This window comes from Geomicrobium sp. JCM 19055, assembly GCF_000698185.1.
In the GTDB taxonomy this organism is placed as follows: domain Bacteria; phylum Bacillota; class Bacilli; order Bacillales; family Marinococcaceae; genus Geomicrobium_A; species Geomicrobium_A sediminis.
The window spans coordinates 57,672-140,949 of sequence record NZ_BAXL01000012.1; the positions used below are offsets into that span (position 1 = coordinate 57,672).

Sequence of the window (83,278 nt, forward strand, 5' to 3'; positions counted from 1 at the left end):
TTATGGAGAAAACAGGATTTACACCTTCCGACTTTGACGTATTTACAATTGAAGGCCTTGAAAATCGTATGGAAGCATTGCGCGAGCAAATTCAGCCTAAGTTTAAAGAAATTGGAGACGAGCTCACTGCTGAATTAAATCGTCTTACCGGTGAAGACATGCATCTACACATTGCTAAGCATTTAAGAAGAACAACCAACCCACCAAACGACTCGTGGCTCGCTGTTGCCCCAAACAAGCGAGGCTATAAAAAGCTCCCACATTTCCAACTCGGGCTTTTTGATGATCATTTATTTATCTGGCTAGCGTACATTTATGAACTACCGAATAAATCGGAAATTGGCCAAGCGTTTTTAGATGAGATTGATGAACTTAAATCGTTACCTGGAGAGTTTGCAATTTCTACAGATCACACAAAAAAAAGTGCTGAGAAAATTCAAGACTTGGATGAAGGAGCACTACGTACAAAAGTAGAACGGTTTAGAGACGTAAAAAAAAGGTGAGTTCTTAATTGGCTTACAACTTAATCGCGGTGATGCACGCGTTGAAAACTATGAACGTCTAAAAGAAACAGCGATTACCACGTACGAAACATTATTACCTTTGTACCGCCATAGCTTAAACATCTAAAAAGGACAAAGAGACATTCTCTTTGTCCTTTTTTATTACAATTTTACTTTCTCATCAGGCCCTACTGCTTTTGCTTTTTGAATGACCGCATAAGTCGACGTATCAGCTTGTTCATCATACTCTTGAAACGTCTTCTTTTCTTCACTTTTAGATGGAACGACCGCTTTAAATTGTTTATAAGCTGCTAAAACTTCACTCGCTTGTTTCCCTTGGTCATACACTTGCTCAATGACCGAGAAGAAATTTGCGACCGCAACAATTTCTTCTTGGGACCAATCTGGAGATAACGGAATTGAAACTTCATCTTTTGCCATACTCATTTCCTCCTTTAAACCACACTACAATATGTGCACGTTCATCGCGCACATATTGTACCAAATCGTAGACGTGTAAGACAAAGGTAAGTGAACGAACTTACCCGAGAAGTCATAAAGACACGCTTAGCTTTTCCTCGAGCTAATTGTATAGCACAATACAAACAAAACTCCCTTCAAAGGATCAGCTTTGAAGGGAGCGTATGATCTTACTTCTTTTTCTTTTTGCTTTTGCACTCATTACAACTACTATATAGTGTGCTTATCTTCTCACTTTGGTAATGTTCGATTGTACAATCACACGTTCCACAAATAATTATTGACATCTTCAACACTCCTTGTAAGCGTTTTATTACTGTTAATACTATAATATGATGTCACATTTATCTTGTCAACGATTATTTGTATAACACATTTATTTTTTTTCTCACAAAAAAGCACACTAGATTAACATCTACGTGTGCTTTTCTTTATAATTGTATAACTTATTCATCTTCAAGAGCGATCTCATCAGGATGAATAAAGCGATAGCCTTTCTCTTCTATACCTTGAACAATATCTTCAAGAGCATCTTTCGTCCATTCGCGGTCGTGCATGAGTAGGTTTGCACCGTTACGTAATAGTTCAGTGTTTACCATTACGTCAGCGAGCGGCTCTGCCTCTAAATAATCACTTTCCCAATCATATCCATATGTCCAGTTCATTAACAACATCTCTTCGTCTTTTGCAAGTTCTCTCGTATAGTCTGTATTCAAACCAAATGGAGCTCTAAAGAAGTCTGGACGCTCACCGCTAATGTCTTCAATGACATCATTCAGTCCAACTATTTCTTCATATTGCTCTTCTTCAGAGAGCGTTTGTAAGTCTGGGTGGCCCATCGTATGATTCCCGATTGCATGGCCATAATCGATAATTTGCAATAGCTCTTCTTCTTGCTCTTCTGTAGTTAGAAAGTGTCCATTCACAAAGAAAATTGCACTTACATCAAGATTATGTAAAATCTCAGCCATTTCAACTGCATGATTGTCAGGAGCATCATCGATCGTTAACAAGACCGCTTCACTCTGTGCATCTCCTATGCTTTCAAAGATACCCGCCTCTTGGTTCCACGTATATTGTGGTTCAAGATCTTCTGGTTCTTCTTCAACTTCTTCGTCAGCATTATCATTTTCATCATCAGATTCTAGCTCATCGTCTACATCATCTTCATCTTCAATATCTGTTTCCACTTCTTCTACTGGCTCATCCGTTCCATCGACTTCTGCTGCTGTTTCTTCCGAATCGTTGTCACCACAGGCGCTTAATACGAGCAACGGCAAGGCTCCTAAGGCAATTAGCATTTTAGGCTTATTCATACGTCCACCTCCATTTAATTCCATTCATTTTCCATAGTACAGGAATCGACACAAAATGAGAAATATTTTCCTACCAAAAAGGACAACTTATTTGTTAAGATAAATACTTATGAGAAATCTGGAAGGTAATTATTGGCTTTCATTTACTCATAGCAAATTTATTAGGAAGTTGGTAGCTAGTATGAAACGACTTACACCTGTGTTTTACATCTCCGTGGTCGTTGCCGCCCTATTTATTCTATGGGGCTCAATAGGAACTGAGCATATGATGGACACGCTGTCATCATTACAAGCGGCAATTTCCACACAGCTTGGCTGGTATTATATGTTAACCGCATCAGCCTTCGTACTCCTTTCCATTTTTCTTGTCGTCAGTCCTTTCGGGCGGATTCGACTAGGAAAACCAGACGAACGACCTGAATACAACTATTTCACTTGGTTCGCATTTTTATTTACAGCTGGTATGGGCATTGGGCTCGTCTTTTGGGGAGCAGCAGAGCCACTTAACCATTACTACAATCCAGCAACTGTTGAAGGTGAAACGAGCCGCGCGGCCGCCGAGGCTCTTCAATATTCTTTCTTCCACTGGGGCTTTCACCCTTGGGCAATTTATTCAGTCGTCGCACTTGCGCTTGCGTACTTTGGGTTCAGACATAATGCCCCAGGCGTCGTTAGTGCAGCATTCCGCCCACTGATTGGCGATAAAGCAGATGGCTGGATTGGAACTCTCATTAACTTCATCGTTGTATTTGCTACTATTTTTGGAGTCGCAACCTCTCTAGGTCTTGGAACCGCACAAGTTGGCGCCGGACTATCACAACTCTTCCCTGTGCAAAACAGCACGACATTACAACTTTGGATTATCGCCGTTGTCACGGTTATTTATATCGCATCAGCTGCAACCGGTATTAATAAAGGGATTAAAATACTTAGTATGGCGAATATCGTCTTAGCTTTTGCGCTTTTACTTTTCGTCTTAGTTGTAGGTCCTACCGTTATGTCCCTAAGTGCATTCACGCAAACTGTAGGTAGTTACTTACAGAACCTCCCTTACATGAGTTTTAGGCTCGCGGCATTTGACGATGAAACGGCAACGAGTTGGTCAATGACTGGACCTTATTCTATTGGGCTTGGTGGATTTCTTGGGCACCATTCGTCGGAACATTTATTGCTCGCGTCTCAAGAGGACGTACGATTCGTGAATTTGTGTTAGGCGTGATTTTAGCTCCAACTGCCGTTAGTGCATTGTGGTTTGCAACATTTGGTACAGCAGCAATGGAACTTGATAATCAAACAGGCGGAGCGATATTCTCAATGATCTCAGACCCTGCTAATGGTGAAGAAATGGCACTGTTTGCGCTCCTTGAGCAATATCCATTAGCGACGATTATGACAGGTCTCTCTGTTCTTCTCATTGCTTCGTTCTTCGTTACATCTGCAGACTCAGCCACATTCGTTCTAGGTATGCAAACAACGGGCGGTAGAATGAATCCACCAATTTCCGTTAAAGCCGTTTGGGGAATTATTCAATCAGCTGCAGCTGCGATCTTACTCTTAGCCGGAGGACTAGATGCCTTACAGACAGCTGCGATCATTGCAGCATTACCGTTCTCAGTAATTATGATTCTCATGACAGTCTCACTTATTAAATCGTTAATTCAAGAGCGTAAAGCAATTGATCAAAAAGAAGCTCGAAATCGCAAAGAAATGAATGAGGAATTAAAACTTATAAAAGAAGAACGAGAACAGTTACGAAAAGAACGCAAACGATCTCGCGAACAAGAAAAAGCAAGGAAAAAAGAAGAACAACAACAAAAACGGAAACAAACAACAGATTCAAAAACAACAAATCCACAAAACAAGGATGACAATCAAAACAACTAGTTGTTGGTATGTTTTTCCTGCTTTGTAACAAACGCATCACAGAACTTTCGTTACGTTTACAAATATGGGAAATATAGTCTTTTCATCTACCTTTAATGATATGATCGCACTAAGGCTGATGAAAGGATGCGTGAAATGTTAACGAAATTGAAATTAACTTCACTTGTTCTATGTAGTTTTCTTTTGATTGCATGTTCTATAGACCATCATCCATCTAGCCATGCTAACAACCCGGAAAACCTTGAACGACCAACTGTATTTTTCATTTACGATGATGATAACCACGAAAGTGAACGAAAATACCTCGAAGCTATTAGTACGTTCCATGCAGAACATCCAGATACAGAAGTACTCTTAGTTGATAAACATGAAGAACAAGCGCTTGTTGATGAATTAAATTTATCGGAGTTCCCAGCTTTAGTATTTCAAGAAACCGGAAGCTACTACGTGCGAGCTTCTGGTCCAACATCAAAAGAGATCATCTTACATCATTTACGTAGTGATTATGATCGCTATAGCTTTTATTAACCAAACAGACCGTAATCCCCTTTTGGGAATTACGGTCTGTTTTTATTCCTTTAAATATGACGTTGTTTTAATCCTGTCATATAATCTAGCATCACGTGAACTGCAGCTTTTAACGTCTGTTTCTCCACATCTTTACTATAATCGATGCAGACAATATCCATAGCATTTGCCTTCTGATGACGTCCTGCCTCCATAACTGCTTCAAAAAGTTCATCCGTTCTCATACCACCTGGTGTAGACGCAGGTGCCCTGGACCGAAGGCTGAATCAAGCACATCCATATCAATCGTTACGTATATCATATCTACAGTTTGATCTAGCATCTCTAAAGCATTAATGACGGTTTGCCTTACTCCAATTTTTCGAGCTTGTTTTAGGGTTATATAATTCACTCCATGAGTATCTGCGTAATGCTTTAATGATTTTGCATTAAAGTAACCGTGCAATCCAATAGTATGAACGTCAGTTCCTCTTACAATTCCACCTTCGATAAGTTGTCGAATTGGCGTACCATTCGCTGGACCGATTTCACTCGGATCTCTTAAGTCGAAATGAGTATCTAACTGTAAAATCCCTATTGTTTCTGTATTATGAACTTGTTTGTAACCTTTGATTAATTGTGCAGTAATGCTATGGTCACCACCCATGATGATAGGTACTGAACGAGGGTGAAACGTTTGCATTGATATCATCATCTGTTTTATTTGTTCGTGACTATAGTCGATATTGGTAATCGCTTGTTTAGAATCTCCTATATCAAAGACATTTAATGATGTTAAATCTACATTCTCATCTAAATTATATGGATTGAATGATTTCCAAAGCTTTCGTAATTCATTTGGAGTTTCACTAGCAAACGATGCACTAATACTCGATTTAGATAATGGAACACCCGCCAGTACTACATCAGCTTTTTTTCAAAGATTTTAAATGATTTTCATTATTAGAATCCCCAAGAGTTTGTATCCATTCATGTACTTTTGGATCATCACTTACTGGCTTTTGAGTATAGACCCATTCTGGTCGATTTAACTGTGGATAAGGATACACGATTACATTCTCCTTTAGCTAAAATAATTTATACAAAAAAATAATTATCGGTAATGAGATAAAATCTACAAGAAAAGCTCCTACAATTGGTACGATTAGAAACGCTTGTTTAGAATGTCCATACTTTTGTGTAATCGCATCCATATTTGCCATAGCAGTCGGTACAGCACCTACCCCATGACCTGCAAATCCACCTATCATTACGGCTGCATCATAATTTCTACCCAAAATTGGGAATAACAGAAAAATCCCAATAACAATGACGAGAATTACTTGAAGAAGAGCGATTGTTAACAAAGGCAATGCTAGGTCTACAATCTCCCAAAGTTTAATGCTCATTAATGCCATTGCTAGAAAGACCCCTAAAGCAACTGCACCAATTAGCGCAACTAGCTCGTTTGAGAATTGTAACGTTTTATTCGTTTGATAACGATCAAATAAGTTTCTTACGATAACAGCAATTACCATTGCTCCAACATAATTCGGTAGTACAAATCCTGTCCATTCGGTAAATGCATCTCCTAAATAACCCCCTACACTCATACAAAACGTAATGAGACCAAGATGTAAGAAGATACGATTTGCTGTTAAGGTAGCTTCATGAACTTCTCTCTCTTTCTTTTGATCAGGATGTAACTTTTTTAATGTTACATCCCCATGTGAGAGTTTATATTTCTTAATTAAGTATCGAACCATCGGACCACCAATAATCCCCCCAATGACTAAACCGAATGTTGCAGTCGCTATCCCAGCTGTAACAGCTCCTTCAACTCCTAGAGATTCAATTGTCCCTCCAAAAGCCGCTGCTGCGCCATGTCCACCTAACATAGATACAGATCCAGTCATCACACCAATTAAAGGATCTAATCCAAAAATTCTAGCCATTGAAATTCCGATTAAATTTTGCAACAAAGCGAGCACACCAACAATCGCCCAATATACGAGCAATAGCTTTCCACCCTTTTTAATAAGTGCAAAACTAGCACTTAAACCTACCGTTGTATAGAATACGAGCATAAAAATTTCCTGAAGTGTTGTATCAAAAACAATTTGTATCACTTCAAATTGATGAAGCATAAAAACTAGGGTAGCAACTAGTAAACCTCCGACAACCGGAGCGGGTATTGAGTAGCGATCTAAAACTTTAACATTAGAAACAATACCATTTCCGACAATTAATAATAAAATCGCTATAAAGAATGTCGTAATATAATGAATTTCCAAATCACTTAACCTCCTTATACATGATTTCTTTGTCTAGTATGATTATATACATGTGTAATAATAGTTTATAATACTAATATTCAATCACTTAATAGGTTTTACCTATTATAAAAAGGAGTGGCTATCATCGATTTCAGAAAACTATCGTACTTCCAAGAACTATGCGATTCGAAGAATTTCACAAAAGCTGCAAATAAACTAAAAATATCTCAACCTTCACTAACACAGGCAATTAAAAAAAATTAGAAGACGAAATTGGTTTTTTTACTTTTTGAGCGTTCTAAAAGGAAAGTTACGCTTACGGAGTCAGGAGAGCGATTTTACGAAGCAAATCAAGAATTAATGAATCGGCACAAAGCATTAACAATTGAAGTGAATGCCATTCGAGAAGGTGGTTCCGGTAAAGTAATCATAGGCATGATTGAATCAACGAAAAACTGGATGGCCTCAGTTGTCATGGAGCACAATGCACTTTTCCCTTCACTAATGTATCAATTTCAAGAGATTTTACGCAAAGAGGATGTTATACAGTCTATACATCGTTACGATACCCATGTATCCATTACAAATTACTTCATCAATACAGAAGGTATTGCGAGCCTACCATTATATAAGGAAGACATTGTTGCAATTTCAAAGAACCCCATATCAACTACAGGAACGATCTCTATGAGAACATTAGGAAGCGCGCCCCTCATATTGCCTCCAAAAGAATACCAAACACATAAAGACATCTTAGATGCATTTAGAATTGCTGAAACCGAGCCAATTATTAAATTTGAAGTGGAGAGATTTGAGACAGCATTAGCTTTTGTAAATCGCGGTTTAGGCGTGGCAATGATTCCTAAAAGTTATGTATCCTATTCCGAACAATTCACTGATCTCTACGTTTATACGATGATTGACCCAACACCTACAAGAATGGTCTATGTAAATTATCATTTGCACCGATATTTACCTGAGGCAATAACTAAACTTATTTCATTGACTTTAGAATTCAATCACAATCTGTTAGATGACGCAACATAAAAAACCCTCTGTGTTATAGATCACAGAGGGTTTTAAAACTTTTTAATTACTTAATATGAATTGGTGTACCGATTGCAACTTCTGCTGCTTCCATCGTAATCTCACCAAGTGTTGGGTGAGCGTGAATTGTCATTGCAACATCTTCAGCTGTCATACCCGCTTCAATTGCAAGACCGATCTCAGCAATCATATCAGATGCGCTTGGTCCAGCTACTTGTGCACCGATAATTAGTCCGTCATCTTTACGAGTAATGAGCTTCATAAAGCCATCAGAGTCGTTAAGTGATAATGCACGGCCGTTTGCTTGGAATGGGAATTTAGAAGCTTTCGCTTCAAATCCTGCTTCTTTCGCGCTTTCCTCAGTGTGTCCAACAGATGCAAGCTCAGGCTCTGTAAAGGCAACGAGTGGAATACCGAGGTAATCGATTTCGCTTGCTTCTCCAGAGATAACCTCTGCTGCAATTTTACCTTCATAAGACGCTTTGTGTGCAAGTTGTGGGCCATCAACGATGTCACCAATTGCAAAAATGTTGTCAACGCTCGTACGAAGTTTCTTGTCTGTCTTAATAAGACCGCGATCTGTTACGTCTACACCGATTTGCTCAAGACCGAGCTCATCTGTGTTTGGACGACGTCCAACAGATACGAGCAAGTAATCCGCTTCGATTTTTTGCTCTTCGCCTTTAACATCTACAGATACTGTAATGCCCTCATCTGTCTCTTCAACGCCTGAAGCTTTGGCTTGAGTAATAAACTCAACACCTTTGTTCTTTAAGCGACGTTGTACGAGCTGAGCCATTTGCTTTTCAAATCCAGTAAGAATACGCTTCTCACCTTCAAGTACAGTCACTTGGCTACCGAGGTTTGCATACGCACCTGCAAGCTCAACACCGATGTAACCTCCACCAATAACGACAAGACGCTTTGGTACTTCTTCAAGTGCTAGAGCACCTGTTGACGTTCCTACACGGTCGCTTAGTGGGAACGGAGGAAGTTCAATTGGACGAGATCCTGTTGCAATGATACAGTTTTTGAATTTGTACGATTGAGAGTTGTAGTTCTCACCAGAAACTCTTACTGTATCTTTGGCAGAAAAGTAAGCTTCACCTTTCACGATGTTTACTTTGTTGCCCTTAAGAAGTCCTTCGACTCCTCCGGTTAACTTTTTAACAACGCCTGATTTCCATTCTTGAACTTTAGAGAAATCAAGTGTTGCGTTTTCTGTCGTAATTCCCATTTCGTCAGTACCTTGAGCTTTCTCAAAACGGTGACCCGCTTCAATTAAAGCTTTAGAAGGAATACAACCAACGTTTAGACAAACGCCACCCACGTTCTCGCGTTCTACGATCGTTACTTTTTGTCCGAGTTGTGCGGCACGGATTGCTGCAACGTATCCCCCTGGGCCAGACCCAATAATCAGCGTGTCTACTTCTTCTGCTAAATCTCCTACTACCATGAATTACCCCTCCATTATTATGCGCTCTGGATCGTTAAGCAAACGCTTCACGTGATTCAGTGCATTTTGTGCAGTAACACCATCAATAAGACGATGATCATAACTTAATGATAATGCAAGCATCGGTCTTACGACAACTTCTCCGTTTTCGACAACGGCTTTTTCTTCAATTCGACCGATACCGAGAATAGCAACTTCTGGATGATTAATAACTGGTGTAAACCAAGCTCCACTTGCAGAGCCGACGTTTGAAATCGTGCTCGTACCACCTTGCATCTCACCACTCGTTAATTTTCCATCGCGAGCTTTAATTGCAAGTTCAGTAATCTCTGATGCAAGCATAAATACTGATTTACGATCTGTATCACGAACAACAGGAACAACTAGACCACGATCTGTATCCGCTGCGATTCCAACGTTGAATTGTTTCTTGTAAACAATCTCTTCATTTTCATCGTCAATTGAAGCATTCAATGCAGGGTAAGCGCGAAGTGCAGACGTGTAGGCTTTGACAACGTACGGCAAGTACGTAAGCTTAATGTCTTGTTCAGCTGCAACCGGCTTGAACTTCTTACGGTTTTCAACGAGTGCACTCACTTCAACTTCATCCATGTGTGTTACGTGAGGAGCTGTGTGCTTACTATTTACCATTGCTTTAGCAATCGCTTTACGCACACCTTTAAGTGGTACACGCTCTTCAGTGACGGTAGACTCTGTTGATGTCGTTTGCTTCGTTTCAGTCGTACTGCTTTCATCTGATTGCTCATCGCTAGAAGCGTCAGCAGATGGCTGGTCGCCACTTACGAATGAATCGATGTCTTCTTTTAGAACGCGACCATTCTTGCCACTACCTGTGACTTGTTGAATGTTTACATCGTTCTCACGCGCATATTTGCGGACTGTCGGCATCGCAATCACACGCTTATCGTCAGCTGAATCAGCTTGATCTTCTTTAGATGAAGAGCTTGTCGTTTCTTTTTCACTCTTCTCTTCGCTTGCTTTTGTTTCTTCTTTAGATGATGATTCTTCTTCTTTTACTTCTTCTTCCTCATCATCTTCACTACCGTCATCGATTGTTAGAATGACTTCACCGACCGTAGTCGTTGTGTTTTCGTCAACTTTAATCTCTAATACTGTACCCTCAACTGGAGATGGGATCTCAACAACGGCCTTGTCGTTTTGCACCTCGCAAAGAACATCGTCCTCTTCGACTTTGTCTCCCTCTTTAACGAACCACTTAACAATTTCACCTTCATGGATGCCTTCTCCAATATCAGGAAGCTTAAATTTGTAAGCCATAAGTTGCTACCTCCTTTTCGTGAACGCTCGTTTAAAATTCAATCGTTTCTTTCGCTTTTTCATAGATGTCTTCAGCATTTGGAAGCCAAGCATCTTCATCAGAAGCAAAAGCGTATACCGTATCTGGTGCTGCAATACGAGCAATTGGTGCTTCTAAGTGTAAGATTGCACGCTCGCTAATTTCAGCGACAATTGTTGCACCGACGCCTGCTTGACGCTGTGCTTCTTGAATAACAACTACGCGGTTTGTTTTCTTAACAGATTCTAAAATCGCATCAAGATCTAATGGACTTACAGTACGAAGGTCAATGACTTCAGCACTGATGTCTTCTTTCTCTAAACGGTCTGCAGCTTTAAGCGCTTCATGCACCATAGCGCCATAGGCAATGAGTGTAACGTCTTTACCTTCACGTTTAATGTCTGCTTTGCCGAGTGGGATTGTATATTCTTCGTCCGGAACTTCACCTTTAAAAGAACGGTAAAGCTTCATGTGTTCGAGGAATACGACAGGGTCATTGCTTCTAATTGCTGAAATTAGAAGTCCTTTAGCATCATAAGGAGTTGAAGGAATTACAACGCTAATCCCTGGCGTTTGTGCAATAAGGCCTTCTAAGCTATCAGAGTGAAGCTCTGGCGTTTTTACACCGCCACCAAAAGGCGCGCGAATTGTAATCGGGCTACTATAGTGTCCACCAGAACGATAGTGAGTACGAGACATCTGTCCTGCGACTCCGTCCATTACTTCAAAAAGGAAACCGAAGAACTGAATTTCCATAATTGGTCTAAATCCAGTTAACCCGAGTCCGATTGCAAGACCACCAATTCCTGATTCAGCAAGCGGCGTATCAAAGACACGCTCTTCACCGAATTCTGCTTGAAGACCTTGTGTGGCACGGAATACACCACCGTAATGACCGACGTCTTCACCGAATAACAAGACGTTTTCATCATTTTTTTTAGTTCCGTGCGCATGGCTTCAGTAATTGCTTGAATCATTGTCATTTCTGCCATTATTCATTCGACTCCTTCGCACGATAGTATTCGAGTTGCTCTTCAAGGTTAGAACTGAGGTCATTACCCATGATCTCAATGAGTTCACTTACCTTTTGACGAGGCGTCTCGTCTGCTTCTTTAATTGCAGCTTTAACGTCCGCTTTCGCTTGCTCAACAACTTCGTTCTCTTGTTCTTCTGACCAAAGTCCTTTTTCCTCAAGGAACTTGCGGAAACGAACGAGTGGATCTTTCTTCTCCCAAGGATCGTCTTGATCTTCAGTACGATATCTTGTTGGATCATCACCAGAAAGGGAGTGTGGCCCGTAGCGGTAACAAAGCGTTTCAATTAGTGTAGGACCGTTTCCTGAAATCGCGTTGTCACGAGCTTTCTTTGTTGCAGCATAAACTGCCAAAACGTCCATTCCGTCTACTTGTACGCCTTCGATTCCGGCAGCAACTGCTTTTTGAGCAATCGTACCTGCTGCTGTTTGCTTTTCAGCTGGAACAGAAATCGCAAATTGGTTGTTTTGAACGATAAAGATCGCTGGTGCATTAAATGCGCCTGCAAAGTTCATTCCTTCATAGAAGTCACCTTGAGATGAACCACCATCACCTGTATACGTAATGACGACGTTTTCTTTTTGTTTTTTCTTAAGTCCAAGTGCAATTCCTGCAGCTTGTACGATTTGCGCACCGATGATGATTTGTGGCATCAACACATTAATGCCTTCCATCTGTCCGCCTTTATAGTGGCCTCTTGAGAATAAGTACGCCTTTGATAATGGGTACCCGTGCCAAATCAATTGTGGAATGTCACGATAACCTGGTGCAATCCAATCTTCTTTATCTAGAGCAAAATGAGAACCGAGCATTGACGCTTCTTGTCCTGCAACTGGCGCATAAAAACCTAAACGACCTTGACGTCCTAAAGAAACGGCACGTTGGTCAGCAACACGTGTGTAGACCATTCGTTTCATAAGTTCCTTAAGTTGATCATCACTTAAGTCTGGTAGTGCATCTTCGTTTACGACTTTACCGTCTTCGTTTAGTACCTGAAAAGTTTCAAACTTGTCTTCTACTGCTTCAATCGTCTTTTCAGCCAAAGCGGCTCACCTCTTTCATTTATTATCAGGCATTGTGTAGCATGCCTTGTTGAGCGAACAAACTTGAGCGATTCCCTAATGATTAACGTACCCTGAATCACTACTTTTCAATCTCAAATAAGAGTTGAATCTGTTTCACGGACACTCATCTAAAAACTAATACACAACATTTCAATAACAGCATACATGAATAATAAATCATTCGTCAATCCTTACGGCTATATATTCATTTTCTAATCGATACATTGTTAAAATTGACGAACAACTCCAATCTGTTATATATCATCTTGTGATTTTCGCGTTTATATATTGATACAGATTAATTTCTTACGCGCATCACAAACGAGTTTCCCCTAAACAACATCGTTCATTCAGACATAAAAAAACGGACTACACTAAGTCCGTTTTCTAATGTGTCGTACGCTTTGCTTATTAAGTTTATTTATAATGATGAGTACATCTTCCGTTCTCCATTACGCTTCTAGCAGTTCGGCAGACTCGTAAAATTGTTCTTTTGCTTCATTAAAACGTTCTGTCTGATCATTAAATGCTTCTTTGTTGTCATTAATCGTACGATACAATTCATTTACGTCATTGATCTGTTCTTCAAGTTCTTCAAATGATAAATCTTCATTCAAGAACATCGTATACAGCTCTTCGTCTAAAGCAATTGCTTGTAAGTAATTGTCATACAATTCCTTATGAACCTCATAACGACCTTGCATTGCTTCAAAGACAGCCTTTACCTCATCTTGACGTGCCGACTCAACTTCTTCAACCATCTCTTCGCCTTCCATCAACTGGGCATACGCTGACTCTATGCTCTCACGTTCAGTTTCCATTCGTTCTTTACGCTCTGAGGCAAGCTCAAGTGCTTCATTAACTTTCTCTTCAATCTCATCCATTTCACCTAAACCTAATTGCACCATCTCTTCAAACAATTCATATTCTCGTTCTTCAGCCTCAACTAACGGTTCTTGTTGTTGTTCGAATTCAAGCTCTAATGCGATCGCCTCTTCAATATGTTCGAACAGTTCTTCTTCAGCGGAGTTCCCGCAAGCGGATACGATGAGCAATAGTCCGAGCATCGTTGCCCATATCGTCATGCGTTTTGTCATCAAGTGCCCTCCCTGACTTTCGTCTTCATTCATCATATAAGAACAAAGTAGCATTTGCAAAGTATATTTGGTAATTGTTAACAAGGCACCTTAGCTTTTTTTTAGGCGAAAATCCAAACCATTTCTACACGCTTTGCATACTCTGTAAAGGTAACGCGTAAAGCGAATACAAAAGGAGGTATTCTCCATGTCATATGGTTATGGCGGTTATAGCGGCTACGGTGGTTATGGTTACGGCAACTACGGTGGTGGCGGTGGATTCGGAGCAGGGAAAGGCTTCGCACTCATCGTTGTACTTTTCATTCTTTTAGTCATCGTTGGTGCTTGTTACGGAGATAAAAAATAACAGCTTTTCCCTTTTATAGCGGTCACACAATGTGACTGCTATTTTTCTTGATTGCTTTGTCTAAATCCACATACATCTGCTATACTTTACGAAGTATCTTATTCCCGTAAACAACGATTTATGTACTCATACATCAAGGTTTTACACATAAGGAGGAACAATGGATGATTACGATGGACAGAATTGTCCGTGAAGGACACCCTGTTTTAAGAGAAGTCGCGAAGGAAGTCGCACTTCCTCCAAGTACCGAAGACCTCGCGGTCCTTAAAGAAATGCACGAGTATTTAACGAACAGTCAAGACCAAGCAATTGCAGAAGAATACGATTTACGACCTGGTAGTGGCCTTGCAGCCCCTCAAATCGGTGTAGCAAAACGAATGTTTGCCATTCATACGACAGATGAGAAAGATCAATTACACAGTTACGGGTTTATTAACCCTAAAATTGTCAGTCATTCTGTGGAAGAAACGAGTCTTGAGAACGGTGAAGGTTGCTTGTCTGTTGATCGACCAGTTGAGGGTCTCGTACCGCGTCATGCACGTATTACCCTTGACGCACACACGTTGGACGGAGAGCACATTCGGATGCGTTTTCGTGGTTATATTGCAATCGTAATTCAGCATGAAATGGACCACTTAAACGGCATTATGTTTTATGACCGTATTGAAGAATACGATGGACCACACAAACGACCACTACCTGTTTAATGCATGAGAAAGCGCGACGAGGAAAATTCCTCGTCGCGCTTTTAGTGTTCTATGAAAGCAGTGCCAGCTTTTTGAGACCTTCGTAAATTCCTTCGTTGTCAACGTGCGTTGTCGTAAAATCAGCTACACTTTTAACGATGTCTTTTCCATTTCCCATTGCTACTCCAGTTCCAGCTGCTTGGAGCATTTCAATATCATTAAGACCGTCACCAAACGCAATCGTATCTTTCATATCGATGTGTAAGAGGTCGGCAACTTTTTTTAATGCCAACAGCTTTTGAACCACCGTTCGGAATAAGATCAAGCGATAATTCATGCCAGCGTACGAAATCGAACTGTGGGTAATTATCTTCGTAGCCGTGTGCTTCTTCAATTTTAGAAAAAAAGCAATCCTTGATAAATCTCACCTTCAAATGGATCGTTGACAACATTCGGATAAGGAAGATGCAAGCTATCCATACATTCTCGAATTCGATCACTTGCGGCGATGTTTGTTCTTGCTCCTAAATGGTCCATAACAACCATTGGATGACCCTTTTCATGAGCGTCTGAGCGAATCGCTTTTAACGCATCTTTATCGAGTGATTTCGCTAGTACAACTTGATCATCAAGTACGACATAAGAGCCGTTAAAGCCGATATGTGTTGTAATGTTTAGCTCTTTTTTGAGCTCATTGTACATAAAAGGAGCGCGCCCAGTTGCAATAACGACGTGATGCCCTTGTTCTTGAAGCTGTTTTACTGCATGCTTTGTAGCTTTTGACATTTGCTTCTCTTCATTGTAAATCGTTCCGTCTATGTCTAAAAAAACGATCTTTTGGTTCATACTCTCACTCCTCATTGCCCTATTCTCCTATTATTATGTCGGATAAATTTATGACTGAAAACCCTCTAGAATGTTTTAACTGCTTTTTTTCTGTCTAAACTATTGGGTACACTACAAGATGGACGGCTTAAGACGAGGAATTATATGGTAGGTTTATTTGCGAACAAGCAGGAAATACGCTAAAATAAAGAGACTGTCTGCTGGGTTTATGTTTTCGTGGCAGTGCCCTCCCCTTTTGGAATCTCATCGGCCGAGCATTGGATATTCTTTAAGGGACCACTTCTACTAGATAAACCCCAATCATGAACGGAATGTCTGTAAAGTTCAGAGATAACAGTACAGATAACAACGATTAAGTAGAATACACGATGCTACTTCATAATAAACGTTGTACTTTTGTGAGAATAAGGAGAGATAGAAATGATTTATAAAGTAATGTATCAAACGAAAGCAACTGAAGTACCTGTACGCGAAAAAACAGAAGCGTTATACATCGAAGCAAAAGATGAGCGCGACGTACGTCGTAAACTTGCTGCGGACAACTATAACATTGAGTTTATCCAACCGTTAACAGGTGCACATTTAGAATATGAGCAAAGTCGTCCTGACTTTAAATTGGAGAATAAGTAATGAAGCAATTGCAAGAAGATCAAGTAGCAGTTTTCGCCTTAGGAGGGCTTGGCGAAATCGGTAAAAACACGTATGCCATTGAATACAAAGACGAAATTGTCATTATAGATGCAGGGATTATGTTCCCTGAAGATGAATTGCTCGGCATTGATTATGTTATTCCTGATTATACGTATTTAGCTCGTAATGAAGACAAGATTGTCGGACTATTTATTACTCACGGTCACGAAGATCACATTGGTGGCATTCCTTATTTGTTACGTGAGATTAATGTACCAGTGTATGGTGGAAAGCTTGCTAACGGATTACTTCGTGGCAAACTTGAAGAACACGGGTTATTACGTAGAACGAAGATGATTGAACTAAATGAAGACGATGTGATTTCATTTAAACATCTTTCACTTTCTTTCTTCCGTACGACACATAGCATCCCTGATGCACTCGGGATTGTCGTTAATACGCCTGAAGGCAACATCGTTCATACTGGTGACTTTAAATTTGACTTCACCCCAGTTGGTGAACCAGCCAACTTAACGCGAATGGCTCGACTTGGTGATGAAGGCGTACTTTGTTTACTATCTGATAGTACAAACAGTGAAGTACCTGGATTTACGATGTCTGAGCGTAAAGTTGGCGATAGCATCGAGAATATCTTCCAACAAGTTGATGGAAGAATTATTTTCGCGACATTCGCTTCAAACATTTATCGTTTACAACAAGTCGTCACTTCCGCCGTTAAACACGGCCGAAAAATCGCCGTATTTGGACGTAGCATGGAGTCTGCACTTACAATCGGACAAGAACTTGGCTACATTCAAGCACCGAAAGATACGTTCGTTGACACGAACCAACTAAGTCGTATTCCGGATAATGAAGTGACTATTCTTTGTACTGGCTCACAAGGTGAACCAATGGCAGCTCTTTCTCGAATTGCTCATGGAACTCACCGTCAAATTCAAATTATTCCTGGAGACACGGTCGTTTTCTCAAGTTCACCAATTCCAGGTAACACACTTAGCGTTAACAAGATTATTAACCAACTATTCCGTGCAGGAGCAAACGTTATTCACGGCCCACTAAATGACATCCACACGTCTGGACACGGTGGCCAAGAAGAACAAAAGCTCATGCTTCGTCTCATGAAACCAAAGTACTTCTTCCCTATTCATGGGGAGTACCGCATGCTCGTAAGCCATAAGAAATTGGCGATGGATTGTGGAATTCCAGAAGAGAACGTCTTCATTATGGATACAGGTGAAGTACTTGGACTAAAGCGCGACGAAGCGAAGAAAATCGGCAAAGTTCCTTCTGGAGCAGTCTATGTGGATGGAAATGGAATCGGCGACATCGGTAACATCGTGTTAAGAGACCGTCGCATTCTATCTGAAGAAGGTCTCGTTGTTGTGGTCGTCTCACTTGATATGAAGAACTTCAAAGTATCAGCTGGACCTGACATCATCTCAAGAGGATTCGTCTATATGCGTGAGTCTTCCCATCTCATTCACGACGCTCAGAAAATGCTCGACAAACACTTAAGAGACTTAATGGGTCAAAAAAACAACCCAATGGTCCGAAATTAAAAACGAGATCATTGAATTGTTAGCACCGTTCCTGTACGAAAAGACAAAGCGTAAACCAATGATTTTGCCAATCATTATGGAAGTTTAAGTGAAAATCTCTTTAGTAAAAAAAAGCGTAAAGATCAATGTGATCTTTACGCTTTTTTATGCCCACCTAACTTACACCCGGGTCTCTGCTCATTCATTACTAATCCAAGTCACGAACACTTTTATATTTAGTTTTTAACTAGGCGCGTGGTTTAAACAATAATTAAAAATAATAAATTATTAGAAAAAGTGATCCGGATTGACAAGCCAATCGTTAGCTTTATTAAGAGATTACACATTAGCTTACACATAGCTAGTTGTGATTTCATTAATTTCAAAAGGAGCGATTTCTTATGAAAAAAAGCAATGGTGTTTCCGTTAGCTGGAGTATTAGCTGTCACGACATTCGCGAGCACGGCTTCCGCTGATCACGAAGGACGGGAATTTTTAGTTGAGCTGAGCCCAGAAAATGAAGTAATGAATGTTGAAAGTGATGCAATGGGAACAGCACATTTTGAAGTTAGTGACGATGGCGATACCCTTGACTATTGGATTCATGCTGAATATTTAGAAGGTGCTACTGCTGGACATTTGCATAGCGGCTCCGCTGACGAAGACGGACCAGTAGAATTATTCTTGTTCCACAATGATGAGCCGATGGATTATAATGGCGATATCGCTTCAGGCACTTTACATGCGGATGATCTTGTTGGTGATTTAAGTTGGGAAGAATTTTCAATGGCCCTTGTAGCAGGTGACGTGTATGCAAACATTCACACAGAAGATTATCCTGACGGAGAACTACGTGGACAGCTAGATGAATATGCTCAAAACGCTGCAATGGAAAAAGCCACGATGCCAACAGAAATGCCTCAAACAGGCATGGGTGGTTCAAGTTCAGGGAACTGGTTTACCTCTCTATGGAAAAACATAACAGGCTTTCTTTTTAGCTAAAATTTATAATTCCCGCAACATTTGTAAGGAAATGATAGATTGCGCGCTGGAATGACGTCTGATCTGTGATCTTTCCAGCTCAGCCCACCATCTAGCGCGCTTATTTAGACATACACAATTTGATCCTTCAAGATTAATTTGCAATTACAGAATAGACAAGAGCGCCACCTTGACAGGGTGGAGGTCACTGAATTGAATCCATACATACTTCTATTCGCTTTGACTTACCGCAACAATCGTTTAATTCTTTGTTCTAATGTAGCAACGTGATCTTGACCTTGCTGGAAGTACCTCATGCTGCCATTTGCATCGAATAAATAGAACGCAGGGATAAAATTATAACCGAATGCATCCGACAACAGCGTCTCCTCATCGATTCCAACTGGCGCTTCTATTCCTGCTTTCTTCGCCTTTGCAATCACTTCTTCCTCATCTTCACCTTCCAAATTAATGGAAACGGTATGAATGAGTCCGTCATAACGCTTTAAAAGCGCTGCAACATCTGGCATTAACTCAATACAAGAGCTGCAATCTAACGTCCAAAAATGTACGAGATACGGTTTACTAGCTTGCTGTTCTGGATAGCCACTTACCCAGTTAATCTTATCTAACTTAGGCATCTCTGAACCAATTCGAAGTCCCATTTTCATGTCCCCTTTCATAAGTACCGATGTGGTTTATCGTACTCATTAAGGCGAACATTGGTTACGGGCACATTGAAGTTTAGACACGATCTAATAACGTTTGCGAAAGATTGACGTTATGCTGGTGAATACGCAACATCCCATTCATTACATCAGCATAAATCATACTCACCGTACTGCTAGAACCCGAACCGTGATAAAAGTGTCCATAACGCATTTCTCGTTCCATCCGTTGGACTTTTGGGTTGTTGTAAATGACACGAATAGCTAGTTCTTTGTCATGTTCTACAAAGGCTCGGGACGTATGAACAAAGCTTTCACTCACTTCTTTATAAAGCGCTTCAATATTCGCACGCTCCCAATGATTGAGCACTTTTTGTCTCGCTTCTAATTTACTTAACGCACGAGCCATCTCTTTCATCACGTTCGTTTGTCGTTCTACATCGTTATTAATTGATAACAGTTTAATGGCCTCATTCGTTTCTGAATCCTTTAAATGTTGTTCTGTAATCCTTCTTAAATGATGGAACGTTGTTTTGTAGAGTGAGTCAATCACCTGCTCTTCCTCCATAATCGCTTTTCGAGCTTTATCGCTTTCCAACATTCGCATAAGTTCAGGAAACATCCTAGACTCTACACGCTCCAACATATGTTCAATCTCTTTTCGCGCTTGCAAAAGCCCAACTGCTGGAAACTTCGCTGTCGTTTGATCAATGTATTTATGATGGCTAGTTTTATTGCGTTCGGACTTTGGCATAAGTCTTTCCATCCATATGGCAAACCGATTGCAAAACGGCAATAAAACAATGACATTCACAACATTAAACAACGTATGTGCATTTGCTAATTGCCGCTCAATATCACCACCAATAAGCGTAAGCAATTGGATAAAAAGCGTCGTAAATGGAAGGAAAATTAATACACCGATAAACTTAAAAATTGCATGGGCAACCGCTGCTCTTTTCGCATCAATTGTTGCTGTAAGACTAGAGATCATTGCCGTAAATACAGTACCAAAATTAGCTCCATACACAATTCCTACTCCTGCTTCTAAGGAAATTGCACCAGTTGAAGCAAGCGTCATCGCGATTGCAATGGTTGCAGCACTATTTTGGATCACAGCTGTAAAAGCAATACCAGCGAATACTGCGAGCCATAAATTACCTGAAAGAAGTGTCATTAACTGCGTAAACTGTTCGTCACACTGGAGCGGCTCCATCGCTCCAGTCATTAGGCCCATCCCAAAAACACAAAACCAAAACCTAGAATAATTGAACCGTAAGAACGAATGCGAATGTTAATAAGAAACAACAAAACGCCTAGCGTTACAAACGCAAGGGCGTAATCTGTAATAGAAAAAGCAATTAATTGAACGGTCAACGTCGTACCGACCGCAGAGCCAAGCATCACCCCAAGTGCTCTCCTTAAGCTAATTAAACCTGCATTTACAAAACCAACTGTCATCACAGTAGCAGCTGTTGAAGATTGCATGGCAGCCGCTAATACAATCCCTGCTAGCGCTCCGTACAGTTGGTTTTTGTCACCCGTTGCAAAAATGTTCGGAGGCGACTAGACGCCGCTCGCTTCAAACCGTCACTTGCGATATACATTCCATACAAAAAAATGGCTAAGCCGCCAGCCATTTGTAAACTAATCGTCAACCAGTCCATAGCCGGCACCTTCTTCTTGGCTCTCCTTCATTTTCGTAACGATGTTAACGACATGGTCCGCTAGCCGCTCATAATAACGAATCACAAAAAACAACGGTGAAAGCTGAGGAATGCGTTGAACATTTAATTTCATCTCTTCTTGAATTAATGCTTGAATGTTCTGGAATAAATGATCAACAACTTCGTCTTGCTCTTCAATCGTTTCTCCTTGTCGGTAATCTCGTTCCTTGAGCATAATTAACGCTTCGTTAAACATCGTTTCACTTTTTGAATTCATTTCTTTAATTTTTTTCTTCAATCTTTCCTCCAATTTCAAGGACTCCATTTTTGCGAAATGTTTCACCAACTTCAGCGATGTTTACAATTTGATCCCCAATTCGTTCAATCTCTCTTGCAACACGCATGATCGCTGATAATTGTTGCAATTCACTTGGCATAGGAGGTTGAAATACAATAAGCTCCAACACTCGTTGATGAATATCTTGATCCAAATGATCAACCGCTAGATCTCCTTTGATTAGTGAATGAATCGTGTTCTGATCTTGCTTAAACAGCGCATCAGGAAGATCTGTCATTTGTTCTTTCGCTAGATTTCCCATTTTAAGCAATTGTCGATAAATGTCATTGAATTCTTCATTAAAAAGTTTCACTTGATTGTATCCCCCTCCTTCTCAGTTATTTAGCTTATGAAATTTATGTTTTCTTCATGATACAATCAGAAATTATGCCATCAACTCCAGATTGTAGCCACTCGTTTGCTTCATGCTCGTCATTTACCGTATAAACAAACGTTTTCAAACCTATTTCTTTAAATTCTGAAATGTCTTCTGCTGAAATTAACCGATGATGAGGATGAACGGCGTACACGTCGTAAGGCTCAAATCCCTGAACATAATGTCGAATGTTATGCATTTTCTGATTGACAAGTACACCTATTTTAATCGATTCATTCAATTGTTTTACGTTGTACAGGCAACTATGGTCAAACGAAGAAACGATCGTTTGTTCAAATCTTCCGTACCTTTCAATCGTTTCGACGACCGCTTTTTCAATTCCTTTATAAAAGGACGGGATGTTTTTAATCTCAACATTGATGAGCACGTCTTTAGGTAGCGCCTCAATTACTTCACCCAAGGTTGGCAGCGTCTCATCTTTATATTTAGGATGAAACCAACTTCCTGCATCAAGTTGTTGGAGTTGTGTTAGTTCATACTCACTCACCAAACCCTTTCCATTCGTCGTGCGTTGCAGGGCTTCATCATGAATGATCACAAGCTTGTTATCTTTCGTTAAGTGAACGTCCAATTCAATCCCTGTTGCTCCATGCTTGATGGCTTCTTGAAAGGCTGCGATCGTATTCTCTGGTGCGATCTGTGAATAGCCTCGATGTGCGATAAACATCACTACACCTCCATTGATTATAAGTAATGTTATAAAAGGTGCCACACGGATTCCGTTGTGACACCTTTTCGTATTAGCGCTTCATTTCGCTCGTTAAATAGTTTTTGACCGTTTCGACTGCAATCGGGATCGCTGCTTCTTTAGGGTTTAATGTTGGCTCATGTAACCCTGCTTCTCCATCTACGCCTAGCCAGAACATAAATCCTGGAATTTCATCAAGAAAGAACCCGAAGTCTTCCCCTGTCATCGCCTCTTTGCTCAATTCAAATTGAACGTTTGGGTCCGCCTCTACAAAAGCAATAAATGATGATACACGTGCTTCATCATTCCACACTTGTTTGTAGCTTGATCCCCACTCAACATCAACGTTACATTGAAAGCTTTTTGAGATACCTTCTCCCATGTCTAGGATATTTTGCTTTACAAGTTGCATCGCTTCTTTTGAGCGTGTTCGAATCGTTCCTTCAGTATCTGCACGGTCTGCAATAATGTTTTCTTTTTTTCCGCTTTCGATTTTACCGATGGTGATGACCGCACTATCTAATGGGTTGATTCTTCTTGAAATAATCGATTGAAGTTGCGTCACCATGTAACTCGAAGCGACGACCATATCATTCGCATCATGTGGGAATGCAGCATGGCCACCTTTTCCTTGCAAATGTAAATTAAATTCTCCTGTATTTGCAAATAACAAACCTGGCTTCGTTGAGATCGTTCCTACTTGGCGAAGTGGATCAACGTGTAAAGCATCATCCAATCTGGTTTCCATTGTTTAAAGATCGCTGATTGCATCATCGGCTCTGCGCCACCAGGTCCTTCTTCTGCAGGCTGAAAAATAAACAATAGATTGTCTATTGGCTGCTCATGAGCAAAATAATTCAAAAGAGAAAGCGCAATCGTCATATGAAAATCATGACCACATGCATGCATAAACCCCTCATGCTCTGAGGCAAAAGGCAGTCCTGTTTTTTCATCGACAGGAAGTCCATCTATATCCGTTCGATAACCGATGGTTTGGGACGGATTACTGCCTTGAACTTTAATAAAATACCCTGTCTCAAAAGGTTCAATCGTTAAGTACTCTTGAGGCATATCGTCCACTTGTTTTTTTAATGCGAGCACTCGTTTTAACTTCTTCAAATCCAGGTTCAGGAATTCTGTGAAAATCCCTTCTTAATTCGATCATTACGTCATCACTATAGATCATCGTCTCACCTCATGATTGAAAAGACTCCCGTTTGTTAGCCAAACGGGAGCATACGATTATTCTTCTTCTTTTAACTTGCGAAGTTCTTGCTTAATTTCAGTCTTTCCACGTGTACCTTCGTCAATGTCTTTGATAACACGCGCTGGTGTACCAGCTACGACTTTGTTCTCTGGTACATCTTCTGTAACGATTGCACCTGCAGCGACAACAGATCCTTTACCGACACGTACGCCTTCAAGAATGACTGCATTTGCACCGATCACAACATCGTCTTCCACGATCACTGGTTGTGCTGATGGTGGCTCTACAACGCCTGCTAGTACAGCACCCGCTCCGATATGACAGTTCTTACCAACTGTAGCTCGTCCACCCATAACAACGTTCATATCAATCATTGTACCTTCGCCAACAACCGATCCAATGTTGATGCTTGCACCCATCATAATGACAGCATTGTCACCAATCTCAACTTGGTCACGAATGATTGCGCCTGGTTCAATGCGCGCTTTAATGTTTTTCATGTCAAGCAAAGGAATCGCAGAGTTACGACGATCGTTCTCAACGACATAGTCTTCAATCTTCGCTTCGTTTAATGCAGCTTGAACTGCTTTCCACTCACCGAATACGACAGCTCCCTTTTCATTCGGGTAGACTTTCGCACCTTCACCGAAATTACTATTAGATACATCACCGTTAAGGTATACTTTTACCGGTGTTGATTTCTCTGATTCAGAAATAAACTTAACAATCTCATGTCCGTCCATCATTTTCATAATTCATTTCCTCCAAACACTCTCGTAGTATCAATTTTCCTATTCTAGATTATCACATTCGTAGTGTGAACAAAAGCTTAAGGTTCTCGCGAACGCTCACCTTCCACGTGTTCTTCGTCTTCAATGATCTCTTCTAGGCTATCATGAGTTTTGACGTAGAGGTCTCGTGCTGGTAACGCGAAATCTACCCCTTCTTCATGTAAGATTTCCACAATCCGCAAGTTAACCCCTTCTTTCACAATCAGCCACTCTTCCCAAGCAGTCGTTTTCGTGAAGAAATAAAACATTAATTCAATTCCCGACTGATTGAAATCGTGTAATCGAACAAAAATCGTTTCTTGATCAATTCCTTCATGCTCTTTCAACTCGTTTTCAATACGTTCACGTGAACGTTTTAAAGAAGCAATGGGTGTTTCAAATGGGAATTGAATTTCAAATGCAATTTGGCGTTTATTCATTTCAGACCAGTTCGTAATCGGTTCATGGGCAAGTGTAGAATTCGGGACGGTTACGAGCCCTTCCGAAAACGTCCGTACCTTTGTACTTCGAAACGAAATGTCTTCGACAATCCCCTCTACAGTTGGTGTTTCAATCCAATCTCCCTTCTTGAATGGTCGCTCTGTAACGATGATAATACCACCAAAGAAGTTCCCGATCGTGTCTTGAGCAGCTAAGGCAAAGGCTAGTCCACCTAAACCAAGACCAGCGATAAAACCGTTAATGTCGAAACCCCACGTATCTAAAACCACAGTTAACGTTAAGGCAATGATAATCGCTCGTAATATCCTTGATAAAAACGGTACGAGCATACTGTCTTCGTCTCCGTCTAAACGCATGCTAAGCTTTTTAAACATGTTAGACGTCGTTCCTGAGAAGTTAAATAATCCCCAACCGATCGTAATTATAATCGTCGTTCTAAACACCGTCGTAATTAAATCAAAGCGTCTACTTTCAACGGCAGTTGGGTCTGCTGGGAATAAGTACAACAAAGCAAGATAAAGCCCTAGCGTAACGAAGAAAAACCGGAGCGGCTTTTGATAACTAAGTAAGAAGTTTGGAATGACTTCACTTTGACTTTTCCTAGATATTCTTAGTACGAAGGCAAAGACATAGCGCGTAAATAATTTGCGCAGGAATAAAAACATACAAATGATTAAAAACGCAAACACAAACCTTAACCACGGGTAACTCTCTATTGACTCATAATATAACTCAACCATGTGAACCTCCAAAACGAAAAAAAGAGAGAATCATTCGATTCCCCCATCGTCTGATCTCTTATTCATTGTCATGTTGACACTTTTATGCGTTCTAATGTAAGTACATGATCTAATAATTCATGTACTGCCCCTTCGTCCAATCGCTTATCCCACTTACCTTCTCTGATTAACAATGCCTGTTCAATCACTTTCGAATTCTTCCAACGTTTTAACGCCCAAGTCGCGCCCTTCGTTTTGGAAGTCATTCGCCCGAGCTCTTTAAAGCACCAAGAACGGCAAGCATTTAGGACAGCTTCATGACCGTACGGATCATAAAACGGGTGAAATACATTTAGTTTATGTTGACGAAGTGACCCTTTCATTGCCTCGTTTAACCATGGCACAGGTACTTCTCCAATCACTTCTTGCGCAGGCTTTCCTGCGATCAGTTTTCCAGATTGATAACAAATGGTAAAATCCATCAGCAAACCTTCATCCATACCTTCATGCTTCATCACAGCGTCAAGACCTCGCCTTTTAATTAGCACGAATTCATAAGATGGCAATGAATGAGGATGGGTTACTTCTTCTTCAAGAACACATAAAAACTCAAGTCCATTTCCAGGTACTTCAAGTTCTTCCTCACTTAACAATTCCAGTAATCTCTGTTGGTCTTCTGCACGAATTGGACGATTTACGACACAGAATATGTCTAAATCACTAACCTCCTCGTCATAATCACCTAAAACCTTCGAGCCACTCAAGTACAAGCCTGTGAGGCGGTCTTTAAGAACCGTACTTACCACTTCTTTTAAATGACGCAAATAATCGTCAATCTGGTCATCCATGATCAGCATCTTCCTCCATCCATATCATTAAGTATGATTTATCTAATGCATATTTATATGCACTTAAGAATATGTTAGCTGATTGTTTGAGATGTTGCAATCAAAAAGAAAAAGAACGAGGCAAAAGCCTCGTTTCAATGGGTCCGTTCATATATAGGAGGGAATTACATGTCACTGATACAGACCGGGGGTATGGCACTTTCATTCGATGGAAAGAAGTAAAACATCGGCGGATATGTCTACTTCCTTCCATACGATATCTTATGCAAGCTACCTTATACTCTAGTAATGACTTGACCTACTCTAGCAATATTTCCGTCATTGCCTACTGAATTTAATCATTAACGATCACAAGAGATATAAATCGTTCCTCTAAGACGTGAACGGCTTTTTTTCTTTTTCTGGCTTTCGACCACAATCAGGTCTAGATTCTCTTTCTTTTGGGTACCAAGGTGCAGCAGCTTTTGATAGCCACTTTCGAAAACGTTATCATCGTTCCCGCAGCCATGATTACGATCCTCACGGTTACGATCATCGCGATTACGATCCTCACGACATGAACACCCGTTCCAGTGATGACGAGATTTTCCCATTTAAATACACCTCCTTCGTGAAAATAAGGAGCACGAAGTACGTGCTCCCGGTAAAAAGATTAAAGATTAGTCGTCACATTCGATTTCAAAACGAATGCGGCAACGCTCTTCGCGTCTACATTTGTCTTTCTTCTCACAGCAATCATAATCATAATCATAATCTCTCTTACATCCACAGTGACGACGGCGCTCACAACCACAGCCGCGACCATGACCACGACCACCTTTGTTGTTACCACCGAAACATCCGAATAAGTTATCCCAATGATTAAATGACATTTATTTACTCTCCTTTAATCAACCATATTTTTGCTTACAGTTAATTCTATGTAGCAATGGAACATGCTTTGTAATTGAAAGACCTAGATTAAAGGAAAAACGAGCAAAACGTCTATGAAATTGGGTAGTTTCATAGACCATCGTCTTTATGATGGAACAAAAAAACTGCTGAGAAATTGTTCCTCAGCAGTAAAAATCGTTATTCTTTGTCGTTTTTATTTTCGTCTTTATTACGACGAACAATCGTATCTAGAAGATCAAGAATCTCATCTTTACTTAAATCATCAGCACGAGTTTCTCGTTTTTGCTCTGACACTGGTGACGAATCCTCTGTGGATTGTTCGTCAGTTGTTGTTTTCTCTTCAGCGTCGTTTAAGTCTTCTTCTGATGCGTAACGACGTTCATCTTGACTTGTTTCGCTTTCTGGATGTCGATCGTCGTATTGTGGGTCTACGTGATCTTTGTTGCTCTCTTTTGTAGCTGTTAAATACCTTCTCTCACCATCACGATCATCAACGACGACATACGGTTTCTTTGATCTCGTTTCTTTATCAAACAAACTGTACATAACTGGAATGAACACGAGTGTGAGTAGTGTACTACTAATTAAGCCACCAATGACCGCAATCGCCATCGGCTGTTGCATCTCTGCACCTTCACCCATACCAATTGCAATTGGTACCATACCGAGAATCGCAGTAACAGACGTCATCACAATCGGTCTCGTTCTTAATTGAACGGATTCAACTAAAGCATCATACGTTGACATCCCTGCTCGTTTACGTTGATTTACGAAGTCGAGCATAACGATCCCGTTGTTAACAGCAATACCGACGAGGATAATGATCCCGATAAACGCGGTAATCCCGATTGCTGTTTGCGTTGCAGTTAAAGCAATCGCAACACCAATAATGACGAGCGGTACAGTAAGCATCATAATAAATGGTAACTTAAAGGACTCAAACTGTGCAGCCATAATCAGGTAAATAAAGATAATCGCTAATGCAAGTGCTAAAATCATACTTGCAATCGCATCATCTAAAATTTCTTGTTCCCCACCAAATGAGAATTGTGCACCGTCTGGTAACTCAATTTCTGCAACAGCTTCTTCAATTGATGCGGATACATCACTCAAAACAGCAGCGGTCGTGTAACTTACTGTAAATTCAACAGCTTCCTCTTGGTCCGCTCGCTGAATTGACGCTGGACTTTCACCGTCAGATATCTCAGCAACATCTCCTAAGTTTACCGTATCACCTTCACTGTTTCGAATGGTTAATACTTCAAGTTCTTCAATCGTATCGGTGTAACTGCTATCTAAACCAACGACAACTTCATATGTGGAAGACGATGCATTTTCGTCGTTCTCTTCCTCGTCTTCGTCATCGCCATTGCTCGTAAGCTGAACGAGTGCGATCGTTTCACCACGAGTTGCTTCACTCACTTGACTCGCAATTTCAGCAGGCGTTAGGCCATTCTCTAATGCCTCATCAGAATCAACGTCGATGGCGATCTCTGGAATTGTTTCCTCAATACTCAGTTCAACATCGTTAATGATGTTGTAATCGAGTAATTCATCTTCTAAGTCATATGCAAAGTCGTATAGCTCTGAACGATCTTCATGAGAAACGATAAATGGTACGGTATTCGCTTCGCCACCCATCGCAGCAGACATCGTATATGCGCTTAATTCCTCAACACCATCATCGGCACGTTCTAAATCGCGAGTAATTGATTCAACGAATTCCGCATCCGTTAATGTTCGCTCATCCATCGGTACGAGTGAAACGATAATCTCCGCAACGTGAGATTGACCATTTCCGCCCATATCCATTGAAGAGCCACCGATGGTCGCAGAGTAATCGGCAATTTCTTGGTAATCATCGAGTACTTCTTCAATTGCCGCAACGGCTTCATCCGTTCTTTCTAAACTTGTTCCTGGCTCCATTTCAACGTCAACATTAAATGAGCTTGATCACTTTCTGGCAAGAGCTCCGTACCGACGGTAAAGAGTCCTGCAATACCACCAAATAAGAGCAAGAATGTGATGGCAATGACTGATTTACGATGAGCAAGCGACCAGTGGGTCATATTTTCTAACCAGTTCATCGATTTGGAATTACGACGTTTATCTTCTATGTCTTCATCTGGTGTTTTTAGCACACGACTTGCAACCATCGGTACGACGGTAATTGCAACAAGTAATGAAGACAATAAACTAAACGATACTGTTAAAGCGAGCTCTCTAAAAATGTCTCCTACGATGCCTGAGATAAAGACAATTGGTAGGAACACAGAGATGGTCGTCAATGTCGAGGCGACAATTGCACCAAAGACTTCTTTCGTTCCTTCACGCGCTGCGTCTTTTGGATCCTTGCCTTTTGATAAGTGACGGTAAATGTTCTCGATCACTACGATGGCGTTGTCAATAACAAGACCGATCCCGAGTGCTAAACCACCGAGTGTCATAATGTTTAGGCCAATGTCTAAGAAATACATGAACGCAAACGTTACAATGACTGAAAATGGAATAGCAAGCCCGATAATAAATGGTGTTTTCAAGTTTCGAAGGAATAAGAAAAGCACCGACATCGCGAGCACACCACCAAGAATTAACGCTGATAACACGCTATTAATCGCTTGGTTAATAAAGTCACCTTCGTCATATAAAGTAACGACTTCTAGATCTTCATAGTCACTATCATTTAATAATTCATCAAGTCGATCGTTCACTGCATTTGACGTTTGTGTCGTGTTTGCATTGGATTCTTGCATGATCGACAGAGTAATTGCTTCTTCTAAGTTGGCTCGTGTAATCGTTGATTGTTCTTCAGTAACGACATCTACTTCACCAACATCATCTACTGTTACTTGATCCCCACTTCCTGGATCAACACCAACCACGACTTCTCGTATGTCTTCAAGAGTTGTAAGCTCACTGATCACACGCGTTGTTAGACTAAGTTCGTCTTGTTCAACCGTTCCACCAGGCATTGATACGTTGTTCGCCTGTATGGCACCTGTGATATCTTCTTGCGCCAGTGAATAATCGTCCATAAGCTCTCGATCAAGATTTATTTCAACGATTTCACTTAAACTTCCCGCTTCGTCAACGCTAGCGACACCAGGAATGTTTAATAATTCATCTTCAAGACTAAGTACATCATCTTGGAAATCAATCACATCGTCACCAGAAGTAACCGCGAGTTGCATCATTGGGAACATCGATGGGTCAAACTGTAAAAAGCTCGGCTCATCCACATCATCTGGTAAATCAACTTGCCTTAGTGTATTAATAATCTCCAGCTCAACATCACTAATGGATGTATCCCAATCGAACTGTAAGATAATCATGGATGTTCCTTCCATACTGTTCGACTGCATTAGTTCTAATCCAGTCGTTCTGGAAAGCTGATTTTCAATTGGTTCGGTCACTTCAGATAATACTTCTTCAGGACCTGCGTTTGGATAACTCGTAACAACTGCTGCAACTGGTGGTTCTATGTCTGGAATTAGTTGCAAAGGCAACCTAGTTGAGGACACGATTCCCATAATGATAAAGAGAATCATGACCACAATCGTAAATACCGGACGCCTTATGGAAAAGTTCGTCATGCACTCCACCCCTATTTCATTTCTATCTTTACTGATCATACACATGAAACATGAACTGTATATGACTTGGGACATTTGTCATCAGTCGTTCACATTTTTATTTTTCATTATTTGTTTCGTTAATGGATACGTACATGCTCGTTCCAAGGTTACGTTTACTTTCTACTTTAATACTAAACTTATGCAAATCTAAGATTCGCTTAACGAGGGAGAGCCCGAGCCCATTCCCACTGATCTGTGGTGTTCTCGATGTATCCACTGTGTAAAATCTCTCAAATACATATGGCAAATGTTCTTTCGGGATGCCAATGCCTTGATCTCGAAAAACAATTGTAAATTTTCCACGGTCATTTTTCGCTTCAATATCAATAACCCCACCTCGGTCGGAGAACTTAATTGCATTTGTTAGTAAGTTCATCCACACTTGCTCCATTAAATCTTGATCGGCAACGATCAGAATTTGAGGAAGGTCGATGTTAATCGTTATATTTTTTTGTTCCCATAACAATTGGGTGGAAAGAACGACGCGTCGAATTTGTTCATCAACTAAGTATTCGTGCTTTTCAATGGGATGATGTTCTGACTCGAGCGAAGCGAGTTGGAGTAAATGGTCACTCAGTCGTGAAAGTCGTTGCGTACTTGAATGAATAATATCTAAGTACTCTTTTTGTTCATCTTCTTTTACGACACCGTCACGAATTGCCTGAACGAATCCATTAATTGTCGTCATTGGGGACTTAAATTCATGCGAGACATTGCTAACGAACTCTTGTCTCATCGTTTCAATTTGTTGTAGTTCTTTGGACATATAATTAAAATTGTCGACGAGCTCGCCTATCTCATCTTCCCTTTTTTTCTTAATGTAAACCGAGAAATCACCTTTCGCCATTTTTCTAGCTGCATTGGATAATTGATTGATCGGTGAGATAATTGGGGTAGACGCTACTAGAAACCCTAAGCTACCAATAATTAATACGATCATCAATACGACTAGGACAATATGCCGAACCGCTTCTGACTCCTCTGTAATGTCAAACTGGTAAACAAACGTATAATTTTCGCCCTGAACTTCTTGTGGAGCAACGACTTCAAACATGTCTACATCACTTCGAAATGTAAATGCCGTTTCTAATTCGTTGAGACGATTTATGCGCTGAATAGACGTCGTTGAAATAGAGCTCGCTTGTTCAGTTAAAAAAGCCACATCACGATCCCCATCAACTGCAATCACTTCGGCTTGATAAGACTGTGCTAATTCCTCAATCTCCTCAAATGAATCAAGCTCATTAGCTTGAAGTACGGTATTCATTCCTGATTCAATACTCGTAACCGATAATTCAGATTGATAATGTTCTGGGTACATGAAATAAGCATAAACGTAAGCGATCAATAAACTGACAAATAAAACGACGATAAACGTAATAACAATGCGTACATGAAAACGTTGTCGCCACAGTAGAAATAACATTTAATTCATCGCCTCGAGTGCATAGCCTAACCCGCGCACAGTTTTTATTGATAACTCTGGTAAATGGCGAATTTTTTTTCGCGTAAACGTTTGATATGTACATCTACCGTTCGATCGTCACCTGTAAAATCGATTCCCCAATTGATTCAATTAATTGTTCCCTCGTAAAAATCTTTCCTGGAAATTTCGCTAGATGAAAAAGTAACTCACATTCCTTCTTCTTTAAGACCACAACGTCATCGTCTTTCATAACTTGGAGGCGGTCTAAATCTATCGTATACGCTCCAATTGTTGTGGCCTGCTGACTTCCACTGTCTGAACGCTTTAGTAGAGCTTTCACTCGTAACGTCATTTCGATCGGATCGAACGGTTTTACTAGATAATCATCCGTTCCGGCATTAAATCCGTTGATCTTATCTTTAGACTCTCCTTTTGCTGTAATCATTAAGATTGGAATCGACGACTGTTCTCGAATGGATTTCGTTAATTGAATGCCATCAAGTTTCGGCATCATTACATCAATTAATGCTAGTGAGACGTCTTGCTGCTTCATGTATAGTAGTGCTTCTTTCCCATCGCGAGCCTCGATTACTTTATAACTTGCATTTTCTAAGTATAAACGGATTAACTTTCGAATATGTGCATCATCATCAGCAACAAGGATTGTCGTCACATCAATCCCTCCTTATCCCTTTAGTGTATACCTATAACATGAACTGATTATGACAAATACGACCAAAAATCGCAAAAAAACTGCTACTAAACCCGAAACAATTAGATTTTATTCGTATTTTTTATTGTAGTTCTATTTAATTTCAAATATAATAGTAATGCAATTCAGAAAATTATAAGGGGGCTTATCATGATTAAATTTCCATTGCGATCCGGTTTTTTTGGTAGCGCTTACATCTTCATTTGTTTTAGCAGGTTGTGGCATCGACTCTGCCAGTGATGACTTGGACACTTCTGAAGGTGAATCACTAACAGGTGCAGAGACGATTGATGAGGAAGACTTAGATTCTGATGAAACAGAAGGCTCCTCTGAAAACAATGAGGATGTCATTACGATTGAAGTGGGACATGTTGCTCCACCAAACGAAGCGTATTCCATTGGCATGGATGCATTTGCCGAACAATTGCTAGAAGAGACAGATGGGAATGTGGAGCTTTCCATTTATGGCGGGGGTCAGCTCGGTGGAGAGCGAGATATGGTTGAGCAAATTTCATTCGGAACATTAGATATGGGCCTCATTACTTCAGGTCCCGTCGGTAATTTCGTACCTGAACTAGCAGTATTAGAAATGCCTTTCCTGTTCGAAAGTACTGATCATGTTTACGAAGCGGTGGACGGTGAAATCGGTGATGAGTTACTCGGCTATATGGAGAATGCGAATATGGTAGGACTCGGAATTTGGGAAAACGGCTTCCGTCATTTCTCAAACGATTCTCATCCAATAGTGCACCCTGATGATTTATCAGGTCTTACAATGCGTACGATTGAAAATGATATGCATGTCGATACGTATAACGCATTAGGAGCGTCACCAACTCCGATTGCATGGCCAGAAACGTACTCTTCAATCCAACAAGGAATTGTTGATGGTCTTGATACGTCTTACGGGGTATTTGAAAGCGGGAATCTATTTGAAGTGCAAGACTACTATACAGAAACGAACCTCTATTATGCATCGGCTTACTTAATCATGAATCAAGACCGTTTCGACTCTTTGCCTGAAGATATACAAGACACATTACGTACGTTAGGTCGCTCATTTGCTAGCGAGCAGCGAGCCATTAATCAAGATATGGAAGTCGAGCAAAAACAACATATGATTGATGAAGGTATGGAAATTGTTGATCATTCAGAAGTTGATATTGAAGCGTTTCGCGAATCAGTACAATCTGTATACGATCGTCACGCTGATTCCTTCGGGGACTATGTTGAGCGTATTACGAATTTAAACCGTTGACAATAGAAGGTAGGGATCAGATTGTGGCACAAAATCATCAAAAAAACCAATCGCACCGTTGAAAATATAACTGCTCTTTTGCTTGCACTCATGGTTCTCGCTGTTTTTGTGCAAATCATTAGCCGTGCGTTATTTAATATGTCATTTCCTTGGACCGAAGAACTTGCCCGCTATCTTATGATTTGGGTTACCTTTCTCGGTGCTAGTTTCGCTTTTCAGTACGGCGCACATATTAGCATAGAAGCTTTCGTTACGAGACTTAAAAAAACAATGGTCACAAATCCTTCACGTCGTTGTAGCCATTGTCTGTACAGTATTCTTTTTTATCTTAATCGTAAAGGGCATTGAAATGATGGATCGCTCTATGATACAGCGATCAGCAGCACTCGGCATTCCGATGGGCTATGTGTATAGTGTCATCCCACTAAGCGGTTGTTTAATGATTCTTAACCTGTTTGACGTCACTATGAAAGCACTTAAGCAACCAGAACAAACCGATTCGACAAAGAAGGGCATCGAAGGGGTGGAATAAATGGTTATCCTTTTATTTGTCGCACTATTCGTATTATTCCTGATCAACGTCCCGATTGCGATTGCCCTCGGCCTTGCATCTGTCATCGTTTTCATTGCAAGTGGACAAACCGACTTAATTACGTTACCTCAACGAATGTTCGCTGCCTTAGACTCGTTTCCATTAATGGCAGCACCTTTCTTTATTTTAGCTGGGAAGTTAATGGAACACGGCGGAATCTCGCAACGCATCGTTGACTTCGCCAAAAGTCTTGTCGGACAATTTCGCGGCGGATTAGCACACGTTGCAATTGTCTCTTGTTTAATCTTTGCCGCCCTTTCAGGTTCGGCATCCGCAACAACCGCCGCAGTTGGTGCGATTTTAATTTCATCCATGGTTAAAAACGGCTATGACCGCAACTTCGCAGCTGCAGTTAATGCAGCTGGTGGAACGACTGGGATTATTATTCCACCTAGCGTACCACTCGTGTTGTACGGTGTTTCAGCAGGAACATCGGTTGGTGCATTGTTCATCGCTGGGATTTTGCCAGGCATTATGATTGGCTTGTCGTTAATGCTCGTCGCTTATATTATCTCTAGAATTAAAGGGTACGGAGCCGCTTCAGAACCAACGAACATCAGAAAAATCGGCACGTCATTTAAAGATGCTTTTCTCGCTTTGCTCATGCCCATCATTATTTTAGGAGGTATTTACGGTGGCTTTTTTTACACCGACCGAAGCCTCGGCAATCGCGGTTGTATATGGATTTTTAGTCGGTATTTTTGTATACAAACAATTAACACTTGGCGTTATGCGAAAAATACTCGTAGAATCTGCCGTCACTTCGTCTGTTATTATGTTCATCATTTCGACTGCAGCTTTATTTGGAATGATCTTAACACGAGAGCAAGTTCCTCAATCATTTGCAGGTTTGATTATGGACTCAGCATTGTCTCCAATTATGATTATATTGCTAATCAACGTTATGCTTTTATTAATCGGAACGTTTATGGAAACGATTGCGTCTGTTATCATCCTCACACCGATACTCCTTCCGATCGTTACTAGCATCGGCATGGACCCGGTACACTTTGGTATTATCATGATCGTTAACTTATCGATTGGTCTGATTACCCCACCTGTTGGTGTATCATTATTTGTTGCAGCACAAGTCGGAGAAACGAAGTTTGAAGGTGTCGTACGAGCGGTCACACCATTTCTGTTGATGATGATCATTAACGTGCTCATTGTCACGTTCTTCCCTTTCCTAAGCATGGGCTTACTGCAGTTACGGCAATAAAAAAAACGATGAATGGCACTTTGGCCGTTCATCGTTTTGTATTATTGTTCATGAACGGTCGGCTTCTTAAGCGTTGCACCCACACGCTGTTTTTTGAGGAGTGGGTATAGCTTTAAGAATACAGGCACAAAAACCGCACCAACGACAATTCCTTTAATTAAGTTAAAAGGTAAAATACCACCTAACACCATCGTAAGCATCATACCGCTAGAAAGATCCATTCCAACGAGCCATACATACGCCGGTAAGAAGATAAAGTAATTTAATACACTAAGAATTACCGTTAAGGACACTGTACCGACACCAATTCCGAGTACGAGACTCTTCGTCGTACGGAAACGACGATAAATGTAAGCAATCGGCAAAACGAAAGCTAAACTTGCCATAAAGTTCGTAACCATACCAATTGGATCGCCTGCTCCCATAAACAACGTGTACAGCGCAATCTTAACCCCAGCAACTGCAATGCCTGCAACCGGTGAGAATAAAATCGCTGCTAAAAGAACTGGAATCTCACTAAAATCCAAACTCAAAAAGTTTGCCGGTAAAAACGGAATTGGGAAACTAATAAACATAAACGCAGTTCCCATCGCACCTAATATTGCGTAACTTACGAGCCGAAACGTCTTTGTTTGTTGATTCATAACTCATCTCTCCCTTCTTCGGTAAAAAAAGGGATAACAGAGGCATCATTGTTTTGATGATAAAAATGAGAAAAGCCCCTTTGCTTAAAAACAAAGGGGCTTAATTATCAAAACAAATGATTCGCAAAATAAACATGTATCAACAACTGATACAAGCTTAGAATCGCAAACGATTCTCTGCAATCTTCTCCCATCCAGACTTTACTGTCGGCTCTGGAATTTCACCAGATCAACCACTTAAACATTTAAGCAGCTCACGGACTAATCACAACGATCGTGAATCACCGCCGGTCGGGAATTTCACCCTGCCCCGAAGACCAATTTATTTTATTATGTTTCTATCCTACTGCACTTTATTGATAACGTCAAGTCGTTTACTCGGATTTAATTCTTTTTTTTCTGAAAAGTCTTACGCATGCTCGCAAAAAGCTACAGAACCGAACAGGTTTAGTTTTCATCCAGATGGGTACCCTTTCTAAGACAAAAACGCGCAAGGAGGCACATATGCACATTCGATTTGGGTTTGTTTCTAATGCTTTACATCTCTATGAAGCATCCCCTGCAAAAACGATGACGTTCTCAAGATTCAAATCATTAGATCCAAAAGATGCCCTATCACAATTACACGCGATTACCGAAGAAAACTTACGTCGCACTCGCCGCATTCTTCTTTACACCGTCGCACAACAAATTCCATTGTATCGTTTTTCTTCATCAATTGTTCCGCTTGCGACTCATGATGAAGTCGATTTTGATTATATTACTCCTTTTAAGCACTTATACAAAGAAATTGGCGAAATTGTTAACTCAAATCAATTGCGGACGAGCTTCCATCCGAATCAATTTACGCTATTCACAAGTCCAAAACAGCATGTCACCGATAACGCAATCAAAGACTTAACGTATCATTACGCATTAAGTAAAGCAATGAACCTTCATGAAGACATTCGCATAAACATCCATGTTGGTGGCACCTACAATGATCGCTCTGAAGCGCTCAAGCGCTTTTCACACAATATCCAATCAATTCCTAAAGCGATTGCAAAGCAGATGACATTTGAAAATGATGATAAAACGTATACAACGACTGAAACACTAGAACTATGTGAACGTCACGATTTCCCGATGATGTTTGATTATCATCATTACGTGGCAAATCATGATGATAATGAAGATCTACACGAACTGCTCCCTCGTCTGTTTAAAACGTGGGAAAGAACTGGTCAACCACCAAAAATTCATCTTTCTTCTCCAAAGTCAGACAATGCTTTTCGTAGTCATTCAGATTATGTAAACATCGACTTTATACGTCCGTTACTTGACGTATTAAAATCACTCAACACGTCTGTTGATGTCATGATTGAAGCAAAAGAAAAAGACCGAGCTTGCCTTAAGCTAATTGAAGACATCACAAAAATTCGCGGATACAAGCGCCATTGTGGTGGCATTGTTTCACGATAAAAAAACTGCGACTGCACGAACAGGTGAACCGTCACCGTCTTTAATTTTAAGTGGTAGCCCAACGAACAAAAACGGTTCTAACTTAGGAAGACGCTCTAATGAGACTAAATTTGTATAGGTCACAATTTGTTTCTTTAATAGCGCGCGCTCAAGCTTCTCGCTAATTTCACCACCAACAAATGGAGGATGAGCCTTTACAATTTGTTCATAGTGATCAAGATCAACAGCATCCGTAAAGATTAATCCCGTCTTTTCTGGAAATGGACGTCGTAGGTCGACCCGTACAGCTTGACCGAGGAACTGCTGAAGTGGAATCTCACTTAACGTTAAGCCACTTTCATGCATATGTGAAAATGCATCCACATGCGTGCCCGTATGGCTACCCATTGACAGTTGGCGAACAACATACTCATCCTCACTAAGGGTACAAACCGTATTGATTGTAACTTCTGGATCTCCAGGGTAAACTTCCATTCCATCATGAATGGTCTGACTTAAATCAATTACCTTCATGCTAATCCCCCAATGCGGTGATACGCCTCGCAAAGCGAGGCGTTTTTAGATGACATCGTATCCTTGATCTTCAATCTCTTCTACGATTGCTTCTTTCGAGATCGTTCCTTCGTTGTACTCGACCGCTACTTGATGCTTGTTTAAATCTACGTTAACACGTGTCACACCATCAAGTTGACCAACACTCGTCTCGATTGCTTGTACACAGTGATTACAAGACATTCCTTGTACTGAAAATAGATCTTTGATATCGATCCCTCCTCTTCTCTATCGTACCATGTACAACAGCACGATCAAAAACCTCCCGCTTCTCATGTTCATTTCTTAACGTCTTATGTTCGTTCACCGTTCTCTCATTCATTACTTATAATTAACTCCGGTACACTCACGTACCATGGTTAGTAACAAGACGAGAGGTGAACAAAATGATAACGATAGATCAAGTGTCAAAGTCATACGGAAAAAAACAAGTTATTAAAAACGTATCATTATCAATTCCAGAAGGTTCTTGCTTCGGTCTCGTTGGACCAAACGGAGCGGGAAAATCTACGTTGTTAAAGTTAATTACGATGATTTTGTCAGCAGACCGCGGTGAGATTACGATTGCAGGGGAAAGTACGAAACGAAATTCTGCAAAAATCAAACAACAACTTGGTTACGTTCCTCAAGACATTTGTTTAGAGGAAACGTTAACGGTCGAAGATAATTTAAAGTTTTTCAGTCAAGTTTATAATGTTCCTTCAACCATTCAAAAAGAGAGAATAAATCATGTTCTCAAAACGATTCAATTAGAAGATCGCAAAAAAAACGATCGTAAAACAATTGTCTGGCGGCATGCAACGCCGTTTAAACATTGGTTGCACGTTGCTCCACGATCCGATGCTATTAATTATGGATGAGCCAACTGTCGGCGTAGACCCTCATTCACGAAACGAAATTTATAACGTAGTCAAAACGTTAATCGAATCGAATAAAACCGTAATTTATAGTAGTCACTATATGGAAGAAATCGAGAAACTTTGTGACCTCGTTTGTTTTCTTAATCATGGAGAAGTAATCGATATGAATTCCCCACAAACGATTAAGCAAAACAACGCAAAAAAAGCCGTGGAAGTATCCATTAATACAAGTGACCTCAAACATTTCCAACATTTAGGGGAACCAAAAGAGACTAAAAACGGCTATGTATTTCCTAGCGACGATCCATTGCGACTCATTCATCAACTGACAACAATAATGAAAGAGCACAGCATTGACGTACACCATTTACAAATGGTGACTCCCTCTTTGGAAGACATCTACTTACAAAAAACAGGTCAATCATTATCCGAGGAGGGTCAGTCATGAATGCCCACTTTTCACTTGAGTTAAAGAAAATGCTTCGAGACAAAGGGCTGGTTTTTTTGGACCTTGTTGTTACCCATTTTCTTCATTGTCATTTTCGCATCCATTTTCGGAAATCAATCAAACACAACGTCACTCTCACTCCATGTCGTTGTAACTGATTCCACGACGTTAACAGATCCATTCATTGAACAGCTACAGCACATTGACACGATTGACCTTGAACAAATTGATTCAACCCACTCAACAACTGAACTTCTCGAAAGTGGTGACATTTCGACGTTACTTGAAATACATGGTGAGCAACTAACGCTTCATTATGATGGTACACAAGAAGACACTGCTGGCGCGCTTTATGGCGTCATTGACAATGTGTCCCAACAACTACATTTACAAGTAAGCCAGCAAAACGTAAGGAATGCTGTTGGTGAGGAGGTTTTCACTGAAGAATGGTTTACAGCGCCGTTTCAACTTGAAGCAGTAACGATCGACGACCAGTCTGTTGATGCAATTACACACATCGTACCAGGTTACGCGGTTATGTTTACGTTTTTCATCTGTATATCAATGGTATCTTCACTTTTAAAAGACCTTCGTCAAGGTATGATTTCAAGACTTGCGACGAGTCCAAAACACCCGTTACATTATTTACTCGGAAAATGGTTAGCATTTATCGTTGTCGTGTTATTGCAACTTGTTATTCTTCTGAGTTTTGGATGGTTCGTATACGATGTTCAGATTGGCAACCTTATGGCGATCTTCACACTCTCACTTGTTCTTTCAATGACAGCAACTGCCATTGGTTTACTCATTAGCATGGCTGTTCGTTCAGAGAACTCTGGGATCGCCATTACCCAAGTACTCGCTTTAGGAGGAGCGATCGTTTCTGGATTGTGGATGCCGATCGAGTTTATGCCAAATTTCGTCCAACAAGCGAGCGTTTTCTTCCCGCAATATTGGGCTCATCAAGCATATTTAGAAGTCATGTCATCAAGTGGAACACTTGTAAATATTCTTCCTTCATTAGTCATATTGCTAGTGTTTACAATCATTTGCCTAACAATTGCCCTTTTCCTTTATCCTCGTTTCCTTCGGGATGCGGCCTAACACGATAATACGATGGATATTCATCTCCTGCTCCGTTATACTGTTAGTAGAAGTTGCATGACAGGGAGGTTACGAAGATGGATGAGGAAGTAGAAATGATGGAACACGAACATTCCAAACACCCTATTGAACCGAATGCTGATAAAGAACGTATGTTAAAGCGATTACGCCGTGTTGAAGGACAAATCCGTGGATTACAAAACATGGTCCAAGACGATCGCTATTGTGTAGATATATTAATTCAAATTAGCGCAGTTCAAGCTGCACTAAAGAAAGTCGGGTACTCGCTTTTAGAACACCACGCCAAGACATGTGTTGTCCATGACATTAAAAACGGCAAAGAAGAAGAAACGTTAAATGAGCTCATGAAAGTCATTGATCAATACGCAAAGTCATAAAGAAAACCTCTGCATCATGCAGAGGTTTTTCTTTATGACTCAATTTCTGAAACTTGCGTAACGATTATTGTCTCATAAATTGGCGTTCATCTTCGTTTAAACCACAAGCTCCACATTGAATTCGATTATGTGGTCCTTTATAAGGAAGGTGAAACGGATCAAGATCGCTTTGCTCATACGACTGAACAACATCCCCGTTCTGAGGATCTAATTTCACCGCCTGCGGTGACTGTTCAATAATGTGAAAACGCGTTTTATTCGTTTTACACGCTGGACATACGTAATGACTCATGAATCATTCCTCCTGTTTTCGTTAGATTGTCCAAAACGACGATTCTCTATCCTATTTGAATTAAAAAACTCCTCTTAATCACTGACAACGTTATAGAAATGACGTACTCACAATAAAAAAAGCGACTACTGTGGCTACGCTTTTTGCAAACGTTGCCACAGTAGTCGCTTTTTCAGTACATAATTTATCCGAGAATCTGAGGACCAACAGGTCTCTTTTTCATCACTCTGGTGCTACAACGACACCACAACCGATTCGATCACCCGAGTCTCCTGTTGAGCGTGTTTCCTCATCTGCACCTGGTGCGTCGCTCTCACTTGATTGGTAGCGATCTGGAATATTCGCGAAATTGTCTCGACCTTCATGAATAATCAATGATACATCGTTTTCTAGTAATTGTTCTGGTGTAAATTGATCAAGCATAAATGTCGCTTGAGCGGTTCCATCTTCATTTACGTAAAGTGATGGCAAATCGCCTGTATGATGTCCATGATCATGGTCAGATAAAGAGAAATGACCACCTGCACTCATAAAAGGACCTTCCTCTGCATCAACTTCGCACACTCCATTTTCATGAATGTGGTACCCATGGAACCCTTCAGGTTTTAAGCCTTCTACTTTCGTATGAACGACCGTTTTCCCTTGGCTATCTTGGTAAAAGTTCGCTTCACCAATTTGATCATAATTCGTATTCACAACCTCTGCAACGGCAGTTGGTCTAAGCGGAGCGTGGTCTTGCTGTGTCGCGCTTACTTCATAAGCTTCTTCATTTTCAGGTGCACTTTCGTCATTTGCACAACCTACAATTAACATCGCAAGTAAAACGACTAAGAGCTTCTTCATAAAAACGCCTCCCGTTCGTATACTCGTATCCTTGACACAAACAGGTGGCGTCTATACATGCAAAACTAGTTATTGTTCAAAAGAATAGACTCGTTCTCCATGAATCCACGTGCTAACGAGCGTCGTTGTATAAAGAAATGGATGCCCCGTCCAAATAACAACATCTGCATCCATTCCCGAATTGAACTCACCGACTTGACCTTCTAACCCTAAATGCTTTGCAGCGTTAGACGTGATCGCACGAAACGCGGCGCTTTGTTTTAGACCCGCTTTTACTGCCTCACTTGCGCTTTGAACTAAATAATTAATAGCGATAACAGGATGGTCTGTGGTGATCGCATAGTTCATGTTGCGAAGTTCAAACTCCATCACAGTTTGCCAACCTTTGTTTTTCGTTTCTACTTTCGATTTAGGTGACATTGTCGGACCGACAGAGATGGAAACACCTTGTTCTTTCAAGAAATCTGGAATGTAATGACCTTCTGTTCCGTGTTCAAGCGTTAACTTAAACCCAAACTCTTTTTGTAAACGCAGCGCTGTGATAATGTCATCTGCTCGATGAGCATGTATTCGAAACGGTATTTCTTTACGAAGAACTTTAGCGAGTTGTTCATAGCCTAAATGAACGTCTGCGTTGCCTTGTTTTCGTTTTTCTATGTAATCGATCGCTCCATAAAGCTGCTCACGAAAAACTGCTGCAACTCCCATACGTGTAATAGGACGTTTTCCCTTTCCTCCATACACACCTTTAGGATTTTCTCCTAAAGCTGCTTTCATTCCAGACGGAGACTGAATGACCATTTCATCTAAGATCTCCCCTGCCGTCTTCATCGTAAACATTTCTCCACCTATGACATTTGCACTTCCTGGTAACACTTGAACTGTCGTGACGCCAGATGCTAATGCATGCAGAAAACCTTCTTCACGCGGATTGCACCCGTCAAGCGCTCGGATTTCCGGGGTGGCAGGATGACTCGTCTCATTAAAGTCAGCACCTTCCTTACCAATTCCTTGTTCGCTAACCCCTAAGTGCGTATGAACATCAATCAAACCTGGTGTTATGTAGCCGCCTCGTACATCGATCTTTGTGGCGTCTTCAGGAATCGTATCTTCGCCTACAATATCAACAATTTTGCCTTGATCAATGAGTAAAGCCGATTCAGTAACTTCAGTTCCATCCCCTTTTAAAATCGTTCCATTATAAAAAGCTTTCATATCATCGCCTCCTCTATTATCTAACAATAACAAAAAATTCCCTCAATGAGGGAATTTCTGACGATTAATTTGCGATATTTAATTGCAATTCCTCTTCTAGCATTTCCGCAATGTAACGAAACTCTTGGTCAGTGTCTTTTCCTGTTAATACTGTATAATAGTTCAATGCTTCCATTATTTTTAGTAGTTGGTCTGCCCGTGTTTCTTTATTCATAACCAGTCCCCTTTCCCCTTTTCAGCATCATCCTATCACATCCATCGATCAAGCTTCTACATATTTGACAAAAAAATGTCTGTATATTTATCTTTTTTTGCAACATTCGACAAAACAAAGTGCTCAACTGAGGACAAGAAGAAAGTCACACATCAAAAAACCGTATTCTGCTACTAGTAGCAGAATACGGTTACGTTATTATACTCATACGAGTCATAGATTCACTTATGGTGTCCCGTACTGGGCTCGAACCAGTGACCTCCACCCTGTCAAGGTGGCGCTCTCCCAACTGAGCTAACGGAACATTATTAACGACAACTATATTGTATGATAGATTCTAAGCACTGTCAACATCTTCCTCCCGAAAAAACAGGTCATGATTACTGGTTTGTTTTCATAGGTATAAGGGTACTTTTCAATAAGGCCAAAACGCCAGGAGGTACGCTATGCTTTGGACAATCATTCTCGTGATTATCGTATTATGGCTATTAGGCTTTATCGCTGATGTTGCAGGCAACCTTATTCATATTTTACTCGTCATTGCACTCGTTATTTTTATATTCCAATTATTAACAGGACGAAGATAAAGAGAGACCGTCAAATTTGACGGTCTTTCTTTATGAGAACCTTCCACCTTTTTTTCTTTTTCAGTTGGTTCATTTTGGCAGAGATTCTTGCCTTTTGATCTGCGGTTTCTTCATGATTAATTGCAATGTCCACAATTTGATCGTTCGTGATTTGAACGTCAAGAACTACACCATCACTAGCTCCTTGAGGTAACTCATTTTCTTTTACATGATATTCTTGTTCATTCTTCCCGACTAATAAGACTGCAATCCCGTCTTCAATTCGATCTAGAACAGCACGCTCTGTAATCACTCATCCCTCCTAATCATCAAAGCAAGCCAACCCTTGTTGCTCAATCGATGCAAGGTGCTCCTGCCCAATTCCTTCGATACGTAAAAAATCATCATATGAAGTGAAAGGTCGCAAGTTTAGGATTTGTTCTGCTCTTGCAGGACCAATTTGGCTAATTTCTTGTAATTCTTCAACAGTCGCACGATTTACTGCTACCATGCCAGCGTAACACGTACCGGCATCTTTTTCTTCACTTGCTTGAACTGAATAATCACGACCGTTTGTTTTTACAACGATATTGCCTGAAACGTCTGTTCCATACACATTTGCACCAATTGCCTCTAGACGAGCTAACACATCATCATCTGGATGGTCAAAAGCATTTCCTTCACCTGCAGAATAGATCGCTAAACTCGGTTCCACTGCATGAAGGAACGCTTCACTATTAGATGAATTTGAACCGTGATGTGATACTTTTAGTACATCACTTTGTAGAGAAATATCACGCTCTAACAGTTCATTTTCTGCACCTTCTTCAATGTCACCCGTAAATAAAAAAACTTTGATCACCGTAAGCGACTTTTATGACGAGGGAATTGTTGTTTTTGTGTTCTGTAAGTGTTTCAGGATGCAGAACCGTAAACGAAGCATTCCCGTAAATTTCTGAGTCCCCGTGTCTCGGTTCTTCATAGGTAACATCTGCGTTAAGGATTGCATCAACGACACGCTCAAACGTTGCAGTCGTATGCTCATCCCCGTTCATCCATACTTCTTTTACATTAAATCCTTCAATAATTTTATCCATTTGACCAATATGATCTGCGTGAACGTGTGAACCGATTAATAGATCAATTTCTTTTACGTTTTGTTCTTCTAAATAATCAACAACATCTGTTTGATCGTGTCTACCTGTATCAATGAGTGCTGTAAAATCCTCCGAATGCAAAAGCGTCGCATCGCCTTGACCAACATCAATATAGTGAATGTATAAATCCGGCAATTCATATTGCCCTCGGTTTGGATAACGTCCATCACCATCATCATAAGCAGAATTCAAATTCAAGTACTGCAAACGACCTAATTCATCATCAGGAATGACATCTGGAGAAGCTTCTTGGCAACCTGTAATTGTCATTAAGAAAAACAGAATAAAAAGGAATACACTACGTTTCATCATCTCACCCTTCTCGTTTTTGTTAGTGTTTTCTTGCGAGAAGGGATTTATCCTAATAAATGACAAACGTTAACAGGGAACATTTCCCGCTACTTCAGGCGATTCTTTTGTTTGATTAGTTCTTGGAACTTCTGATCTAATGACGCTTTCTCGTCTTCATCAATGGTTGTCGCAAGTCACTTAATGTCTCTGTCATTTGCAAGTCTAATTGCATGTGGTCCAGCGCTTCTGGTTCATGTGCAGTTTCTACGTGTTTCACATCTTTTACCCTTGCTTCATCTTTACTTAAATCGAGCGTATGACTCGCAACTTCATCAATAAATTGGCGATCATGAGTGACAAAAATGATTGTACCTGGGAAAGCGATTAATAATTCTATAAGCGCTTCTTTAGCAACGTAATCAAGGTAGTTCGTCGGCTCATCTAGAAACAAAACGTTGTGCTCGCCGAGTAACGTCATAATGAGTGACAACTTCACCCGCTCACCACCACTTAGGTAAGCGGCTCGTTGATGCACCTCATCACCACGGAATTGTAGACGAGCCAAAACCGTACGTACAAACGACTCTTCATAAGGACTATGATCTAGCGCATTTTCTAAAATCGTACGAGCCCCATCAACCTGTTCTTGATGTTGATCAAAATAACCGATATTCGCCGCTTTACTAACCGAAAAGCGTGTTCGGTCTTTATACATGTTACGCAGTAACGTCGTCTTTCCAATTCCATTTTCACCAATAATTGCTAGTTTATCTCCACGTTGAACGTGACCTGATAGCTTTTTAGCTACATTCTGATTTGGAATTATCAATTGCTGATCTTGAAATTGCACCACGTATTTTGCATTTAGCGGCGTAAACTGCGCAGCATTAAAGACGAGCGCTGCTTCAGTTTTAGGTTTTTCTTTCACTTCTAGTTGTTGTATTCTTGAATCGATTGCTTTTCCTGCCCGATTTAGCTTCGCTTTCGTTTCACCAGCGCTACGCTTATGCAGGCGTGCCTCTGAATTCCCCATCCGTGAAGGAGCTTTTTTTACAGAGGCCGACTTTTTCTTCACTCCTTCAATCGATTGTTGCAAACGCTTCTTTTCTTTCACATATTGATCATATTGAAAAGCTTGCTCGTCAACCCTCTCACGTTTTTGCTTTTTGTACGCATCATAATTGCCGCTAAATGCCGTCAACTTCCCATCGTCTAATTCCCAAATCGTCGTGCAAACATTATTTAAAAACGCGATATCATGCGACGTAACGATAACGGTACGAGATTGATTAACGATTTGTGCTTCTAATTGTTCAATGCCAGTAACATCAAGATGGCTTGTCGGTTCATCCATAATGAGAAGTTCTGCCTCCGTTGCAAACGCATGTGCAATCTTCAAACGAGTCTTCTCCCCACCGCTGTTCGGCGTCTGTGGTACATTCCACAAATGTCTTTCTTTGTGCTCAGCTTCCAAAAGAGGCAGATCATCTTCTTGAGGTACAAAAGCGGACGTACCTTTAAGAATCACTTCACCTTCGTTAACGGATTTCATGTTGGCTAGCACTTGTAACAAAGTCGTCTTTCCAACACCATTCTTGCCGACCAACCCGATTCGTTCACCTTCATATACGTGCAACTGTTCAATTGAGAATAATGATTTCCCTTTGACTGAGTAACTTAAATGATTTGCTCTTAATAACAAAAAAAATCCCTCCAGCGTTGCCTAGAGAGAGTTTAATTAATCCATTATAAACGTACACGAATAAAACAAACGCAAAAAGACGTTTGAATACATTTCCTTCACTTTATTGGAAAGAGTACATTTGGGCAGACTAATCCTATCTCTAGACATAATTCATACATATTTGTATTACTATTGTCTGTTTGTAATAGAATTAGTTCCACATTCGACGTTGTACCTTTCCTTTCATTAAGTTAGCTAAAGCATGCCATACTCCTAATTTATTGTCAACGGTTCTTCAAAATCATCACAAGCCTCGTTAAGTGCATCGCAACGATTAACGCGTATGCAACGAGCATAACCACATCTAACACGAGTGGATTGTCAAAATCGACATAAAGAAGGACGAGCACCAACCTCCGAATACGATAAATACATTAAACAATCCAAACCGATTTAACACATCCATGAAACGTCTCCTCACCCAATTCTTTGAAAAATAACAACTGTTCCCACAACGAGAATAAAAAAAAGCTACGAGCAACACGAAATTCATGTTCAAGAAATGCTCCTCCTTCATTCACTGCTATATCTACTACTTTATCGAACAAGGCAATAAAAACGTAGTCATTTGTCTTGCGTAATTCTTACAGTTTTGCAACAAAGTAAAAACGCACACATCGTGTGTACGCTTACTTTTCGAGTTGCCTCGTTTGAAATGCTTGCTTTATTTGGTCTGCCTCTTCTTGTAATCGTTTAAGTTCGTTCCTGATGTCGTGAATTTCGTATTCCAAAGCGTATAACTCCCAAGTCAATACGACCACACTGATCCTCCTTGATTTCTGGCTCAGTGTACATTATACGCTTGTAATCAACTTGTAAAAAGATGTAATTAGTTTGAATTCGAAATGTTAAACTATCATACGTTTGTAACATTAGTAATCAAAAGTCTGTATAATAATGCTGGAATTCATAGTCTCTAGCTTGTTTTAGGAACAAGGACTTGCTTTGCAATTTCTTTCCCTATTTCTAAAGATGCAGTTGCAGCAGGGGATGGTGCATTGCAAACATGAAGTGAACACTTCCCGTTCACTAAATGAAAATCATCAACCATTTTTCCTTCAACAGTGAGTGCTTGTGCACGAACCCCACTTGGCGCTTTAACGAGATCTTCTTTTTGCACCTCTGGGATCAGACGTTGCAAGCTTTTTACGAACTCATCTTTGTTGTAAGAACGAACCATTTCACCGATGCCCGTTTTCATATATTTGCGCGCAATTCGCCAAAAGCCTCCGTATGTTAACACTTCAGACAAGTCTTTCGCATTAAAGTCCGTCTTGTTGTACCCTTCACGCTTAAACGACAAAACAGCATTTGGTCCTGCATCCACTTCTCCATCAATCATACGCGTAAAGTGAACCCCTAAAAACGGAAACTCTGGGTTAGGTACCGGATAAATGAGATTATTAACGAGGTAACGCTTCTCAGGCTTCAACTTATAGTACTCTCCACGAAATGGTACGATCTTCATATCTAAATGATACCCCGCCATCTTGGCAATACGATCACTTTGAAGTCCTGCACAATTAATGAGGTAACGAGAATGATACGTTTTGTTGTTCGTTCTAACCGTAACAGACTGATTACTTTCTACAATGGACGTCACCTCTTCACTTAGGTGAATGTCGCCACCGCTAACTCTAATTAATTCTGTTAACTTCTCAGATACGTGTTTGTAGCTGACGATTCCAGCCGTCGGAACGCGAATAGCTTTAATACCATTCACGTGAGGTTCGATCTCTTTTAACTGCTTTTCATCTAGGAGTTCAACATCAAGACCATTCGTTCTTCCTCGCTCATACAGATTCTCTAAATTTGTTAACTCAGATTCATCTGTTGCGACAATGACTTTGCCACATATATCCACATCTACGTCATGTTCTTGGCAAAATGCACGCATTGACTCGCTACCAGCTTTTGCGAACTTTGCTTTATAGCTGCCAGGTTTGTAATAAATTCCTGAATGGATGACACCACTGTTATGACCAGTTTGGTGTGAGGCTACTTCTTTTTCTTTTTCGATAACTTGAACCTTTAAGTTAGGGTTGTTATTTAGAAGGTTGTAAGCAACGCTTAAACCGACAATTCCTCCCCCAATTATTGTGTAATCATGCATGTTATCCCTCTCCTATAAACAAGATTCTGCGATGACTTCAACGAGGTGTTTCACTTGAATTTGATGACTCAACCCTTCACGCTCAACACCCATTTTCATTTGTAAATGACACCCTGGATTTGTCGTAATAATTAAATCTGGTTTTGCACTAACGACTGCTGGCATTTTGTAATCTAGAATGTCCATTGACGCTTCGTAGTTCACGATGTTGTAAATCCCTGCTGAACCACAGCAAAGGTCTTGTTTGTCCATAGGGACATAATTTAAGCCAGGGACTTTAGCGATTAACTCCAAAGGTGCATCGACATTTTTTTTGAACATGAGTCATGTGACAAGACGGTTGATAAACAGCTGTATGATGAACGTGGCGATTATAGGTTAAATCGCTTTTTGCCAACACCAAAGAAATGTCCGCATGTTTTTTTTAGAAAAGCGTTCTGCACGTTCTTTCCAAGCGGGTTCATCTTTTAGTAGATGATCATACTCAACGAGCATCGCACCACAACCGCCAATACTTGACACGATGTAATCAAACGATCCGTTTTCAAAAGCTTCAATGTTTTTTTTCGCTAATTGACGTGCTGTTTTGAGATCTCCACCGTGCGACTGAAGCGCTCCACAACACGATTGATCTTTGACAATCGTTACGTGAACGCCTGCTTTACGTAACAGTTGAATGGCTTGGTCATTAATCGTCGAAAACATCGTATCCATTAAGCAACCGAGAAAATACGCGACTTTAACGGTTCCATGTGGTGCGTCTTCTTCGTTAGCTTTCTTTTCTTTGGAACGCTCTGCCTTCGGTATGATTGATTCAAAAGCTGCCATTCCTTTAGGAAGTACCGCATTTAAAATACCGGTTTTTCGTGCAACAAATTGCAAAGGCAACCGTTGATAAGACAATAAGCCGAACTTTGCTATTGCAAGCATTGATGAATGTGGAAGTAGCTTTTCAAAAAGTGCGCTTTCAATGAACTGTTCACGTTTTGAACGTTTCGTTTCTATGCGCAAAACTTCTTTTGCTGACTCTAAAATCGATCCATATTGAACATTTGTCGGACATGCCGTTTCGCATGCACGGCAACCGAGACACATGTCAATTGGTTCTTTTAAATCATCGTAACTAATCTTACCTTCAGCTGCCATTTTCACGAGGTTTATTCGCCCTCTTGGACTATGCGTTTCTTTGTTCATCGTTTGATAGGTCGGGCAAGCAGGCAAACAGTATCCGCATTGAACACAATCAAACGTCTCTTGATAGGCAAGTCGTTTATCAACCATCACGTAACACCAACTTCTGGCCTTTTTCAGGGAAAATCTTTCCTGGGTTTAAAATGTTGTTCGGATCAAAGCTCTCCTTTACCGTCTTCATCATTGCTAGACCTTTTGCTCCGAGTTCCATTTCCATAAACGGTGCTTTCATCGTGCCAATTCCGTGCTCTCCAGATAATGTACCACCGAGTTCAATCGCAGCTTCAAAGATCTCTCCTACAGCTTTTTCTACACGTTTCATCTCTTCTTCATCGCGTACATCCGCAATAATATTCGGATGAAGGTTGCCATCCCCAGCATGACCAAACACTACAAGATCGATGTTATTCGCGTTTTTAATCTCTTTTAAAATACGAAACATCTCTGGAATCTTACTTCTTGGAACGGTGGCATCTTCTGAGATTTTTGTAGGTTTCACTTGCACGATCGCAGGAGAAACGAGTTTTCTTGCTTGCCAAAACTTACTCGCTTCCTCAGCGCTTTTCGCAATTTGTACGTCCCTTGCCCCATTCTTCAAACAACACCCTCGAACTTGCTCAGCTTCTTCTTCAATGGCTAGTGGGTGTCCGTCAATCTCAATTAAGAGTAGTGCCTCGACATCAATCGGCAGCCCTGTCGGTTGATAAGCTTCCACAGCTTTAATTGAAGCTTGATCCATAATCTCAAGCTTTGAAGGGGTGATTCCCTCACGTAAGATCGCACTAATGGCTTTTCCAGAATCGATGAGATCGTCAAATAAAACGAGCATCGTTTTATTTGCTTTTGGACGGGGGACGAGTTTCAGTGTTGCTTCTGTAATAACAGCAAGTGTACCTTCTGAACCGACAATTAGTTTCGTTAAATCATAACCGGTGACGTTTTTGACCGTCTGACCTCCGGTGCGAATAATATCACCATTTGCGGTGACAACTTCTAGACCAAGTACGTAGTCTTTTGTTACACCGTACTTCAAACCTCTCGGTCCTCCAGCATTTTCAGCGAGGTTGCCCCCGATGGTCGAGACATTCATGCTGCTCGGATCCGGGGGATACATCATTGAAAATGCTTTTGCAGCTTCATCGATATGACTCGTAATCACCCCTGGGGAAACGACTGCAATCATATCATCTGGATAAATTTCTAATCGGTCGTCCCATTGAGAGAAATCCAACACGACGCCACCATACACCGGAATTGGACCACCACTTAACGATGTCCCTTGGCCTCTTGGATACACAGGAACATGCAATTCATTCGCGAGCATAATAACCTCTGAAACTTCTTCTGTAGCTGTCGGTTGTATGACAACTTCAGGGATGTGATGTCCGAACGATGCGTCATAAGCATATGACGCACGATCAGACAGTGACGTTAAAATCCGACTTTCATTAATGAGCTGTTTCGCTCGTAACCTTTGAACGAGTTCTGTTGCGTTACGGTTCTCATTCATCCTATATTCATCCTTTTTTTAATCCAGACTCGTATCACCTAGTTTTTTACGAACATTCGTAATGTGTGTATTCATTGCTTCCCTAGCACCTGACGCATCCTTTTTTTGTATAGCTAAAAATACGTTTTCGTGTTCTTTATAAACGTCTCTACGCTTCTCGGTTTTGCCAACATTAAATCGAAGGGAATACTCAATCGCTTGATTTAACAGCTCACCGATGTTTTCAAGTGATGACACGAGAAAGGGATTCTTTGATGCACGTACAATTTCATAATGAAAATTTGTATCGGCTTCACTACCAATCACCGTTTCATCTTGAACCGTCTCTTTAAACTGTAATAATGCGGTTTCCAAACGAACGAGATCTCGTTCACTCGCACGAGTCGCTGCGAGCGCTGCCGCTTCTGTTTCAATAATGTGACGCATTTCTAGGAGGGAATGTACTTCCTCCATAGAAACGAGTCCCATTTTCAAATTCGAGAGCATATCGACGAGCTTCACATCTTTCACCCATCTGCCGCCACCTTGTTTCGATTCAATAACACCTGCTGCAGTTAATACGCTTAGTGCTTCACGAATCGGTGAACGACTGACTTGAAATAAGTCAGAAAGTTCTTGTTCAGAAGGTAGTTTCACCCCTCGACGGTACGGTTCTTCCTGAATCATTTCTTTTAGTTGTTCTAACACTTGTTGTGAAATGTGTTTACGCTCGATTAAAACTTTGCTCATTTGATCACACCTTTTAGGATGTCATGTTTACTGCTTCCTCACGTTTTGAACGCATCATATGCCAAGCCATCGTTAATCCAATTAGAATAAATCCGATGACATTCGTCATCATACCTGGAGCAATTAAAAGAATTGCACCAACGAAGAAAGTAATTTTTTCTATTAATTGCAAATCCGTTGATAGATAGCCACTTAAAGCGACAGCCATCGCGAACACTCCAATAACACATGTCACAACCGTGGTTGTAACTGTCAGAGCATTCACTGAGTGTGTACTTGTCTCTTGTAGGACCATCACTGGGTTGTACGCAATCATAAACGGAATGATAAACCCTGGTAAAGCTAACTTCACAGATGTCCAAGATGTCTTCATTGCATCTGCACCTGCAATACCCGCTGCTGTGTATGAAGCGAGCGCCACCGGCGGTGTAATATTCGAAAGTGCACCAAACCAGAATACGAAGAAATGCGCTGCAATTGGGTTGATGCCCATTTCAATAAGTGCTGGTGCAGCAGTTACAGCAACGACGATGTATAGAGCTGTAGAAGGAAGACCCATACTTAATACGATACACGTTACCATGACGAGTAATAACGCAATCCAAAGCATGCCATTCGCTGCATTTAAGACATTGTATGCAATCGCTGATCCAAGTCCTGACATTGTGACAACAGCGATAATGATTCCAATGGACGCACACGCAAGCCCTACTTGAACAGAACTTTTAGCCCCGCCAATAAACGCTTCTTTAACTTTTGAAAGGTTTACTCGTGTTTCCTTATCTTTCGTTAACCAACTTGCAACAATTACTGAAATAATTCCAGCAAAGCCTGCAAATAACGGTGTATACCCTGCAAGTAACGTCCCAATTACGATGAGAATCGGAAATAGCAAAACTCCTCGTTCTTTTAACACCGTCCACACTTGTGGAATGGAGTCTTTACTCATCCCTTTTAGCCCTTGCTTCTTCGCTTCTAAATCAATCGCAAACACAAGGGCAATAAAGTACAAGAATGTCGGGATAATTGCCGCAAATACAACGGTTGCATAAGGCACCCCAAGAAACCCTGCCATTATAAATGCGGCTGCACCCATGATCGGAGGCATCATCATACCACCAGTAGATGCCGTTGCTTCAACGGCTGCCGCGTAGTTACGCTTTAAACCAACTTGCTTCATTAAAGGAATTGTAAACGCACCTGTTGTTGCAACGTTTGCCACTGCACTACCATTTAATGAACCAGTTAATGCACTAGAAATAACAGCCACTTGAGCAGGTCCACCACGTCGTTGACCAGCAACTGCAATGGCTAAGTCATTAAATAACTTAGAAGCTCCACTAACACTTAAAAATGCTCCAAACAAAATAAAGATTACGATATACGTAGAGGCAATTGACAACGTTAACCCAAAGACCCCTTCTGTTGTCATGTACACTCTATAAAGCAAACGTTCAATGCTAAACCCTGCGTGACCGAACATCCCTGGAAAATAAGGACCAAAAACAGCATAAATCATCGCCGCGCCAGCTAGAATTGGAATGAACGTTCCGAGTGTTCTTCTTGACGCTTCAAGTAGTAGAAGTACTGTAATAATTGCAAAAACATAATCAATTGGAATCGCTTGTGAAACGCGATCAATATGGATCGTCGTATAGAAAATTAAAATATAACCTGTTCCTATTATACTAATAATTGCTAGCGCAAGGTCGATTTTTGTGAATCTTTTCATATTTCCTTTTTTTACGAGCTGGATACAACAAAAACGCTAAGATAAGTAATAATGCCAAGAAGATAATGTTTCGGTAGATCTCCTGAATATTCATTAGACTATTTACGTAAATGGCGAACCCAGATAAAAGAATTGCAATAACAGCCATCGTCTTGTATTGCCAACCTTTTAACTGTCTTCCCATCATTGCTTGGTCTTGCTCAACGTCCTTTTCTTTAACTTCAGTCGCATCATTTACAGTCATTACATGTCCCCCTTAATCCGTTTTATTATTCTGCCTCTGGAGGAATTAGTTCCTCGGGAATGTCCATTCCAACTTCTTCAAAATACGTATACGCCCCGATATGTAATGGCACTGAAACTCCGTCTAATGCCGTCTCTAAAGACATTGCTTTTGCGGAATTATGAACTTGATACATCGTTTCTAAGTTCTCAAATAAAATCTTCGTCAATCGGTAAACGCTTTCATCATCAAGGTGTTTATCTACAGCTAAGATATTTGATTGCGCAATCGTTTCAATCGGTTCTTCTTGTCTTGGATAGGACTCTTCCTCAATTGTGTACCTAAAAAAGACCGGCTGTCCGTCATTAATAGAATCTAATTGGTCGTCTGTTACTTCGAGTACACTAGCATTGACTCCACTTGCAAACATATCTGTAATAGCTGTTACTGGGACCCCTGCTGGTAAAGAACCTCCATCTAATCGACCGTCACGCATGGATGAGATCGTATCGTCGTAACCAAGATAATCTGGTGAAATATCTTGAATCGAAAGATCGATTCCATTAATTAAGGCAAGCGTCGACTGTTCAGTTCCACTTGCTTGTGGTCCGACAGAAAATGACTGACCTTCAATATCAGCGATCGTACCTGTTTCAACATAATTGTTCATCAAAACAAAGTGTTCAACATTGGCCAAAGCATTGTAATGGAACGTAAGTCTTCATAAGCGTTCCCTTCAAAAACCGATGTTCCTTGATAAGCTTGGTCAGCAATTAGCCCTTGGAGTATTGCGAATTGCGCCTCTTCTTTTCTAAGTAAGTCAATATTTTCCACAGAACCGGCTGAAGACTGACCTGTTGCGCGTATTCCTTCGTCGATCAACTCTTCTGTCCATAAATTCCCCATTCCTACGCCAATTGGATAATATGTACCGCCTGTCGATGCTGTGGCAATTGAAAAATATTGATTTCCTTCATTACAAGATGCCAACAGCATTGACGTACTAACTAGTCCTGCAAGAATCGTTGTTTTCTTGAGCACCTAAATTCCTCCCCTTTATGTAAGCGCTTAAGTAAGTTGTATGACAAGTATACAACTTATTGGACAGATTACAATATAAATATTAGATAATTAGCTGTTTTTTTTAATGAATTAACAAAAAAAAGAACCCTGCAGGTTCTAATTACGGTTTATAAACGTACGATACATGCCTCTTAGACAGTTCTGAAGATCGATCATTGACTCGCTAGCTTCCAGTTAATAAATTCTAAGTAAGACAGTTAACTCTTCAATTTCTACATCAATTGCTTTTACACATTCGTAGTGTTCATGATCATTTAATCGATCTTGAAATTGAACGAGCCATTCTAGCTCCCTTAGAAAAATCTTACGGTCTTCATAGCTCATCATTAAAGCCCCAATTCAGCGCTAGTATATTTTTATATACCCATTATACATGAAACCGAAACGATAACTAGATGAATCGTCATAATTTCTATTTTGGAACGTTTAACTCTAACCATTCGTCTGTTTCTTCAAAGCCGTACTTTAAATAAACTGGCCTTCCTAACGCAGATGCACCGAGCCATAACTTATGTACTCCCCGCTCTTTCGCTTTACTCACAGCAAGATCAAGCATTTTTGTTCCAAATCCTTTGCCTCTATGTGTTGGTTTAGTATACATGTTCGTAATATACCCTTTCACACCACTTACGTTCGTATAGGTAGGAGGAAATTGATAAAAGACAATCGCACTCGTAGCAACGATCACACCTTGTTCCTCAGCAAGCCATTGGATGAGGTCGCCTGACTCAATCTTGTCCACGAAGAACTGTCGCAATTGATCGTCAATATCTTGGTCAGCTGTGATACCCTCATCAATTAATTGCTTCTTTCGTATGTCGATCAAACCTTCTACGTCTTTCAATGTTGCACGTCTTATAAACATGACCTTGCACCTCCATTTGCATTCAGTGCCATCGTATCATATTCACGGATTTGCGTTTCGCTCCTTACGATGTAGGGAATTAAAAAGCCATTATCATAACGTTTATAGGGAGCTAGCGAACATGAAAAAAACGATATGCTGCGCCAATCTTTATTCTCCTTAGCTTGTACATCGGTTTTAATGGCGCATTTTTATTTGATTATATCTTAGCAATGAATGTGTATTATTTTTGGGTTCCATTCGTCGCTTTTACACTTAGCTTTTTCCTTGGTCGGTTCATCGCCCACCTGACGATTGGACGGTTTATAAAAGTCTTCGGAGCGCTTTTTTTGAGTCTATTTTTACCTTTTTTTATACGTTGCAATTCCGATTGACTTGTTACTTATAAGTTTATATTTCTTAGAACTACTCACCTCTGAAGTCGTTAACATTGTTCTTTCGATCGGCTTGGTGACCTTTATAACGTTGTTACTCATTATGTATCGCAATGCATGGTCACCGATTATTCAACATCACACGATTACATCCACAAAAGCTTCTAAAGAATCGTCATTTAAAATTGCTGTCATTACCGATATTCATCTAGCAATATCAATGGTAACCGCCGAATACAACAACTCGTAAAAAAAGTAAATCGACTGAATGCCGATGCCATTGCACTCGTTGGCGATGTGATGGAAGACAATATTGAACCGCTAAAGAGAAATAAAATGTTTGATGAGTTATCTCACTTAAAATCCAAGCTCGGCACGTTTGTTGTGCTTGGAAACCATGAATTTTACGGTCAAGATGTTGAAGAATATATTGACCGAATGAAAGAAGCAAACTTCTCTTTGTTACGAGATGACATTGTTTACCTCGGAGATTCAATCTCAATCATCGGGCGTAAAGATGCTGAAGATCCTACAAATCGTAAACTGGCTAAACAAATGATCAAAGATGTTTCAAGAGAACGATTCGGCATCGTGTTAGACCATCAACCACTTGATCTTGAAGAACTATCAACTAACGATCACATTGACCTTGTCTTCTCCGGTCATACTCATCGAGGCCAAGTCTCCCCGTTGCATTATGTTACGAATAAGAAGTTCCCGCTAGACTATGGAATAAAAACTCATAACGGTACATCAATGATCGTTTCATCCGGTTTTGGAACTTGGGGACCTCCCATTCGACTAGGGAGTCGTTCAGAAATTCGCTTCGTTGATGTTCGTTTTCAAAGAGCATCTTCTTGACTGTATACTTCTTCCAATTTGATCAATACTAAACAAATCAAACCGTCAAGGAGGAAGAAGTATGAGCATCTGGCTAGACGAACACGAACACACCTACCCGAAAGTAGAATCTGATATAGAAGTCGACCATCTCATCGTCGGTGCCGGGATTACTGGAATTACTCTCGCCTATTTGCTTTCTAAGAAGGGGAAAAGCGTGACCCTCATCGATGCGAACCGACTCATGAATGGGACGACAGGGCATACGACAGCTAAAATTACGGCTCAACACGCACTGATTTACGATGAATTCAAATCAAACATTGGCAAAAGCAATGCACGCATTCATTATGAAGGTGCTGTTGATGCAGCAAAGCACATTGAATCAACCATTCAGGAGCTTGCAATCGATTGTGACTACGAAAAAAAAGATGCAATTCTTTATGCTACAAGTGATCGCTACGTTCAAAAGCTTGAACAAGAAGAAAAGGCCTATGATGCATTAAACATTCCGTATGAACATGCGCAAATTGATATGCTCTCATCTAAGAAAGCATTAAAAATGGCAAACCAAGCTGAGATGCATCCGACAAAGTACCTTTCTGCACTCGTTCAAGAAATTACTCGAGCAGGCGGAACGATTTATGAGGACACGGTTGCAGTCAACATAAACCACGGTGAACAAACTGTTGTAGAGACGAGCAATGGCAATCAGATCACTTGCTCAAATGTTTACATTTGTACTCACTTCCCCTTTTATGAAGCAGTCATTTTTATTTTTCCAGACTTACCGCTGAACGCTCCTACGTGATTGCGATTGAGCCGATGCAAATGATCGATGACGGAATGTATTTAAATCCTGAATCACCCAATACGAGATCGATACGTAAAGCATCGCATAAAGGGAAAGATGTGCTATTAATCGGGGGTGAGAGTCACAAAGCAGGACAAGGGAAAGCCGTATCCCATCATTACTTAGCTTTAGAGAAATTCGCTGAAGAAACGTTCGGGATCAAACAAGTGATTGATCGCTGGTCTGCGCAAGATTTAACGACGCTTGATAAATTACCGTATATCGGACCGATGCATGACGATTACCCGAATATCTTTGTGAGTACAGGGTATCGCAAATGGGGAATGACCACAGGTACACTCGCTGCTATGATTTTAAGCGACTTAGCAGAACAAAAACAAAATCGTTATGCCGATTTGTATAATCCGAAACGTTTTTATGCAGATCCATCTATTGTTACGTTTCTTCGTGAAAATTTGAACGTCGCTACACACCTGATTAAAGGAAAGCTAGATGGAACGAAGCAATCTTTAGACGAATTAGAACGTGGAACTGGCACCGTATTTAAACATAACGGTCAGCGAAGTGGTGCTTTTCGAGATGATGATGGTCAACTTCATATCGTTGATACGACATGCACACACCTCGGTTGTGAAGTAAACTGGAATGATGGGGATCGTACGTGGGATTGCCCTTGTCACGGGTCACGGTTTTCATATACTGGGGAGGTTATTGAAGGTCCTGCTGAGAAACCGTTACAAACGAAATCGTATACGATGTTCGATGCGATTGATGTCGATCAAGAATCATCCGGTTATTAATGACAACCTAACTCATGGTGATTTGTATCGATCTTGAATCAAGTAACATGTGGCTATGAATTCTCGAACAAAAAGTGAGTAAGGATTCTTCCTTACTCACTTTTTGTAACAGTACGATTATCCGATCATTCCACGCTCTTCAACGACTTGTGCGAGAGAAGATTTAATTGAAATATTCTCAAATTGTATTCCTAACTGTACAGCTGTTTGGGCGATTTCAGGTCGTAATCCTGAAAGTGTCGTTGATACACCTAGAAGTCTAAGGCCTTCAATTAATTGAAAGATTTGTTGAGCAACCATCGTATCAATGATCGGTACACCTGATAAATCGATAAATAGCTCAGTAATTTTCTTCTCAGCACTTTGTGAAAGTGTTTGCTCAAACATAATCTTCGCGCGGTATGTATCGATGTCTCCCACAACAGGTAAAAGTGCCGTTCTTTGACTCAACATTAAAATCGGACAACTTAATTCAACAATCGTCTTTTGTTGTGCACTCGTTCGCATTTGCGACTGAGATTCATATTCTTTCGTAAACTGAACGATCACATCATTCATCTGCTTCGTAATTGCCTTTAGCCAATGCCGCTGTTCAGCAACATCCATTGTCGGATCAACATTTTGCAAATACTCTTCGAACAATTCGATATAAATTAATTGGTTGTTCATAAATTCACCAATAATTGTATCTAACGGCGTGTTCTGATGATATTCATCCTTTGCTACTCGCGCTACCCACGAATCAACGTGTATAACACCGTCACCTTTGAATAAATTAAAGAATTGAATATGGAAATCATGGTTTTGCTTCTTTAATTTCGTAATGACGCTTTCATTTTTACTTCCATACACACCTTCATCGGATTCCAAATCTTCAAACCAGCGATTAGTAATGCCCTCACTTCGATTGATCATGTATGTATACAGTTGATTGTTCTCGTTCATGCTCTTCTCCTCTAATGTGTAATATTCAATGGCTATTATACTGCAAGATAAATTTGTGCGTGTCTATTGTACATTCTGTTGGATAAAATAACTCATGAAAGTAAAACATAGCCGACTTGGCTATGCTTCTCTTCAATGATTCAAATCCGAGTGCATGAAACCATATAATGATGGTAATCAAATAAGGTACATCCACATATACCCGGATCTACCACGGCTTAAACCCATAATTTAAAAATAAATAACGTTTATTTTTATTACGCTTAATTCCTAGTCTTGTCCGCTCACTACGTACATCAAAACCAAATTCATCCATTCGCTTAATCGCATTTAAATAGACAGATCCTAAGCGTAGCGTATCAATTTCATCGAACAGTGAAATAAAACGAATGTTATTCTCATCGAAATACGTTAACGTCTCAAGTAACAATTCGCTCGAAGTTGCTAAACAAGAAAGCTTAACGACAACAACCGTGTCCTTGGGTTGTAATTGCTCAAGTAAATCATGCAGTTCCTCATCGGTACCCTCACCAAAATCCCCTTCTTGAACAATCGTGTTGACGCCATACTTTTCTAGTAGTTGATTTTGAAGCCAACCTTCTTCATCCCGACTGTATGGTCTTACATATCCATAAATCATAGTAGCACCTCTCTTAAGTATGAACGTATTGTTATTATTACCTTTACACACTCAACTTTACAAGTAGTAAAGATCTCCTATACGTACACTACCCTCCGTTCACACTTTTGAATCATTACCTTTAAAACAACTTCAGTTGTTCATGTTCAACTTCTGTTATGTTAGAAACCGTCAGACCTAGTAAACGAATTCCTTGATCTGTTTCTCCAATTTCATCGTACAATTTCTGGCCAAGTTGATAAATCTTATCTGCTGATTTGAAATCTGTGGCGTTACTGATTCTCCTCGTGATCGTTTCAAAGGAATGATAACGGACTTTAAGAACGACTGTTTTCCCTTTTTTTTCCGTGGCGTTCGAGTGCAGCTTGCACTTCTTTACTCAATCTCATAAGTTCTCGCTTTACTTCATCCTCAGAGAAAAGGTTGGAAAAGTACGTATGTTCTTTTCCAACCGACTTGCGATTTCTCGTCAAAGAAAGTGGTTTGTTATCAATACCACGGATCTTACGATAATAAGACATCCCCGCCTTGCCGAAGTATCTCACTAAATCCATCTGATCTAACTGATACAAGTCTTCCCCACGATAGATGCCTAATTCATGCATACGAAATGTTGTTTTCGGACCAATACCATGAAACTTTTCAATCGGTAACTCCCGTAGAAAATCAACTGCTTTTTCTGGAGGATGACGGTTAAGCCCGCAGGTTTATTCTGGTCTGAAGCGATTTTGGCAATAAATTTGTTATAAGACACACCTGCAGAACTTGTAAGTCTCGTCTCTTTGTAAATTTGCCGTTGTAAGTGCTTTGCCACAACGGTAGCACTATCAATTTGCAACTTGTTGTTCGTCACATCAAGATAAGCCTCATCAATGGACATCGGTTCTACATAATCTGTGATTTTACGCATGATTTGCAGGATTTGCTCTGATGCCTCTTTATAAGCAGGGTAGTTTCCTTCTATAAAAACACCTTCTGGACAGCGCTCATAGCTTCGTACGCACTCATTGCTGAATGAATACCAAACTTGCGAGCTTCATAATTGGCAGTTGCAACGATTCCCTTTCCACCTGTTTTTCGTGGATGCTTCGCAATGATGACGGGTTTCCCCTTTAATGAAGGATTATCTCGTTCTTCAACGGAGGAGAAAAATGCATCCATGTCTACATGAATGATCTTTCTCGATACATTATTATACGGTTCAGGAAACTGAAGATCACTCGACATAGCACATTCTCCCCTTTCTAAGTTCCATTATAACGAACAAATGATCGCATCTCAAACAATTAAAAACCCTTGCGATTTATTTCGCAAGGGCAATGAGTTTTATTCGTCTTCACTGTCTTCTTCATCCGATTCTTCTTCGGAATCTTCTTCAGGCATTTCTTCATCGTCTTCCATGAGTTCAGCACCTGCAATTTCAATATCTAGACCGAGTTTATAATCAACACCTGGGGTGTAGTTATTACCCGCATTCCATAGAAGGAATTCATAAATATTGTTGTCATAAAGTGCCTTAATTTGCGCTTCAATTTCTGGTGCATCATAAGATGTCCATTGTCCATCTGGTAAATAGGATGCGGTAAAGTCTTGCAACCATGGACGTGAAACCGGTGGGTTATCGAGTTCTTCTAACACTTCATTTTCAACTTGAGAATAATAGTCCATCACGTTGTATGGCTCCAAGTCTGGGTATCTAATACCTGGTAAGCTACCTTCTCCCCAATGACTTGGATAAGGCATTGAAGAAATGACGTCTACGTTCTCCGAAATTGCTGCAAAGCTTTGGCCGATGTTTGGTTCATCGTACATTGCTGCTACACCAAAAATATCAACCGATACTTTGACGCCGTACTCTCTAAGCTCTTCACGTGCATATTCTACGAAATCGGTTACAGCAGCAATTCGCTTTTCATAACGATCCATATCTGAATCAGCATAATTGCCTTCTGTGTAATTGAGTGTGTCATCACGACTGCCGAATCCTTCTGGGAATCGCACATAGTCAAATTGAATTTCTTTAAAGCCTGCTTCTGCCGCTTGGCGTGCAACTTCAACGTTGTATTCCCACACTTCTTCTGAGAATGGGTTTACAAAGGCAGATCCACCACGGTTCGTCCATACGTTGCCACCTTCAGTAAACGACAATTCAGGTTCTTGTTTTCCTAGAATCGTATCTTTGAAGACAACGACACGGGCAATTGGATAGATCTGTGACTCTTCTAACGTATCCATCATTCCCTCAACATCTGTAATCACATCACGAGAATTCTCTTGAACACGCTCATCCTCTGAGTCTGTTTCGAATGTAATAAAGCCGTCGTCATCTTTGACGTCAATAACCATTGCGTTTAAGTCTGTACTGTCGACAAAATCAACGAGTTCACTAAATTTCTGACCACCTGCCGAGTGTGCCGTTGAGAAAATTCCACGAACGCCATCTTCTGGGTACTCAATGTTCACACCACTATCATATGTAAATCGGTCTGGAATGAGGCGTGGTAACGTAAGTAGATCTTCTTCAGCATCTGGAATGGCAAATAACCTAGCTTCACTTTCATCTTCTGAATCTTCGTCTGAATCTTCATCAGCTTCTTCTGAGTCTTCTTCCGTCTCTTCTACGTCTTGTTCTGTATCTTCAGCTTCTTCCTCAGCAGACACGCTCGTGATACTTAACGTTGTAGCGACAAATCCGGCGACGACAAATGCTGACAACTTCCACGGTTTATTCATCTATTCACCCTCCTCTTCAGGCGTAGGCATTTCAAAGTTTGCTAGAATTTCTTGCATACTAATTAACGTGTCTTCTAGTTCATACCAATGGGCATTCATTGCACGGTGGGTTTCGTTTACGTTCTCAATCCCATCTGTAATATCGGCAAAGTCAGCTTCTTCATTGCTTAATGTCTCAAAGTATTCACTTTGAGCACTTAAGTTGTGACGATATTCATCAATAAACTGTGATAGTTCAGCGCTATAATCGGAAAGATCTACCGAGAATTCTTCAATATCACTCGGAAGCTCTTCTGCGTCCACATTCTCAATGGCTTGTCCGATCGTATTCAGTTCTTGATTAATTTGGCTATGTATTGAATCAAGCGATTGCAAAATCTCATCTCGATCACTTATATTCGAAGCTACTTCACCTGTCCCTTCGAGCAAAGCACCTTCACTATCGTTGGCTAAGTCTTCTTCAAAATTCAGCTGTAAATCTTCTTCAACGTTAAGTAATTGTTCCGCTTCTGATTGAAAATCTTGAATGTAAGTCTCTATGCCGTCAACAGCATTACCAGCGTCTTCTGCACTAGCAGTCTCTTCTGAGTCCGTACATGCCGATAATAGAACGAGCGTTAACGCCAGACCACTTACTGATACTTCTTTTTCAACACAAGCCCTCCCTTTTCTTACAGTTCTTACATGTGATGTTCATGTTACACATGACCATTTCTAAATACAAACAATATCCATCATAACTCGTCAATCACATTATTGATATTATACCAATCATCAGAATACATGAATAGGGAATTTGTATAAATTTGTCATTTATTATCAAAAAGGTTTAAAGCTTTCCATTTTCGTGAATAGAGGATTAATACATCAAGGAGGGGTTTTACATGAGCGATAAAGCGACGGATAAACTTAAAGGAATGGGTAACCAAGCGAAAGGTAGTGTGAAAGACGCTGCAGGAAAAGTAACGAACAACAAAAAGATGCAAGCAGAAGGAAAAACAGACAAATTAAAAGGAAAAGCACAAGATACGAAAGCAAACGCCAAACATGAAATGGATAAATAAGGTCAACGTGCAGCTTTGCAAGACAAAGCTGCATTCTTTTTGTATAATGATGATTAATCGCCTTAACGTTTGAAAGGAATACTTCATGAAACACACTCAGCAAGATTTCACTAAAGGTCCATTGTTTAAACCGCTCGTGTTTTTTTCTGGTCCGATTATGATTACAAACTTGCTTCAGTCTTCTTTTCAAATTACTGACAGCCTTTGGGTCGGAAATTTACTAGGAGCAAGTTCTCTAGGTGCCGTCGCCATTTCAAGCACCATTATGTTTACCGTTTTGTCGTTTGTAATCGGCTTGAACAATGCCTCTTTAACCATTCTGTCGCAACAAAGAGGCAAAGATAATGAACAAGGATTACGTTCTTACTTAAATGCTTTTGTCGTCATTATGGCTGTCATCGCGACTCTGTTTGGAATTGCAGGCTATGTATTTTCAGAATCGCTCCTTTCACTCATCGGTACACCGGAGTCGATTATAGACCAAGCGATCGCTTACTTACAAATTACCTTTATCGGTATTATTTTTTTATTTGGTTACAACTTTATTAGTACAATTCTTCGTGCGTTAGGTGATAGTAAAACACCGCTTAAGATTGTACTGCTTGCCGTGATTCTAAATATTATCTTCGATCCGTTGTTTATCGTAGGGTTTAATCTTGGAATTGAGGGCGCCGCTTATGCGACGATTGCATCTCAAGGGCTCGCATTTTTTTATGGGCTATTTTATGTCATTAAGCATCAGCTTGCCCCATTTTCTTTGCCTACGTTACCTAAACGAGTCGAAGCATCTTTAATCTTTCGTCTTGGCATCCCATCAGGGCTACAAATGGCCGTAATCTCAGCCGGTGTTGCCGCCATTTTAAGTGTTGTTACTGGGTTTGGCGAAGATGTTGTTGCTGGATTTAGTGCCGCTCAACGTTTGGATAGTTTAATTATGTTACCTGCCATGGCTTTAGGAACTGCTGTTAACAGCATCGCAGGACAAAACATCGGTGCACAAAGCTGGGATCGTGTCCGTCAACTCGCTACACTTGCCGTACTTTACAACTTTGCGATTATGTTTACAATCGCTCTACTTGTCGTGATTTTTGCGGAGCAAGGGGTCAGATTATTTATACAAGACGAAGAAGCAGTTGCTTTTGGGACACGGTATCTACAAATCGTTGCACTATGCTATCCGTTTCTCGGTGTGAATTTCGTTTTGAATGGCATCGTACGTGCCTCTGGAGCGATGTACCAAGTACTCATCTTAAACATCCTCTCGTTTTGGGTGCTTCGCTATCCGCTAACTGCACTATTCTCCCATTGGTTCGGTGAACTTGGCATCGGCATTGGAATGGGCATCAGCTTAATCATCGGCAGTTTGTTTGCCTACCTTTACTTTCGTTACGGAAAATGGGATCAAAAACAAATATTTGATGAACAATAGACGAGCCATAAGTGGCTCGTCTATTGTTTATCACGTATTTTTAAACAAGCGAATAACACAACTCTATTCACGATTCTTAAACGTAAACCGAAACGTAACGTCATGTTCAGAGCTACTTACGTCGTAGCGTACATCTAAAGCTTTCGCCATTTGTGATACAAGATACAAACCAATACCACTTCCACCCGTATGGCGATTCCTCGATTTCTCAACACGATAAAACGGTTTAAAAATCATATCTCTTTCCTCTTCGCTTAACGTAACCCCGTCGTTGTTAATCGTAACAATAACTTCATCTCCTAAGTCTTCCATTGAAACGGTGAGGTTTGCTCCATTAGGTGAGTACATGTATCCGTTATGAATGACGCTATACAACATTCGTTTGACGAGCTCTTCATTTCCGATGACAAATTGCTCGTCTGGAAGCGTAACGTTCGTCGTCATGTTCTTCTCTTCTCTAAAGTAATCCAACTTATGAAGCGTCGTTTGAATGACGTGAACAAGGTCAATTTCGACTTGTTTTTGATTGAGCAAGTCTCGTTCAAATCGTGACAGTTGCATCATGTTTTGTACGAGCGTCTCCATTTCTTCAGTTGTATTCAACGACTTTTTCAAATAGTGATCGCGATCTTGATAAGGGCCAATGTTATGGATCATTCCTTCCATCTGTCCTTTTAAGATCGTGATCGGTGACTTTAATTCATGAGAAGCTGCCGAAAAATATTCTCGTCTACGTTCTTCAATCTCACGCTCTCGTTCGATGTCCGATTGCAACTTTTCATTTGCAGATTTCAATTGTAGCAACGTTTCTTCAAGGTTATTTGACATTTGATTAATGCTTTTCGATAGCTCTCCAATCTCATCATCGCTGTCGTGTTTAATCGTTTTCGAAAAGTCCAACCTTGCGAGTGATTGAGCTGATGCATTTAACTTAAGCAACGGTTTTGTAATCTGTCTCGAGAAAAAAATACGCACAACCGATTGATAAAATAATCGCTACAATAAGAATGTATGGCAAAAACAAAAATAACGCTTCCGTTGCTTCACTGACAGGTTGCAACGATGCATTAAAGAACAAATGAAACGCTCGACCTTCAATGGTGATCGGTACGGTTTGACTATAACCCTCTAAAAACCCTTCTAACGTAGGAGGTTGAACGGCTGTCGTGCGATTGCCGAGTCCGTCTTCAATTTCAAACGTGCGAGCGTTCAGGGAAAATAGCGGATGAAAGTTCTCATCTAATAAATAAAAGTAAACATTTTGATTCCAACTAAGTGCTTCTAACTGTTCATACGTTTCTTGGAACGTCGCCTCCTCTTCAGTCGCTTCCAAGACAATCCGTTCAATCTGTTCATCAACTTCTTGAATTTTGTATTGTTCATAAAAACTCGGCAAAAACAAATACAGCAATGCATAGAAAACGAGTGCTAATGTGACGAGTGTAACAGCGGTAATGAGAAAAACTTTACCTGTTATTCGTTTTGGTGAAAGATGCTTAATGGTCGGTAACATGTAACTTATATCCGACTCCTTTTACTGTCATAATTCGATCCGTTGATAACTTTTTTCGTAGATTCTTTATGTGCGTATCGATCATCCGTGTCTCTCCAAGGTACTCATACCCCCACACATGCTCAACGATCGTTTCTCTCGTCAATACTTTTCCTTCGTTTTCCATTAGCAGTTTTAAGATATCAAACTCTCTCGTCGTTAAACTAATTTCCTCATCGTTTACCCACACTTGGTAACCGAGAGCGTCTAATTTTAATTCTTCGTGTACATAATAGTCTTTTTCTTTTTCATGCTGGTGATTCGTGCGTCTTAATACCGCTTCCACACGAGCAGTCAGAATCGTAAATGAAAATGGTTTCGTAATGTAATCATCTACCCCTACCTCAAAACCACGGACTTGATCTTGTTCTTCACCTAATGCCGTTAACATGATAATTGGTACAAACGACGTGTTGCGAATCATTTGAACAAGTTTGATTCCATCAATATTAGGCATCATTACATCAACAATACATAAATCAAATGGTTCGCGCTTAAACGCTTCATACGCTTTAAGTCCGTCGTCTGCGGTTACCACTTCATACCCGTTAGCCATTAGAAATTGTTTAACGATTTCTTGAATCTCAAGGTCATCTTCAGCTACTAATATTCTACTCATGTTCTTAACGCTCCAACTTTGATCTGTCATTATCTACTTCTTACTATACACTACGTGCTAAATCTAAAAAAAGAGTGAGCACCTTAAACTGAAGGTACTCACTACGTATCCGCTCCTTTCCTAAACATGCCTTACTTTTCTTAACGTTTCATCGTCTAAATGAGAATGCTGGGGGGCAGCATTTTGTTGATCTACCTCTTACATTAAAGGCTCATCTGTAGTTCATGTGTAGGAGACAAGAAGTTCTTGTGAGACTCTCAACCTTTTTTTCTAGTACACTAAGATTCACTCTCATCGGTATTTAAACTTCAGTAAGGGTTGTGATCATTCATGCGTGAAAAGACGATTTTGCATAAACAAGCAAGAACGATTCTTACGAAAGCTTCTGGTTTTCTTGAAGGATACAGTCACACCCTGAATCCTTATGTTGGATGCGCGTATGGCTGTTCTTATTGTTACGTACGGAAAATGCCAATCGCCCTTTTTCGGGAAGAATCGTGGGGTGACTACGTTGATGTAAAAGCAAATGCTAAATCATTGCTCATTAAAGAACTACGACGTGAAAAACAAAAAGGACCGGTCACGATTTTTATGTCTTCTAGTACCGATCCTTATCAACCGATTGAATACAAAGAAGAGCTAACTCGCAACCTCTTAGAAGCACTCACTGAAGACCCACCTGACTTTCTATTCATACAAACGAGAAGTCCAATGGTTACTCGTGATTTGGACTTATTCCAAAAACTAAAGGACCGTTTACTCGTAAGCATCACAATCGAAACAGATGAAGATCGATTCGAAAGCAGTTTTCTCCACAAGCACCTGCCATCCGAGGGCGACTACGAGCTCTTAAAGAACTTCATGAGAATGGTATTCAAACACAAGCTGCGATTGCTCCACTTTTACCAAGCTCACCAAATTTCCCAGCAATCCTAAGAGACCATACGAATCGAATTACGATTGACGACTTTTTCATGGGTGATGGCAGTGGCGGCAAACGAACGAAGCAATTGAACATTCAAAACCGATACGAAGCTGAACATGTCCATCATTGGTACGACAAAGAAGCTTACAAAAAAATTGCTACGCCGCTTTCAGCAAGAGTTTCGTGATGAAGAACTCTTTATCAGCCAACAAGGTTTTCTCCCTCCCACATAACGAAAAGAGCAACCGTCATTAAACGGTCGCTCTTTTTTAATCCTTATTAGATCATGACTTTACATACATCTTGCGAAAATGCTACTGGATCTTCAAGCGGTAATCCTTCAATTAGGAGGGCTTGGTTGTACAATACGTTCGTGTACAAAGCCAATGTCTCTTCATCCGCATGCTGCAATTTCGTAAATACTTCATGCTTTGCATTAATCTCTAACACTTTATCTGCTTTGACTTGTTGATTATTGTCAGGCATCGATTGAAGGACTTTTTCCATTTCAATCGTAATTTCTCCATCCGCAGCAAGTACAACAGGGTGTGATTTTAGACGTTTTGACTCACGAACATCAGATACTTTGTTGCCTAGAATCTCTTTCATCTTATCAAAGAGTTCTTTATAGTCTTCATTTGTTTCTTCTTGATCTTCGTCAAAATCTAGGTCTGCGCTAGAAACCGATTGGAACGGTTTCTCTTTATAGTTCTCAAGCATCTTAATCGCAAACTCATCAATATCTTCCGTAAGATAAAGAATCTCAAAGCCTTTATCTGCAACCATTTCTGTTTGTGGAAGCTTTTTAATTCGTTGTACAGATTCTCCTGTTGCATAATAAATTGCTGTTTGTTCTTCAGGCATACGATCAATGTACTCAAGTAATGACGTATACTTTTCTTCATGTGATGAATAGAAGAGAAGCAAATCTTCTAAGTCCTTTTTGTTCATTCCAAAATCGCTATACACACCGAACTTTAATTGACGGCCAAATGATTCATAAAACGTCACGTAACGCTCACGATCATTTTTTTGCATTGTCTTTAATTGTGATTTGATTTTTGACTTGATGTTTTTTGCGATCAATTGCAGCTGGCGATCATGTTGCAGCATTTCTCTTGAAATGTTCAACGATAGATCTTCTGAATCGACGAGTCCTTTAACGAAACTAAAGTAATCCGGTAACAAGTCAGAGCATTTTTCCATTATCAATACGCCATTAGCATAGAGCTCTAACCCTTTCTCAAACTCTTTAGAGTAATAATCAAATGGGACGTTTTCTGGAATGTAAAGAATGGAATCGTAACGAACAGCACCGTCAACACTAATATGAACATGATCTAGTGGTTTATCAAATCCATAACGCTTATCTTGATAAAACTGCTCATAGTCTTCTTTCGTTAATTCACTTTTGTTTTTACGCCAAATCGGAATCATACTGTTGATCGTTTCTGTTTCAACGACTTCGACCATTTCATCAGATTCTTCGTCTTTTGGTTGTTGATTCGTTACATTCATCGTAATTGGATAGCCGATAAAATCGGAGTACTTTTTAACAATCGTCTGTAGGCGATGTTCTTCCAAATACTCATCGTATGACTCGTCTTCACTGTTTTCTTTTAACGTCAAGACAATTGTCGTACCGATTGTCTCTTTGTCTACTGGGTTAATTGAGAAACCTTCGGTACCGTCTGAAGTCCAAGCATAGGCCTGTGTCTCATCAACGGAACGACTCGTAACGGTTACTTCAGATGCAATCATAAACGCTGCATAAAAACCTACACCGAATTGCCCAATAATGTCGTGTCCATCTTGAATTTCTTGTTCCTTTTTAAATGCAAGTGAACCACTCTTGGCAATCGTTCCGAGGTTGTTTTCAAGTTCTTCACGTGACATACCGATTCCAGTGTCTGTAATCGTTAATGTACGCTCTTCTTTGTTCGGTTGAATGTGAATGTAATAATCCTCACGATTAAATGTAATGTTGTCATCGGTAAGCGCTCGGTAATACATTTTATCAATCGCATCACTTGCATTAGAAATTAATTCACGTAGAAAAATTTCTTTATGCGTATAAATCGAGTTAATCATTAATTCTAGTAGTCGTTGTGACTCAGCTTGGAAAGGTATTTTTGTCATAATAAGTCCTCCTTCGCATTTCCATTAGCACTCTTCTATGTAAAGTGCTAACCTATTTTTATTTTACAGATCTCGTGCAACGCGTCAACATTTCTCTTAAGCTTTTAACAATTATGTTACGACTTTTGCTAATCTTTAATTGAATTGTTAACGTGGCGCATGCCACTTGTTTGTATAATAGTAGTAAGGAGAAAGGCTCTCTTACAAGAGGTGAGATGCAATGAACCATTTCAATATACAAGCGATTATCAAACAAGAAGAAATCCATTCAGTAATCTCTCTTTACCGCCATACGCATGCAAAAGAACAATGTGATGAGATACAAGCTGAACTTTTACAACACTTTCATTATGAAGGTTTTTTTTAGCTTTGAAAGTTTTGGACGCAAACGATCAACTTATCGGATTTATTTACGGCTATACATCAAAACCTGGTCAAGCCGATCATGAACAATTTAAAACGACGTTAAATAAAGACTTGTACGATCAATGGCTACACCATTGCTTTGTTATTACGGGAATTGTGATTCACCCTACAATCCGCCGAAAGAAAATCGTTCGTTATTTAATTGAACACATAACAAATGTCGTGCGGCATAAAACAGCGATATTAACATTAGAACTCTCGAACAAAAAAGATCGAAATCTATATAAGCAACTCGGTTGGGATCTGATTTGTGACCATCATTACCCGAGTTCCATTATTAAACCCTTTGTTATTATGGGAAAACAACTCCAATCCACTCCCCAACTTACTTCTCAAGCATAGAGCAATTTAGCTCTATGCTTGTTTTTGTAAAAAACTACTAAGCTCAATTGATTGTTTGTCATTCAAATCCCATGTATATTTTAAAGGGAAGTGTTCATTCGGAGAGGATAAAATGACTCAATCATCTTTACGCTTTTGGTTAAAAGTATCTCGGGCACAAGTGTTACCGGTTATGGTGCTTCCAGTTATGATTGGTGCAGCCGGAGCATTTGCGTTTACGCAATCGTTTCATCTCGGTCTATTTCTTATTACGCTAATCGGTGCACTTAGTGCCCATTTATTTAGCAATATGATTAACGATTTGTGGGACTTTAAGAATGGTGTTGATCAAGCAGCTGAAGAGTCTGCCGCTTCAATATCCACAAATTCACGTGTACTACCGAATGGTCAAGTGAACATCCGCACGTTGCTCTCGTTACTTGGGGGTACTTCGCAATAGCTCTCCTTGCCGGCATTAGTTTAAGTATTTTTGTCGGTTGGGCTGTACTACTTTTTGCTGTTGTTGGTGGACTTATTGCTTACTTCTATGTCGCTCCACCGCTGAAGTTCGGCTATCGTGGTAAGGGGTATAGTGAGCTTGCTATTTTTCTTGCGTTCGGTGTATTACCAGTGACTGGAACGTATTATGTTCTGACTGAGTCACTCCATATCGAGGCTTTTTTTAATTAGTATTCCGATCGGCTTGTTAACGACATTGATTCTTTACAACCACCACTTCCTTCATTGGGAAGCCGATCTAAACGCTGGTAAAAAAAACACTCGTCGTCATTTTTGGTGAGAAGAAAGCAATAAACTTCTCAAAATTCCTTGCAGGATTAAGTTATCTATCTTTGCTTCTTCTTGTTATTGGACAAGTATTACCTTGGTATGCTCTCATCGCTTTATTGTCAGCGTATCCACTATTTAAAACCTATGGATCATTATCGTCTAAAAACGAAAGTAAACAATATGCCGTTCTAATGGGCGCATCATTAAAGGCGACAATCCGTACTGGCTTAATGATAACAATCGCGCTAATTATTAGCGGTATAATTACAATGTAGAGGTGAACATCATGACAGAGAAACGAGTATTAGGAGAATTCCATAACATTATTAACGAAAATAATACGTGGAGAATTGGTGGTTTCCCACTTCAAGATGGAAGCTTTTGGGAATATCGTGAACCGAATGCGGTCGTCATTTCAAGAAACGGCATGCTTTATGTTCGTGCCCCACTAAGCCGTTCACACGACCACGTTCAAATTCTTGATAATGCTAAGCATATGTACTACTCAAAAGAACCTGTTATTGTACCTGAAGATGGCAAAATCAGCTTTGAACTTAGCATTAAAGCAAATACAAAAGACACGACTCCTGGTGACTTGTATGATGGGTATGTATCCATTAACTTGCTTGATTTCACTACAGGTGCAGCACTTGATTTCTTTACGAATGCTGAGCAATATTCTTCTGTTTATGGAATTCTTCCATTCCCAGGCGTTGATGTTCCTGACACCGATCAAACGAAATATTTCTGCATGTTCAAAGAATCAACGGACCACTTTAAAACAGATGATTTCAACCTGTACAAAATTACGTACGACCAACACAACGACGAAGTAATTTTCTACATTAACGACCATGAAGTACGTCGCGAAACAAATGTACCAGTAAAATTAAACCAATTCACAGTCGCACTCGGAATTATGACTGAAAAAGACCTTACTGCAAACGGCAGTGTAAGTGTCCACGGTCAAACGGTGATTGGTGAATGGTCTCCTGTAACGATCACAACTGAAGAAGAATAAACAAAAACGGCACCTTTTTAGTGAGGTGCCGTTTTGTTATTCTATTCTATTCATAGACCTCATAATTCTGTCCCGTTTGCATACCTTCTGCAGATTTACTATACGCTAAAGCCACTTTTTCCCCAGCAACCGGCTGGAAACCTTTAAAGAAGCTACCGAGCTTCTCATACGACTCCTCTAAAACCGTAGGGCTTACTGCGTTAATTCGAATACCTCTTGGCATTTCGATGGCTGATGCTTTTACAAAAGACCGCACAGCGCCATTAGCCATCGCAGCAGAAGCTCCTTGTGGGATCGGATCATCCATCATAACGCCTGTCGTCAAGGTGAAGCTACCATTATCTTTCACATAGGGAATGCCGAGCAATACGAGGTTAATCTGACCCTTTAACTTACTCATTAAGCCTAATTCGTTCTTCTCTGGTGTTAACTCTTCAAGCGGAGCAAATCCAGCTCTTCCTGAAGCATTGATAACAGCATCGACTTCTCCGACTTGCTCATACATTGCTCGAATACTTTCTTCATCCGTAATATCAACGGTCACGTCGGCTCCTGATCTTCCGGCACGAATCACGTCATGCTGCTTCTCTAACCGTTCGTAGACTTTAGAACCGATCGTACCACTTGCTCCGATCAATAAGATTTTCATGTGCACTCAACCTTTCTTCTACGCCGATTTCTATTCTGGTTACCTAAATAACTATGAACAATATTCTTTACCTATGCAGAATTCCTTACGATTCATCTTGCTTAGCATATTCCATTAGAGAAAAACCAATATAGGAAAAGAACGTCATCAAAACAAATGAGAAAACAATGAGTCCCATCTGTACGTTCATTAACAAAAATGACTGATAAAACCATAAGATAACCGCTAATGAAAACCCAGAAATCATTGCATACTTTAATTTATTCAAACGAACAATACTCCCTTTCACAGTTTTCCTTAGTTTAACACACGTTTTTATGGTAAATCGTCGGCAGAACTTCATTACACACAAAAAAAAGCTGCTTAGAGATTAACGATCTCTAAGGCAGCTTTCGATTACTTTTAACGTCATTATGAAGGGTCATAATGAATTGGTGCATTTGGTCCAAGATCTAGACCTAAGAACATCCACACAATCAACATGATTGACCACGATATGAGGAAAAAGATTGAGAATGGGAACATCGTCGAAATGAGCGTACCAATACCCATCTTGCGGTCATATTTTTGTGCAAAAGCAATAATCATTGCAAAGTACGGTAACAATGGCGTCAACATATTCGTTGCAGAGTCTGACACACGATATACTGCTTGTGCAAGCTCTGGCGAATAACCCGTTTGCATCATAATTGGTACGAAAATCGGTGCCATCATCGCCCATTTAGCAGACGCCGAACCGATGAACATATTTAACATTGCGGTAATGATGATAAAGCCAATAACAACGGGGAGTCCATCAATATTCAATGATGTAAGGAACTCACCACCATAAATTCCAAGAACAAGGTCTAAGTTCGATTCATTAAAGAAAGCAACAAATTGTCCAGCTGTAAAAGCAAGCACGATGAACATCCCCATAGAAGCCATCGTATCAGACATTTGTTTCGCGACATCTTTATCACTTCGAATTTCTTTTGTAACGATACCATAAACAATACCAGGCACTAAGAAAAGAATGAGTATAAAGACGACGAGTGAATCCATAAATGGAGACATGACGATCGGCATCTCAGGATCGTCTCCCCGCATCGGTCCCCATTCTGGAAGAATGAGTAGACTTAAGATTCCTGCCGTTACGACGATTGAAATGACTGAATACGTCAGTCCTTTTTTCTCAACTGGCTTTAGACGTTCAAGATCCCCACGGTAATCTCCTTTGTACTCGCCAAGTCTTGGCTCTACAATTTTCTCAGAAACAATTGTACCTACGATCGTCAGTAAAATGGTTGAAGCAATGATGAACCACCAGTTCATCGCGACATTCATTTGATCAGCGTATGCTGGATCCATAGTTGCTGCAGCATTGATCGTCATTTGACCGAGCATCGGATCAATTGATGTTAGGATCAAATTGGCACTAAAGCCACCAGAAACACCTGCAAATGCCGTAGCAAGACCAGCGATCGGGTGTCGACCGAGTGCAGCATAAATGACCGCTCCTAGAGGGGGCAATACGACATACCCTGCATCAGTTGCAACACTTGACATGATAGCCGCAAACAATAGACCTGCTGTAATGAGACGGTTCGGGATTGATAATACAAACGCTTTTAACCCTGCGTTGATAAGTCCTGTACGTTCACATACACCAATACCAATCATTGTCGCTAATACGACACCGAGTGGGGCGAAATTGATAAAGTTATCGACCATACTCGAAAATATATAAGTAATTCCTTCGCCACTTAACAAATTGAGAACTTCAACAGACTCCCCACTGTTCACCGGGTCGTCAACAGAAACATTAAAACTAGATACAATTGCAGAAGCCAAGATGACGATTAACGCCAATAGTGCAAACAATGTGACAGGGTGTGGTAAATTATTTCCCGTCTTCTCTACAAAGTCTAAAAAGCGTTGAAAAAGCCCTTTTTTTTCTAGGTTTTTTTCTCAGTTTCCTCATTCATAACTAACACTGCCCTCTTTCTACTCTCTTATCGCAAAAGAATTCAAACAATTATCGCCGACAAACGTCGACTTCAAAATCCATAAAACTAATAATGCAATTTTCATGCCTAAATGTCAACGAGATATTATTATTCTAAAAAAATAAATTTTTTCCAAGGATATGTATGTAAATGTCCGCTATCAGTTCATAAAAAAAAGAAGCTACGTAACAAAAAAATCGTTACATAGCTTCTACACTTTATTTTTCAAAGAAACGAATGAGTTCTTCTGTGAACTTCTCTCGCTCATCATAGAATAAACTGTGACCACTATCGTTAAATGGGACGATTTCAGCCGCTTCAATGCCCGACTCCATGACTTCTGCTAAATCAAAGGGACAAATCTCATCATTCTTACCGTGCAAAATTGCGGTTGGTACTTCTATTGCTGATAAGTCATCTCGTAGATCCGCATCACGTAACGTTCTTGCACATGCAATCGTTGCATGTGGGCTTGCGTCCATCGCTAAGCTATGGAACCAACGATTGTAAGCCTCACTCGGTTCGTGACCAAAGAATAACTCTCCGAAGTCTTCAAGCATCTTCGCTCGATCTTCGTATGCACCTTCAATTAATCCATTAACATTATCTTTTGGTATTCCAAACTGGAAATCATCGCGTTCTGTGAATACAGGTGCTGCCGCTCCTAATAAAGCAAGCTTACGAATTCCTTTTCCTTCATGCCTTGCCATATATCGAATGGCAATTGCGCCACCCATTGAGAAACCAGCTAAAACTGCATCGTCCAATTGTAACTTGTCAATCACAGCTCTAAGATCATCAGCTAGTGCGTCATACGTATATCCAGATGAAGCTTATCCGATTTACCGAAACCTCTTAAATCGACACCAATAAAGCGGTATCCTTTTTCTGGTAGCACAGCCATTTGATGATCAAACATACGGTGATTAACAGGCCAACCGTGTAAAAAGATGACTGGTGTTCCTTCTCCAATATCTTCTACAAATAGTTTTGTTTGATCGAACGTTTCAATATAGTGACCCATGTAAGACACGCCTTTCCAGTATTTAGTTACTGCTAATGCAATTCCCATAACTTCCATTTGTGAAACTAGAAAAACAAACATGGGGGAATCGTTTAGACTAGCATTACAATTATCTGAAATGAAACGTTAACGAAACGCCATCGTTCTATGTATATGTAAAATGATAGATAGCATATTTTACCGATAAATTCAGATTTTTTTAATAAAAAGCTAGCCAGCACCTCTACATTCGAACTATACTGAAGAAGAATACGTGTTTACGATTACTTAAAAGGAGTGAAGGCTTGTTATGAGATCTGATCTTTTACATTTTATTGATGGTGAATGGGTGAAATCTACAAGTACGGATACGATTGAAGTATTAAACCCTGCCACTGAAGAAGTTATCGGCACGATTAGTAATGGAACGAAAGAAGATGTGGACCTTGCTGTTAAGGCAGCTCGTAAAGCATTTCCAGCTTTCTCACAAACGACAAAAGAAGAACGAATTGCACTATTAACTCGTATTGCAGATGAATACGAAAAGCGTAAAGATGATTTTGTTGAGATGATTACACAAGAACTCGGTGCTCCGATCGTTATGAGTGAGAAAGTTCACTATAATATGGGACTTGCCCATTTCCGTCAAGTCGCAAAAGAACTTGAGACGTTTGAATTTACCGAAAAGCGTGGACCTACATTAATCCGTAAAGAAGCGATCGGTGTAAGCGGTCTCATTACGCCGTGGAACTTCCCAACGAACCAAACGTCAACAAAGCTTGCAAGTGCATTTGCCGCTGGTAGCACGGTCGTCCTAAAGCCATCTGAACTTACACCTTATGCTGCACTTATCCTAACGGAAGTCTTTGAAGCTGCTGGCGTGCCAAAAGGGGTATTCAACCTTGTCAATGGCTCAGGGGAAACCGTAGGCGATGCGATTAGCTCACACCCTGATATCGATTTCGTATCCTTTACAGGCTCTGGAGCCGTCGGACAAAAAATAAGTGAAAATGCAGCGAAAACGATTAAGCGAGTCGCACTTGAACTCGGTGGTAAATCACCATTAATCGTACTTGATGATTACGATATGAAGAAAGCAGCTAAAATTGCTGCTGGTAATGTTTTCGCAAACTCTGGTCAAGTATGTACAGCTGCAACCCGTACTCTCGTCTCTAAAGCAAAACACGAAGAATTCATCGAGGCTTTGAAAGGGGTACTTCCTAGGTTCAGTGTTGGAAACCCTCGAGATGAGAAGACATTTTATGGACCTCTCGTTGCCGAAAAGCAATATGATCGTGTACAAGACTACATTCAAAAAGGTCTTGATGAAGGTGCAGAACTTATTGCAGGTGGTACAGGTAAACCAGAAGGCCTTGAAACAGGATATTACGTAAAACCGACCGTTTTCACAAACGTCAAAAATGACATGACGATTGCACAAGAAGAAATTTTCGGACCGGTCATGTCAATTATTACGTACGATACGTTAGAAGAAGCTATTGAAATTGCGAACGATACGATCTACGGTCTTGCAGGCTACGTCGTTGGTGAAGATGAAGAAACTGTTCAAAAAGTTGCTTCTTCTATCCGTGCTGGACGTATCTCCATTAACAACCCCCCTTCTGACTTCTCTGCTCCTTTTGGAGGTTACAAGCAATCAGGAGTTGGGCGCGAATGGGGCGAATATGGAATCGAAGAATATCTTGAAATTAAAGCAGTCGTTGGCGTATCATAATGATAAACTACAAAGCCCTTGCGATGATTCATTGCAAGGGTTTTACTATGAGGTGAACATCATGTTCAAACGCTTATTCCAAAGAAAAAGCTGTTTCTTTTGTAAAGGAAAAACCCCACATATGAAACGCTACCTTACTCTTGAAAAAGATACGGTTCTCGTATGTGAAAAGTGTCTTGAATATGCCGAACGCCGAGCATTTCAAAAAGCTTAATTTACATGAACAAAATAATACTCACTGCCATAATTGCCATTCCAAACACAACGCCATAAATCGTTGAATGGCCTTCATCATATTCACGCGCTGCAGGTAAAAGTTCATCTAGTGAGATAAAAACCATAATGCCTGCGACTGCTGCAAAAATAAATCCAAACATCATTTCGTTCAAATAAGGCATTAGAAATAAAAATGCGACAACAGCACCGAGCGGCTCTGCTAGTCCTGACAGAAAAGACAACTTAAATGCTTTCTTTCTGCTCCCCGTTGCAAAATAAACCGGAACACTTACAGCAATACCTTCTGGAATATTGTGAATGGCAACTGCAATCGCAATTGCTATACCGAGTGTTGGATCGTGTAATGCCGAAGCAAATGTAGCAATTCCCTCTGGAAAGTTGTGAATCGCAATTGCCAATGCAGTAAACGTCCCCATTTTTAATAAGTCAGGTTGCTGTTTATGAACTTCGCGTAAAGAACGGTTCATATCTTCTACTTTTTTTTACTTCATGTGGATTTTTCTCGTTCGGTACGAATCGATCAATAATTGCAATTAAAAGCATTCCACAGAAAAAACTGAGAACGGTCAACCACTTACCTGTTTCCACTCCAGTACTATTCGTTAATGCTACTAATGCTTTAGGATAGATCTCTACAAATGAAATAAAGATCATCACGCCCGCACTAAACCCTAACGCCCACGAAAGGAACTTCGTGTTTGTCGTCGACGTAAAAAAAAGCAATTAGACTACCAATTCCTGTTGCTAGTCCTGCCATTAATGTTAATAAAAATGCGATCCAGACTTCTTCCCCCATCCCCTAGACCTCCACTTCCTCTGTTCACACTAGTCTATGGTGAAACTGGCCAAAAGATACTCGTCTCAAGTTTCATAGTTCGTCGGCACGATAAGCTTTTTAACTAACAACACCCACGTGACTTACACAGTGGATTCATATGTTTGTCTCTAAAAAAATGAACAGACCACAGTCTAAACCTCACCGCTTTCATGTTGCCTGCATTAAACGATGTAACGTTTTCAATTCTTTGACGACAAACCTAGCAACCTAAACAAAAGAAGGGATTTACTATGAAAACTAAATGGCAACCGTTAGTAGCATAGCAGTCCTAATGGCTGGTTGTGGCACGAATCCAACACCAGGCAGTGAAGCGACGAATCATATTGGTGACCCAGAGGACATGACTGCAGGCTATGTCATGGAAATGACTGAGTCATCGGTTATTCTAGACTTATCTCCAGCTCATCAAAAGTATGTCCAAGAGGAGCTTGAACAAGATTTCACTGATATGATGTTACGTACACTTGAAGTAGAAATTACTGACGAGTTAGATTTTATTGACCGCGATGGAGCGCCAATTGATCCAGAAATCATTGAAGAAGGCGACCGTTTACGACTTGACTTCGATATGGCTGACTATGATGCTACGGAAAGCCCTGTAGAAATGGATTTTCTCGTCTACGACCCTAAATCGAACGAAGAAATTATTGCTGAACACTCTCCTTCTGAAGAGGGCTATCATTTAGCGATCGTGTATAGTGATGACGATAATATGGAAAATGTAGATGAACAAGAAGTAGAAAAACTTATGCAATCTGATAACCTTTTGCAAGTTTACTACCTCCACACTTCAGAAGAAAAACCAGCAACGAACTTTAAAGATGTTTTTGATTTAGACACAACCCCTGCCTTTGTCGTTTTGGACAGTAACGGAGTTGTTGATACAGTCGGATCAATTGAAGAAGTTGAAAACAGCATAAATCAATAATTTACAGCAAGTGATGAGATCATCACTTGCTGTTTTGTTTTGTGCAAAGGTCAATTATGACTCACCTCCTAATCCATCTACACATACGATGATTTGACCATTTTTCTCTGATTTGGAGGTGTCTTCGTGAATCAACCTGAACATTTATGGAATCCCAATCGGCGCAATCGAAACGGAATTTCAATTAACAATAACCTAATAAATGGTGCCGGAGTCATTGGTGGTAATGGCCCAATTCCAACTGGGATACCTACCGGAATCCCCACTTCACCAACAATCCCAACCATTCCAACGATACCAACAGCGCCACCTACAGTCATCACAATACCAATCCCTGGTGCCACAGGGGCGACTGGACCCACTGGTCCTACAGGTCCAACTGGGGCAACTGGTATCGGACTCCAAGGAGTCATTCCGTTTGACCCTACGACGGCTCCAACTTACCAAGTCGGGCAAGTCGTAACGTATGAAGGAAGCACTTATCTCGTCAACACTTCTCCTCCTTCAGGAACGCCAGGTACTTCTCCTGACTACACGCTTATTGCAGCGGCAGGTGCGACTGGACCTCAAGGCATTTCTGGTCCGACGGGTAATACAGGTCCAACAGGTCCTAGTGGTGGAGTCCCTGGAGCTACTGGCGATACCGGCGCTACGGGACCTACTGGCGTTACGGGCACCGCTGGCGATACCGGTGCTACGGGTGCT

92 protein-coding genes, 1 tRNA gene, 13 pseudogenes and 1 riboswitch are annotated in these 83,278 nt (G+C 40.5%); of the genes and pseudogenes, 36 read left to right on the plus strand and 70 right to left on the minus strand.

Features of this window, described 5'->3' with window-relative positions:
• The first annotated feature begins 2 nt into the window (after positions 1-2).
• Positions 3-503, plus strand: coding sequence for a YktB family protein (locus tag JCM19055_RS11725; protein ID WP_370543096.1), 501 nt, complete (start codon positions 3-5; stop codon positions 501-503).
• Positions 504-665: 162 nt separating this feature from the next.
• Here JCM19055_RS11725 and JCM19055_RS11730 read toward each other — a convergent pair whose 3' ends face one another.
• The 3 genes from JCM19055_RS11730 to JCM19055_RS11735 all read right to left on the minus strand — a co-directional run bounded on the left by JCM19055_RS11730 (position 666) and on the right by JCM19055_RS11735 (position 2,299).
• Complete coding sequence (locus tag JCM19055_RS11730) at positions 666-944, minus strand: UPF0223 family protein (protein ID WP_042359848.1); 279 nt, start codon at positions 942-944, stop codon at positions 666-668.
• Positions 945-1,153: 209 nt separating this feature from the next.
• Positions 1,154-1,270: a GapA-binding peptide SR1P gene (locus JCM19055_RS25460; protein WP_081833644.1), complete on the minus strand. Its 117-nt coding sequence runs from the start codon at positions 1,268-1,270 to the stop codon at positions 1,154-1,156.
• A 159-nt stretch (positions 1,271-1,429) separates the two neighbouring features.
• A complete protein-coding gene (locus tag JCM19055_RS11735; protein ID WP_042359849.1) occupies positions 1,430-2,299 on the minus strand; it encodes a polysaccharide deacetylase family protein in 870 nt (289 codons plus the stop codon).
• Positions 2,300-2,480: 181 nt separating this feature from the next.
• Between JCM19055_RS11735 and JCM19055_RS31695 the strand changes: the two genes are divergently transcribed.
• The 3 genes from JCM19055_RS31695 to JCM19055_RS11745 all read left to right on the plus strand — a co-directional run bounded on the left by JCM19055_RS31695 (position 2,481) and on the right by JCM19055_RS11745 (position 4,711).
• Positions 2,481-3,512 (plus strand): BCCT family transporter, encoded by a 1,032-nt coding sequence (locus JCM19055_RS31695; RefSeq protein WP_370543097.1) that lies wholly within the window; start codon positions 2,481-2,483, stop codon positions 3,510-3,512.
• A complete protein-coding gene (locus tag JCM19055_RS31700; protein ID WP_370543098.1) occupies positions 3,398-4,183 on the plus strand; it encodes a BCCT family transporter in 786 nt (261 codons plus the stop codon). The genes JCM19055_RS31695 and JCM19055_RS31700 overlap by 115 nt, the downstream gene beginning before the upstream one ends.
• Positions 4,184-4,309: 126 nt before the next feature.
• Entirely contained in the window at positions 4,310-4,711 is a 402-nt protein-coding gene (locus tag JCM19055_RS11745) for a hypothetical protein (protein WP_042359850.1), read from the plus strand.
• Between the two features lie 50 nt (positions 4,712-4,761).
• Here the strand turns inward: JCM19055_RS11745 and JCM19055_RS31705 are convergent, their stop codons facing one another.
• From JCM19055_RS31705 to gltS, 4 genes are read right to left on the minus strand one after another with little or no spacing between them, the layout of a single operon-like run.
• The gene (locus JCM19055_RS31705) at positions 4,762-4,935 is read right to left on the minus strand and encodes a hypothetical protein (protein WP_370543099.1); all 174 of its coding nucleotides are present in this window, start codon (positions 4,933-4,935) and stop codon (positions 4,762-4,764) included.
• The gene (locus JCM19055_RS11750) at positions 4,932-5,609 is read right to left on the minus strand and encodes an arginase family protein (RefSeq protein WP_370543106.1); all 678 of its coding nucleotides are present in this window, start codon (positions 5,607-5,609) and stop codon (positions 4,932-4,934) included. The genes JCM19055_RS31705 and JCM19055_RS11750 overlap by 4 nt, the downstream gene beginning before the upstream one ends.
• Positions 5,610-5,616: 7 nt before the next feature.
• Positions 5,617-5,760 (minus strand): hypothetical protein, encoded by a 144-nt coding sequence (locus tag JCM19055_RS31710; RefSeq protein WP_370543100.1) that lies wholly within the window; start codon positions 5,758-5,760, stop codon positions 5,617-5,619.
• An 18-nt stretch (positions 5,761-5,778) separates the two neighbouring features.
• Entirely contained in the window at positions 5,779-6,984 is a 1,206-nt protein-coding gene (gene gltS / locus JCM19055_RS11755) for a sodium/glutamate symporter (RefSeq protein ID WP_042359851.1), read from the minus strand.
• A gap of 117 nt (positions 6,985-7,101) precedes the next feature.
• Between gltS and JCM19055_RS31715 the strand changes: the two genes are divergently transcribed.
• Together JCM19055_RS31715 and JCM19055_RS11760 are read left to right on the plus strand one after the other, a co-directional pair.
• A complete protein-coding gene (locus JCM19055_RS31715) occupies positions 7,102-7,230 on the plus strand; it encodes a LysR family transcriptional regulator (RefSeq protein WP_081833645.1) in 129 nt (42 codons plus the stop codon).
• A 9-nt stretch (positions 7,231-7,239) separates the two neighbouring features.
• Positions 7,240-8,013 (plus strand): LysR family transcriptional regulator substrate-binding protein, encoded by a 774-nt coding sequence (locus JCM19055_RS11760; protein ID WP_042359852.1) that lies wholly within the window; start codon positions 7,240-7,242, stop codon positions 8,011-8,013.
• Between the two features lie 46 nt (positions 8,014-8,059).
• Here the strand turns inward: JCM19055_RS11760 and lpdA are convergent, their stop codons facing one another.
• The 5 genes and pseudogenes from lpdA to JCM19055_RS11785 all read right to left on the minus strand — a co-directional run bounded on the left by lpdA (position 8,060) and on the right by JCM19055_RS11785 (position 13,982).
• Positions 8,060-9,469, minus strand: a complete 1,410-nt coding sequence (gene lpdA, locus JCM19055_RS11765; RefSeq protein ID WP_042359853.1) for a dihydrolipoyl dehydrogenase — start codon at positions 9,467-9,469, stop codon at positions 8,060-8,062.
• A 3-nt stretch (positions 9,470-9,472) separates the two neighbouring features.
• Positions 9,473-10,768, minus strand: a complete 1,296-nt coding sequence (locus JCM19055_RS11770; protein ID WP_042359854.1) for a dihydrolipoamide acetyltransferase family protein — start codon at positions 10,766-10,768, stop codon at positions 9,473-9,475.
• Between the two features lie 31 nt (positions 10,769-10,799).
• A pseudogene (locus tag JCM19055_RS11775) lies at positions 10,800-11,779 on the minus strand (alpha-ketoacid dehydrogenase subunit beta).
• Entirely contained in the window at positions 11,779-12,864 is a 1,086-nt protein-coding gene (gene pdhA, locus JCM19055_RS11780; RefSeq protein ID WP_042359855.1) for a pyruvate dehydrogenase (acetyl-transferring) E1 component subunit alpha, read from the minus strand. The pseudogene JCM19055_RS11775 and the gene pdhA overlap by 1 nt, the downstream one beginning before the upstream one ends.
• Before the next feature lie 473 nt (positions 12,865-13,337).
• Positions 13,338-13,982 carry a YkyA family protein gene (locus tag JCM19055_RS11785; protein ID WP_193745400.1) on the minus strand — a complete coding sequence of 215 codons (645 nt, stop codon included), beginning with the start codon at positions 13,980-13,982 and terminating at the stop codon, positions 13,338-13,340.
• A 187-nt stretch (positions 13,983-14,169) separates the two neighbouring features.
• On the opposite strand from JCM19055_RS11785, the gene JCM19055_RS25470 reads away from it, so the two are divergent.
• Together JCM19055_RS25470 and def are read left to right on the plus strand one after the other, a co-directional pair.
• A complete protein-coding gene (locus tag JCM19055_RS25470; protein WP_081833646.1) occupies positions 14,170-14,328 on the plus strand; it encodes a YjcZ family sporulation protein in 159 nt (52 codons plus the stop codon).
• Between the two features lie 164 nt (positions 14,329-14,492).
• Positions 14,493-15,035, plus strand: a complete 543-nt coding sequence (gene def / locus JCM19055_RS11790; RefSeq protein WP_042359856.1) for a peptide deformylase — start codon at positions 14,493-14,495, stop codon at positions 15,033-15,035.
• 49 nt (positions 15,036-15,084) lie between these two features.
• Here def and JCM19055_RS29450 read toward each other — a convergent pair whose 3' ends face one another.
• Together JCM19055_RS29450 and JCM19055_RS29455 are read right to left on the minus strand one after the other, a co-directional pair.
• On the minus strand, positions 15,085-15,408 hold the full coding sequence (locus tag JCM19055_RS29450; protein WP_052366264.1) for an HAD hydrolase family protein: 324 nt from the start codon (positions 15,406-15,408) through the stop codon (positions 15,085-15,087).
• Between the two features lie 2 nt (positions 15,409-15,410).
• Positions 15,411-15,860, minus strand: a complete 450-nt coding sequence (locus JCM19055_RS29455; protein WP_052366265.1) for an HAD-IIB family hydrolase — start codon at positions 15,858-15,860, stop codon at positions 15,411-15,413.
• A 420-nt stretch (positions 15,861-16,280) separates the two neighbouring features.
• Between JCM19055_RS29455 and JCM19055_RS11805 the strand changes: the two genes are divergently transcribed.
• The 3 genes and pseudogenes from JCM19055_RS11805 to JCM19055_RS11815 all read left to right on the plus strand — a co-directional run bounded on the left by JCM19055_RS11805 (position 16,281) and on the right by JCM19055_RS11815 (position 19,051).
• On the plus strand, positions 16,281-16,490 hold the full coding sequence (locus JCM19055_RS11805; RefSeq protein ID WP_042359858.1) for a DNA-dependent RNA polymerase subunit epsilon: 210 nt from the start codon (positions 16,281-16,283) through the stop codon (positions 16,488-16,490).
• Positions 16,490-18,158: pseudogene (gene rnjA / locus JCM19055_RS11810) on the plus strand (ribonuclease J1). The gene JCM19055_RS11805 and the pseudogene rnjA overlap by 1 nt, the downstream one beginning before the upstream one ends.
• Positions 18,159-18,463: 305 nt before the next feature.
• A complete protein-coding gene (locus JCM19055_RS11815) occupies positions 18,464-19,051 on the plus strand; it encodes a CHRD domain-containing protein (RefSeq protein WP_052366266.1) in 588 nt (195 codons plus the stop codon).
• 224 nt (positions 19,052-19,275) lie between these two features.
• Here JCM19055_RS11815 and JCM19055_RS11820 read toward each other — a convergent pair whose 3' ends face one another.
• From JCM19055_RS11820 to JCM19055_RS11885, 16 genes and pseudogenes are all read right to left on the minus strand, one after another.
• A complete protein-coding gene (locus JCM19055_RS11820) occupies positions 19,276-19,695 on the minus strand; it encodes a TlpA disulfide reductase family protein (protein ID WP_042359859.1) in 420 nt (139 codons plus the stop codon).
• A 79-nt stretch (positions 19,696-19,774) separates the two neighbouring features.
• Positions 19,775-20,926, minus strand: coding sequence for a Na/Pi cotransporter family protein (locus JCM19055_RS11825; RefSeq protein WP_042359860.1), 1,152 nt, complete (start codon positions 20,924-20,926; stop codon positions 19,775-19,777).
• Positions 20,926-21,252, minus strand: coding sequence for a Na/Pi symporter (locus JCM19055_RS11830; RefSeq protein ID WP_081833649.1), 327 nt, complete (start codon positions 21,250-21,252; stop codon positions 20,926-20,928). Before JCM19055_RS11830 ends, JCM19055_RS11825 begins: the two co-directional genes overlap by 1 nt.
• Positions 21,210-21,365 (minus strand): hypothetical protein, encoded by a 156-nt coding sequence (locus JCM19055_RS27345; protein WP_193745401.1) that lies wholly within the window; start codon positions 21,363-21,365, stop codon positions 21,210-21,212. The genes JCM19055_RS11830 and JCM19055_RS27345 overlap by 43 nt, the downstream gene beginning before the upstream one ends.
• On the minus strand, positions 21,346-21,663 hold the full coding sequence (locus tag JCM19055_RS11835) for a PhoU domain-containing protein (RefSeq protein WP_042359862.1): 318 nt from the start codon (positions 21,661-21,663) through the stop codon (positions 21,346-21,348). The genes JCM19055_RS27345 and JCM19055_RS11835 overlap by 20 nt, the downstream gene beginning before the upstream one ends.
• A complete protein-coding gene (locus JCM19055_RS11840) occupies positions 21,647-22,015 on the minus strand; it encodes a PhoU domain-containing protein (RefSeq protein ID WP_042359863.1) in 369 nt (122 codons plus the stop codon). Before JCM19055_RS11840 ends, JCM19055_RS11835 begins: the two co-directional genes overlap by 17 nt.
• Before the next feature lie 43 nt (positions 22,016-22,058).
• On the minus strand, positions 22,059-22,766 hold the full coding sequence (locus tag JCM19055_RS11845; RefSeq protein ID WP_042359864.1) for a glycerophosphodiester phosphodiesterase: 708 nt from the start codon (positions 22,764-22,766) through the stop codon (positions 22,059-22,061).
• A 73-nt stretch (positions 22,767-22,839) separates the two neighbouring features.
• A pseudogene (locus JCM19055_RS11850) lies at positions 22,840-23,952 on the minus strand (N-acetyldiaminopimelate deacetylase).
• 77 nt (positions 23,953-24,029) lie between these two features.
• Entirely contained in the window at positions 24,030-24,746 is a 717-nt protein-coding gene (gene dapD / locus JCM19055_RS11855) for a 2,3,4,5-tetrahydropyridine-2,6-dicarboxylate N-acetyltransferase (protein WP_042359865.1), read from the minus strand.
• A 77-nt stretch (positions 24,747-24,823) separates the two neighbouring features.
• The gene (locus tag JCM19055_RS11860) at positions 24,824-25,966 is read right to left on the minus strand and encodes a mechanosensitive ion channel family protein (RefSeq protein ID WP_042359866.1); all 1,143 of its coding nucleotides are present in this window, start codon (positions 25,964-25,966) and stop codon (positions 24,824-24,826) included.
• Between the two features lie 68 nt (positions 25,967-26,034).
• The gene (locus tag JCM19055_RS23820) at positions 26,035-26,793 is read right to left on the minus strand and encodes an aminoglycoside adenylyltransferase domain-containing protein (protein ID WP_052366267.1); all 759 of its coding nucleotides are present in this window, start codon (positions 26,791-26,793) and stop codon (positions 26,035-26,037) included.
• 341 nt (positions 26,794-27,134) lie between these two features.
• Positions 27,135-27,386 carry a hypothetical protein gene (locus tag JCM19055_RS11870; RefSeq protein WP_042359867.1) on the minus strand — a complete coding sequence of 84 codons (252 nt, stop codon included), beginning with the start codon at positions 27,384-27,386 and terminating at the stop codon, positions 27,135-27,137.
• Positions 27,387-27,445: 59 nt separating this feature from the next.
• Entirely contained in the window at positions 27,446-27,598 is a 153-nt protein-coding gene (locus tag JCM19055_RS27350) for a hypothetical protein (protein WP_193745402.1), read from the minus strand.
• Positions 27,599-27,864: 266 nt separating this feature from the next.
• Positions 27,865-31,355, minus strand: a pseudogene (locus JCM19055_RS31720) (efflux RND transporter permease subunit).
• Between the two features lie 22 nt (positions 31,356-31,377).
• Complete coding sequence (locus JCM19055_RS11880) at positions 31,378-32,748, minus strand: cell wall metabolism sensor histidine kinase WalK (protein WP_052366268.1); 1,371 nt, start codon at positions 32,746-32,748, stop codon at positions 31,378-31,380.
• Positions 32,749-33,421, minus strand: a pseudogene (locus tag JCM19055_RS11885) (response regulator transcription factor).
• A 220-nt stretch (positions 33,422-33,641) separates the two neighbouring features.
• On the opposite strand from JCM19055_RS11885, the gene dctP reads away from it, so the two are divergent.
• From dctP to JCM19055_RS11900, 4 genes and pseudogenes are all read left to right on the plus strand, one after another.
• The gene (gene dctP, locus JCM19055_RS11890; protein WP_052366269.1) at positions 33,642-34,718 is read left to right on the plus strand and encodes a TRAP transporter substrate-binding protein DctP; all 1,077 of its coding nucleotides are present in this window, start codon (positions 33,642-33,644) and stop codon (positions 34,716-34,718) included.
• Positions 34,719-34,739: 21 nt separating this feature from the next.
• Positions 34,740-35,066, plus strand: a complete 327-nt coding sequence (locus JCM19055_RS29470; protein WP_052366270.1) for a TRAP transporter small permease — start codon at positions 34,740-34,742, stop codon at positions 35,064-35,066.
• Positions 35,020-35,250, plus strand: coding sequence for a TRAP transporter small permease (locus JCM19055_RS29475; RefSeq protein ID WP_265182081.1), 231 nt, complete (start codon positions 35,020-35,022; stop codon positions 35,248-35,250). The genes JCM19055_RS29470 and JCM19055_RS29475 overlap by 47 nt, the downstream gene beginning before the upstream one ends.
• A pseudogene (locus JCM19055_RS11900) lies at positions 35,251-36,529 on the plus strand (TRAP transporter large permease).
• Positions 36,530-36,570: 41 nt separating this feature from the next.
• On the opposite strand, the gene JCM19055_RS11905 reads toward JCM19055_RS11900, so the two are convergent.
• On the minus strand, positions 36,571-37,173 hold the full coding sequence (locus JCM19055_RS11905; RefSeq protein WP_042359868.1) for an ECF transporter S component: 603 nt from the start codon (positions 37,171-37,173) through the stop codon (positions 36,571-36,573).
• Positions 37,174-37,351: 178 nt separating this feature from the next.
• Positions 37,352-37,495: riboswitch (FMN riboswitch) on the minus strand.
• A gap of 182 nt (positions 37,496-37,677) precedes the next feature.
• On the opposite strand from JCM19055_RS11905, the gene uvsE reads away from it, so the two are divergent.
• Entirely contained in the window at positions 37,678-38,634 is a 957-nt protein-coding gene (gene uvsE, locus JCM19055_RS11910; RefSeq protein ID WP_042359869.1) for a UV DNA damage repair endonuclease UvsE, read from the plus strand.
• Here uvsE and JCM19055_RS11915 read toward each other — a convergent pair.
• A complete protein-coding gene (locus tag JCM19055_RS11915; RefSeq protein WP_042359870.1) occupies positions 38,626-39,147 on the minus strand; it encodes a cyclase family protein in 522 nt (173 codons plus the stop codon). The genes uvsE and JCM19055_RS11915 overlap by 9 nt on opposite strands.
• 45 nt (positions 39,148-39,192) lie before the next feature.
• On the minus strand, positions 39,193-39,396 hold the full coding sequence (gene copZ, locus JCM19055_RS11920; protein WP_081833653.1) for a copper chaperone CopZ: 204 nt from the start codon (positions 39,394-39,396) through the stop codon (positions 39,193-39,195).
• Between the two features lie 176 nt (positions 39,397-39,572).
• On the opposite strand from copZ, the gene JCM19055_RS23835 reads away from it, so the two are divergent.
• From JCM19055_RS23835 to JCM19055_RS11935, 4 genes and pseudogenes are all read left to right on the plus strand, one after another.
• On the plus strand, positions 39,573-40,046 hold the full coding sequence (locus JCM19055_RS23835; protein ID WP_052366272.1) for an ATP-binding cassette domain-containing protein: 474 nt from the start codon (positions 39,573-39,575) through the stop codon (positions 40,044-40,046).
• Complete coding sequence (locus JCM19055_RS23840) at positions 39,982-40,494, plus strand: hypothetical protein (protein WP_152549856.1); 513 nt, start codon at positions 39,982-39,984, stop codon at positions 40,492-40,494. Before JCM19055_RS23835 ends, JCM19055_RS23840 begins: the two co-directional genes overlap by 65 nt.
• A 57-nt stretch (positions 40,495-40,551) precedes the next feature.
• Positions 40,552-41,598: pseudogene (locus tag JCM19055_RS23845) on the plus strand (ABC transporter permease); the annotation flags it as partial.
• Between the two features lie 77 nt (positions 41,599-41,675).
• Complete coding sequence (locus tag JCM19055_RS11935; protein ID WP_042359872.1) at positions 41,676-41,996, plus strand: metal-sensing transcriptional repressor; 321 nt, start codon at positions 41,676-41,678, stop codon at positions 41,994-41,996.
• A gap of 64 nt (positions 41,997-42,060) precedes the next feature.
• On the opposite strand, the gene JCM19055_RS11940 is transcribed toward JCM19055_RS11935, so the two are convergent.
• The 5 genes from JCM19055_RS11940 to JCM19055_RS11955 all read right to left on the minus strand — a co-directional run bounded on the left by JCM19055_RS11940 (position 42,061) and on the right by JCM19055_RS11955 (position 44,864).
• On the minus strand, positions 42,061-42,288 hold the full coding sequence (locus JCM19055_RS11940) for a hypothetical protein (protein ID WP_042359873.1): 228 nt from the start codon (positions 42,286-42,288) through the stop codon (positions 42,061-42,063).
• Between the two features lie 222 nt (positions 42,289-42,510).
• Positions 42,511-43,131, minus strand: a complete 621-nt coding sequence (locus JCM19055_RS11945; RefSeq protein WP_042359874.1) for a superoxide dismutase family protein — start codon at positions 43,129-43,131, stop codon at positions 42,511-42,513.
• A gap of 69 nt (positions 43,132-43,200) precedes the next feature.
• Positions 43,201-44,346: an amidohydrolase gene (locus JCM19055_RS11950; RefSeq protein ID WP_042359875.1), complete on the minus strand. Its 1,146-nt coding sequence runs from the start codon at positions 44,344-44,346 to the stop codon at positions 43,201-43,203.
• Positions 44,347-44,410: 64 nt separating this feature from the next.
• Positions 44,411-44,560, minus strand: coding sequence for a hypothetical protein (locus JCM19055_RS27355; protein WP_193745403.1), 150 nt, complete (start codon positions 44,558-44,560; stop codon positions 44,411-44,413).
• Between the two features lie 228 nt (positions 44,561-44,788).
• Positions 44,789-44,864 (minus strand) — tRNA-Val (locus JCM19055_RS11955).
• Between the two features lie 142 nt (positions 44,865-45,006).
• On the opposite strand from JCM19055_RS11955, the gene JCM19055_RS26435 reads away from it, so the two are divergent.
• Positions 45,007-45,147, plus strand: a complete 141-nt coding sequence (locus tag JCM19055_RS26435) for a lmo0937 family membrane protein (RefSeq protein WP_152549857.1) — start codon at positions 45,007-45,009, stop codon at positions 45,145-45,147.
• A 10-nt stretch (positions 45,148-45,157) separates the two neighbouring features.
• On the opposite strand, the gene JCM19055_RS11960 is transcribed toward JCM19055_RS26435, so the two are convergent.
• The 16 genes and pseudogenes from JCM19055_RS11960 to JCM19055_RS12005 form a co-directional block, all read right to left on the minus strand.
• Positions 45,158-45,439: a DUF3006 domain-containing protein gene (locus tag JCM19055_RS11960; RefSeq protein ID WP_042359876.1), complete on the minus strand. Its 282-nt coding sequence runs from the start codon at positions 45,437-45,439 to the stop codon at positions 45,158-45,160.
• Between the two features lie 9 nt (positions 45,440-45,448).
• Complete coding sequence (locus JCM19055_RS23850; RefSeq protein ID WP_052366275.1) at positions 45,449-45,988, minus strand: helix-hairpin-helix domain-containing protein; 540 nt, start codon at positions 45,986-45,988, stop codon at positions 45,449-45,451.
• Positions 45,960-46,592 (minus strand): MBL fold metallo-hydrolase, encoded by a 633-nt coding sequence (locus tag JCM19055_RS23855; RefSeq protein WP_265182060.1) that lies wholly within the window; start codon positions 46,590-46,592, stop codon positions 45,960-45,962. The genes JCM19055_RS23850 and JCM19055_RS23855 overlap by 29 nt, the downstream gene beginning before the upstream one ends.
• Positions 46,593-46,728: 136 nt before the next feature.
• Entirely contained in the window at positions 46,729-48,276 is a 1,548-nt protein-coding gene (abc-f, locus tag JCM19055_RS11970; RefSeq protein WP_081833654.1) for a ribosomal protection-like ABC-F family protein, read from the minus strand.
• Between the two features lie 266 nt (positions 48,277-48,542).
• Positions 48,543-48,671, minus strand: coding sequence for a hypothetical protein (locus JCM19055_RS29480; protein ID WP_265182061.1), 129 nt, complete (start codon positions 48,669-48,671; stop codon positions 48,543-48,545).
• Between the two features lie 276 nt (positions 48,672-48,947).
• Entirely contained in the window at positions 48,948-49,079 is a 132-nt protein-coding gene (locus JCM19055_RS29485) for a hypothetical protein (protein ID WP_255343347.1), read from the minus strand.
• Positions 49,080-49,234: 155 nt separating this feature from the next.
• Positions 49,235-50,431 (minus strand): L-2-hydroxyglutarate oxidase, encoded by a 1,197-nt coding sequence (gene lhgO, locus JCM19055_RS11975; RefSeq protein ID WP_042359877.1) that lies wholly within the window; start codon positions 50,429-50,431, stop codon positions 49,235-49,237.
• A 12-nt stretch (positions 50,432-50,443) separates the two neighbouring features.
• Entirely contained in the window at positions 50,444-50,752 is a 309-nt protein-coding gene (locus JCM19055_RS31725) for a heterodisulfide reductase-related iron-sulfur binding cluster (protein WP_370543101.1), read from the minus strand.
• A gap of 57 nt (positions 50,753-50,809) precedes the next feature.
• Positions 50,810-51,712: a (Fe-S)-binding protein gene (locus JCM19055_RS11980; protein WP_370543102.1), complete on the minus strand. Its 903-nt coding sequence runs from the start codon at positions 51,710-51,712 to the stop codon at positions 50,810-50,812.
• Positions 51,705-53,132: an FAD-binding oxidoreductase gene (locus tag JCM19055_RS11985; RefSeq protein WP_042359878.1), complete on the minus strand. Its 1,428-nt coding sequence runs from the start codon at positions 53,130-53,132 to the stop codon at positions 51,705-51,707. Before JCM19055_RS11985 ends, JCM19055_RS11980 begins: the two co-directional genes overlap by 8 nt.
• Positions 53,133-53,150: 18 nt before the next feature.
• On the minus strand, positions 53,151-53,861 hold the full coding sequence (locus JCM19055_RS11990; protein ID WP_042359879.1) for a FadR/GntR family transcriptional regulator: 711 nt from the start codon (positions 53,859-53,861) through the stop codon (positions 53,151-53,153).
• A gap of 13 nt (positions 53,862-53,874) precedes the next feature.
• On the minus strand, positions 53,875-55,593 hold the full coding sequence (locus JCM19055_RS11995; protein ID WP_265182062.1) for a TRAP transporter permease: 1,719 nt from the start codon (positions 55,591-55,593) through the stop codon (positions 53,875-53,877).
• The gene (locus JCM19055_RS29490; RefSeq protein WP_265182063.1) at positions 55,550-55,837 is read right to left on the minus strand and encodes a hypothetical protein; all 288 of its coding nucleotides are present in this window, start codon (positions 55,835-55,837) and stop codon (positions 55,550-55,552) included. The genes JCM19055_RS11995 and JCM19055_RS29490 overlap by 44 nt, the downstream gene beginning before the upstream one ends.
• A 25-nt stretch (positions 55,838-55,862) precedes the next feature.
• Positions 55,863-56,812 (minus strand): annotated as a pseudogene (locus JCM19055_RS12000) (TAXI family TRAP transporter solute-binding subunit).
• A gap of 261 nt (positions 56,813-57,073) precedes the next feature.
• Complete coding sequence (locus JCM19055_RS27360; RefSeq protein ID WP_265182067.1) at positions 57,074-57,223, minus strand: hypothetical protein; 150 nt, start codon at positions 57,221-57,223, stop codon at positions 57,074-57,076.
• An 88-nt stretch (positions 57,224-57,311) separates the two neighbouring features.
• Positions 57,312-57,764, minus strand: a complete 453-nt coding sequence (locus JCM19055_RS12005; protein WP_042359880.1) for a GNAT family N-acetyltransferase — start codon at positions 57,762-57,764, stop codon at positions 57,312-57,314.
• A 375-nt stretch (positions 57,765-58,139) separates the two neighbouring features.
• Between JCM19055_RS12005 and JCM19055_RS26440 the strand changes: the two genes are divergently transcribed.
• From JCM19055_RS26440 to JCM19055_RS29505, 4 genes are all read left to right on the plus strand, one after another.
• Complete coding sequence (locus tag JCM19055_RS26440) at positions 58,140-58,388, plus strand: hypothetical protein (RefSeq protein ID WP_152549858.1); 249 nt, start codon at positions 58,140-58,142, stop codon at positions 58,386-58,388.
• A gap of 29 nt (positions 58,389-58,417) precedes the next feature.
• A complete protein-coding gene (locus JCM19055_RS12010; RefSeq protein ID WP_370543107.1) occupies positions 58,418-58,999 on the plus strand; it encodes a metallophosphoesterase in 582 nt (193 codons plus the stop codon).
• Between the two features lie 61 nt (positions 59,000-59,060).
• Positions 59,061-59,789, plus strand: coding sequence for an FAD-binding oxidoreductase (locus JCM19055_RS29500; RefSeq protein WP_265182068.1), 729 nt, complete (start codon positions 59,061-59,063; stop codon positions 59,787-59,789).
• On the plus strand, positions 59,786-60,592 hold the full coding sequence (locus JCM19055_RS29505) for an FAD-dependent oxidoreductase (RefSeq protein ID WP_265182069.1): 807 nt from the start codon (positions 59,786-59,788) through the stop codon (positions 60,590-60,592). The genes JCM19055_RS29500 and JCM19055_RS29505 overlap by 4 nt, the downstream gene beginning before the upstream one ends.
• A 117-nt stretch (positions 60,593-60,709) precedes the next feature.
• Here JCM19055_RS29505 and JCM19055_RS12020 read toward each other — a convergent pair whose 3' ends face one another.
• The 7 genes and pseudogenes from JCM19055_RS12020 to JCM19055_RS12040 form a co-directional block, all read right to left on the minus strand.
• On the minus strand, positions 60,710-61,537 hold the full coding sequence (locus JCM19055_RS12020) for an STAS domain-containing protein (protein ID WP_042359882.1): 828 nt from the start codon (positions 61,535-61,537) through the stop codon (positions 60,710-60,712).
• Between the two features lie 208 nt (positions 61,538-61,745).
• A complete protein-coding gene (locus JCM19055_RS12025) occupies positions 61,746-62,177 on the minus strand; it encodes a recombinase family protein (RefSeq protein ID WP_052366277.1) in 432 nt (143 codons plus the stop codon).
• Between the two features lie 121 nt (positions 62,178-62,298).
• Positions 62,299-62,541 (minus strand): hypothetical protein, encoded by a 243-nt coding sequence (locus JCM19055_RS29510; protein WP_370543108.1) that lies wholly within the window; start codon positions 62,539-62,541, stop codon positions 62,299-62,301.
• A complete protein-coding gene (locus JCM19055_RS29515) occupies positions 62,495-62,782 on the minus strand; it encodes a hypothetical protein (RefSeq protein ID WP_265182070.1) in 288 nt (95 codons plus the stop codon). The genes JCM19055_RS29510 and JCM19055_RS29515 overlap by 47 nt, the downstream gene beginning before the upstream one ends.
• A gap of 170 nt (positions 62,783-62,952) precedes the next feature.
• Positions 62,953-63,404: pseudogene (locus JCM19055_RS31730) on the minus strand (DNA polymerase IV); the annotation flags it as partial.
• A gap of 99 nt (positions 63,405-63,503) precedes the next feature.
• A complete protein-coding gene (locus tag JCM19055_RS12035; RefSeq protein ID WP_081833656.1) occupies positions 63,504-64,910 on the minus strand; it encodes a putative glycoside hydrolase in 1,407 nt (468 codons plus the stop codon).
• A complete protein-coding gene (locus tag JCM19055_RS12040) occupies positions 64,911-65,537 on the minus strand; it encodes a YkyA family protein (protein WP_081833657.1) in 627 nt (208 codons plus the stop codon).
• Positions 65,538-65,794: 257 nt separating this feature from the next.
• Here JCM19055_RS12040 and JCM19055_RS12045 point away from each other — a divergent pair, with 257 nt between their 5' ends.
• Both JCM19055_RS12045 and JCM19055_RS12050 read left to right on the plus strand, forming a co-directional pair.
• Positions 65,795-65,974, plus strand: coding sequence for a CsbD family protein (locus JCM19055_RS12045; protein WP_042359884.1), 180 nt, complete (start codon positions 65,795-65,797; stop codon positions 65,972-65,974).
• A gap of 85 nt (positions 65,975-66,059) precedes the next feature.
• The gene (locus JCM19055_RS12050) at positions 66,060-67,403 is read left to right on the plus strand and encodes an MATE family efflux transporter (RefSeq protein ID WP_042359885.1); all 1,344 of its coding nucleotides are present in this window, start codon (positions 66,060-66,062) and stop codon (positions 67,401-67,403) included.
• Positions 67,404-67,466: 63 nt separating this feature from the next.
• Here the strand turns inward: JCM19055_RS12050 and JCM19055_RS23860 are convergent, their stop codons facing one another.
• The 3 genes from JCM19055_RS23860 to JCM19055_RS12060 are packed head-to-tail and all read right to left on the minus strand — an operon-like array spanning position 67,467 to position 69,604.
• The gene (locus JCM19055_RS23860) at positions 67,467-68,342 is read right to left on the minus strand and encodes a HAMP domain-containing sensor histidine kinase (RefSeq protein ID WP_052366278.1); all 876 of its coding nucleotides are present in this window, start codon (positions 68,340-68,342) and stop codon (positions 67,467-67,469) included.
• On the minus strand, positions 68,335-68,916 hold the full coding sequence (locus tag JCM19055_RS23865) for a hypothetical protein (RefSeq protein WP_052366279.1): 582 nt from the start codon (positions 68,914-68,916) through the stop codon (positions 68,335-68,337). Before JCM19055_RS23865 ends, JCM19055_RS23860 begins: the two co-directional genes overlap by 8 nt.
• The gene (locus tag JCM19055_RS12060) at positions 68,900-69,604 is read right to left on the minus strand and encodes a response regulator transcription factor (RefSeq protein WP_193745405.1); all 705 of its coding nucleotides are present in this window, start codon (positions 69,602-69,604) and stop codon (positions 68,900-68,902) included. Before JCM19055_RS12060 ends, JCM19055_RS23865 begins: the two co-directional genes overlap by 17 nt.
• Positions 69,605-69,904: 300 nt before the next feature.
• On the opposite strand from JCM19055_RS12060, the gene JCM19055_RS12065 reads away from it, so the two are divergent.
• Both JCM19055_RS12065 and JCM19055_RS29530 read left to right on the plus strand, forming a co-directional pair.
• The gene (locus tag JCM19055_RS12065) at positions 69,905-70,510 is read left to right on the plus strand and encodes a radical SAM protein (protein ID WP_265182072.1); all 606 of its coding nucleotides are present in this window, start codon (positions 69,905-69,907) and stop codon (positions 70,508-70,510) included.
• A 38-nt stretch (positions 70,511-70,548) separates the two neighbouring features.
• Positions 70,549-70,686 carry a hypothetical protein gene (locus tag JCM19055_RS29530; RefSeq protein ID WP_265182073.1) on the plus strand — a complete coding sequence of 46 codons (138 nt, stop codon included), beginning with the start codon at positions 70,549-70,551 and terminating at the stop codon, positions 70,684-70,686.
• 92 nt (positions 70,687-70,778) lie between these two features.
• Here JCM19055_RS29530 and htpG read toward each other — a convergent pair whose 3' ends face one another.
• Positions 70,779-72,638, minus strand: coding sequence for a molecular chaperone HtpG (gene htpG / locus JCM19055_RS12070; RefSeq protein ID WP_042359886.1), 1,860 nt, complete (start codon positions 72,636-72,638; stop codon positions 70,779-70,781).
• 220 nt (positions 72,639-72,858) lie between these two features.
• Between htpG and JCM19055_RS27365 the strand changes: the two genes are divergently transcribed.
• The 4 genes from JCM19055_RS27365 (at position 72,859) to JCM19055_RS12085 (ending at position 75,195) form a co-directional block, all read left to right on the plus strand.
• Positions 72,859-73,005 carry a hypothetical protein gene (locus JCM19055_RS27365; RefSeq protein WP_193745406.1) on the plus strand — a complete coding sequence of 49 codons (147 nt, stop codon included), beginning with the start codon at positions 72,859-72,861 and terminating at the stop codon, positions 73,003-73,005.
• A 2-nt stretch (positions 73,006-73,007) separates the two neighbouring features.
• Positions 73,008-73,406: a GNAT family N-acetyltransferase gene (locus JCM19055_RS12075; RefSeq protein ID WP_042359887.1), complete on the plus strand. Its 399-nt coding sequence runs from the start codon at positions 73,008-73,010 to the stop codon at positions 73,404-73,406.
• Between the two features lie 112 nt (positions 73,407-73,518).
• Positions 73,519-73,845, plus strand: a complete 327-nt coding sequence (locus JCM19055_RS29535) for a prenyltransferase (protein ID WP_265182074.1) — start codon at positions 73,519-73,521, stop codon at positions 73,843-73,845.
• 615 nt (positions 73,846-74,460) lie between these two features.
• Entirely contained in the window at positions 74,461-75,195 is a 735-nt protein-coding gene (locus JCM19055_RS12085; protein WP_042359888.1) for a DUF6081 family protein, read from the plus strand.
• 46 nt (positions 75,196-75,241) lie between these two features.
• Here JCM19055_RS12085 and JCM19055_RS12090 read toward each other — a convergent pair whose 3' ends face one another.
• The 4 genes and pseudogenes from JCM19055_RS12090 to JCM19055_RS12105 all read right to left on the minus strand — a co-directional run bounded on the left by JCM19055_RS12090 (position 75,242) and on the right by JCM19055_RS12105 (position 78,856).
• The gene (locus JCM19055_RS12090; protein ID WP_042359889.1) at positions 75,242-75,844 is read right to left on the minus strand and encodes a short chain dehydrogenase; all 603 of its coding nucleotides are present in this window, start codon (positions 75,842-75,844) and stop codon (positions 75,242-75,244) included.
• A gap of 85 nt (positions 75,845-75,929) precedes the next feature.
• A complete protein-coding gene (locus JCM19055_RS12095; RefSeq protein ID WP_042359890.1) occupies positions 75,930-76,112 on the minus strand; it encodes a hypothetical protein in 183 nt (60 codons plus the stop codon).
• Positions 76,113-76,255: 143 nt separating this feature from the next.
• Positions 76,256-77,782, minus strand: a pseudogene (locus tag JCM19055_RS12100) (AbgT family transporter); the annotation flags it as partial.
• A gap of 268 nt (positions 77,783-78,050) precedes the next feature.
• Positions 78,051-78,856 (minus strand): annotated as a pseudogene (locus JCM19055_RS12105) (alpha/beta fold hydrolase).
• A 289-nt stretch (positions 78,857-79,145) separates the two neighbouring features.
• On the opposite strand from JCM19055_RS12105, the gene JCM19055_RS12110 reads away from it, so the two are divergent.
• Positions 79,146-80,570, plus strand: a complete 1,425-nt coding sequence (locus JCM19055_RS12110; RefSeq protein ID WP_042359891.1) for an aldehyde dehydrogenase family protein — start codon at positions 79,146-79,148, stop codon at positions 80,568-80,570.
• A gap of 215 nt (positions 80,571-80,785) precedes the next feature.
• Here the strand turns inward: JCM19055_RS12110 and zupT are convergent.
• Positions 80,786-81,603 (minus strand): annotated as a pseudogene (gene zupT, locus JCM19055_RS12115) (zinc transporter ZupT).
• A 283-nt stretch (positions 81,604-81,886) separates the two neighbouring features.
• Between zupT and JCM19055_RS12120 the strand changes: the two are divergent.
• Both JCM19055_RS12120 and JCM19055_RS27370 read left to right on the plus strand, forming a co-directional pair.
• On the plus strand, positions 81,887-82,573 hold the full coding sequence (locus tag JCM19055_RS12120) for a hypothetical protein (protein ID WP_265182075.1): 687 nt from the start codon (positions 81,887-81,889) through the stop codon (positions 82,571-82,573).
• 126 nt (positions 82,574-82,699) lie between these two features.
• A pseudogene (locus JCM19055_RS27370) lies at positions 82,700-83,278 on the plus strand (collagen-like protein); the annotation flags it as partial.

Coding starts and splice junctions, on each gene's coding strand:
- JCM19055_RS11725 (WP_370543096.1), top strand. CDS start 3: ATGGAGAAAACAGGATTTACACCTTCCGACTTTGACGTATTTACAATT.
- JCM19055_RS11730 (WP_042359848.1), bottom strand. CDS start 944: ATGGCAAAAGATGAAGTTTCAATTCCGTTATCTCCAGATTGGTCCCAA.
- JCM19055_RS25460 (WP_081833644.1), bottom strand. CDS start 1,270: ATGTCAATAATTATTTGTGGAACGTGTGATTGTACAATCGAACATTAC.
- JCM19055_RS11735 (WP_042359849.1), bottom strand. CDS start 2,299: ATGAATAAGCCTAAAATGCTAATTGCCTTAGGAGCCTTGCCGTTGCTC.
- JCM19055_RS31695 (WP_370543097.1), top strand. CDS start 2,481: ATGAAACGACTTACACCTGTGTTTTACATCTCCGTGGTCGTTGCCGCC.
- JCM19055_RS11745 (WP_042359850.1), top strand. CDS start 4,310: ATGCGTGAAATGTTAACGAAATTGAAATTAACTTCACTTGTTCTATGT.
- JCM19055_RS31705 (WP_370543099.1), bottom strand. CDS start 4,935: ATGAGAACGGATGAACTTTTTGAAGCAGTTATGGAGGCAGGACGTCAT.
- lpdA (WP_042359853.1), bottom strand. CDS start 9,469: ATGGTAGTAGGAGATTTAGCAGAAGAAGTAGACACGCTGATTATTGGG.
- JCM19055_RS11770 (WP_042359854.1), bottom strand. CDS start 10,768: ATGGCTTACAAATTTAAGCTTCCTGATATTGGAGAAGGCATCCATGAA.
- JCM19055_RS11785 (WP_193745400.1), bottom strand. CDS start 13,982: ATGACAAAACGCATGACGATATGGGCAACGATGCTCGGACTATTGCTC.
- JCM19055_RS25470 (WP_081833646.1), top strand. CDS start 14,170: ATGTCATATGGTTATGGCGGTTATAGCGGCTACGGTGGTTATGGTTAC.
- def (WP_042359856.1), top strand. CDS start 14,493: ATGATTACGATGGACAGAATTGTCCGTGAAGGACACCCTGTTTTAAGA.
- JCM19055_RS29455 (WP_052366265.1), bottom strand. CDS start 15,860: ATGAACCAAAAGATCGTTTTTTTAGACATAGACGGAACGATTTACAAT.
- JCM19055_RS11805 (WP_042359858.1), top strand. CDS start 16,281: ATGATTTATAAAGTAATGTATCAAACGAAAGCAACTGAAGTACCTGTA.
- JCM19055_RS11815 (WP_052366266.1), top strand. CDS start 18,464: ATGGTGTTTCCGTTAGCTGGAGTATTAGCTGTCACGACATTCGCGAGC.
- JCM19055_RS11820 (WP_042359859.1), bottom strand. CDS start 19,695: ATGGGACTTCGAATTGGTTCAGAGATGCCTAAGTTAGATAAGATTAAC.
- JCM19055_RS11825 (WP_042359860.1), bottom strand. CDS start 20,926: ATGACTGGAGCGATGGAGCCGCTCCAGTGTGACGAACAGTTTACGCAG.
- JCM19055_RS27345 (WP_193745401.1), bottom strand. CDS start 21,365: ATGGACTGGTTGACGATTAGTTTACAAATGGCTGGCGGCTTAGCCATT.
- JCM19055_RS11845 (WP_042359864.1), bottom strand. CDS start 22,766: ATGTTTATCGCACATCGAGGCTATTCACAGATCGCACCAGAGAATACG.
- dapD (WP_042359865.1), bottom strand. CDS start 24,746: ATGAAAATGATGGACGGACATGAGATTGTTAAGTTTATTTCTGAATCA.
- JCM19055_RS11860 (WP_042359866.1), bottom strand. CDS start 25,966: ATGGTTGAGTTATATTATGAGTCAATAGAGAGTTACCCGTGGTTAAGG.
- JCM19055_RS23820 (WP_052366267.1), bottom strand. CDS start 26,793: ATGGATGACCAGATTGACGATTATTTGCGTCATTTAAAAGAAGTGGTA.
- JCM19055_RS11870 (WP_042359867.1), bottom strand. CDS start 27,386: ATGGGAAAATCTCGTCATCACTGGAACGGGTGTTCATGTCGTGAGGAT.
- JCM19055_RS27350 (WP_193745402.1), bottom strand. CDS start 27,598: ATGGTCGCGGCTGTGGTTGTGAGCGCCGTCGTCACTGTGGATGTAAGA.
- JCM19055_RS11880 (WP_052366268.1), bottom strand. CDS start 32,748: ATGTTATTTCTACTGTGGCGACAACGTTTTCATGTACGCATTGTTATT.
- JCM19055_RS11905 (WP_042359868.1), bottom strand. CDS start 37,173: ATGAATCAACAAACAAAGACGTTTCGGCTCGTAAGTTACGCAATATTA.
- uvsE (WP_042359869.1), top strand. CDS start 37,678: ATGCACATTCGATTTGGGTTTGTTTCTAATGCTTTACATCTCTATGAA.
- JCM19055_RS11915 (WP_042359870.1), bottom strand. CDS start 39,147: ATGAAGGTAATTGATTTAAGTCAGACCATTCATGATGGAATGGAAGTT.
- JCM19055_RS23835 (WP_052366272.1), top strand. CDS start 39,573: ATGATAACGATAGATCAAGTGTCAAAGTCATACGGAAAAAAACAAGTT.
- JCM19055_RS23840 (WP_152549856.1), top strand. CDS start 39,982: ATGCAACGCCGTTTAAACATTGGTTGCACGTTGCTCCACGATCCGATG.
- JCM19055_RS11935 (WP_042359872.1), top strand. CDS start 41,676: ATGGATGAGGAAGTAGAAATGATGGAACACGAACATTCCAAACACCCT.
- JCM19055_RS11940 (WP_042359873.1), bottom strand. CDS start 42,288: ATGAGTCATTACGTATGTCCAGCGTGTAAAACGAATAAAACGCGTTTT.
- JCM19055_RS11945 (WP_042359874.1), bottom strand. CDS start 43,131: ATGAAGAAGCTCTTAGTCGTTTTACTTGCGATGTTAATTGTAGGTTGT.
- JCM19055_RS11950 (WP_042359875.1), bottom strand. CDS start 44,346: ATGAAAGCTTTTTATAATGGAACGATTTTAAAAGGGGATGGAACTGAA.
- JCM19055_RS27355 (WP_193745403.1), bottom strand. CDS start 44,560: ATGAATAAAGAAACACGGGCAGACCAACTACTAAAAATAATGGAAGCA.
- JCM19055_RS26435 (WP_152549857.1), top strand. CDS start 45,007: ATGCTTTGGACAATCATTCTCGTGATTATCGTATTATGGCTATTAGGC.
- JCM19055_RS23855 (WP_265182060.1), bottom strand. CDS start 46,592: ATGAAACGTAGTGTATTCCTTTTTATTCTGTTTTTCTTAATGACAATT.
- lhgO (WP_042359877.1), bottom strand. CDS start 50,431: ATGCATGATTACACAATAATTGGGGGAGGAATTGTCGGTTTAAGCGTT.
- JCM19055_RS31725 (WP_370543101.1), bottom strand. CDS start 50,752: ATGTTCAAAAAAAATGTCGATGCACCTTTGGAGTTAATCGCTAAAGTC.
- JCM19055_RS11980 (WP_370543102.1), bottom strand. CDS start 51,712: ATGGTTGATAAACGACTTGCCTATCAAGAGACGTTTGATTGTGTTCAA.
- JCM19055_RS11985 (WP_042359878.1), bottom strand. CDS start 53,132: ATGAATGAGAACCGTAACGCAACAGAACTCGTTCAAAGGTTACGAGCG.
- JCM19055_RS11990 (WP_042359879.1), bottom strand. CDS start 53,861: ATGAGCAAAGTTTTAATCGAGCGTAAACACATTTCACAACAAGTGTTA.
- JCM19055_RS11995 (WP_265182062.1), bottom strand. CDS start 55,593: ATGAAAAGATTCACAAAAATCGACCTTGCGCTAGCAATTATTAGTATA.
- JCM19055_RS29490 (WP_265182063.1), bottom strand. CDS start 55,837: ATGACTGTAAATGATGCGACTGAAGTTAAAGAAAAGGACGTTGAGCAA.
- JCM19055_RS27360 (WP_265182067.1), bottom strand. CDS start 57,223: ATGAGCTATGAAGACCGTAAGATTTTTCTAAGGGAGCTAGAATGGCTC.
- JCM19055_RS12005 (WP_042359880.1), bottom strand. CDS start 57,764: ATGTTTATAAGACGTGCAACATTGAAAGACGTAGAAGGTTTGATCGAC.
- JCM19055_RS29500 (WP_265182068.1), top strand. CDS start 59,061: ATGAGCATCTGGCTAGACGAACACGAACACACCTACCCGAAAGTAGAA.
- JCM19055_RS12020 (WP_042359882.1), bottom strand. CDS start 61,537: ATGAACGAGAACAATCAACTGTATACATACATGATCAATCGAAGTGAG.
- JCM19055_RS12025 (WP_052366277.1), bottom strand. CDS start 62,177: ATGATTTATGGATATGTAAGACCATACAGTCGGGATGAAGAAGGTTGG.
- JCM19055_RS29515 (WP_265182070.1), bottom strand. CDS start 62,782: ATGCATGAATTAGGCATCTATCGTGGGGAAGACTTGTATCAGTTAGAT.
- JCM19055_RS12035 (WP_081833656.1), bottom strand. CDS start 64,910: ATGAATAAACCGTGGAAGTTGTCAGCATTTGTCGTCGCCGGATTTGTC.
- JCM19055_RS12045 (WP_042359884.1), top strand. CDS start 65,795: ATGAGCGATAAAGCGACGGATAAACTTAAAGGAATGGGTAACCAAGCG.
- JCM19055_RS12050 (WP_042359885.1), top strand. CDS start 66,060: ATGAAACACACTCAGCAAGATTTCACTAAAGGTCCATTGTTTAAACCG.
- JCM19055_RS23865 (WP_052366279.1), bottom strand. CDS start 68,916: ATGTTACCGACCATTAAGCATCTTTCACCAAAACGAATAACAGGTAAA.
- JCM19055_RS12060 (WP_193745405.1), bottom strand. CDS start 69,604: ATGACAGATCAAAGTTGGAGCGTTAAGAACATGAGTAGAATATTAGTA.
- JCM19055_RS12065 (WP_265182072.1), top strand. CDS start 69,905: ATGCGTGAAAAGACGATTTTGCATAAACAAGCAAGAACGATTCTTACG.
- JCM19055_RS29530 (WP_265182073.1), top strand. CDS start 70,549: ATGGGTGATGGCAGTGGCGGCAAACGAACGAAGCAATTGAACATTCAA.
- htpG (WP_042359886.1), bottom strand. CDS start 72,638: ATGACAAAAATACCTTTCCAAGCTGAGTCACAACGACTACTAGAATTA.
- JCM19055_RS27365 (WP_193745406.1), top strand. CDS start 72,859: ATGAACCATTTCAATATACAAGCGATTATCAAACAAGAAGAAATCCAT.
- JCM19055_RS29535 (WP_265182074.1), top strand. CDS start 73,519: ATGACTCAATCATCTTTACGCTTTTGGTTAAAAGTATCTCGGGCACAA.
- JCM19055_RS12085 (WP_042359888.1), top strand. CDS start 74,461: ATGACAGAGAAACGAGTATTAGGAGAATTCCATAACATTATTAACGAA.
- JCM19055_RS12090 (WP_042359889.1), bottom strand. CDS start 75,844: ATGAAAATCTTATTGATCGGAGCAAGTGGTACGATCGGTTCTAAAGTC.
- JCM19055_RS12110 (WP_042359891.1), top strand. CDS start 79,146: ATGAGATCTGATCTTTTACATTTTATTGATGGTGAATGGGTGAAATCT.
- JCM19055_RS12120 (WP_265182075.1), top strand. CDS start 81,887: ATGGCAACCGTTAGTAGCATAGCAGTCCTAATGGCTGGTTGTGGCACG.